Raw genomic sequence first — 115,343 nt, forward strand, 5'->3', positions numbered from 1 at the left:
TAGTATTGTTTTAGATTTAATGACTGAGATAAACGTTGATGAAGAAACAATGCAACAGAACCACGCTAATTTAGAATAATAGTAATAATAAAAAGTCTGGAACAGTAAGCTGTTTCAGACTTTTTTCTATCTTCGATAAATTTCAAACGTGGAGACAATGTTATATTGTCACAGTATTTTCGCGCTTCCCTAAATAATAAGATTGTTTATTGTTGAAGGAGAAGTGGGATTGTTCACCACATGAGAGTTGATAAACGATTTGAGCTAACATATCTTTACCATTTTAAAAGGTATGTTAGCTATTTTTATAGGATAAATTGGGTTAAGGTTACTACTGTAATGCCATATACGTTGTTAGCTTATAAATGTTAATATATAAAATATATAGGTTAACAAAGGGGTGAAGGTGAAAAGATGAAAGTTTGGAGCAATATACAGTATTTCGCACAAACTCAACCTGACAAAAAAGCTTTGATATTTGATGCTAACTGTGTCACGTATGAGGAACTGTGTCACGCTATCAAAGAACAAGCGGATATGTTAGATAGTATTAGCGATGGGCAACGTGTTGCCTTGACGATGACGAATCCATTAGCTACGATGATTGCCTATTTTGCGGTATTACTAAAGGGTGGCGTTCCGTGTGTATGTGATTTTAGATGGCCTGATGCCAAATTAAGAGAGATTTGTGCACATTATCATATTAATTATCAACTTAACGATGATGGCGTATTAACAGAAAAACACAAATATAACCATGTACAACAGGTGACTGATTTATTACATATTGGATTTACTTCAGGAACGACAGGTATCCCTAAAGCTTATTATCGTGGTGAAAACTCTTGGATTGCATCGTATAAACAAAATGAGGCATTAATGGTTCACCCCATTGAAGTTATTGTAGCTCCAGGACCGCTTGCGCATTCACTATCATTATATGCGTGTGTGTTTGCCTTATATACTGGTAGAACATTTATTGGGCAACAACACTTCGAAGCACAACAGTGTATACGGAACATGCAACAGAACGATGGTACTTTCGCATTTATGGGAGTGCCAACGATGCTCCAACAATTAGTTAATTACTACGCACATATACCATACCTGCACTATATTTTTAGTACAGGTGACAAATTACATATTGCGTTGAGAACACGCATTCAGCAATTATTTAGTCAGGCAACACTGATAGAATTTTTTGGTTCTTCAGAGGCTAGTTTTATTAGTTATAACATTGATAATAGTGCGCCAGCACAATCCGTTGGCAAAGTATTTCCAAATGTAAAAGTCCAGATTGTCGAACCTGATAATGAGGGCATAGGTTTGTTGTATGTAAACAGCGACATGGTCTTTGATGGTTATGTCGATGCAAGCACACCTACTAAAGAGTGGATTACTATTGGTGATTATGCTCATTTAGATACTCATCAATATTTATTTTTACATGGTAGAGAAAATGATCGCCTGATTATCGGAGGCAAAAATGTTTATCCTATGGAAATTGAAAAAGCAGTAGTGTTACATCCAGATATTGAAGAAGCTGTGATTATTAGTCGTCCGCATGCACAATTAGGTGAACTGGCTATTTTACTTTATACCGGATCAAGTGAAATCTCATATACAGCAATGAAAAGTCATTTGATTACGCATTTGGCACGTTATCAAGTGCCATCTAAAGTAGTAAAAGTACCTAAAATGACATATACCCATAGCGGTAAAATAGCACGTGCACATATGAAGGAACGTTATTTAAAAGGAGAGTTTAAGGGATGAAACAAGCAGTTATAGTAGCAGCTAAGCGTACACCATTTGGTAAATATGGCGGTGTTTTGAAGCACCTTGAGCCGGAAGATTTATTGATGACTTTATATGATCACTTTAAATTACAACACTCTGATAGTTTGGCCGGTGTGGATGATATTATTTTAGGTAATGTTGTTGGAAATGGTGGTAACATTGCACGAAAATCATTGCTAGAAGCAGGATTAGCGCACTCGATACCAGGGGTCACGCTTGATAGACAATGTGGTTCTGGTTTGGAGGCAATCATGCATGCATGTAGAATGATTCAAGCTGGCGCAGGCGAAATTTATATTGCTGGTGGTGTCGAAAGTACAAGTCGGGCACCGTGGAAAATTAAAAGACCACAATCCGTCTATGATACAAAATTACCTGAATTTTATGAACGTGCTGCTTTTGCACCAGAGGGTCAAGACCCATCTATGATTCAAGCAGCAGAAAATGTGGCACGTACTTATCATGTGTCGCGAGAAGCACAAGACAAATATGCCCATGAGAGTCATAGAAAATCTCTATTAGCGCATCAACAAGGGGTTATGTCCCAGGAAATAATTCCTTTAACAGTTAAAGGAGCAGAGGTTGCACTAGATGAAAGCATCAAGCCTAAATTAACATTGAAAAAATTATCACGCTTACGTTCAATATTGCCTGATGGTACTGTTACAGTTGGTAATTGTTGTATGAAAAATGATGGGGCAGTCATGCTGTTGATTATGGAGGCGAAAACTGCACAACGTTACGGTTATACTACCGGCTTACGTTTTGTTGATGGTCGTACAACTGGGGTCGACCCTCAACTGTTGGGTATTGGACCATTCCCAGCAGTGCAACAATTATTGGAGCGTCAACAATTAACTATAGAAGATATTGATGCCATAGAATTAAACGAAGCCTTTGCTTCTCAAGTAATTGCAAGTCAACAACAGTTACATATTACACCGCAACAGTTAAATAAATATGGAGGAGCCATTGCAATCGGTCACCCGTATGGCGCCAGTGGTGCTGCACTTGTGACGCGCTTATTCTATATGACGGCAGCGCGTAAATCTATTGCAACGATGGGGATTGGAGGTGGCATGGGTAATGCAATACTCTTCGAACGTTGGTAGCGAATGGCAATCCATTTATTTTTCCCAGCAACTTGTAACAGACTATAAAGACTTATGCCAAATGAAACACGGTGCAACAGATGAAGTACCACCTTTACTATGTGCTCGGGTGTGGCAAAATTTTAAGCTATTTCAAATATTTAAAGACCGTAGTATTGCACTTGTCAGCACTGACTTAACACAACATCATAAATTAAACTGTGATATGACATATCAAGCTAAATTAACATGTAAAAATATTAAACAACTTAAAAAATATACGAAATATACATTTGTTTTAGAAATTTTTGAACACCATTCATTGTGTCTAGCCATAACACAACAGTTCATAGAATGGAGGTCTGAAAATGCAAATTTCTGAGGAGATGTTGCAACAATATTTAACGTTAGTGAATGACCCTAATCCCATACATCAGGATATTGTACCTGGACAATTAGTGGTAGAAATAGTCTTTGCAGAGTGCAATATAACTTGGCAATACTTTAAAATAAAATACGTTGAACCGATTGAAATAAATGAACAAATTACCATAAGCGACTTGTCAGACTCCTGTATTATAGTTTCGAATGCGGATAATGGGGTAAAGAAAGTAATCTTAACTAAAAACGATGAACTATAAAGTTATGCGTTTCTTAATTTTAAAAATAATTATTACAAATGCTAAAAAACTGACTATTGTATGATTATTAAAAATTAAATAAATAATTTTTGTTAAAATTTGACAAAAAATTTTAACTACGTATAATGTTATAACATGTTAAAGGAGTGACATGTTCAATGGATTTTGATAAAAACGAAATAAACATGGTCAATGCCAAGAAAGCGAAAAAAACTGTTTTTGCTACTGGCCTTGGCAATGCTATGGAATGGTTTGATTTTGGTCTTTATTCCTACTTGGCAGTCATCATTAGTCAAAACTTTTTCAGCTCAGTTGAAAATGACCAATTAAAATTAATTTTCACTTTTGCAACCTTCGCTATTGCGTTCTTACTGAGACCAGTAGGAGGCATTATCTTTGGTATCATTGGTGATAAGTACGGACGTAAAGTAGTATTAACAACAACTATTATCATGATGGCATTTTCTACATTGTTAATAGGTATACTACCTACATATGATCAAATTGGAATTTGGGCACCGATATTATTATTAGTTGCTCGTATTTTGCAAGGATTCTCAACCGGTGGAGAATATGCAGGTGCAATGGTGTATGTAGCTGAATCTTCTCCAGATAAAAAGCGAAATACTTTAGGTAGTGGCCTAGAAGTTGGGACATTATCAGGGTACATTTGTGCTTCAGTAATTACAGCAATTTTATTTTATGCGTTAAATGATGAGCAAATGGCAACATGGGGTTGGAGAATTCCATTTATCTTAGGATTATTCTTCGGTATTTTTGGTTTCTATTTACGTAGAAAACTAGAAGAATCACCAGTATATGAAAATGACATTCAAAAACAACCAAAACGTGACACCATTCGTTTCTATACGATTATACGTTATTACTATAAAGATATTATTGTCTGCTTTGTGGCAGTGGCATTCTTCAACTGTACAAATTACATGGTAACGTCATATTTACCATCGTATTTGCAAGGTACAATTAAAATGGAGAGTGGAACAGTATCAGTCATTATCACACTAGTAATGGCATTTATGATACCGTTAGCTTTAATGTTTGGACGATTAGCTGATAAAGTTGGAGAGAAAAAGGTCTTTTTAATTGGGTTAATCGGGTTAACATTGACAAGTGTATTTGCATTCTCACTAATGCAATTAGAACATATTGCATTTATTGTGATCGGTGTGTTCATTTTAGGATTTTTCCTATCAACATATGAAGCAACGATGCCTGGTTCATTACCGACAATGTTCTACACACATATTCGTTATCGTACATTAGCTGTAACATTTAACGTCTCTGTTTCGTTATTTGGTGGTACGACGCCATTAATCGCATCTTCTTTAGTAGCGAAAACGGGCGATCCATTATCACCAGCATACTATTTAATGGCGATGAGTATTGTGGGGATTTTAGTTGTAGGTTTATTACATGTTAGTACATCACATAAATCACTTAAAGGTTCGTATCCAAATGTCGACAATCAAGAAGATTATGATTATTTTGTTGAAAATCCGGATAAAGCATTGTGGTGGACGAAAGATAAACGAGTATAATTTATTTTCGGCATTATTAAAAGAGGTTGGGACAATATTGATTTGTTCCAACCTCTTTTAATATTGGCAGTAGCTGACTGCATTGAAAATGCGCTTTAAACCAAGCTTTTTTCAACGCTAGTCATCCTTGCCGGGGTGGGACGACGAAATCATTTTTTCAAAATCAGATTTCTGTCCCACTCCCTTTTTTACATACTAAAAGCGACGATTGAGTTAGTAAACCTCGAGGTGCTCTCCAGGTTATTAAAGGGGACAATCTTTAATCTAACTGCTTTATCGCCGCTTAAAAGTGAGTTTTTAGGGTTGTGTGTTTAAAAGTATCATGCGTAAGGGGACAGCTTAGCAAGTACTTTAAATACGACTTTATTCATACTTTTTGGGGAGTAATTTTATGTTCAATCTTTTAAGTCTTGGTACAGTATTTTGTTGTTCTAAGGTGTGAAGTGTTAATAACTTAGTTTCATGTTATCAACATCGTGCTCTAGTAGAGAGAGTAATTTGTATAATTCATTATTACTAAAATGTTCATCACATTTTACTGTAATGGTTTTGAAGGTTTTAGTAATAATTTCATAAATTGGATTACCATTGTCAAAAGCTTGTCTATAAATAATCATGATGTAATACCTCCTTTGCTCTCTACACTTAATATGGTATCGTAATATGATTTGATTTTCATGGGGCTAGGGTATCAATTTATACTACGACTATCGTCTAAGTTTAAAATGTAAAGTTTATGTTCTATTGTTTTAATGTGTTTGTAGCGTTTTTGTACAATTGGGATACTAGCGTTAGTTAACCTAACTTGTAGATTACTAATGAAACTTACCTCCTTTGTTCGCTACAATTTTATTATATTACAGGGTATAACCGCATGCATGAGTCTTGTGTATTAACTTATCCTACGACTTTATTATTATGTAAGTTAAGAGGAGTGGGTTGTTAAGTTGCATAGTGAACAGTGATTTAAGATGAGATTAGGATATAAATGTCCATTTTAAATATTCGATTTTGACTGTGCATGCTTGACTAGGGGGATGGTTCGAGCCTGTAGTCTCTCACTCGTACTATTTCCTCGGGCATCAACATGATACAAAATCGATACAACATGTACTTTGTTATTAAAAAACAATCGATTTTGACCGTGCATGCTTGCCTGGGGTATGGATCGAGCCTGTAGTCTCTCACGCATACTATTTCCCCGGGCGTCAGCACGTTTCAAAATCGGTACAATTTATATTTGGTTAATCAAATATAAGGATCTTCGAAAACATAAAAGTTAAACAAGAACTTGTGTTTGTCTTAATGACATTGAATATAGGAAGGGCAGTAGTTTAGCAATCAACAAATTTTCATAAAACTAAAGAAAACATCAATTACTATATCTTACAATAGAAATTGATGTTTTTTAGTCAGAGATATTCATGTGTATGTTATTTAGTTATTTTATGACGATGAATTATACTTCTGTTACTTCTACATCGATATGTTCGACACGGTTATGTGCACCGTGATCGACTGGACCGACAAATTGATTCATTTTCCAACCGTTTTTAATAGCGGAAGCAACAAATGCTTTTGCAGCGATTACTGCTTCTTTTGGTGATTTACCATTTGCTAGGTAAGCTGTTGTTGCGGCAGCAAATGTACATCCTGCACCGTGATTGTAACTTTGTTGGAACATAGGGGTTGTGAGTTGATAATACTGCTCGCCATCATAGTATAAATCATATGATTTATCTTGATCTAAGGCTTTTCCACCTTTAATGATAACGTGTTGTGCACCTTGGTCATGAATGATTTGTGCTGCTTTTTTCATGTCGGCTATAGACGTTAATTTGCCTAATTGTGATAACTGTCCTGCTTCAAATAAGTTAGGTGTTACAACAGTTGCCTTAGGTAATAGGTATTCAATCATAGCATCTGTATTTCCCGGGTTAAGTACTTCATCTTCACCCTTACATACCATTACTGGATCAACTACAAAGTAATCTGCACCAGATTGTACATAAGCTTCACCAGCACGCTTAATGATTTCTTCCGTGCCTAACATACCTGTTTTTACAGCGTCAGGTCCAATTGAAATGGCAGTTTCTAGTTGTTTTTCAAAGACGTCAAATGGGATTGGTGTTACGTCATGTGACCAAGTGGCCTTATCCATAGTAACGATAGAAGTTAAAGCAACTATGCCATACGTTTGTAATTCTTGAAAAGTTTTTAAATCAGCTTGCATACCAGCTCCGGCACTTGTGTCAGAACCTGCAATTGTTAACGTTTTTTTTAGTGCCATTATAAATTGTTCACTCCCAAAAATAATTTATCTATATCATATCATGTTTAGCAAATATGCAAAATACTAATACTTAAACTCCGGCAACAAACTAGATGTCATTTTGACACCTAGTCATTGTCATTTAGTGAGACTGTTGAAAAAGTATTTTCGAGAGGGAAATATGTTAAATCAGCAGCAGAAAGCAGAGCTTCAGTTAACGTGATTTGGAATAAAGTATTATTATAATAAGGTTTAATATAATATGTTTTGGTCTTACTATCTAACACTAATTGATATTGTGTGTAATGCGTTTCCTGTGCATCGATTACAGCACCACGAGGAATACTTACAGCATCTAACACTTTAAAGCAATTTGTAATATTCGTAGTTTCATCTTGTGCATCTTCTAAATTATTACGTAAGTATGAGGCACGGACAAAACGTTCAGTAGATGTATAGCCACCAGGTAGTCCGGCTGTGCCACCCTCTACGCCCATTGGTCGAATTAACACTTTTCCCGTTACTTTGGGTTGATGTTTTGTTGGTGTTAAAAAAGGATAGTTACGTAAATTTTCAATGTGCCACTCTAAATTAGGTGCATTTGTTAGTACATTGACGTAATTGTCTTTGACAATTAATTTGCCATCATGGGGTTCGACTGCAACAGTGTAGCCATGTCGATCTGTAATAAGGAAATGTAATGGAGGTACTACATCTAATGCTGGATTTTTAATGTTCATAATATTGAGACGAGCGGCTTTATATTTTAAGTCGGCAATATCTTTAACGAATCCTAATACCCAGACGATAAATTCTTCAGGGGCTAGGTTAATAAAGCCTTGTTCTTTCTCCGTAGCGTAACTCGCTTCTCCTGTAAAATAATGATTAGAGACACTAAGTCCATGTTCATTTATACCATCGCCGAAACGATAACGTCCTACTTTAACCCCCGTACCGATAAAACCATAGTTGAGTTTAGTCGCTTCCTCTAAATCAAATTGGTAATGATAATTTCTAGGAACGGCTATAGGTACACTATTAAATTCAAACGCAAAATCCATAGTTCTTGCTAAGTAATGATGTTGTTTGTTAGTGAATAACGAAAAACCTGTACACATATGAATCACTCCCTTGATGAAGATAGCATTTGTCATTAGCATAAACGAATGAGAAGAAGTAATGCAATTAATATCGTTAACTATTTCTTTGTGAAAGTTAACAAAGTGGAGAGGTTCGCAAAATTGTTGAATTTGTGTACTTACCGTTATTTCATTGCTTACTCACCATAGTGTATGATGGTATTATTGTAGTAACGTAACTTTTTGCTATATGTTATGATGATGCGTGAGGTGAACAGTATGGAATGGTCAGAGGTATTTCATGATATTACAACACGTCATGACTTTAAGGCTATGCATGATTTTTTAGAACAAGAATATTCGACGCAAACGGTTTATCCAGAGCGTGAAAATATATATCAAGCATTTGATTTAACACCATTGGATAAAGTGAAAGTAGTTATCTTAGGACAGGATCCTTATCATGGACCCAATCAAGCACATGGTTTAGCTTTTTCTGTACAGCCTAATGCTAAGTTTCCACCATCATTAAGAAATATGTACAAGGAACTGGCAGATGATATAGGGTGTGAGCGTACGTCACCACACTTGCAAGACTGGGCAAAAGAAGGTGTCTTATTATTAAACACTGTATTGACAGTACGTGCTGGTGAAGCACATTCACATAGAAATATTGGTTGGGAGCTATTTACCAATGAGATTATCCAAACAGTGTCAGAACAGTGCTCAGATGTGGTTTTTATCTTATGGGGAAAGCCTGCACAGGATAAAGTTAAGCTTATCGATACCTCAAAACATAAAGTCATTAAAGCGCCTCATCCGAGTCCGCTTTCTGCGTATAGAGGTTTCTTTGGTTCTAAACCATATTCGACAGCCAATGCTTATTTAAAATCTAAAGGTATTCAACCAATTCGTTGGTGTGAAGGTGAGTGATAATGATGAATAAAGATAAAATGATTCAACTTATTGAAAATGAATTACTACAAGCTGAAGAGGCAAGTAACGAAACAGAGTTTGAAAAGCATATGTATGCAATTCATACTTTGACTTCGTTATATACAACATCAACTAAGCAACATACTACGTCTTATCCATTAGCATCTGAAGTGAGTTCTAGTGTCTCCACACAGATACCAAGTGATCAGTCAAAAAAACAAGTATCTGCAGCGGAAATTAAAGCTATGGGTGGTAAAGTGTCACAGTCAATGCAACAACACAAAGCTAGCCCAACAAGTTTGGACAGTAATAGATTAACTACGGATGATGAAATTGGTAATGGTGAGTCTATTTTTGATTTTTAATAGAAAAGGATGGAGAGCAAAATGATGAAAGTGTTTATTATTTTAGGTGCCTTGAATGCTTTGATGGCAGTAGGTACAGGTGCATTTGGCGCACATGGTTTAGAGGGAAAACTCTCTGATAAATATATGTCTGTATGGGAAAAAGCTACAACATACCAAATGTACCATGGTCTAGGCTTATTAGTTTTAGGTATATTAAGTGGTACAACTTCAATTAATGTAAACTGGGCAGGCTGGTTAATATTCTTAGGCATTGTATTTTTCAGTGGTTCACTTTATATTTTAGCGTTAACTCAAATTAAAATTCTAGGCGCTATTACACCTATTGGTGGTTTGTTATTTATCGCAGGCTGGTTAATGTTAGTCATTGCAACAATTAAATTATAATTTTTTTATGTTAAAAAAGCTCGTCTTATGGGTATAATACACTCCATGAGGTGAGTTTTTTAAATGAGTAGAAAAAATGTAGAAATAGATAGGGGAGATTTGAAACAAAATCTCTCTGAAAAATTTGTATGGGCGATTGCATATGGCTCATGTATTGGCTGGGGAGCATTTATACTCCCTGGAGACTGGATTGGTCAGTCTGGCCCTATAGCAGCGGCTATCGGTATTACTATAGGTGCGCTGTTGATGATTTTAATCGCCGTCAGTTATGGAGCGTTAGTGGAACGTTTTCCGGTATCTGGTGGAGCATTTGCATTTAGTTTTTTAGGTTTTGGACGTTATGTGAGTTTCTTTTCATCATGGTTCCTCACATTTGGTTACATATGTGTGGTTGCGTTAAATGCCACAGCATTTAGCTTATTAATTAAATTTTTAATGCCTGGCGTATTAGAAGTAGGTAAATTGTATACCATTGCAGGTTGGGATGTTTATATTACTGAAATAATAATCGCATCTGTATTATTATTAGTATTTATGGGCATTGCAATTAAAGGAGCTAGCGTGTCAGGCTCGTTACAATATTATTTTTGTGTGGCATTAGTAATAACTGTATTATTATTATTTTTCGGCTCATTTTTTGGTAGTAATTTTTCATTAGACAATTTACAGCCACTGGCTAATAAGTCAGAAGGATGGTTTACGTCGATTATAATGATTGTAGCAGTTGCTCCGTGGGCTTATGTTGGTTTTGACAATATTCCACAAACTGCAGAAGAATTTGATTTTTCACCTAACAAAACATTTAAACTAATTGTGTATAGTTTATTAGCTTCGGCGTTAACTTATGTCGTAATGCTCTTGTTTACAGGTTGGTTGAGTACGAATGCAAGTAGTGTAAATGGTAATTTATGGTTAACAGGTGCGGTGACACGTGAGGCGTTCGGTCACATAGGTTTAGCAATCTTAGCAATTGCTATTATCATGGGGATTTTTACTGGATTGAATGGCTTTTTAATGAGTTCTAGTCGCTTGCTCTTTTCAATGGGGCGCTCAGGTATCATGCCTACAGTATTTAGTAAATTACACCGTCGATACAAGACACCATATGTAGCTATTATCTTTTTAGTAGCTATTACGTTAATTGCACCATGGTTAGGACGTACGGCATTGACGTGGATTGTTGATATGTCATCGACTGGCGTGTCAATTGCTTATTTTATTACATGTTTATCTGCGGCCAAATTATTTAGCTATAATAAAGCGAGCAATACGTATGGTCCAATATACAAGACCTTTGCGATTTTAGGCTCAATCGTATCATTTATTTTCTTATTGTTATTATTAGTACCCGGTTCACCAGCGGCATTATCAACACCTTCATATATAGCATTAGGTGTATGGGCGATTATAGGATTAGGATTCTTTGTTTTCCGTTATCCGAAATTAAAACGTATTAATAATGATTATTTAAGTCAAATGATCTTAAATCAATCCGCGAAAGATGTAGATGAAATAGTGAATACGTCAACACAAGAATCAAAATAACTAAAAAAAGACTGTCGGCAACTGTCGACAGTCTTTTTAATGCGTAATTATATTTTAATTGAGGTGCAATACTATAGGGGCTTTAGATTTTGCGTATCGTTCGTTTTGTTCCAGTAATGATTAGTTTAGAAATTTGATCTGCAAAGAGTAAGCCTAAGGCAATAGCACCAGCGATTAATGTGACCTCTAGCATTGTATTAATTGCTTTACTAAATTGAATAAGAATTAAATTCTTAGTAGCATCAAAAGCTAATCCACCTGGTACGAGAGGGATGATGCCAGGCACCATAAATAAAATAACTGGTTCTTTTTTATATCGGGCCATTACATGACTTAATAAACCGAGTGCTAAACCGCCAAAGAAATTTGAATAAATGGTATGGAACTCTAAAGTATCATAAAAGATAGTGTAAACGATCCAACCGCATGCACCAACGATACCTGTTGTATGATATAACCGTTTGGGGACATCAAAGATGACACCAAAAAATAATGCTGCTAAATAGCTAAAAATTAAATTTAAGATCCAAAACATAATCAGCACCCCTAAAAAATAATTAAGATTGTCCCAACACCTGCACCAATGCCAAAGGCTGTAACTAAAGCCTCTAAAGACTTAGTAATAAACATCAGCATATGCCCACCAAACAAATCTTGTATTGAATTGGTAATTAGGACTCCGGGCACTATTGGCATAACAGACGCAATGATAATAGTTTCAACAGAACCTCCTGGTATAAGGTTATGGCCTGTGACGGCTATAAAGCCGATAACTAGAGCGCCCATAAATTCAGGAATAAAATGTGTATGTAATTTACGGCTTAGTATTTCTGTAACTAAGTAACCAAATGAGCCGGCAAGTAGGGCAGTCAAAATGTCTATGAGTTTGCCATCTTGTAAATATAAAAAGCTCAGTGACACGATGCTTGCTGCAATAAATTTGAATACTAAATCATGTTGAATACTTTGTTCAGTATAGATTTGTTCTAATTCAGTATAAGCTTCCTCTAAAGACAGAGAACCAGCTATTAATCTACGTGAAACACCATTAGTACGTGAAATACGGAATAAATTAGTGTCTCGAGATTTAATACGAAAGACTCTAGGATAAGTTTCATTGTGCAACATAAAATTGATTACTGTATTAGTAACAAAACTATTACTTTCATGATATCCCAACTGATTGGCAATACGTGTCATAGTATCTTCGACGCGTGTGCCTTCCGCTCCGGATTCTAATAATATACGTCCTGCTAAGAGGATTACATCTTTTGTTAACTTTTCTTCATAGGTTTCATTGTATTGTATGTTTGTCATATCATCACCAAGTTATAGTTTATTCTTTAGCGTTGGGCTTTTTAAGTAAGATTAATTTCGTTTATTGTAACATGGAATGAGTGTTTTGTTTTGTTAGGAGTCGTATTAAGATAAAAAATATATTGTGCAGCATGTATTTTGCGACTTTATGTTTGCGCGATTTATATTTCGGATAAACTAATAATAGTTAACTGTTACTGATATATTGAGTAGCGACAATATAAACAGCAGTTAATTATTAAGTGGTGATTAATGTTCTCCTAGACACACTACAGAAAGCACACTTGTTTGCTCACAAGTGTGCTTTTTTATATTTGAAATTTTACTATTTTCTTTATACATAAGTGTAGCCAACCTAACATTGAGCATTTACTCAGTTAAATTGTGTCGCTACACTTGATGTACAAAAATTACGTGTTTAGCCTGCTAACAACGAACAGTAGTGGTGTTGTTATAGTTTAAAGAATGTTGCAAGCTCAGATGTCGGTAGGATATGACCAACATAAAAGCTACCAAAATCACCATAGCGTGCTGTTGTTTCATCAAAGCGCATTTCATAAACGATTTTTTTAAATTGCAATGGGTCATCTGCGAATAATGTTACGCCCCATTCGTAATCATCCAATCCTACTGAACCAGTAATAAATTGTTTGATTTTACCTGCGTATTGACGGCCGATTTTACCATGTGCATACATTAACTCTTGACGTTTTTCTAATGGCAACATATACCAGTTATATGTTTCGTTACGACGTTTATCCATAGGATAGAAGCAAATGTACTCGGCATGTGGTAGTTCTGGATATAAACGTGGTTTAATATGTGGGTTTTCATATGGATCTTCATCAGATTTACCAGCTAAATAATTACCAAGTTCAATGATGGAAACATATGAATAAGTTGGAATTAAATAATCTGCTATTTTTAATTTATTAAAGTCATTTTCAATAGCATTTAACATTTTTAATTCAGGGCGTAGTACCCATAGTAATAGGTCTGCTTTTTGACCAGTAATATTATAAAGCGCATGGTCGCCTACATTATTTGTACGTGCTGCTTCGTGTGTTGTTAAAAAAGATTGTAATTCATCTACCATCGCTTGACGTTCTTCAGATGGTAATAGACGTAATGTAGTCCAATCTATTGCATAAAATAAATGTAAACTGTACCATCCATCTAATGTTTCAGGTGCTTGTGGCATTTAAATCGCTCCTTTATAAAATACTTAATACCTCACTGAAAATTCTATCATAAAGGTATCTTGATAACATAAGTAAATGTTTACAAATTGGTGACATGGAATTCTATCGCAAAATAACGTATAATGACAAAGGAAAATCACTATAAACTATACTCAAAATTTCAAGGAGGCTATTATGTCTTTATTAGATGTATTACAAGAAAAACTTTCAGGGAAAAATGTCAGAATCGTTCTGCCAGAAGGTGAAGATGAGCGTGTGTTAGCTGCTGCGGTAGAATTACAAGCAACAGATTATGTGACACCAGTATTATTAGGAAATGAAGCAAATGTAAAAGCTTTAGCAGCAGATAAAGGTTTCGACATTGCTCAAATAGAATTAATCGATCCAGCAACAAGTGACTTAAAACAAGAATTAGTAGAAGCATTTGTAGAACGTCGTAAAGGTAAAGCAACTGAAGAACAAGCACAAGAAATGTTACAAAACGTGAACTATTTCGGTACTATGCTTGTATACACTGGTAAAGCTCAAGGTCTAGTGAGTGGGGCTGCACATTCTACGGGTGATACAGTTAGACCTGCATTACAAATCATCAAGACAAAGCCTGGAGTATCTAAAACATCTGGTATCTTCTTTATGATTAAAGATGATCAACAGTATATTTTTGGTGACTGTGCAATTAATCCTACATTAGAAGCACAAGATTTAGCTGAAATTGCTGTAGAGAGTGCAAAATCAGCACAATCATTTGGTATGTCACCACGTGTGGCAATGTTAAGCTTCTCAACTAAAGGTTCTGCTAAATCAGATGATGTTGAAAAAGTTTCAACTGCAGTTGAATTAGCACAAGAAAAAATTGCTGAAGCACAATTAGAAGATGTTATTGTTGATGGCGAATTCCAATTTGACGCAGCGATTGTTCCTGAAGTTGCGAAGAAAAAAGCACCAGGTGCTCAAATTCAAGGCGATGCAAATGTCTTTATTTTCCCAAGTTTAGAAGCGGGTAATATTGGTTATAAAATTGCACAACGTTTAGGTGGATTTGATGCAGTTGGACCTGTTTTACAAGGTTTAAACTCTCCAGTTAATGACTTATCTCGAGGCTGTTCAACTGAAGACGTTTATAATCTTTCAATCATTACTGCAGCTCAAGCACTACAATAATGGACTTAGCAAGTAAATATTTTAATAGTATAGATTGGCGTTATATTGATCATTCTTCTGGTTTAGCGCCAATGCAATCTTTTGCGTTTGATGATACTTTTTGTGAAAGTGTAGGTAATGATGATTCACCAAATGTGGTACGTACGTGGGTACATCAGCATACCGTTATTTTAGGAATTCATGATTCACGACTACCTTATTTGCATGATGGCATTAGATTTTTAACTGAGGAACAAGGTTATAATGCGATTGTGAGAAATTCAGGTGGTCTGGGTGTAGTTTTAGACCAAGGCATTTTGAATATTTCATTAATATTTAAAGGTAAAACTGAAACTACAATAGATGAAGCTTTTACAGTTATGTATTTATTGATTGCTAAGATGTTCGAAGATGAAGGTGTAGAAATTGAAACACACGAAATAACGCAATCTTATTGTCCAGGTAAATTTGATTTGAGTATTAACGGCAAAAAATTTGCTGGCATTTCACAACGTCGCGTACGTGGTGGAATAGCTGTACAAATTTATTTGTGTGTCGAAGGTTCTGGAGCTGAACGCGCTGAAATGATGAAAACATTTTATGAACGCGCATTGAAAGGCGAATCAACAAAATTTAAATATCCTAATATTGAGCCAAACTATATGGCATCACTTGAGACTTTGTTGAATAGAGAAATCACAGTCCAAGACGTAATGTTCCAATTGTTATATGCAATGAAAGATTTAGGTGCCCGTTTAAATATGGAACCCATTACTGAAACAGAATGGGAACGTTATGATGGCTACTTTGACAAAATGATTGCACGTAATGAAAAATTAAATAATCGAATGGATATATAAGATTATTTTGTAATTTTAATAAAATTAACTTAAACGGTGCTGTAGTAAGGTACACTGGACACGATTGTTTAGTGTACCTTTTTCTTTTTGTTGAATTATAGAAATTAAAAAAGTAATATAGTAAAAGTGTAGTATTTCTGAAAAATAAAAAACCAGAAAATAGCGTAACTTTTTGAATATAATATAATTGCGCATTATAATGGAGAAGTATGGTTATGAATTAGTAGCAGGTGTTAATTTTGGATGAGTGAGTATTGATTTTCACCAAAGACAACCATAGTGCTGCTAATTCAATGCTGTTTATGGAGTGGAAATTTCAAACATGCTTCCTAGTAGAACTGTAGTAAAAGAGAAATACTGAATGAAAATTAACAATAATCTAAAGGTGATTGAGAAAATGGCACAATATGGATATGGGGAAGCAAATGGAAAAGTGATATTAATTGGTGAGCATGCAGTTACTTTTGGTCAACCAGCAATTGCCATTCCATTTACTTCTGGAAAAGTAAAGGCAACAATAGTTTCACTAGAACAACATGCAACTTCAGAAATTGATAGTGATGTCTACAGAGGCTCGCTAGCGGAAGCACCAGAACATTTAAAGGCAGTGGTTACAAGATTTATTGAACGTCATAACGTGACACAACCAATTAAAATAACAACTGAAACAAATTTGCCACCTTCAAGAGGGTTAGGTTCAAGTGCTGCTTTTGCGGTTGCATTTGTACGTGCGAGTTATGATTTTATCAAGCAACCACTTTCTGATGAAACGTTAATTGCAGAAACGAATTGGTCTGAACAAATTGCACATGGCAAACCAAGTGGTATAGATGCCCAAACCATTGTGTCAAACAAACCTGTATGGTTCAAACAAGGTAGTGTTACGACATTAAAGCCATTAGACCTAGATGGCTATATGGTTGTAATTGATACCGGTATTTTAGGTTCAACCAAACAATCTGTAGAAGATGTTCATAGATTGTGTGCTTCTGAGGAAAAATATCTGCAATATATTAAAGAAATTGGTAAACTAGTTTATGATGCACGTAACGCTATTGAACAACACCAATTTGAAAAATTAGCACCTGCATTTAACTGGTGTCAAAAATATTTGAAACTATTAACTGTAAGTCATGAAAAAATTGAAACAATTTTAGAAGAAAGCAACAAGCTAGGCGCGGTTGCAGGTAAGCTGACTGGCAGTGGTAGAGGTGGCAGTATGATAGTACTAGCAAAAACGCTTGAAATTGCTAAAAAAATTGAACAAAGCGCTCAAAAGCTTGGAGCGCAGCATACATGGATTGAAAATTTAGGAGGTTAACAAGGTGGTTAAAAGCGGTAAAGCACGCGCACATACAAATATTGCATTGATAAAATATTGGGGAAAAGCAGATGAAGATTTAATTTTACCTATGAATAATAGTTTATCAGTATCTCTAGAGCGGTTTTATACTGAAACGAAAGTGACATTTAGTGAATCTTATACAGAGGATACTTTAGTGTTAAATGGTGAAACTGTTAATGCGGCAGAAAGTAAAAAAATCACTCGATTTATGGATATGTTGAGAGCAAAGACGAATACTACTTTGTATAGCTATATTGAAAGTGAAAATTTTGTACCTACTGCAGCTGGTTTAGCCTCATCTGCTAGTGCGTATGCAGCTTTAGCGTCAGCATGTAATGAAGCGTTACAATTAGGTTGGTCTGATAAAGAGCTGTCGCGTTTAGCGCGTAGAGGTTCAGGTTCAGCATCTCGTAGCATATTTGGAGGCTTCGTTGAATGGGAAAAAGGGTACGATGATACAACATCATATAGTTTTCCTATTGATGCCGATCGTTGGGAAGATGACCTAGCGATGATTTTTGTTGTTATCAATAATAAATCCAAAAAAGTATCAAGCCGTGCAGGTATGTCATTAACACGTGATACATCAAGGTTTTATCAATATTGGTTAGACCATGTAGATGAAGATATAGCAGCTGTTAAAGAAGCGATATCACGCAAGGACTTTAAGGGTCTTGGTGAAGTCATTGAAGCCAATGGCTTACGAATGCATGCAACCAATTTAGGTGCGCAACCCCCGTTTACTTACTTAGTGCCTGAAAGCTATCAAGCTATGGAAGTGGTTCATCAATGCCGTGAATTAGGCTATCCATGTTATTTCACAATGGATGCAGGACCTAATGTTAAAATTTTAGTGGAAAAACATAATCAAGCTCATGTAATTGAACAATTACACCAACATTTCGAACCACACCAAATCATCGCAAGTGACATCACGCGTTCAGGAGTAGAAATTATAGAATAAGGAAGAGATAAAATGATTCAAGTAAAAGCACCAGGAAAGCTCTATATTGCAGGAGAATACGCAGTTACAGAACCTGGCTATAAGTCTGTATTGATTGCAGTAGATCGTTTTGTGACAGCTTCTATTGAAGATACAACATCGTTAGCAACACAAGGTACGATACATTCTAAAACATTACATCATGAACCAGTGACATTTCAGCGACGAGAAGACAAAATTGCAGTGTCAGATTTACATGCTGCGAAACAACTAAAATATGTAATTACTGCGATTGAGGTATTTGAGCAATATGTACGTAGTAACGATATTAGTTTAAAGCATTTTAATTTAACTATTGATAGTAATTTAGATGATGCATCTGGTCATAAATATGGACTAGGTTCGAGTGCAGCAGTTTTAGTTTCTGTGATAAAAGCATTAAATGAGTTTTATGATATGCAATTGTCTAATTTATATATTTATAAATTAGCAGTCATTGCTAATATGAAATTACAAAGCCTAAGTTCATGTGGCGATATTGCAGTGAGTGTGTATACAGGTTGGTTAGCCTATAGCACTTTTGATCACGAATGGGTGATGCAACAAATTGAAGATACTTCTGTCAATGAGGTGTTAAATAAAAACTGGCCAGGGTTACATATTGAGCCATTGCAAGCACCAGAAAATATGGAAGTGTTAATTGGATGGACAGGTTCGCCTGCTTCATCACATCATTTAGTGAGTGAAGTGAAAAGGCTAAAAGCAGATCCGACTTTTTATGGCAAGTTTTTAGAGCAATCTCATACCTGTGTGGAAAAACTCATACATGCGTTTAAAACTAACCATATTAAAGGTGTACAACAAATGATTCGTCATAATCGTAAAATCATTCAACAAATGGATAATGAAGCGACGATTGATATTGAAACGCCACATTTAAAAACACTATGTGAAATTGCAGAAAAGCATGGCGGGGCCGCTAAAACATCCGGCGCTGGCGGTGGAGATTGTGGTATTAGTATTATAAATAGTGATAGTAATAAAAAGCATATCTATAAAGAGTGGAAATCACATGAAGTTATTCCTTTAGAATTTAATGTTTATCATGGGCAATAGTAGACGATAAAACATTGTCTAAACACGTAAACTAAAAAGTAATAGAATATACTGAAATGAGCTTGCTAGATCAAACCAACTACTTTTGACCTAACAAGCTCATTTTTATGTATCTTGAGCAATTTTATAATCATGGTACGTACGCACGATATAATCAAAAATTACATAATAGGGTGTAAAGCTATAATATTGTTTATGGTTGAAAAAAGTAATTGGCGTAGTGCTCACATAAATGTTAAAAATAGCATGTTGTGCTATAAAGTTATCTTGTAATGTTGTAATAGATACGTATGGTAAGTTGCGTGTTTTTAATAATTGTACTGGATATTCAATATGTTTTGTTGCGCCTGATAGCGAAATAATAAAAAGTAAGTCGGTATCGCGCATTTGATCGATTGCTAACAACAATTCACTTTCATCATTCAAGATAATAACACGTTTGGAAATGGAGAGCATATGGCGTTGGGCATCTCGGGCGACATTTTGTTGCGCCATGCCTGTACCAAAAATATAAATAATTTCAGCTTGATCAATACGTTGATTTAACACTGTATAATCTAACATTTCTAAATGTTCCACAGTACGTTGGACATCCTCCATAACGGCATGTGCATGTACCAGTTGCTTGGGTACAGCTTGTTGTTGTTCCATTTTAATATGAAATTTAAAATCACTGTAGCCTTCAAATCCTAATTTTTTTACTAGTCGATGAATGGTTGAGATAGATGTGTGCGTAAGGTGACTTAAATCTTGAATTTTCATTGTTACCATTTCGTCAATATGTTGATGAATAACGTTAATGATATGTAAGTCGTTGTCGTTTAAAGCATCATAATGTTTGTTAATCAGAGGATCGAGTATCATAAAAGATTATTTCACACCTAACATGGAAAATTTTTCGCTACTTGGAAATATATTCTAATATTAATACATAAATTCTAAATACGTCAAAATTATTGGTCATATGAAGCTTTTATATTACGATTAATGCAAACATAATATTTTATAGCAACATAAATGATTGTCATTTGTGTTTTTTAATAACTTAAAATGAAAACGCTTCCTTAAAAGGGTGAAAGGATGAGATACATGAAATTGAATGTTGGTATTATTGGTTGTGGTGGTATTGCAAATGGTAAACATTTACCTAGTCTACAAGCTATTGACGAAGTGAGGTTAACAGCTTTTTGTGACCTTGAACAAGCGCGCGCAACAGATGCAGCTAATAACTATGGCAGTGAAGAAGCACGTGTTTATACAGATTATCGTGAACTATTAGCAGATAATTCTATTGATGTTATTCATGTTTGTACTCCGAATAGTTCACATAGAGATATAACAGTTGCAGCATTGGACGCTGGTAAACATGTGATGTGTGAGAAACCAATGGCCAAAACGACTGCAGAGGCCAAAGATATGATTGCTGCTGCGAAACGAAATAACAAAAAGCTGACAATTGGTTATCAAAACCGTTTTAGAACAGATAGTCAGTATTTACGTCAAGTGACGCAACGTGGTGATTTAGGAGAAATTTATTTAGGTAAGGCACAAGCTATTCGCCGTCGTGCTGTACCAACTTGGGGAGTATTTTTAGATGAGCAACAACAAGGTGGAGGACCACTCATCGATATTGGAACACATGCTTTAGATTTGACTTTATGGATGATGGATAATTATGAACCGGAATCGGTTATGGGATCAATTTTTCATAAGCTAGGACAAAAAGCAAATGCAGCTAATGCTTGGGATTCTTGGGACCCTGAAGCATTTACAGTCGAAGATTCTGCATTTGGTTATATTAAGATGACTAATGGAGCTACTATCATTTTAGAATCAAGTTGGGCATTGAACACTTTAGATGAAGACGAAGCAAAATGTGCATTATCAGGTACTGAAGGTGGTGCTGATATGAAAGATGGCTTACGTATTCACGGAGAAGACATGGGCAAACTCTATACGAAGCATATTGCATTAGATAATGAAGGTGTTGCTTTTTATGAAGGCGAAGATGAAGATGAAGCAGAAGTAGAGGCAAGAGCTTGGATTGATGCGATATTGAATGATACAAAACCAGTAGTTGACCCACAAGAAGCACTAGTTGTTACTCAAATTTTAGAAGCTATTTATCAATCTGCGCAAAGTGGTCAAGCAGTGTATTTCAATAAGTAAATTTCAGTTGAGGAGTGATTAAATGAAAGTAACAGTATGGAATGAATATCGTCATGAACAAGAGAATGAAGAGGTACGTCAAGTTTATCCTAAAGGGATTCATCAAGCCATTGCCCAATTTTTAACAGATGAGCATAAGGTGACAACAGCAACGTTAGACCAACCAGAACATGGTTTGACAGAGTCAGTATTAGCACAAACGGATGTCTTAATTTGGTGGGGACACAAAGCCCATGATGAAGTTGACGATGCAATTGTCGATCGTGTAAAAGCACATGTTCTTAATGGTATGGGACTTATTGTGTTACACTCAGGACATTTTTCAAAAATATTCAAAACACTTATGGGCACAACTTGTGATTTAAAATGGCGTGAAGCAGATGATAGAGAGCGCTTATGGGTTATTGATCCGACACACCCAATTACGACTGGATTACCGTCGTATTTTGAATTAGATAAAGAAGAAATGTATGGAGAGCATTTTGATATTCCAGCGCCTGATGAAACGATATTTATTAGCTGGTTTGAAGGTGGAGAAGTTTTTAGAAGTGGAGCGACGTTTAAGCGCGGAAACGGTAAAATATTCTATTTCCGACCAGGCCATGAAACTTATCCAACTTATTATAATAATTATGTACAACAAGTGATTCGCAATGCTGTGAAATGGGCGCAACCCCAGGCGACACCAAAGCATGATTATGGTAATGCTCAACCATTAGAACATATTACAAAAAAATAATTCTAGGAGGCACTTGACGTGGATAAATTAAAAATCGGAATTATTGGTGTCGGTGGTATTGCCCAAGGTAGACATATACCTGCATTTACAGAAATGAGCGATAGAGTAGAATTGGTCGCAGTCCATGATGTTAACCAAGAGTTAGCGGAGTCTATAGCTGAACAGCATCACATTCCACATGTATGTACTGATTATAATGACGTATTTCCATATGTGGACGCCGTTACAATTTGTACGCCGAATAAATTTCATGCGGAAATTAGTATTGCCGCATTACAAGCAGGAGTCCATGTGTTATGTGAAAAACCGATGGCCATGACACCAACAGAATGTGAGGATATGGTTGCAGCTGCGCGTAAACACAATAAATTGTTATCTATTGCTTATCATTATCGTTATACCGAAGCAGCGATACGTTCAAAATTAGCGGTAGAAGCAGGTGCTGTCGGTAAGCCTTTAGTTATTCGTGTACAAGCGCTACGTAGACGAAAAGTACCGGGTTGGGGAGTCTTCACGAATAAAGAATTACAAGGTGGCGGTAGTCTTATAGATTACGGTTGTCACTTTTTAGATTTATCATTATGGCTTTTAGGCGAAGTCAAACCGGTAGAAGTGTTAAGCAAAACGTATAATAATTTAAGCAAAATGCCGAATCAACTGAATGAATGGGGCGCAATAAATCACGAAACGTTTGATGTCGATGATCACGTCACTAGTTTTATTACCTTTGATAATGGAGCAACGATGCATTTTGAATGTTCATGGTCTGCAAATGTCAAAGCAGATCAAATGCATATAAGTATTTCGGGAGAGCAAGGTGGCTTAAATGTTTATCCTTTTGAAACGTACACACCCAAATACGGCACATTTGTTACGGAAAGTGCAGATGCGCCTCATGATGAACATAAAGCAGCTCAACAACAGGCGCGTAATTTTGTAGATAGTTGTTTAGGTCTAGACACATTAGTAGTACAACCTGAAGAAGCACAAACTGTTAATCAGCTTATCGATGCAATTTATCGCAGTAGTGAAACAGGTCACAGTATAGTAATGGAATAGGAGGAATGCAAGATGAAAATAGGTGTTTTTACAGTATTATTCCAAGATAAGTCATTTGAAGAAATGTTAGATTATGTTGCGGCTGCAGGTGTGACTGCAGTGGAAATCGGAACTGGAGGCAATCCAGGTAATCATTTTTGTGATGTTGATGCATTATTGGCAAGCGAAACGGAACGTGACAGTTTTTTAGCGGCCATCCATAACCGCGGATTAACTATTAGCGCTTTCAGTTGTCATGACAATGGTGTGTCTCCGAATCAAACAGAAGCAGACTTAGCCCATGAGACATTAGTGAAAACTATTAAATTAGCGTCATTGCTCAATGTCCCGGTAGTGAATACATTCTCTGGAGTTCCTGGCTCAGATGATGATGCAAAGCACCCTAATTGGCCAGTAACACCTTGGCCAACTGCATATAGTGATATATACACATGGCAATGGGAAGAGAAATTAATACCTTATTGGAAAGAAGTAGCAGAAATTGCGCAAGCACATGATGTAAAGATAGGTATTGAATTACATGCAGGTTTTTCAGTACATACACCTCATACATTACTCAAATTGCGCGAAGCTACTAATGAGTCTATAGGTGCCAATTTAGACCCGAGTCATTTATGGTGGCAAGGCATTGACCCAGTAGCAGCAATTAAAATTTTAGGTAGAGCAAATGCTATACATCATTTCCATGCTAAAGATACTTATATAGATCAAGATAATGTTAATATGTATGGTTTAACAGATATGCAACCGTATAGTGAAGTGGCAACTCGTGCTTGGACTTTTAGAACTGTAGGTTATGGTCATTCGCCACAAGTTTGGAGTGAGATGATTAGTGCGCTCCGTACTTATGGTTATGATTATGTAATTAGTATTGAACATGAAGATCCGATTATGTCGATAGAAGAAGGTTTTCAAAAAGCAGTTGCTAATTTAACTTCAGTAAACATTAATCAACCTGCTCCAGATTTATGGTGGACATAAAAGAGAATAATATATGATAAACGGCTGGAACATTATTTGTGTTTCAGTCGTTTTAGTTTTTCGTATTGAAAGACTTGAAATTATTATGAGAAAGCGTACAATAATTAAAGTTATGATAACTAAATGCTATCTATCAAGTTGTGTTACTTAAGCATCAATAATGCATCAAGTAACTGTGCGCATTTTATATTATTTAGAAAATGAAAGGTGGGGTGAATGTGCACAATAAGTTTTTAATTTGTGATGACTGCCAAGGCGTTGATTGTAAATCTTTAGAAAACAAGCTGTCAAAATTAGATCCGCAAGCTGAAATAGAAATTGGTTGTCAATCATATTGTGGTCCCGGACGGCGTAAAACATTTGCCTTTATCAATAATAGGCCACTGGCAGCTTTAACTGAAGAAGAATTAATGGAAAAAGTAACGAAGCATTTACAAAAACCACGTGATCCAGAAGAAGAAGAACGATTGAGAAAACGTAACGAAGAACGAAAGCGTCGTAAAGAAGAACAAGATCGTAAGCTTAAAGAAAAATTAGCAAAGAAAAAATAACATACATAGATCAGGCTATATGCACTTTGACCAAAGTGCATATAGTTTTTTTAATATATATATGAAATTATGGATTTTTATAAGAAAAAGTGTGTCAAACTATAGCATTAAATTTGTGAAATGTTATCATAATATTGTGAATATATTATAAAAGAATTTACAATATTAACTGTATGTAAATAATCTAACTATATAAAAGTAGTATGTATTAAAAAAATGTAAACTAATTAAACTATTAATATAAATGGTTACAATGTCTTAAAAAAGGTAATAGTAATCAAAAAAAGGAGATAATAAGTTATGACGGAACAAGTAAGACTTGGAAAATCAGATGTCTATGTATTTCCTGTCGCACTAGGCACGAATGCAGTAGGTGGACATAATTTATATAATGATTTAGATGAAGAACAAGGTAAAGAAGTTGTGAGAACAGCGATTCGAAATGGTATTAATTTATTAGATACTGCGTATATCTATGGCCCTGAACGATCAGAAGAATTAGTTGGTGAGGCATTAAAAGAATTTCCAAGAGATGAATTTGTGATTGCTACCAAGGGTGCACATTATTTCGATGATAATGGCGATGTGCATTTTTCTAATGATCCTAAGTTTTTAAAACAACAAGTAGAGGATAGTCTTAAACGCTTGCAGTTAGATTATATTGACTTATACTACATTCATTTTCCAGATGATGACACAGCTAAAGACGAGGCCGTTGCAGCATTAAAAGAACTGAAAGATGAAGGCAAGATTAAAGCGATAGGCGTATCCAATTTTTCGTTAACACAATTGAAAGAGGCTAATAAAAATGGTGACGTTGATGTTGTGCAAATGGAATATAATTTATTAAATAGAGAGAATGAAAAAGTGCTTGAGTATACTGCAGCAAATCAAATTACTTTTATTCCATACTTCCCATTAGCTTCAGGCATACTTGCAGGTAAGTATAACGAAAATACAACTTTTGATGATTTACGTGCAGAAAATCCAGAGTTTCAAGGTGACAAATTTAAAGAAAACTTAGAAAAAGTCGATAAATTAAGAAGTATTGCAGACAATCATCGTGTTGATGTTGCACACATTGTATTAGCATTTTATTTAACTCGTCCATCACTTGATGTAGTCTTACCAGGTGCTAAACGTGCAGTCCAAGTTGTTGATAACTTAACAACAACAGAAGTTAAGTTAACAGATGATGAAATTGCAGAAATTGATCAAATATTTCCTATATAGAGTAATAGAGTAATAGCCCTAAAGCACTAAGCAAAAAGAATTGTATAGAAGGAGAAACTAATGATTACAGTATTATTTGGAGGGAGTCGTCCAAAAGGGAACACCGCGCAGTTGACGCAATTAGCATTAGAGGGACATGAATATAATTGGATAGATTTAACGACATATCAATTGAATCCTGTCAGAGATTTACGTCATGAAGACACTGAGATTAATCATTATGAAGATGATTATGCAACTATTATTGATCAAGTATTAGCGAGTGACACAGTGATATTTGCTTCACCTATTTATTGGTATAGTGTGTCTGCTTCTATGAAAAGCTTTATTGATCACTGGTCAGAAAGTTTGTTGGACCCGCGTTATGCAGATTTTAAACAACAAATGGCAACTAAAGACTTTAGACTTATTGTTGTTGGGGGTGACTGTCCTCAAGTAAAAGCAAAACCATGTATTGCGCAAATGAAATACAGTTTGGGCTTTTTAGGTGGTCAACTCAATGGTTATATTATCGGTACAGCGGAACGACCAGGTGATATCGAGAAGGACACATATGCCTTCAAAAGAGCACGTGAATGGCAACAAACATTAAAAGATTAAAGACAAATATGGTATATAAATATAATACAGGAATCGATTCAATCGCGATGATATATTGCTTAGAATCGGTTCTTTTCCTATTTAAATCGCTATAATACGTATAGTCGCAAATGCATTGGAATATGTGAAAGGTAGTTAAATAATAAAAGGTCACATGCGATATAGTTTACGTATGGTGACTGATGGAATTATGATATAATATAGCTACTAATTAGCCTATCAAACATAGGGGGACAGCAACATGTACAAAGTAAGAACGGCAACACCATATGATGTTATTGGCATTAGAAATGTAGCAACAAAAGCTTGGTATAACACATATCTGAATATTTATGCAGCTAAAACAGTTAATGAATTGTTAGCTGCTTCATATAATGAAGAGCATTTAAAAAAACGCTTGGAATCACAATTGTTTTTAGTCGTTGAATCTAACGATGAAATTATAGGTTTTGCGAATTTTATTTATGGGACAGAACTTTATTTATCAGCTCACTATGTGACACCAGTGTCACAACATCATGGGTATGGCACTGATTTGTTAGAACAAGGGATTGCCCAGTTTAAAGATCAATATGATGAAATATTTTTAGAAGTTGATAATAAAAATGATGAAGCGATGGCATTTTATAAACATAAAGGCTTTGAAGTAGTTCGGTCGTATGAGCATGTAATGTATGGTGAAACTATGGATTTAGCTTTAATGCGTAAAAAGCTGTAGACGTTTCAGCTATTAGTGAATAGGAGGACTATTTTGACACAATCAACATATGCGACGCAAAAATTACCTGAAGAAAAAGTATTTAAAGATCCGATACATCGCTATATACATGTTAAAGACCAAGTTATTTGGGATTTAATTAAAACTAAAGAATTTCAACGTTTAAGACGCATCAAGCAACTAGGCACATTATATTTATCTTTCCATACTGCAGAACATAGTCGTTTTGGTCATTCATTAGGTGTATATGAAATAGTGCGTCGACTTATTGACGAATCATTTTCAGGTCGTGAAGCATGGAATGATGATGATAGACCATTAGCGTTGTGTGCCGCATTATTACATGATTTAGGTCATGGTCCTTTCTCACATAGCTTTGAAAAAATATTTAATACTGACCACGAAGCTTTTACACAAGCTATTATTACTGGACCAACTGAAGTAAATGAAGTGTTGCAGCGTGTAGCACCGACATTTCCTGAAGAAGTGGCTAATGTGATAAACAAATCGCATAGTAATAAATTAGTCATCTCAATGATATCATCACAAATTGATGCTGATAGAATGGATTATTTGCAAAGAGATGCTTATTTTACTGGTGTATCGTACGGTCAATTTGATATGGAGCGTATTTTACGTTTAATGCGTCCTTCGAAAGAAGAAGTACTTATTAAAGAAAGTGGTATGCATGCAGTAGAAAACTTTATTATGAGTCGTTATCAAATGTATTGGCAAATATATTTTCATCCAGTAAGTCGTGGTGGAGAGGTATTATTGAATAATTGTTTAAAACGTGCAAAGCAACTCTACAACGAAGGATATCAATTTAAAATGTATCCAACTGATTTCGTACCGTTCTTCGAGGAAACGATGACGATAGAACAATATATAGACTTAGACGAAGTAGTCGTCTTGTACTATTTAAAAGCATGGGTACATGAAGCGGATACTATTTTAAGTGATTTAGCTCGACGATTTATTAATCGTGATTTATTTAAGCATATGCCGTTTGATGGTTCAATTATTACCATTACTGAGTTAACAGATTTATTTATTCAGGCAGATATAGACCCTAATTATTATTTCGTAAGTGAATCATTTAGTGATTTACCATATGACTATGATCGACCAGGTTCCAATCGCCAACCTATTCATCTATTGAGACGTAATGGTTCAATTAGAGAAATTAGTAACCAATCGTTAATTATTTCGAGTATTACCGGTATACAAAGAGAGGATTATAAATTATATTATCCGAAAGAATTACTCGTGAATGTAGAAGATGATCAAGTGCGTAATGCGATTATTAGTTTGCTGAACGAATTAAACTAAGTTATTGTGACAGTGAAATATATAATTTAATATGGAAGTTAGAAATGATTGAATGATTTAGAAGGAGGTGTGGTGCTAGTGTCTGAAAATAAAGGATTTAAATTTAACATTATTAAAAACGATCCATTGGGTGGACATAAAGGTACTAACATAGGTTCTATTAGTTTAGATAACATTGCACCAGTTTTTATAGATGTACAAAATCAAGAAGCTTTTATAGATATTGGTGGTATGCATGCACGTGCTAGTGTTGAAAAGGGTGTTAAGTGGATTAACGATAAAGAAATTGTTGAAGGTGAGGACGCTAAACCATACTGGTTATGTTGGGTAACTACGGAACGTGGTGAAAATGGACCTTATTATGCAGGCGTGACAGCATGTTACTTATTAGTTAATAAAAGCATCCGTCGAGGTTATAAAAGTATGCCAGAACATGTGAATATGATGGATAAATCAATGAAACGAGAAATTATTATTGATCATATAGGCGATACTAATAAAAACATTTTAAAAGCATTTTTAGAGCAACATAATGAGGAAATGTGGCACAATTCGGCTGAGGAATTGCATAAAGCATTGTCAACAGAAGGATAGTTACGAGCAGCGAGGCTGGGACATTTAGTATGTTCCAGCCTTATTACTATGGTGATTAATACAATTAGTGAATATGAACTGTGCATGTTACTATCATATGTAAAATTTTATGCAAATTTGTACTTGCTACTGCTATAGGATAATGCTAATTTCTTACCTGTGATGTAAGGCATAATTATGCTATAATTATGTGTATTATTTTAAAGATTAGGGTGAAATGAACATTGGAAAACAATGTATTTATTCATACAAAGCAAGTTGTCAAACAACACGACGATAAACAAAAATTTTCATTTAAAACAGAAGGTACATGGCAAAAGCGACAAGCAGATTTTATTCGATATAAAGAAACGATAGAAGATGCTACTGTCAATGTAACTGTGAAAATTGAACAAGCTGGCGTGAAAATTATCCGTAAAGGTGATATAAATATGAACCTTCATTTTGTAGAAGGGGAAGATACAATTACATTGTATGAAATTAATGGTGGCCGTATTCCATTAACTGTTCATACACACTCTATTTTACATTTTGTAACTGATGATGGTGGTAAAGTTAAAGTACATTATGATTTGTTACAAGAAGACGAAAAAATGGGCACATATCAATATGAAATAAGTTATAAGGAGAAAAAGCAATGAACATAATCGATAAAGTGAAGCATACATTAGTAGCTGAAATTAAAGCCAGTATTGTAAAAGCTGAACTAACTGAAGCAGCAAATATTCCTGAAATTAAAATAGAAATCCCTAAAGACACAGCAAATGGTGATTATTCGTCAAATATCGCAATGGTTTTAACAAAAATAGCTAAACGAAATCCACGTGATATCGCACAAGCAATCGTCGACAATTTAGATGCGACGAAAGCCAATGTTAAAGAAGTAGCAATTGCTGGTCCAGGTTTCATCAATTTTTATTTAGATAATTCTTATTTGACAGCTGTAATTGCAGAGGCATTGAATAAAGGCGATAAATTTGGAAGTGCTGAATCGCATGATAAAGGCAAAATAATTGTAGAGTATGTTTCTGCTAATCCTACAGGAGATTTACATATCGGACATGCAAGAAATGCTGCTGTAGGCGATACGCTGTCTAACATTTTAGCGGCTGCAGGTTATGATGTAACAAGAGAATATTATATCAATGATGCTGGGAATCAAATTACGAATTTAGCGCGTTCTATTGAAGCACGTTATTTTGAAGCATTAGGAGATACTACGCATACTATGCCAGATGACGGATATCATGGTAAAGATATTATTAATATTGGGCGTACTTTAGCTGAAAAACAACCTGAATTACGCTCATTATCAGATGAAGAACGTGTTAAAACGTTCAGAAAACTTGGTGTAGATTATGAAATGGAAAAATTACGTACTGATTTAGCTGATTTTAATACGCATTTTGATAGTTGGTTTAGTGAAACAACGCTATATGAACAAGGCGAAATTACAGAAGTATTAAATAAAATGAATGAGCTAGGCTACACTTACGAACAAGATGGTGCGACATGGTTAAGAACAACTGATTTTAAAGATGACAAAGATCGTGTACTTATTAAGAAAGATGGAAATTACACATACTTTTTACCAGATATTGCATATCACTTTGATAAAGTTCAACGTGGTAACGATACTTTGATTAATCTTTTTGGTGCAGACCATCATGGTTATATCAATCGTTTAAAAGCTTCACTAGAAACATTTGGTGTTGATAGCGACCGTTTAGAAATTCAAATTATGCAAATGGTACGTTTAATGCAAGATGGCGAAGAAGTGAAAATGAGTAAACGTACTGGTAATGCTATTACGTTACGTGAAATTATGGACGAAGTAGGTGTAGATGCGGCACGTTATTTCTTAACGATGAGAAGTCCAGATACACACTTTGATTTTGATATGGAGTTAGCTAAACAAGAATCTCAAGATAATCCAGTGTACTATGCACAATATGCTCATGCTCGTATTTGTTCTATTTTAAAACAAGCGCAAGAAAGAGGTATCAAACCAACGACAGATGCAGACTTTAATTTAATTACGAATGACAAGGCAATAGAATTATTGAAAAAAGTAGCGGAATTTGAACCGACAATTGAAAGTGCGGCGGCACATAGAGCCCCTCATCGCATTACCAACTATATCCAAGATTTAGCAGCACATTTCCATAAATTTTATAATGCTGAAAAAGTGTTAACGGACGATGTTGCTAAAACAACTGCTTTAGTTGCTTTAATAGAAGCGGTAAGAATTACACTACACAATGCATTACATTTAGTAGGTGTTAACGCACCAGAATCAATGTAAGTAATAATTTTTGAAAGAGTCAGTGCATAAACAAAGTGGTGCGAGCGAGTACTATAATGTTAATCAAGCACTGACTCTTATTCAGTCTGATAACTAGTAGGTGGAGACATGTTAGACACAAAAACATTGTATCAAACGTTATATGCACATATGGGTCCACAGGGCTGGTGGCCAGCACAGAGCTCAATTGAAATAATCATAGGTGCTATTTTGGTTCAAAATACCAATTGGAATAATGCCGCGCGTGCGATTGAACAATTGAAAGATGCTACCGACTTACAACCTAAAACCTTGCTTCGACTCACAGATGAGCAATTACAAACATTAATCAGACCGAGTGGCTTTTATAAAAATAAGGCACGAACTCTGCAAACAGTCTTGTCATGGTTTGAGATTTTTAACTTTGATTATCAAGCAATCAAATCACATTATCAACAAGATTTAAGAGCGGTGTTACTTGGACATAAAGGGATTGGTGAAGAAACGGCAGATGTGTTATTAGTTTATGTCTTTGGAGAGGTGCAATTTATTCCTGATAGCTATACTCGACGTATTTATTACAAATTAGGCTATCCCAATACGACAAATTATCGTAAGTTTAAACAGCATATTGTATTGCCGTCAGATTTTGAAGTACAAGATGCGAACGAATTTCATGCACTTTTAGATAATTTTGGAAAGGTTTATTTTAATAGTAAGCAACCACATAGATATACATTTTTAGATGAATATTTTATACGTTAAATGACAATTCAATATAACAATTGCAGATTGAATTAAAGTTGAAATAAATTAGGAGAACTAAGTCATGAAAAAATACCAATTATTTGTGGTACTATTTGTAGCTATCATAGTATTAGCTGGATGTGGTCAAAATGAACAACAAAATAGTAAAAATAATGATAAGCAGTCTTATGATCGTATCATTTCACTTATGCCAAGTAATACTGAAATTTTATATGAGTTAGGTTTAGGTAAACAAATTATAGGGGTGTCTACAGTAGATGATTACCCTAAAGACGTAAAAAACAAGCAACAGTTTGATGCTATGAAGTTAAATAAAGAAGCATTAATGAAAGCTAAACCAGATTTAATTTTAGCGCACGAAAGTCAAAAAGGCATGAATGGTAAAGTACTTAGCAGCTTAAAACAAAATGATATAAAAGTTGTTTATGTAAAAGATGCCCAATCAATATCTGAGATGTACGATACTTTTGAAAATATTGGCAAGTTAACAAACAAAGAGCAAGCGGCTAAGAAATTAATAGACGAAACCAAAGGAAATATAAAAAAAGTTGTCGAATCAGTGCCAGACACTAAACAACAACCTAATGTTTTTATGGAAGTATCTTCTGAACCAGAAATTTTTACAGCCGGCAAAAATACATTTTTTAATGATATGCTGACACAGTTGCATGCCAAAAATAGCTTTGCTTCGAAAGAGGGATGGCAAAAGGTAAGTAAAGAAGAAGTCATTAAACAAAATCCTGATGTCATGATAGGTACGATGGGCATTAGCAAGGAAAAATACCAAGAAAGTGTTAAGCAACGCGGTGGCTTTAACCATATTCAGGCCGTTCAATATGATCAAGTAACGACAGTGAATGGTGATGAAATATCAAGACCAGGACCTCGTATTGATGAAGGTTTGAAGGCACTAAGAGATGCGATATATAACTAAATAAAAATCCTTATCGCTAATTTTGACGATAAGGATTTTTTGCATAGAAGTGAATTTATTGTAGTTAGTTTTGTGTGATGATGATATGGTAAAATAAAGAACAAATTTGAGGCGAAAGCGTGGCAAGAAAATGATGCGTAATGGGGCGATATATGTATGGCTCGGCACTCTATTATGTGCCGTGTTAGTCAATCTAAGTTGGGGCATGTGGGGCTTGACGCCTGCGATGCAACATGCAATTTTTGTTGAAGTGCGCTTGCCTAGAGTTTTAGAGGCGCTTTTTGCCGGTATTGGGTTAACAGTTGCAGGACAAATGTTTCAAACTATATTAAATAATCCATTAGCTGACAGTTATACGTTAGGCTTGGCCAGTGGTGCTACTTTTGGTTCAGGATTAGCAGTTGTACTCGGTGCAGGTTTTATTATGCTCCCTCTGTTTTCTATATTATTTAGTTTGATCACATTACTTTTAGTCATTGTGATAACTACAATGATGTCTAAAGGCTACCCTATGAAATCACTTATTTTATCAGGTATTATGATTGGCGCGTTATTTAATGCTTTATTATATATGATGATTTTATTTAATCAAGATAAAATGAATAATATTGTTAATTATATGTTTGGGGGCTTTTCAGCAGCAGAATATAGAGAGGTAATATATATTGCTATAATCTTAATTTGTTGTATTGTGGTGTTATATAGTATGATGCCTAAAATTAAATTATTGCGACTTGGCGACTTACATGCGCAAGGGCTAGGATTGAACGCTCAGCAATTAACGTATGGTGTGCTGTTATTAGCATCAATTATGACAGCGATTATTATTGCCTTTGTAGGAATTATTGGTTTTATTGGTATGGTCATACCACAACTTATTCGTCGTTATTATTTTAAGTATACATTAAGTAAACAACTGACTTTAAACATGTTAATTGGTGGTACTACTATGTTAATCGCAGATGGTGTTGGAGGGATAATTTTACAAACATATCAAATCCCAGCGAGTATCATTATAGCCATTATCGGCATTCCTGTGTTATTTTATTTAATGATAACTCAACCTAAAACATTAAATTAAGTATAAAAAATAGAGAAGAAGGTAGCGTATGGATTTATCAAATATTAAAGCAGTTGTATTTGATTTAGAAGGTACTTTATTAGATAGAAAAAAATCACGAGAAAAATTTATAGAAGAACAATATGAGCGATTTCATGATTATTTAGTCAATATACAGGCAATAGATTTCAAAAATAAATTTATAGCATTAGATGATGACGAAGATCATGATAAACCGGAGTTATACAAAGCGATTATTAAAGATTTTCATGTAGATAGACTGACGTGGAAAGATTTATTTCATGATTTTGAAATGCATTTTTATCGCTATGTATTTCCGTATTACGATACTTTATACACGTTAGAACGACTTAACCAGTATAATTATATTACTGGTGTCATTGCTAACGGTAAATCAAAGATCAAGGAATACCGCCTACACGCCCTTGGAATAGAACACGTCATCAATTATATGTCGACGTCACAAACTGTTGGCGTGCGTAAACCACATCCCAAAATTTTTGAAGATATTTTAGAAAAGTTAGATACTAAACCAGAAGAGACTATGTATGTAGGAGACGATCCATTGAACGACGTCGCACCTGCAAGAGCAATGGGAATGATAAGTGTTTGGTTTAAAGATGAAGATGCAGAGATTGAACCATTACCAGAAGAAGTAGACTTTACGATTACAACATTAGAAGAATTGTTAACAATTTTACCGATGAAGCAGAAAGGACAAAACTGATATGAATTTATTTACTACACAAGACGGCGTTGCACTTAATTACGATACGAGTGGAGAAGGGCATGCTATTGTGATGATTCACACGGCATTAGAAAATTTTACAGTTTTTAAAGAACTGGAAAAACAACTGAGTAGGGACTATCAAATTGTACTTATAGATTTGCGAGGTCATGGGTACTCTGATAAACCTAAACATATTAGCTTTTCGGACTATGGTAGCGACATCAAACAATTATTAGATGCGTTATACATCAAAAGTTGTGCACTTATTGGACATGAAATGGGTGCCTCTGTGAGTGCTGAATTAGCATCAAAATATCCTGAATTAGTGACGTCTGTAACTATGGTGAATCCTACGATGTTAGAAGATAAATCGCCAAGTGAGCGTTTGTATCAAAAATATGCTGAAACAATTCGTAATTGGGATGAAGAAAAACAGCACAAATTTTTAGCGAATCAATTATATTACGATAAGAAAAAAGCACAAAAGGTGTTAAAACAAATGGAAAATACACTGGCTTTTACTACAACAGCGGAACGTCAGTCAGTTGAGGCTTCTTTTAATTTTAATAATATTAGAAACTTTTTAGCTCAAGTTCAAGTACCTGTCCAAATTATAGTTGGACAACATGGTGAACGGACTACAGTAGTTGAAGCTAAAGAAGTAGCAGATTATATTACGAACAGTGAATTTGAAGTTTTCCAACACTCAGGTTTATATCCTTTTATTGAAGAAAAAGAAGCATTTTTAAAAACAGTCAAACCTTTTATCAATCGTTTTGTGTAGAGATATTATAGTATTACACTTATATATATCTTTTATTAGTAATAATTGAAATCATTTTGTAATATCTCTGTTATTTTCGTAACATGTATATTATAATATGGTTAAGCACAAAATAGGTTGAAAAAGGAGAGAGTGCTGATGAAAAAGTTATTTGCTGCTTTATTAGTTTCAGGTCTTACATTATCAGGTTTTAGTGCTACAAATGTTGAGGCAGCTTCAGGTAACTCTATTCAAAGTGTTGAACAATTAGAGCAAGGTGATCAGGAACTCGAAGGTGCAGAATTAGGAGCATCTATCGAAACTGTATTAGAAAATAATAAAAAACCACTATATTCATACAGTCCTGATGGTGATGAACATTATTATGAATTTAAAAAAGATAATGGTGTATTAATTGTCACTGCAGACGGTAAAAAAGGTAAAGGTAAAATTTTACGTGCGTCAATGGTTTATAATGAACCCAATGGACCATCTTTTAATGAAGTGAAAAAAGAAGTAAGTAATAAGGCTTCTGCTCGTGAACATTACAATGATGTTACAGGTAACATAGGTTATATCCAAGACGACAATTTATCATATCAATTTACTACTACATCACCAGATGATAAAGATATTAAATTATATCGTATTGACTTAAGCTAATCGTCAATGTCATACTTAGTGAAAAATAAACCGACAAGTCTATACTTGTCGGTTGTTTTATTGATACAATGTTATTAATACGTCACTGGACACCATATAGCTGAGTTAATATGATAATTGGCATAAAGGTATGTTTAATAAGCACTGTAATAGTAGAAGAGAAAAGGAGACTATAATGAGAGTCAATGACAAAGTATTAGTAGAAAATATCAATGATTATTTTACTCATAAAGGACTTTCTCCTAATTTAATCGATGACATAAAAGAAAAGTTAAAAAAAGATTTTAGAAAATCTGAAGAACAAAATCAAGATTATATTGAGTATAGAGGAAAATCACCAGCTGAAATTATATTGACGATTCAACGTAATTTATTTACTTTACAGTTAAATCCTATTGTATTTTTCATTTTAAATTTTATCGTAATTTCTTATTTATATGATAAACAATATGTACCGTTCCAAGCAGCTTCAGGACTATCTATTTTTTATTGTTTGGTTATTTTACCTATTTCAATTGTGATTTATATTAGGATAAGTCATAAAAACTATTTGTATAGTAATAAATTAGAAATGTATATCGGTCTCGCCATTGCAGCAGTATCATTAGTATTAGTTGTTATCCATGCATTTAATGTTAATTTTAGTATCGTTGCGGTATCAATTTATGCACATCAATTTATTTTCTTTGTAGGTATCATTTTTAGTATTACCGGAATTTATTTCAAACGTTTAGAGTTTACAGGTATAGGTTTGCTGTTATGTCAAAAAACAGTAGATGCTATGATTATGAACCCTGGTATTGCGCAAATTGTATCTATCATTATTTGGATTTTATTACTAATTGTAATTATTTATTACACTATTCGTATTTCTTCCAGAAATTAACATTATAAAATGTACGTTGAAAACAGCAACAAAACATCACGTTTATCGTGGAACTTACAATTAATTTATAGCTCGATTTCAAAGTGAAGTAGCAATCAGATGGAGATGATTGTTGCTTCACTTTTCTTATTATATAAAAAAATCAAGAAAACAATTTGTTCTCAATATGATATTTTTATGAAATTAATAGGGTTCATAATGGAATAACATTTTACATAGTGGGTATATGTTACTTGTAAGGGGAGGTGACCCAAATGAATAAAATATTAGTTAATGATGACAACGAGATAGCTTACACAATTGAGGGTCAAGGAATTCCTGTAATTTTAATCCATGCCTTAGATGGGAATATGGCAGCATTTTGTAATCTAAAAAATGAATTGAAACACAATTATAAAGTAATCACATATGATGTAGTTGGTCATGGATACTCATCAAAACCAACAACTTTTACATTAGATGATCATATTGAAGATTTAAAAATCTTAATGGAACGATTAAATTTATTTGATGCCCATGTGATTGGTCATGACATGGGCGCGATTATTGCTAAAGGTTTTGCAGATCGCTATCAAAATTGTGTCCGCACGTTAACGTTAATTTCATTTGACTATACAAATGGTATTCATGGTCTCAATAAGTTAATGTTTGAACACGAAGAAGAAATAATTGGTTTTGATAAGGAAGAAGCTTTGATTATTTTATTCCCGTATATGTACACTGCCCGTGAGAGCGCCAAAAAGTGGGTACAGAAGCAAAGAATTTATGCACGACAAAAACCTGAATGCAGCGCAACTGCTACACGAGCAATGATGACTTTTCCAACTTTAGATAATGAAGAAATTATGGGAGAGACAACAGTACCCACCTTGATTATTAACGGGAAAAATGATCCGCTCATTAATCATGACTATACGGAAAATTTCGCATCTAATAATCTTAATATCACTGTAAAATTATTCGCTGAATCTGGACATGCTCCACATATTGAGGAACCATTACATTTTTTAACAGCCTTCAATTTGTTTGTGGAATCAGTGAAAGTGTGAGTATGTAGATATTAAGGGGAGTAAATTACACATGGAAATGAATAAGCACAAGTCAACGTTTAAACTGTATTATTAAATACATTAAAAAGAATCTGCAGCACCTTTGGTGTTGCAGATTCTTTTTATGAATATAAAATTAAAATGATTTAGACTTCTTTATTGTCATTAGCTTCTTTAATACGTTTATTAACACGTTCTAATAACTCATTAATTTTATCACGTTGTTTTTTGTTAACTAAAATTAATACAGTTCTTTCATCGTGTTCATTACGTTTTTTATCGAAGTAATCTTCTTGTGATAAATTTTTAACTGCTTTTACCACTTGCGGTTGTTTGTAATTTAAATGATTAATTATATCTTTTAAATAGTACTCTTCACTTTCATGCTCACTGATGTAAGTAAGTACTGCGAATTCTTCAAAGCTCACTGAGAATTCCTTTTTAATAATACCTTTTAATTTGTCTGCATATGTCACCATAGCCAATAACTCGAAACAATCATTTATTTTTGTGATCGCCATCTTTTATATTCCTCCCTGTTTTGCCAGCCCAATCATGATACAAATTAAATTTTATAATTTGTATAACTTTTATCTAAAACGAAAGTTAAACCTACTTTATTATGATAATTTTAGTCTAAATTTATTTGTGTAAAATATATTAAAACCATAATTATTTAGTTTATTATAACTAAATAAAAATAGAAAGTAAACTAAAAACTGTTTAAGAGTGGGCGTAATGATTTATTTTATTAATTCAATTAGTTTATAAGCAAAAATTTAAATATATTTTATTGCTCTAAACTAATTTTTCCCATTACAGTATAATTTAAAACTTAAATTGGCCGATTGGCGAATTTTTTGATTACTTTGTAATATTACTAAGTATTTAATGCATATTTCATTAATTAATGGTTAACATTAATACAAATGCATCGTAGTCTATTTTACCCGTTTTAAATATATTAAAGACATTTTTTAGCATAATTTGCTTTTAAATTTATCAAAATTAATTTGACTATAAACTAATTTAAAGTCGTTGTATTTTAAAAAAATTAATTCTAAAACAAGGTGTTTCACTTTTCTATAATTACAAGTTGATCATTGAAAATGAAAACAATTCAAACACCAACAATAGTTAATTAAAATTTATTGTTAAATTGTTTATTTGATACTACCAAAGTTATATTACGCTCAATGAGTAATAAATTCAACTTTATTTTAATTACAAATGTTTTACAATGTTGTGTAAATTAAATGAGTAATTGAAATATTATTAATATATAGTAGATATTTTAACGTTTTAAGTTCAAAAAATGATAATTATTAACTGTAACTAAATCTCTGTCGCTATATGTAATTATAAATTGTAACTGCTGATTAGAAAAATCGTAATAAGATAATACCAAGCATCAATGCTATAATACCGATAATTTTTCGTAATGTTACTTTATTAGTAGGTGTTCCAAACAAACCAAAATGATCGATAATAATGCCCATAATCATCTGGCCTAACATAACTACTATGGTAGTAACAGCAGCGCCAAGATGTGGCATCAATATAATGTTTGTCGTAACAAATACGACACCAAGAATACCACCAATAAAATAAAGCGGTTTAAGTTTGCCTTGTGTCGGGTTATAAGTTGTTATTTTTAATGATTTATTAAATATCAAAGTGAGGATAAATAATAAAATTGTGCCGATAGTAAAGGAAACAAGGGCTGCCATTACTGGAGAATGTAATTGTTGTCCTAAACTACTATTAATTGTAGTTTGTATCGGAGGGCCAAAACCAAAGATAAAGCCAATAATTAGCCAAAGATAAAAAGAAACGGGTGTTACACGGCGTTCTTGTGTTTTACGAGTATAATTCATTAACAATATCCCTATAAATAATATGATAATGCCTAATGATTTCACTACAGTAAAAGGTTCGTGATTTGCGCCAAACCAACCAAAAGTATCAATAAGTACTCCCATAATAATTTGACCTGCAATAGTCATTACTACCGTTAAAGATGCACCTAATCTAGGTAAGAGGAGTAAGTTTCCTGTTAAAAAAATAACACCTATTATACCACCGACAAACCAAACATAGCTTAAGCTTTGGTTTGCATAGAAATCAGCTGTAAAGACATGAGGATTAACGATAATATTGATAAGAATTAAAAATAACATTCCCGTAGCGAATGAAATCGTCGAAGCATAAAATGATGAACGGGTATACATGCTCAATCGTGAGTTGATGGAAGTTTGAAAAGGTACTACCATACCAGCAACTAACCCTAAAATAAATAATAAAAACAAAATAATCACGCTTTCTCTAAAATTTTGATATTGATAATGTCAGTTTATTCTTTTGTTATATGATATGATGAGTATATACGATATAAATGTAAAATTCATGATATTGATACATGAGTTATAGCAGATATGTTTGTAAAAGTGAATGATTTTAGAATTTAAAAGTGAGTGACTAACTAAATTGAAGCAACTTTCTATCATTCGTCTGTTAGACGAAGAAACTTTTTTTATTGGTGCTGGGAGCAATCAACAACTAAGACCACAACAATTTATTGAAGTATTGAACCCTAAAAGATCATACAAAAATTTAGCACGCGTTGAAGAAGTGTATGAACAATATGCATTATGTAAAAAATTAGGCAAGAAAAAAATATTTTTTGGTGATACAGTCAGAATTCGTCCGTTAAATAATTAACTAGATGTCAAATATACATTAAAATGTCACAGTGACATCGCCCCTAAAGCACTTAAGCTGAGGGGGCGATTTTTATTTTTTAGACAGTTAGCAACTATGTGTATATATAGTGCTAATTAGATAGTCATATAATGTAAAGTTACTAGAAAATGGTTAGTGTTTAGCGTCTAACGTTTCAAAAATTGTAGTAATTGTTTTGTCTATCAAATAGGCAGCATGTACTTTCACAGGTTGGCTTTTCGAAATTCTCAAAATATCCAAATCAACTATTTTTTCCATGTTTTCTTTGACTTGTACTTCTGTTAGTTTACGTTCCACTTTAGGAATTTGTAGTTTTAACGTTTTATTAAGTACATCTGTAAATACTAATTCTAATGTTTTTGACATTATGGTGCCTCCTTAATGAACGATTTCGCTTTTGTTTAATTCTATAGTAGTAAACTGTTCTCCAAGCATATTTTCAAGCGCAACTTTAAAGGCTTTGATTTGTTCTGTAGTTGCCTGTGGATTTATATTGGCAAAACGACGAGAGAAATTTTTCACTTTCCCATCAGGTCCAGCAAAGCTACGAGAAAATGTTACTGTTAATTGATTAATTCCATTCATTGCTTAACACCTCCTTCTATTAAAAATATCGAAGTGATAAAAGCAAATGGCTATAAAAATTTTAAGAAATTTGTGTAAAATGCTTTTATGTTACTTATTTATCATTTATTATTGAATAAGAAACATTTTAAAGTTAAGAGGTGTGAAGATGAACCAGGTGGACCCAATTAGAGATATTGGAGATATAAAATTGATGTATGAAGTGTTGCAACGAAAGTCATATAGAGATTATTTATTATTTAAATTCGCAATACACACAGGTATTAGATTATCTGAATTATTAAATTTAACCGTGTGTGACGTGATGGATAAAAATAAAGCTATTAAATCATTTTGGGTAGAATCACATGCATCAAATATTAATATTATGATTCCAGAAGAATTACAACGCGAATTACGACAATACATCACTATGGAACAGTTAAATACGGGTGACTTGTTATTTCAATCCAATAGAACTCAAAAAGGTTTATCTAGACAACAAGCGTATCGCATTATCCATGCTGCTGCAGAAGAGTTGGGGATGTTACATATAGGATTAACAACTTTGCGTAAGACGTTTGCTTATCACGCCTATCAGTCTGGAATCTCTATTTCTATTATTCAAAAATATTTAGGGCATCAGACCACTTATGAAACGATGAAATTCATAGGTATTTCAAGGAATGCAAGTAAGACGACAATCGCGTTAAATTTATAAATGTAAAGGAGGAAGTCGATGAGTCTGATATACCTATTATGTATTATATTAGCTATTACGATACTTGTGTCTTTAACAATGACACATGTCAAATTAAGTAGATTTGCAGGACAAATAGCTTTAATAGCTCCAGTTCTAGCTTTAGTATACTTTTTGTGGCAAATTCCACGAGTAGTGGAAAGACAAATGACGATGGTCAATATACCTTGGTTGCAAGCTATAGATATTGACTTGGCATTTAGACTTGACGGTTTAAGTTTACTTTTTGGCATATTAATTTCAGGCATTGGAGTAGCCGTCTTCTATTATGCGACACAGTATCTGTCTAAAGAACATGATCATTTACCGCGTTTTTATATATACTTATTACTTTTTATGTTCAGTATGATAGGTGTTGTTACTTCTAATAATACAATTTTATTATATGTGTTCTGGGAATTAACAAGTGTGTCATCATTTTTACTTATTTCTTATTGGTACGATAAAGAAGATAGTCAGTATGGTGCTATACAATCATTTGTAATTACAGTCTTAGGTGGTTTGGCATTATTAGTAGGCTTCGTTATGATTTACAGCATTACTGGCACAAATACGATTACAGATATTCTTGATCAAAGTGATAAAATAGCTAACCATCCATTGTTTATACCAATTATTATTCTAGTGTTAATAGGTGCTTTTACCAAGTCAGCGCAATTTCCATTCCATGTATGGTTACCGAAAGCGATGGCCGCACCTACACCAGTCAGTGCCTACTTGCACTCGGCAACAATGGTGAAAGCAGGTATCTTTTTACTCTTTAGATTTACACCTGTTCTTGGACTTAGTGATTTTTATATTTATAGTGTGACTTTTGTTGGGTTAATTACAATGATTTATGGGGCTATAAATGCACTTAGACAATATGACTTAAAAGCAATATTAGCTTATTCAACCATCAGCCAACTCGGTATGATTATGTCGATGGTAGGTTTAGGTGGTGGTTATGCTCAACATACATCAGATGAATTATCAGCTAAATATGCAATGTTACTTTTTGCTGCATTGTTCCATTTATTAAATCACGCATTGTATAAAGGTGCCTTATTTATGGGTGTAGGTATTATTGACCATGAAACAGGAACACGTGATATTCGACAATTATCAGGAATGCGCAAAGTATTTCCGAAAGTTCATTTTGTCATGTTGCTGTCAGCATTATCTATGGCGGGCATTCCGTTTTTAAATGGTTTCTTAAGTAAAGAGATGTTTTTTGATGGTTTGCTTAGCGCACATGAATTGCCACAGTTTAATATAGTATTAACTTTAATTATTGATCTATTAGGTGGCTTAGCAAGTGTATTTACGATGATTTATGTGGTTTATATGATTAAGGAAGTCTTTTGGGGCAATTATAGTGAGGCGAAACTAGAAGTTGCTAAACCACATGAACCATTGAAATTTACATTACCATCATTACTAATGACGCTCTTATTGCCTGTTATTTTCTTTGTCCCGAATCTTTTCGGTGACCATTTAGTCTTACCGGCTTTAAGAAGTATTACCATTGGTGAAAAAGTTGATCAATTTGCTCCGCATATTGCCCAATGGCACGGCGTGAATTTACCACTTATACTAAGTGTTGTTGTCATATTAGTGGGGATTATCGCAGGATTGAAAATAAATTGGACTAAATTTGCACGTAATTTCAAAGTGAAATCTATTACAGAGTTTTATGACAATTCTTATAAACAATTTGAACGTTATTCAGGTTATAGTATACGTGTACTAATGAATAACCGTTTAAATCAATACATTATTATGACACTTATTATCTTTGCGGTACTTGTCTTGTATGCCATTATTCGTGTTGGCTTCCCTGAAGTACATCAAGTAAAAGTAGGGGAATTTGGACCGCTAGAAGTTGTTACGTTGATTGTTGTTTATGTGTTGGGAATTGCTTTAGTGTTTATCAGACAACGTCTAACAATGGTTATTCTGAATGGAATTATAGGGTATTGTGTTACAATATTCTTCATTTTAATGAAAGCACCAGATTTAGCATTAACGCAATTAGTGGTAGAAACGATAACAACGATACTCTTTATTGTCAGCTTTTCACGTTTACCAAACGTACCTAGAGCAAAAGTACATAAAAAACGTGAATTAATGAAAATAGTCGTATCACTAATCATGGCCATAACAGTAGTAATATTAGTCTTTATCGCACAACATGGCACATCAATATCAACGATATCAACGTTCTATCACAATGCTTATGAATTATCTGGCGGTAAAAATATAGTTAATTCTATATTAGGAGATTTCAGAGCATTTGATACGTTATTTGAAGGTATGGTATTGATTATTGTCGGCTTAGGTATCTACACATTATTAAACTTTAAAGATCGGAGGGGACAAGATGAAAGAGAATGATGTTGTCTTACGCACAATAACTAAAATTGTGGTCTTTATTCTTTTAACATTTGGATTTTATCTGTTTTTAGCGGGACATAATAATCCAGGTGGTGGCTTTATTGGAGGACTGGTTCTTAGTTCAGCATTTTTACTAATGTTTCTAGCCTTCGATGTGAAACAAGTATTAGTCTCCCTGCCTGTTGATTTTAAAATAATGATTATTGTCGGCTCATTATTATCAATGGTAACAGCAATTGTACCTATGTTTTTTGGTAAACCGTTCCTTTACCAAACAGATGCATACGTCAATGTACCATTAATGGGTGAATTGCATTTAACAACTGTGACATTGTTTGAAGCGGGAATAGTACTCTCAGTTGTGGGAGTCATTGTTACCGTAATGCTGTCAATTAGTGGTGGTCGCTCATGAATTTAATTTTATTATTAGTAATTGGCTTCTTAATATTTATAGGAACGTATATGATTTTATCAGTCAATTTAATACGTATCGTTATTGGTATTTCTATTTATACGCATGCTGGTAATTTAATCATTATGAGTATGGGTAGTTATGGTAAAAACAAGACTGAACCATTAATTGGAACTGCTAACCAAAATTTTGTTGACCCTTTGTTACAAGCGATTGTCTTAACGGCTATTGTCATTGGCTTTGCGATGACAGCATTCTTGCTTGTACTTGTATACAGAACCTTCCGAGTTACTAAAGAAGATGAAATTGATGTGCTGAGAGGAGATGACGAAAATAATGAGTAATTTATTAATACTACCATTACTGCTTCCAGCACTTTGTGGTTTAATCTTGGTCTTCATTCGTAATAATAGTTTGTTATCCCGAATTTTTGCGATAGGTACGATGGCGGTCTCTACGCTCGTCTCGTTATTCTTACTAATACATGTAATGCAGGGGAAACCTATCAAATTGGATTTTGGTGGATGGCAAGCACCGTATGGTATTCAGTTTGTCGGAGATTCTTTAAGTTTATTAATGGTTACAACATCAAGTTTCGTAGTCACATTAATAATTGCTTATGGCTTTGGTAGAGCTGAAAAACGTGCGATACGCTTCTATCTTCCCAGTTTTATTTTATTCTTAACTGTAGGTGTTATTGGCTCCTTTTTAACTGCTGATTTATTCAACATCTATGTCATGTTTGAAGTAATGTTATTGTCTTCATTCGTATTAATTACATTAGGACAGTCGGTAGAACAACTACGAGCGGCAATTATCTATGTCGTGCTGAACATTGTCGGATCGTGGATGTTACTGTTAGGTATAGGGTTATTGTATAAGTTAACTGGAACACTTAACTTTGCACATGTTGCACAACGTATTGGTGAAGTTCAAGATCAACGTGCCGTAGTCATAATTTCGATGGTCTTTTTAGTGGCATTTGGTTCTAAAGCAGCATTAGTCCTCTTTATGTGGTTGCCAAAAGCTTATGCGGTATTAAATACTGAATTAGCAGCATTATTTGCTGCATTAATGACTAAAGTTGGCGCTTATGCATTGATTCGTTTCTTTACTTTAATATTTAATGAACAAGATGATGTAACGCATTCATTAATGGTCTTTTTAGCTTGTGTTACTATGCTTATTGGAGCATTTGGAGTAATGGCTTATAAAGATATTAAAAAAATTGCTGCCTATCAAGTTATTTTATCGATTGGATTTATCATATTAGGTTTGGGTACACATACTTTTGCGGGTGTGAATGGAGCCATATTTTACTTAACAAATGATATTGTTGTGAAAACTTTACTCTTCTTTATTATAGGAAGTTTAGTATATATAACCGGACATAGAAACTACCAATATTTATCTGGTTTAGCTAAACAAGAGCCATTTTTTGGTGTCGCTTTTATTGTATTAATTCTAGCTATCGGAGGCGTGCCACCTTTTAGTGGATTTCCCGGGAAATTATTAATTTTCCAAGGTGCTGTAGAAAATGGTAATTATATCGGTTTAACGTTAATGATTATTACAAGTTTAATAGCGATGTTTAGCTTATTCAGAATATACTTTACAATGTATTTAGGAAGTAGTGAAAAAGGTGAACAAGTATTGTTTAAACGTATTCCATTCTATCGTAAAAGTTTAATAGGGATGCTTGTCGCTGTGGTCATTGCTATTGGTTTAGCAGCACCTATTTTATTTAAAGTGACAGAAAATGCGACACATTTAAATATGGATGATCAAGCATATGAAAAAGCAGTTAATCCACATTTGCTGAAGGAGGAGAAATAATCTATGAGACAAGTAGTGTTAAATGTTGTCATTGCGTTTTTATGGGTTTTATTTCAAGATGAAGACGCTTTTAATATTTCTACCTTCTTCGCAGGATATTTAATTGGTCTAATTGTTATTTATATATTACATCGCTTTTTTGGCCAACAGTTTTACTTGAAAAAAGTTTGGGTGGCTATTAAATTTTTATTTGTGTATTTATATCAATTGATTACATCAAGTATGACCAACATTAATTATATTTTGTTTAAAACAAAAGATATGAATCCAGGTCTTGTTACGTATGAAACGACTTTAGATAGTGATTGGGAAGTATCATTTTTAACAATACTTATCATTATTACACCTGGCTCTACTGTTATTCGTATTTCAAAAGAAAAACAAAAATTCTTTATTCATGCAATTGATGTGTCAGACAAAGAACGTCAAAAGTTATTAAAAAGTATTAGACAATATGAAGGTCTAATATTGGAGGTGGCAGAATGATTGATTCACTAACCAATTTTTTCATTACAAGTTCCATTATTGTCTTTGGGATCGCGTTACTGCTCACTTTGTTTAGATTAATCAAAGGACCTACCACTGCTGATCGAGTTGTTGCATTTGATGCTGCCAGTGCAATACTCATGTCTATAGTAGGTGGTTTAAGCGTTATTTATGGTACGTTTTCATTCTTAGATTCTATATTATTAATTGCCATTATCTCATTTGTAAGTACAGTCTCTATTTCTAGATTTATTGAAGGGGGGCACGTATTTAATGCAAACAACAAGCGAAATCGTTAATTTATGTGCTGCCATTATCATGTTTTTAGGAAGTGTTATTGCACTTATTAGTGCCATTGGCTTAATCAAATTTCAGGATGTCTTTTTACGTAGTCATGCGGCTACTAAAAGTTCTACTTTGTCAGTGTTATTGACGTTAGTCGGAGTTATTATTTATTTCATCTCTGCGCAAGGATATTTAAGTGTACGTATGATTTTAGCCTTGGTATTTATTAATTTAACTTCTCCTGTTGGAGGACATTTAATTTCACGAGCTGCATATCGTACGGGGGCTTATATGTATCGTAAAAAAGATGGTATGAGACAAACGAACATATTGTTAAGTTCAAATGATGATCAAAATAATTTTGAACAGCTGAAAAAGCGTGCTAAAGAGCGTGAACAATTACGTAAAAAAGCCTATGAAGAAGACGAATATTAATTTTGTTATATGAAGATGTGTATCTTTTCCTCCTGTGCTGACAAGGTAGGCGGAATAAGATGCACTTTTTTTATTAAATATTTAGGTTAAATAATGTGATGGAATATTGAGGGGTCAATGATGGATCATGTTTTCTATATTACTGCCAAAGTCTCAACATTTTATTGGCAGTTTTTTGTGCACGCTTTCCGCGGGCACTGCCTCAGCCTGTAGTCTTCGGCTTGTGCAATTTCCGCAGGAGTCGGCCCAAAGCACTGCTAATATTTTGGAAAAGTCTTTAGGATAACTAATATTTAAGGTATGTTTACTTCCAATAAAACAATAGGTTATCGACAAAGTATCTGACTTTGTTGGCAGTTTTTTGTGCACGCTTTCCGCGGGAACTGCCTCAGCCTGTAGTCTTCGGCTCTTGCTATTCCCGCAGGAGTTGGCCCAAATCACTGCCAATAATATATGAAAGTTTTAGATGAACTATCACCTTGGTTTTTGTCTACGTTCTATAACAAGAGGAAAGGGAATAACTAAATCGTCATCTTCATTTTATATTGCCAGTAGCTAACTGAACTGTAATGTACCTTAACACATGTTTTTTATACCAGTCATCCTTGTCGCTGTGGGGAGAGGAATCTTATTAATAAAATTCGATTTCTGTTCCATTCCCTAAAAAAATGATAAAATAATATATATTTGTAATTGTGTGAATTAATAATCGATGGGCAACGTTTGCTCATTGTAGCATTTAAAATGAGATGATAGCGTAAGCGCTTGTGTGACATGTATATTATGCGTTATTTGTTTCAACCTCAGCAATTATAATAGTAAAGTTCAAACGATGAGAGGTGAAACTATGCAAATATTTGAGACACTGCTTATTTTTATAGTAGTCGTCATTTTAAGTTCATTTGTACATATATTTTTATCAAAAGTTCCTTTGGCCTTCATTCAAATAATTTTAGGTATGTTGTTATATATTACACCTGTACCTGTAGACTTTAATTTTGATTCAGAACTTTTTATGGTTGCATTAATTGCTCCATTATTATTCGTAGAAGGTGTACAAGTATCTCGCGTACATTTAAGAAGGTATATTAAGCCAGTTTTAATGATGGCATTGGGTTTAGTAGTGACAACAGTTATAGTAGTAGGTCTGTTTGTTCATTGGATATGGCCTGAGTTACCAATGGCAGCAGCGTTTGCTTTAGCAGCCATTTTATGTCCTACCGATGCAGTAGCTGTGCAAGCTATAACGAAAGGGAAAGTATTACCTAAAGGTTCTATGACAATTTTAGAAGGTGAATCACTTTTAAATGATGCAGCTGGTATCATATCTTTTAAAATTGCTGTAGCAGCTCTTATTACTGGAACTTTTTCAGTGGCTAACGCGATAGAACAGTTTTTAATATCATCTATCGGAGGATTTATCGTAGGGCTTATTATCGGTGTGGTTTTAGTACGAGCAAGAGTATCTTTAACACGACGAGGCATTGAAAATGTTAACATGTTTACTTTTATTCAATTATTAACACCGTTTGTCACATATCTTATAGCAGAAATGTTCCATGCTTCAGGTATTATTGCCGCGGTTGTAGCTGGTTTGGTTCATGGCTTTGAAAGAGATCGTATCTCACAAGCACGTACACGTTTGCAAATGAGTTATAACCATACGTGGAATATTATCGGCTATGCATTGAATGGCTTTGTGTTTGCTATTTTAGGTTATTTAATTCCTGAAGTGGTAGGTCGTATTATAGAAAATGAACCGCATAATTTATTATTTTTAATTATTGTTACTGTTTTAATAGCACTAGCGATTTATGTCTTTAGATTTTTATGGGTGTTCGTTTTATACCCTTACTTTTATTTACCAGTGAGTCCTTTCCAAAAAATGATGTCGGATAATGAAAATAATCAAACTAACACAGAAACACCACCAAAAAGAGGGGTCTATGCATTTATAATGTCTCTTTGTGGTGTACATGGGACTATCTCATTAGCTATTGCTTTAACTTTGCCATATATGTTGGCAAATCATCATTCTTTTGCTTTTAGGGATGATTTACTATTTGTTGCATCTGGTATGGTAATTATTAGTTTAGTAATAGCACAATTCTTATTACCATTATTTACAACATCTGCACCGAAACCTAAAGATACAGGGATGAACTATAAGCATGCAAGAATCTTTATTTTAGAAAAGGTAATAGAGTCATTAAATAAAAATTCAACTTTAGAATCTAGTTTTCATTATGGAACGGTAATTAAAGAATACCATGAAAAACTTGCATTTTTACGTACTGTGGAAAATGAAGATGAAAATATCAAAGAATTACAGCGACTGCAAAAAATTGCATTTGAGGTTGAAAACGATACTTTAAATAATTTAGTTGTTAATGGTGATATTACTACTAGTGTGTTGGATAACTATATGCGTTACGCTGAACGAACACAAATTTATAAACAAGCTTCATTAATGCAACGTTTAATAGTTGAAGTGAAAGTTTATATTTTGAAAATACGTATTAAAAAACGTATGAAAACAAACGCAGCTTCTTCGTTATCTATTGCAGATAACTTGTTAGAAATCTCCAATGTTATGCGTACAGTACATTATCGAGTAGTGAGTCGCTTAAGTAAAGAAACTACTGAAGATAATAAATTAGAAGTTGGGATGATTTGTGATGGTTATTTGGCACGACGTGATAATTTAACACCAAGTAACTTTTTCAATCCTAAGAACGAAAATTCGATAACGAAAATTCGTTTAGATGCATTGAAAGAACAACGTCGTATCTTAAATCAATTGATAGAAGAAGAAGATGTTAGTGACACAACAGCGTTAAAAATACGAGAATCAATCAACTATGATGAAATGGTTATTGTAGATAGTTTAACTTAGTGACACTACTCTATAGATAGAGTTGCTTTAGTTTAATGTACGAACTGAAAAGTAAATAAAAATAAACTGGCAGATCACTAAAACAATGAATCATAAATGTTTAGCGGTCTGCCAGTTTTGTAAGCGTAGCAATATGGGCTGTCTGGATAGAAATTTCATTATATTGCTACGTTTACTTTTTTACACAGAGAAAAAGCCATCAATGGAGGAGGATTATGTACCATTGATGGCGTAAGAGTTTGATCTAAGGCTTGAATACCACCATATCGTACGTGGATGTGTAGCATGTATAGGAGAGACACGTACGATATGGGACTATTCACCTAGTTAACAGGTTGAATAGCCTTAGTTATTATCATAATTATTACTTCATACTGCCATGAATTGTGTTGATATTAGCTTCCATCATTTTATAATAGGAATCTCCTTTAGTTCCTTTTTCTCCAATAGAATCGGTAAATACTTCACCATAAATATCTTTTTTAGTTTCTTCACTTAACGTATCCATGCTTTTACGTTCAACACTTGTTTCAACAAGTAAGTGTTTTAGATTGTGTTTTTTAACAAATTCAATGGCTTGTTTCATCTGCTCTGGTGTACCTTGCTTTTCAGTATTTATTTCCCAAATGTATCCTGGTTTTAAATCGTACTGTCTTGCAAAGTATTTAAAAGCACCTTCGCTTGTAATAAATGCACGTGAGTCTTTTGAAATATCATCAAACTTGTTATGACTTTCTTTATTCAATGTTTGTAGCTTGCTAATATAATTTGAACCTTGTTTCTCTACATCTTTATTGTCTTTAACATTTTTAGTTAACGTCTCTTTAATAACTTCGGCATATTTAATACCATTTTCTAAACTTAACCAAGCATGAGGATCTTGGTTCTCCTCTTTTTTACTAGCACCTTCTAAATAAATAGGTTTTACTGTTTTAGAAACAGCTACAACATTTTTATCGTCCATTGATTTATTCGCTTGTTTTAAAGCTTTTTCAAACCACCCGTTACCCGATTCTAAATTTAACCCATTATAAAATACAATATCAGCATCTGTTAATGCTTTAATATCTTTAGGTTTTACTTCATATTCATGAGGGTCTTGGCCTATAGGAACGATACTATGTAAGTCTATATTCTTACCGCCAACATTTTGAGCTATATCATAAATTATTGAATTAGTAGTTACAACTTTTAATTTATCATTTGACTTGTTTTCTGACTGTGCAGATTTGTTGTTATTACTGCAAGCACCAACGACTAGCATTAATATTAAAAGTATGGGTAATAGTTTTTTCATGTTAATTGTCCTTTCTTTATACGTGTGTTAATTTTTAGTGCGCTGAATACAATGATGTAAATAATAAATGCACACAGTACAATGGTTGCGCCACTTGGAATATTATAAATGTAGCTAAAATACATACCAGTGACGGAACAAATAATACTAATAGTACTAGCAATTACCATCATTTGTGGTAAGGTCTTAGCTATTAAAAATGCAGTACTCGCAGGTGTTATCAATAATGCAACGACTAAAATAATACCAACAGTTTGAATACTGGCTATTGTTACCATAGCTAGTAATAACATTACAAAATAGTGAATTAATGTAGTGTTCAAGCCACTCATGCGGCTAAATGTTGAATCAAATGTTGAAATCATTAAAGGTCGATAAAATATAACAATAAGTAAAAGCACTATAGCACTGACGATAATAGTAGACCAAAAAATATTAGTTGTAATGGCAAGAATGTTACCAAATAAAATATGGTGCAAATCTGTTGCACTATTAATCAAACTAATAATGATAATCCCAGTAGATAAAAAGGCTGTAAAACTAATACCTATCGCAGCATCTGGTTTAGTTTTACTGCTTTGCGTAATAAATCCTATAAATAAACTTGCAATCATCCCTGTAACTAAAGCACCGATATACATTGGTATACCGAGTACAAATGATAATGCTACACCAGGTAACACTGCATGACTCATAGCATCCCCCATTAACGAAAGACCGCGTAATACAATAAGACTACCCACCGTGCCACATACAATACCTACTACAATAGAGATAATAAGTGCACGGTTTAAAAATTGATAACTGAATAAATGTTCAATGAAATCTAACATATTTTACTGCACACTCTTTTCATCGGATATTAGTGCAGAAGGTTCTGCATTTAAAAATGTCTGGTTTAATTGTTCAGGTTGCATCGCTATATCACTATCACCAAAAAAGCGAATAGTGCGATTAAGTAAAATGATACGATCGAAATATTGAGTGGCTTTAGATAAGTCGTGATGAACAATTAAGATTAATTTGTTTTCACTTTTTAGATGCTGTAATAAATTGAAAATTAACTGTTCACTATGAAAATCTATGCCTACGAAAGGTTCATCTAACATATAGACCTGATTACTGTGCATTAAAGCACGTGCCACAAGTACACGTTGCAATTGACCTCCGCTTATTTCGGAAATTTGACGATGACGCAAATCATTTAATTCTAATGTTGTTAATAAAGACTCGAGTCGTGATTTTACTTTTTTAGTTACGGGTTTAAACCATCCGATATTACCATATGAGCCTGATAATATAACAGCTTCTACACCGATAGGAAAATCTAAATCGATATGAGCTTTTTGAGGAATATACGTAATTGATTTTAATACTGAGGAGAGCGGTTGTTGATTTAACAATTGTTCTCCAGTTGCTTTGAATTCTCCAATAAGCGATTTAAATAAAGATGACTTTCCTGCACCATTAGGTCCCATAATTCCTATAATTTCACCTTGGATAGGTAATGTTAAATTAATATCTTTGAGCACATGTTTCTTCCCTAAATGCAAATTTAAGTTTTTTATTTCTAACATAATTCACCTTCTAAAAATATTTTTAGGTTGACCTAATTTATTTTATAATATACTACGAACTTTTAGCGTGTCAAGAATTTTCGTGATACAATAAAGACAATGATTGTGAGAGGTGAAAGTATGCTGACAGAAGAGAAAGAGGACTACTTGAAGGCCATTTTAACGCATAAAGGCGATACTACTTTTGTATCAAACAAAAAGTTATCGCAGTATTTAAATATAAAGCCACCATCAGTAAGTGAAATGATAAATAGATTAGAACAAACAGAATTGGTAGCAACAAAACCATATAAAGGTGTGATGTTAACGCAGAAAGGTTTGGCACACACTTTAGATATTATTAAACGACATCGTTTACTTGAATTATTTTTAATTCAAATATTGCATTATGATTGGGAAGAAGTGCATCAGGAAGCGGAAGTATTAGAACACAGAGTCTCACATCTATTTGTAGAGCGGTTAGATAAGTTATTAGATTATCCAACTACATGTCCTCATGGCGGCGTTATACCACGTAATAATCAATATAAGGAACTATATACAACCGATTTATTACAATTTAGTGCTGGAGATTATGTTAATGTTAAAAGAGTAAGGGACAGAACAGAATTATTGGTTTATTTGTCTAGTAAAGCCATCTCAATTGGTGATGAAGTACTTATCGTCGATAAAGATGATACAAATAGAGTAGTAATGATTCAAAAAGGCGAGACGGTTACAATTTTGAGTTATGATAATGCAGCGCATATTTACGTAGAATAATATAAAAAGCGATGGTTTATATTAACCATCGCTTTTTGCATATATATTTAAAATGAAATAACTACAGTGAAAAGTTTATACACAGTATATAAATTAATCGCAATCCACAGTGTACTAAAAAAGAATGTGGGGCAGCGAGTTAATTCGTTTAATGTTGTACCATCCCATTCAACATCACGGTTGAAAAACGTCAGTTTAAAGATTGTCCAGCTTGATTGGAGCACTTCACCGAGCAACATTCCAAGGATGAAGTGGTAACTTATAGAAACGAAATAAAAGATGAGCTCCTGATCATTGCTTTGAAATATACCATAAAGCAATACAATTAACATCAAAAGTATAATAATTGGGAGTAATTTACGAGATGTTAATATGACAAAATAGCAAAATATAAATAAATACGCAGCAATAAAGATGCTGGGATAGTTGGCAGTGACAGCTAAATATCCTAAAAAGAGCATTAAAGGTGGCATGATATAACCACCTAATGTGGTAATGATTTGGCTCAAACGACTACTAGATTGTGTAATAGCATAACCTTGTTGTGATGTTTGGTCACGTTCTGAAGGTTTAGCGACAATAACTAAATCTCTAGCTTTGCCTCCGCTAATTTTATTAAATAAAATATGGCCAAATTCATGTGTTAATACTGGAATATAATTTAAATAAATATCAATTATACGATTAAGTGGCTTGTGCCTATACTGATGAATCACAATGTAAAGCACTGCTAATATTAAAATCCAACTAATATGTAATTGAATGGATGAACTTAAAAATGATTGTATATAGGACATGCAAATACCTCTTTTGTAATGGTGATGAATATGAACTTTAATCTATTATAAACGATATAAACAATTAGCGCATTTGGACTTTTGATGTAGGAAAGAATTAGGGGAATAGCATATTACAGAAAGTATTATCTCATTACTGCGTATTATGATAAAATGACTGTTAATATTGTATGAAATCGACAGTGAGTAGATAGGAGTTAATAGTTAATGGTGAAAAGAGACGAAACAGATAAAGTAGATGTTTTATCTGTACATTTTAATAATGTCACAATGGACGATATGGTAACAAATGTAAAACAATTTTTTGAAGACGGGCAACAAGAGACACTGTTTATTGTGACTGCAAATCCAGAAATCGTAGATTATGCTACAACTAATACATTTTATCGAACATTGATTAACAGCGCTAATTATACCGTTGCAGATGGTACAGGCGTGGTCAAAGCTTCCAAAATTTTAAGAACGCCATTAAAAGCTCGTGTACCAGGTATTGAATTGATGGAATCATGTTTAAAAATAGCGCATTCTAATCATCAACGGGTGTATTTATTAGGAGCCAAAGAAGCAGTAGTAGTAAAAGCGCAAGAACAGTTAAAACAGCAATATCCAAATATAATTTTTGATCATCATCACGGATATATCGATCTACAAGATGCGCACATTGCTCAAGAAATAAAAGACTTTAAGCCAGATTATATTTTTGTGGGGATGGGTTATCCTAAACAAGAAATGTGGATAGAGCAGCATCGACATAACTTTGAACATACAGTGATGATGGGCGTAGGTGGCTCATTAGAAGTATTTAGTGGAGTCAAAAAACGAGCACCTAAATTTATTAGAACCATTAATTTAGAGTGGGTCTATCGCTTAATAATTGATTGGAAACGGTTAGGAAGAATGCAAAGTATTCCTAGATTTTTATGGAAAGTTATGAAACAAATGCGACATAAACATTAAAAACGATTACGATGTCTTGAATTTTGTGGCATCGTAATCGTTTTTAGTTTAACGTTATTTAAATTCAAAACGAGAATTATCTAATTCTGATCTGAATTTTTTTTGATCCGCAGCGGAACGTTTTTTGAAGTCATTTAAAAATTTTTCATATTCAGGCAAGACTTCATCTAATGTACCAAATTGTTTTAATTTACCGCCTTCTATCCATGCAATTTTTGAACAGAAGTCACGTACTTGTTTCATATTATGACTGACAAAGAAAATTGTTTTATTTTGTTCTTTGTACTCATAAATTTTTTCTAGACATTTTTGTGCAAATGTTTGGTCACCAACGGATAAAGCTTCATCGATAACTAAAATATCGGGATTAGTGGTAATGTTTATTGAAAACCCTAATTTGGCACGCATACCACTGGAATATTTTTTAACGGGTTGGTAAATAAATTCACCAAGTTCACTGAACTCAATAATTTGTGGAGTATAATCTTTAATTTGTTTTTTATTAAAGCCCATACACAACATTTTAAATTCAATGTTTTCAATTCCAGTAAGTTGACCATTAAGTCCAGCACTAATGGCGATTACACTGACTTCTCCATTGCGGTTAATGTGACCACGTGTTGGGGAAAGTGATCCGCCAATCATGTTACTAAGGGTAGATTTACCAGAACCATTAATACCTACTAGGCCAATAACATCACCTTCATGTGCAGTTAATGATAAATCATTTAAAGCATAAAATGTTTTGTTTTTGTGAAAAGGTACCAGTAAATCTTTTACTCGTTCTTTATTATTGCGATAAATACGGTATTCTTTTGAGACATGTTCAATGTTTACCGAGACTGTCATAATTTTACCATCCTTATTTCTAATTACTGTTATTATAATATATAGTAAATGAGTTGTTAAATTTATTAACCTATTGTAAAGTAAGTAGGTATGAATTGCGAGAAAACTATAGTCTACAATTGTTAAAGTTTACTGAATTTGTGGAATTAAATCAACTCTTTTAGTAGAAAATAGTGTAAAATGTAGCTGGTATCATCTAGTATATAATAATTGGCAATACTATTTTATGATGATATTAATAGTAATGAGCTAAAATGAAATCATAGTAAGTTTACATCTATTTATTAAATAGGGTATAATTTTTTTGTTATGAAAATATTTGGAGATAACGACAGAATAAAAAACAAAAGTTTAAGATATAAAAGTAAATCGTTTGAAAGCGTGGTTTATTTAAATGAAGGCAGTTTGGACTGTATTTAAAGAACATATAAAAAATATATATTTGATCAAAAGATTAGCAGAATTTCAAATTAGAATCACTAACCATAGTAATTACTTAGGTATGGCGTGGGAATTAATCAACCCAGCAATGCAAATTGCGGTTTATTGGTTTGTTTTTGGTTTAGGTATGCGCAGTAATACCCCTCAAGATGGTGTGCCGTTTATATATTGGTTATTGGTCGGTATTAGTATGTGGTTCTTTGTGAACCAAGGTGTATTAGAAGGAACCAAGGCGATTGCGTCGAAATATAATCAAGTAGCAAAAATGAATTTTCCGTTGTCTATTATTCCTACTTATATTGTGTTTAGTAGATTTTACGGGCATCTCGGTTTATTAGCCATAGTGATGGTTATATGTTATTTTGCAGGGTATCACCCGACAATTTACACCTTACAGTTGTTAATATATGTACCTTTCGCGTTAATCTTAACGGTGGCAATTTCACTCGTAACATCAACTTTAGGTGTACTTATTAGAGATACTCAGATGGCAATGCAAGCGTTAATGCGAATTGTCTTTTTCGTATCATCTATTTTAATCGTGCCACCTAAAGGTATTGTAACTGATGTGATGCAATTAAATCCGATTTACTTTTTAGCTGAAGCATATAGAGCTGCTATTTTACATCATGATTGGTACTTTATTTCTCATTGGGAATTGGCAGTCTATAATGTCATTTTAGTTATTGTTTTACTCGTGGTAGGATCGATTTTACACATGAAGTATCGCGATCATTTTGCAGACTTTATGTAATGCATTATTTATAAAATATATGAAGAACCTGAAACATATTTTACGTTCCAGGTTCTTTTTGTATATTGGTAATAATTAATCGTTAGAAGTGTAGGTTAAGTGAATAGGGTCAAGCTGACAATAAGATAGAACGAAATAATTTAATAATTAAACATTGCTATCGTTGCAATTCTATAAATTTTGGAAAAAGCACGCTATAATTAAATGAAACTAACTGAAGTAAAGGGGAGAAAAAATGAGACAATGGATAAAAAGAATTTACATGATGATGATACATATACTAAATGTAGTATTTAGTTGGAATAAAATATCAACAAAACACATAGTAGTGATGATGACTTTTGAAGCAGATGTCTTACCGATAATTAAAGAATTATCTCAACAAGGATATCGTGTCACAGTAATTGCTAAAGGCATACATCAAGAAACCATTGAACAATTACAAAATTGTACATTTATTCCAGCAGGAAATAAACATATTATTCACCATATAAAAGCATTAAGCACAGCAAAAGTAATAGTGATTGATACTTATTATTTACTATTAGGTGGCTATCGCAAAAAAGCTGGTCAAAAAATTATTCAAACATGGCATGCTGCAGGTGCGCTAAAACATTTTGGGCTAACGGATCATCAAGTGGATCATACTAATAAAATGCAAGTTAAACAATATCGTCGGGTTTATGGAGCTACAGATTTTTATTTAATCGGTGGTCCACCAATGGCAGAATGTTTTAAAGCAGCTTTTGATGTACATCCAACACAGCTTTGTACGACAGGACTACCGAGGTTAGTACCGTATTGTCAATTAGATGTTAAAGAGATGCAAACACAGTTAAAACAGCAGCATGGGATTACGACTAAACTCGCGATTTACGTTCCTACATACAGGGAATACAATCAAAGAAATAGAATAATCGATGTTACACAATTTGAACAAGCATTACCTGGTTATACTTTAATCAATAAACTACATCCAGCAGTAGCAGAGCCAAGTCAGACTCAGATTGATACACAGACATTGATGTTGATGGCAGATTTAATTATTACTGATTATAGCTCATTAGCAATTGAGGCAAGTTTATTAAATAAAACTGCTGTCTTTTACGTTTATGATGAGACATTGTATGAAGCGGAACGTGGGTTAAATAGCTATTATTATGATATACCAAGTCGTTATAAAGCATATGATGAAACATCATTAATTCAATTGATCCAACAACAAGAACAAACGTTAGAACCGTTATTTCAAACGTGGCATCAATACAATACGAAGGATAGCTTAAATCAAGTCATGGAGTTAATTAATAAGGAGGCTTCACAATGAAAATAGCATTTATTATTCCAGTTTATAATGCAGCTAATACGATTCGTCGTGCTATTGCCTCGATTGATACTAAGTATGAGCATGAAATCATTTGTATAAATGATGGTTCGACTGATGAATCATTAGCAGTGTTGCAGGAATTAGCGAAAATGTATAAAGAACTGACAATTATCAATCAAGAAAATGCGGGTGCGGCAGCAAGTCGTAATAGAGGTCTTGCATCTATGTCGAGTGATGTATTTATGTTTTTAGATGCTGATGATGAGTTCTTACCTAGCAGAATTGATTACATGGCTGACTACTATTTGAAAAATGATGATGTAGATATTGTTTTAGGGCAACTAGGACGCGAGCGTCATGGAGAATGGCAAACGATTCCAACTCATACAGAAATTAATAAATTTGATACTGTGAATTTGGCTCAATGTCCAGCTATCTTACAATCTATAGGCCCTGGTGCAAAAATGTTTAGTGCTAAATTTGCGGACTTACGTTTTGATGAAGATGTAGTGTTTTGTGAAGAACATACATTTATGGCACGTGCTTTTAATAAAGCCAGTGATATTCAATTATTACCTAATATTATTTATGGTTATAATAATGTAGAAGGATCAATTACAGAACAGCGTACGCACCGTTTTGAAGATTATTTAGCTAATGCAGCGGTGGTTAGACAACGCGTGATGGATATTTTGTTATTATCGAATTTAAGAGTATATTACAGTTATCGTTTTGACGAGTTGATTGTTAGCTATTTAATTCAATCTTACCTAGCCAATCAAAAGGAAATTACCGAACCATTTATTAATGCAGTGACAATGTATCTGAAAACAATGCAAACAACAGATTACGAAGGGCGCGCATTGTTCAGAATTATTAAAGTAGTAGAGCAAGGTGGTAAAGGTTGGACAAAACCAATATATGAAACATGGAGAGAAACATTACATTATGTTGGTATTGGACGGCCACCTTATTATCGTTTTAAAGTTGAAATTCTACCGAGACGTGCTAAATTTAAAAGCAAAATGACTCTAAAAAAATTTTTGAAAAGGTAAACATTAATTACGTTATAGTATTAAAAATTTTAGTATGATATACTTCTTGAAAATGTGAAAAGTTACTGAGAGGTAGATAATAATGAAAAGAGTTATAACATATGGAACTTATGACTTATTGCATTATGGTCATATTGAATTATTGAGAAGAGCACGTGAAATGGGTGACTATCTTATTGTTGCGTTATCATCGGATGAATTCAACCGTATAAAAAATAAAAAATCTTATTATAACTATGAACAACGTAAAATGATGTTAGAATCAATTCGTTATGTTGATCTTGTAATCCCGGAAGAAGGATGGGGACAAAAAGAAAAAGATGTTGAACGTTATGATATAGATACATTTGTCATGGGTCATGACTGGGAAGGCGAGTTTGATTTTTTAAAGGACAAATGTGAGGTTATTTATCTTAGACGTACGGAAGGTATTTCTACGACTAAAGTTAAAAAAGAATTATATGGTAAAGAAGAACATTAATAAATTATCATACACGATAATATGAATGTGTGTTGATAATGTTTAAAGGGATAAGTTTTAGAAATCACCATGATTTCTAACTTGTCCTTTTTTATTGCGTTATAAGTTTAATTTAACTCAAAAAAACGCATTGAGTTTTGGATTGATAATCCTAGACTCAATGCGTATGTTGAACTATTTTTTATTGTTAGATTTACGACGTATTAAATCAATAAGTAAATAAATAACGATTGCTAATGCGGTAATAATTAAGACGATACCTAATAACGTTAAAATAGGATGATCATCCCAAGTGGATTTAACCATAGTAGTAGTTTCGTGTAATAATGGTTTTTTCACTTTTACAGAAGGTGGACCGTATTTATCGGAAATAAATGAGCGGTCGTATTCAATGTGTAATTTTTTATCTTCGATGACATATTTATAATCTTCTTTTGTAAAGTCTTTTGGCAATACATCATATAAATCATCTTCTAAGTAATAAGTTTTGCCATTAATTTTGTGTTCGCCTTTGCCTAAAATTTTAGTGTATTTATACTGATCGAAAGACATATTCATCATAGCATTACCCATCATGTTACGTTGTTTTTCACCACCGAAGTTATCATAGTTTCCGGCACCCATGATTGTTTGTACAATACGGAATCCATCACGTTTTGTCGTGATAGTATGGTTATAATTTGCTAGGTCACTTGATCCAGTTTTTAAACCATCAGTACCTTCTAAGCTCATGTCGCCACCTTCAAGTGAATGGTTGAAGGTATAGTATGTAACACCATGTTGTGTTGGCGCAGTTTGCTTAGTGAAATATAAAATTTTAGGTGTATCTTGAATTGAACGTTGCGATAAAATTTCGAAATCTCGTGTTGAAGACATTGAATTATCTTCATCAGTGTACTTTTTAGGTGCAAAATCTTCTAGTTGGGCATTGTCAGCACCTGTAGGATTAACAAAGTGCGTATCTTTCATGCCAATTGATTTAGCTTTTTTATTCATTAAGTCAGTGAATTCTGAAGTGTTTTTAGATACTTCATTTGCTAATATTAGTGCTGCCGCATTACTAGAAGCAGAAACTGTTATTTGCAATAATTCTTTAATGGTATATGTTTCGCCAGGGTAAAGTTTAGTATTACTTAATTTTGGTAAAGTAGACATACGATAGTGGTCTTCTGTAATTTTAACTTTATCGTCTAAAGATAAATCTCCCTTTTTCACTGCTTCCAATGTTAAATACATGGTCATAAGTTTAGACATGGATGCAGGGTACCACTTTTTGTCGATATTATAGTCATATAGAATTTGGCCTGTTTGTGCAATGTTTGCTGCACCCTCAGGTTGATATTTATCAGATACGTTATAACCGTATTGATTTGCAATGCTTGTAGGTGTAGCTGTCTCAGCATTAGCAAAAGGTGTTATAATTGAAACAATAAACATAACAGTTACCATAATGGAAATTAACTTTTTCATAAAAACAAACCTTCTTAATATATTCTCTTTTTGATAATAGAAATATTTTAGCATATTGGGTTGAATTAATAAATGAATATATATAAACCGTCACAACAATAATTTTGTGAATTAAAAAAGCAAGCAATAAAGTATAGAGTTACATAAAGTTTTCGTTGCTTGGCGATGTAACCACATAAGTCAAAAATAGAGGTAAATGTAATGAATCAAACGAACCCGTTATTTTATTTATTCAAAAAATTAACTTGGCCAAAAAAACTAATTGCCATTGCGGTGTGTATATCTTCTTTAGGTAGTTTAACAGGATTACTTGTTCCTTTAGTAACAGGTAAATTAGTCGACAAATTTACCCTAGAAAGTATTAACTGGAATTTTATCGCTATCTTTTTAGGGATTTTTATTATGAACACTTTACTGAGCGGCTTGGGCTTATATTTATTAAGTAAAATTGGAGAAAAAATTATTTACGCCATACGTTCAATGTTATGGCAACATATTACGCATTTAACAATGCCATTTTTTGACAAAAATGAAAGTGGTCAGTTAATGAGTAGGTTAACTGATGATACGAAAGTAATCAATGCTTTTATTTCGCAAAAACTACCAGAGTTGTTGCCATCAGTATTAACTGTTTTAGGTTCTTTTATTATGCTTTTTGTAATGGATTGGCAAATAACGTTAGTAACCTTTATAACGATACCGATATTTATTGGGATTATGATTCCACTTGGGAAAATAATGCAACGTATATCCAAAAAGACACAAGCCGAAATTGCCGATTTTAGCGGTTTGCTTGGACGAGTGTTAACCGAAATGCGTTTAGTTAAGGTAGCAAATACAGAGCGTTTAGAATTAGAAAAAGCAGACAATAATTTACAACGCATTTATGATTTAGGGTTAAAGCAAGCAAAAATCACAGCAATTATCCAACCAATATCTGGACTGGTCATGCTGTTAACGATTACAGTGATTTTAGGTTTCGGCGCATTAAGGGTTACAAGCGGTGCCATTACTGCAGGAACATTAATTGCTATGATTTTCTATGTAGTGCAGTTATCAAGTCCGTTAGTCAATTTATCTACATTAGTAACTGATTATAAAAAAGCTGTGGGAGCGAGTCAGCGTATATATGAGATTATGCAAGAACCTATAGAAGATTTTACTTTGCCTGAAGTAGTTGAAGAATCCCAACATCCATCTTTAATATTCAAAGATGTAACTTTTAAATATGATACGACAACTGTATTGCAAGCGGTGAATTTTGAAATTTTAGCAGGTAAAGTCACAGCTTTTGTAGGGCCATCAGGATCAGGAAAAAGTACAATTTTTAATATTATCGAACGTATGTATGATATTGAGCAAGGCATGATTACATACGGTGATCAATCTATATATAATATCCCTTTAGCTACTTGGCGACATAAAATAGGTTATGTTATGCAAACGAATGCCATGATGAGCGGTACGATACGGGACAATATACTCTATGGTATTAATCATGCTGTTTCTGATGAAGAATTGGAAACGTATGCTAAGATAGCTAATTGTCATGATTTTATTCAAAATCTTGAGCAAGGTTATGATACGTTAGTGGGTGAACGCGGTATTAAATTATCCGGCGGTCAACGTCAACGTATTGATATTGCACGTAGCTTTGTAAAAAACCCGGACATCTTATTGTTAGATGAAGCTACTGCAAATTTAGATAGTGAAAGCGAGCGGAAAATCCAAACCGCATTAGAAGAATTAATGGAGAAGCGGACTACGATAGTGATTGCTCACCGTTTGTCAACGATTCGTAAAGCAGACCAAATTATCTTTTTAGATCAAGGTGTTATCACAGGAAGTGGGACGCATCAAGAATTAATGCAAACACATGAGAAATATCAGCAGTTTGTTGCTACTCAAAACTTAACTGAATAAAACACAGACATTTTGTAAATGCCAAAAGAAATAAATAGCATATACTCGAACATTAAAAAAGTTATTTTATCAAAAATCCTTACATGCTATAATAAGTTAGAATTAACTAGCAAGGTAGAAAATTGAAAAACACAGAAATACAATAAATGAAAACGAATACACTATTTATATTTTAGTGATTAATCATTATTAACTTTTTAGGGACAAGTCAATAATTATAAAGTAAGATGGTTTTTTAATTTGAGTTTGCTTGAGTTCATATATATTGGAATGGTGGGTGTAAAATGTTTTTACTAATTAATATTTTAGGTTTAATTGTTTTCTTAGCGATTGCAGTATTATTTTCAAGAAATCGCAAAGACATACAGTGGACTTCTATCGGTATTTTAGTAATCCTTAATATTGTATTAGCATGGTTCTTTATTTATTTCCCATGGGGGAAAGCAGTAGTACAAGGATTAGCAAACGGAATTGCCTGGATGATTGATTCTGCACATGCAGGTACAGGATTTGCTTTTGCAAGTTGGGTCGAACCTGGTGCAATGGATATGGCAGTTAGTGCCTTATTCCCAATTTTATTAGTTGTACCATTATTTGATATTCTGATGTATTTAAATATTTTACCTAAGTTAATTGGAATGATTGGTTGGGTGTTAGCTAAAATTACGAGACAACCAAAGTTCGAGTCATTCTTTGGTATTGAAATGATGTTTTTAGGAAACACTGAAGCGTTAGCAGTTTCTAGTGAACAATTAAAGCGTATGAATGAAACACGTGTACTAACTATCGCAATGATGTCTATGAGTTCAGTATCTGGGGCTATCGTAGGTGCATACGTGTCGATGGTACCTGGTGATTTAGTGTTAACTGCTATACCATTGAATATCATTAATGCGATTATAATTTCTGCAATTCTTAATCCAGTTACTCTCGAAGATAAAGAGGACATTATATATAGTATTCAAAATAGTGAGATAGAAAAACAACCTTTCTTTTCTTTCTTAGGAGACTCTGTCTTAAATGCAGGGAAATTGATTTTAATTATTATTGCATTTGTCATTAGTTTTGTTGCTTTATCAGATTTAATCGACCGTCTAATTAATGCTGCAACAGGTATTATTGCAACTTGGATCGGTTTAAAAGGTAGTTTTGGTTTAGATCAAATTTTAGGTGTATTTATGTATCCTTTTGCATTATTACTTGGTTTACCGTGGGGAGAAGCATGGATTGTTGCGCAACAAATGGCTAAAAAAATTGTGACCAATGAATTTGTTGTTATGGGAGAAATTAAAGATGTATTGGATTCATATTCACCGCACAGACGTGCAGTGCTTACAACATTCTTAATTTCATTTGCAAACTTCTCTACAATCGGTATGATTGTAGGTACATTAAAAGGAATAGTTGATACGAAGACTTCTGACTTTGTCTCTAAATATGTACCAATGATGTTATTAGCCGGTATTTTAGTATCGTTAATGACAGCAGGATTTGTCGGCTTGTTTGCTTGGTAAGATAAAAGTTGGTGTGATAGTCAATTTTAATAACTGCATAAACACTTTAATACTTAAATTTAAACAGAGCAGCGTTTAGCTGTTCTGTTTTTTTGCATTATAAAAGCCAAGTACGCAGTGTACTTGGCTTTTACGGGAAATGAATTAAATGTATGATATAAGCAAGGACTAGGTACTTATAACATACTTCGAGCAAAAATTTGTTTTTGTTTGTTACTATAAACAACACAAAGGAGATGGCTTCTTATTGTTCTTCAATAAGAAGATAAATAACATTATAGCAAAGGAATAAATATAAGTAAACCGAAAATTCAGAATTTTTAAAATTATGTATCTCAAATTAATTTGTATTCCAGTTAAATGAGGTAGAGTGTTGTGATGTTGGCATTATTTTGCTACTATTCAAGTGATTGAAAATTGAATAGGAGGTTGGTGGGCGTGAATAAAACACTACGTGATATTATATTGGTGATTATAGGATCATTTATTTTTTCTGCGGGTGTCAATACATTTATTATTACAGCTGATTTAGGTGAAGGTGGCGTTACAGGACTTGCCATTGTACTTTACTATGCATACCATATTTCTCCAGGGCTTACGAACTTTGTTTTAAACGCGTTACTTATTGCTGTGGGGTATAAGTTTTTAAGTAGACGTAGTATGCTGTTAACTATTTTGGCGACAGTGTTAATTTCTGTATTTTTAGGATTGACTGAAAGTTGGCAAGTAGATTCTAATAATATTTTAGTTAATGCGATTTTTGGTGGAACGTGTGTAGGTCTAGGTATTGGTGTCATTGTTTTAGCAGGTGGAACGACTGCAGGTACGACTATACTTGCAAGAATAGCTAATAAGTATCTAGATGTTAGTACACCATATGCACTGTTGTTTTTCGACTTAATAGTTGTGCTTATTTCATTAACTGTTATTCCGTTACCTAGTGCATTAGTCACGGTTATATCATTATACATCGGCACTAAAGTTATGGAATTCGTTATCGAAGGTTTAAATACGAAAAAGGCAATGACTATTATTTCACAAAAGCCAGATGAAGTAGCTAAAGTCATAGATGAAAAAGTCGGTCGAGGCTTAACAATTTTAAATGGTCGTGGTTACTTTACTAAAGAAGATAAGGATATTCTGTACGTTGTAATAACAAAAACACAAGTGACTAAAGCCAAGCGCTTAATTAAACAGACAGATGAAGACGCATTTTTAGTCGTTCATGATGTGCGTGACGTTTATGGTAATGGTTTCTTGATAGATGAGCACTAAAGTTAGTGACCGTTGATTACGTCCTAACTTTTGCCAGTAGAATCAAAAAGTAAGTTTTGAAGCGAAAATACGAAATCAAATGTGGACGTTTGGTTTCATATTTTCGCTTTTTCTAGTGTTTATAATTGGTAGACTTACAGATATTAAGCATAGAATTTTATTGTGATTTTATAGTCAATTTCAGTAAAAAATGGTATAATAACACCCGTGATAATGATTATCATTTACGGGATGTAGCAATTAACGCAATAAATGACAATAACAGATAACTTATATATAGAAATTAAGACAATCAATTATAGGTTAAGATAGATGCTTATTAATCAGGAAGAAGGGTAAGTATGACACGTTTAAATGGGAATCAAATTACGATTAGTTATGGAGATAATGTTATAGTCAACAATTTAGATATTACAGTACCAGATGGTCGAATTACTTCTATTATTGGACCGAATGGTTGCGGTAAATCTACATTGTTAAAAGCATTATCACGGTTATTAACGATTTCAAATGGGGAAATTGTGTTAGATGGAGAAAGTATACACAAACAAGCTACTAAAGAATTGGCTAAGAAAATTGCGATATTGCCACAGTCTCCTGAAGTAGCTGATGGGTTAACAGTTGGAGAACTTGTTTCTTATGGTCGTTTTCCACATCAAAAAGGTTTTGGCCGATTATCTGCAGAAGATAAAAAAGAAATCGATTGGGCCATGAAAGTAACAGGCACTGCTGACTTTCAATACCGTGCTATTAACGACTTAAGTGGTGGTCAAAGACAACGTGTGTGGATAGCTATGGCGCTTGCACAACGTACAGATATTATTTTCTTAGATGAACCAACAACATATTTGGACATATCACATCAATTAGAAATTTTAGAATTAATTACCCAGTTAAATCAAGAACAAGGATGTACTATCGTCATGGTATTACATGACATTAACCAAGCAGTGCGTTTTTCTGACTATTTAATAACGATGAAAGATGGCGATATCATTGCTAATGGTGACACCGAGGAAGTATTGACTAAAGATATTCTAGAAAAGGTGTTTAATATTGATGTTGAGATAAGTAGAGATCCACGAACAGGTAAGCCTATGTTAGTCACATATGATTTATGTAAACGTAGCTATTCCCAGGTATAGGAGCATAACGATGACAACGCAAAAAAAGAAAGTTTATAATTTTGCAATTACGATGGCTATAGCTATCGTATTGTTAGTTGTCGCACTCTTTGTATCTATCTTGCTGGGAGAAGCGAAAGTTAATGTGACAACGATATTTGAAGCTATATTTAGCTATGATGTAACGAATCAACAACATAACATTATTAGTGAAATCCGTATCCCGCGCGATATAGGCGCTATTTTAGTTGGTGCTGCTTTGGCAACATCGGGAGCAGTAGTGCAAGGGGTTACGAAAAACGGATTAGCCGATCCAAGTTTAATCGGATTAAATGCAGGCGCATCATTTACTTTGGCGCTGACATTTGCATTGTATCCTAAAGCACCTTTTTTAATGCTCATGGTTGCCGGCTTTGTAGGTGCTATTCTTGGCGGTTTTATCGTATTGATGATTGGACGTTCGCGTAGTGATGGTTTTAATCCTATGCGTATTATTTTAGCGGGTGCAGCAGTTAGTGCGTTTTTAACAGCATTGAGCCAAGGTGTCGCACTGTTTTTTAGGTTGAATCAAGATTTAACATTTTGGAGTGCCGGTGGTGTGTCAGGTACAACATGGCATCAATTAATTTGGGCCATCCCTGTCATTGTTATCGCGTTACTCATTTTAATTACGATAAGTAAACAGTTGACTATATTAAATTTAGGTGAAACTTTAGCACGAGGGCTAGGCCAAAATGTGGCTTTTATACGAGGTATTACTTTAATATTAGCCATGGTATTAGCAGGCGTTGCAGTTGCTATGGTTGGTCAAATAGCCTTTGTCGGTTTAATGGTGCCACATATAGTAAGGTTTTTAGTCGGCACAGATTATGCACGTGTTATTCCTTTAACTGCAGTGTTAGGTGGTTTACTTGTGTTAGTTGCTGATACATTAGCACGTATGATGGGTGAAGCACCTGTAGGAGCAATTATATCGTTTATTGGTGTACCTTACTTTTTATATTTAGTTAAAAAGGGAGGTCGCTTTACATGATTGATCCAAAGTTAAAATATAGACAATGGATTACTTTAATAGTATTCACTGTATTATTAATAATAACTTGTGCATGGAGTATGACTTCTGGTGAATATAAAATGTCATTCGGAACATTTTTTACAACATTATTTGGACAAGGTGCTTATACAGATACATTAATATTACTAGAATTTCGTTTGCCTAGAATGATCATTACTATTTTAGCTGGTGCTGCTTTGGCGATGAGTGGTGCGATCATTCAAAGTGTGACACGTAATCCACTTGCGGAGCCTGGTATTTTAGGGATTAATGCAGGTAGTGGTTTTGTTATTGCACTGTTTATTGTTGTTGGCCAAGTCAATGCTGATAACTTTATTTATGTATTGCCGATTATTAGTATGATTGGTGGTATTTTAACAGCACTTATTATATTTAGCTTCAGCTACAACAAAGGAGAAGGGATAACGCCAGCTAGTATGGTGTTAGTAGGTGTTGGTCTAGCTACAGCTCTTGGTGGTGGTTCATTGACGTTAATGTCTAAATTTGATAAAGATCAATCTGAATTTATGGCTTCTTGGTTTGCTGGTAATATATGGGGAGATGAATGGTCCTTTGTGCTAGCTTTTGTACCGTGGTTAGTGATTATCATACCTATATTACTGCTAAAATCGAACGCGTTAAATTTATTAAATACTAGTCAACATATAGCACAAGGTGTGGGTGTTAGAGTAGATAAGGAACGCTTCATATTACTTATGTTAGCGGTCGTGCTGTCTTCTGCAGCAGTAGCAGTGGCAGGCGCAATTGGTTTTATTGGTTTAATGGGACCACACATTGCTAAATCTATCGTTGGTCCAAGACATCAACTATTTTTACCAATTTCAATTGTTATCGGTGCATTTTTATTACTCGTTTCTGATACTATTGGTCAGGTTATCTTACAACCTTCTGGCATACCAGCTGGTATCGTCGTAGCTATTATTGGAGCACCATACTTCTTATATTTAATGTACAAATCTAAAATGGTTTAAAATAAAAAGACTAAGTGTATGTGATAGAAATCTAGTTTTATAAGATTTCAAAATTATATACGTTTAGTCTTTTTTTAATTTTAATTATTAGCGTTTGCTGAAAAATGTAGGGTATACTAAGTGCAAATAGTGTTTAATCTAAAGGGGGAGCTTTAAATGAAAAAGCTAATCAAAGAGAAAACTGACTACTTAGCTGATATGCTTGCTGGCATGAAGATAGCAAATGATGATATAGATATTATTGCAGATACGGTCGTAGTAAGAAAAAATAAAAAAACTGAAGGAGTTGCTATTGTTTCAGGCGGTGGTAGTGGACATGAACCAGCACATGCAGGTTACGTTACAGACGGTATGTTAGATGCTGCAGTATGTGGAGAGATATTTACTTCACCGACACCAGATAAAATATTAAGTGCAATAAAAGCAGTCGACACTGGTCAAGGTGTATTGTTAATTGTTAAAAATTATGCTGGTGATGTTATGAACTTTGAAATGGCACAAGATATGGCTGCGATGGAAGACATTGAGGTTGCCACTGTTATAGTTAAAGATGATGTAGCTGTTGAGGAACCGTCACAACGCAGAGGTGTAGCTGGTACTGTATTGGCACATAAATATGCAGGATATTTAGCTGAACAAGGCACCGATTTACACTCGTTACAATCTCGAGTACAGACCTTTGTAGATAGTGTTAAAAGTATAGGCATGGCGCTAACACCACCTATGGTACCAACTACAGGTCAATATGGATTTGATATTGATGCAGATGAAATAGAACTTGGTATTGGTATTCATGGTGAAAAAGGTTTGTCTAAAGAGCCTGTTCAACCAGTTGATACTATAGTAAGCCATTTATTACAACCGTTGTTAGCTGAAATAGAGACGGATGATGTTATCGTAATGGTCAATGGCATGGGTGGTACACCTATTTCTGAATTAAACATTGTCACAAAATATGTCTCTGAATACTGTGAAGCCAAAAATCTAGCTGTGAAACATTGGCTTGTTGGAGATTATATGACGTCACTTGATATGCAAGGTTTTTCAATTACATTGGCACCATATTCAGAAACAGTTTTAACCGCGTTAACGCAAACAACAGCAAGTCGTTACTTTAATTAAGGAGGCAACCCAATGAATGCTGAAACGTTAAAAATGAATTTATTAGCATTAGTTGATACATTTGAAACTCAAGAAGAAAGCTTAACACAATTAGATAGAGCAATTGGCGATGGAGATCATGGTGTAAATATGCTTCGTGGTTTTCGAGCATTACCTGATAATTTAGATGATTCATCAGTTTCCACTATCTTGAAATCGACAGGTATGACGTTAATGTCTCATATCGGAGGAGCTTCTGGGCCTTTATATGGTTTTAGTTTTGTCAAAATGGCACAGGTAGCAGGTGATGAAATTACTCCGAATAATTTAAGCGAGGTTCTACAAGCATTCTCAGATGCAATAGCACAAAGAGGTAAAGTAGAACTCAATGAGAAAACAATGTTTGACGTAATTGAACGTGCCAGACTGGCTGTGGACAATGGTGAGTCCATAACATTTGAAAAACTACAAACTTTTGCTGACGATACTAAAGAAATGATTGCTACCAAAGGACGAGCAGCATACTTTAAAGAGGATTCTAAAGGACATGTGGATCCGGGCGCTCAAAGTAGTGTATATGTTTTAAATGCATTGATTGGAGATGAATAATATGACATCAATTATTCTTGTGAGTCATAGTGAAAAGATTGCAGAAGGAACTAAAGATCTATTAAGTCAAATGGCCTCAGGTGTTAATGTAGTAGCTCAAGGTGGTATTAATGGTGAAATAGGGACATCTTTTGATGATATTCACCAACTTTTAAATGGCTTAAACGATGATGCGATATGTTTTTATGACATTGGTTCAGCTGAAATGAATTTAGATATGGCTATTGAAATGTATAATGGCAAGAACCAGATGATAAAAGTAGATGCCCCGATTGTTGAAGGAAGTTTTACGGCTGCAGTTAAATTATCTGTTGGAGGCACGTTGGAAGACACAATTGAAGAAGTAAAAAATCATTTCAGTTAAAGATTTTTGTCTATTGCTAGTAGAAAAAGTCTTTAATATAACTTGTGAAATTAAAATTGTTAAAAAAGTAGTTTCTTAAATGAATATGTACGCGGAATATGGTAAAATAAAAATCAATTGTAAAAAGAATCTGGGTATAGGAGGACATTGCCATGCAAGATTTAATAAAGAAACATGTCTTAAGCGGCCAATTCGAGTCAGTTAGAAGATTAATGTCCGAGACAGATTTTATGGAATTTGAAGAAGCGTATATTTCAAGTGCTCATGAGGTAGAAAGTATCATGTTTTATACTTGTATTTTAGATATGATGAAACATGAAGAAACACCAGAAATGCACGATTTAGCGTTTTTACTTTTAGTTTACCCCTTGAGTGACCTAGAAGGTGCATTAGATTCAGCGTATTATCATGCAGAATCATCCATAAATCTTTCCGACGGTAAAGAAGTAAAGAGTTTATTACAAATGTTGTTATTACATGCAGTACCTGAACCAGTCATATCTGATAAAGAAGCATTCGATATCTCAAGAAAAATTTTAAAGCTTGATCCCAATAATAGTGTAGCGCGTAATGTCTTAAAAGAAACAGCGAAAAGAATGGATAACGTTGTTGTTGATTTTAATGAACTAAACCGTTCGAGAGTGGCAGATCAATAAGTAATATTATAGTGATGATAAAAATATACGCACGTATCGATTTCAGTAGGTACATGCGTATATTTTTATTTTGTCAGTAAAGTAATTGTGCAATGTGTCTTCGAGTATTACAAATTTAAATGTCTGATGAGGTAGAGTACAGCAACGTTTGTAGCGATTTATAGCAGGTGTATTAAAGCCGTCCAATATTAAATGTTAGTGTTTAAAACTTTAGGGAAGTAATATTGTGTGCGTTGCAAAAAAAATATAGTGCGTTATAATATATCACTATATGACATTTAAGGAGGTATTTTTTTAATGGGGCTTAACAAAGAAGCCATTAAAATAGGATTTGCCTACGTAGGTATAGTCGTAGGCGCTGGATTTTCAACAGGACAAGAGGTAATGCAATTCTTCACGGGATTTGGATTATGGTCCTACATAGGTGTTATTTTATCAGGATTAATATTAGGATTTATTGGGCGCCAAGTTGCCAAGATAGGTACTGCATTTGACGCTCAAAATCATGAATCTACGTTAGAGTATTTATTTGGCAAGGGACTAAACAAATTTATTGATTATGTACTTATATTTTTCTTGTTTGGTATTTCTGTAACAATGATTGCAGGTGCAGGATCAACATTTGAAGAAAGCTATGGTATACCAACGTGGTTAGGTGCATTAATCATGATCATTGCAATTTATGTGACTTTATTAATGGACTTTAACAAGATTGTACGTGCACTTGGTTTCGTAACGCCATTTTTAATTATTTTAGTAGTTATTATCGCGATATTCTATTTATTTAATGGTTCCATTCCGTTAAATAAAGTGAATGAAACAGTACCAAATGCTAGTCTGTGGAAAGGTATTCTCTATGGTATTAATTATGGTGGCTTAGCGTTTGCAGTTGGTTTTAGTACAATTGTTGCGATTGGCGGAGATGCATCTAAACGAAGTGTCTCAGGTAGAGGAGCATTATTTGGTGGTATTGTATACACTGTACTGTTAGCATTGATTAACTTTGCATTGCAGTCAGAGTACCCTATGATTAAAGATGCATCAATTCCTACATTAACATTGGCAAATGAAATTCATCCGTTGATAGGTATTGTATTATCTGTCATTATGTTAGCCGTTATGTATAATACTATTTTAGGTTTGATGTATTCATTTGCTGCACGTTTTACAGAACCATACAGTAAAAAATACCATATTTTCATTATCGTTATGGTACTCGTAGCATATGGATTAAGCTTTGTTGGCTTTGCTGGTTTAATTAATTTCTTATATCCACTTATGGGAGCTATTGGATTAATTGTTGTAATATCTGTGTTAATTAAATACGTTATACGTAAAAAACAAAACAAAAAATATATTGCGTAAAAAGCATATAAAGTGTGCGTTTAGCACAGGCTTATTAGTACAAAAAACAGTTAACTGAAGTGAAAAGCAGGCTGTAAATCATTGTTGATTTTACTACATCTAAAATACTAAATGTGATACAATTCACCCGAAAGGGAAGGTCAAACATGAAAAATAAACACAAATGGGTGATTTTAACTACACTTGTAATTATAATAGTGGCCTGTGTAATTGGCCTGCTGTTGAAAAAACATTTCGAACAGCAACATTCACAAGAAGTTAAAGAAAAGGTACAAATTAATAATAAAAATGTAAATGCGTTTACTAATATTACGTATAGTAAAGGATGGCCTAATAGTAGGCTTGATATACTCACACCGACAGATTTAGATCATGATAATAAATTACCAATCGTATTTTGGATGCACGGTGGTGGCTTTATTGCAGGTGATAAGCAGTATAAAAATCCTTTATTATCAAAAATAGCTGAACAAGGATATATTGTTGTTAATATTAATTATGCATTGGCACCAGACTACAAATATCCAAATCAACTTCATCAAATTGATCAAGCTATTCAATTTATAAAAAGAAATAAACATGAATTGCCAATCGATTTTGATCAAGTCATATTTGGTGGTGACTCAGCTGGGGCACAAATGTCTAGTCAATATACAGCAATACAAACTAATGAAAGTTTACGTGATGAAATGAAATTTAAACAACAGTTTGAGGCAGACCAGTTAAAAGCAGCTATATTTTTTGGTGGTTTTTATGATATGAAGACAGTCAAAGCTACTGAATTCCCAAGGATACAGTTATTTATGGAAAGTTACACAGGCGAGCGTAAGTGGGAGCAACAATTTAAGAACTTATCTCAAATGTCTACAATTAACCAATTAACTGAAGATTATCCACCGACTTTTTTATCTGTAGGTGATGCAGATCCATTTTACAGTCAAAACATTGAATTCTATAAAAAATTAAAACAGGAAGACATTCCTGTTGATAAACTGTTTTATGATGGTAGCCATAAGTTGAGACATCAATATCAATTCCATTTAGATTTACCAGAATCTAAACAAAATATGAAATCGGTATTGTCATTTCTAAGTAGAAATACGAGCGCATCAGGGGTTGAAACTGAAGTGAATAGCGAAGATAGTAATCCCAATGGTGTAGACTTAAATCCATATTAAGACAGAAAAAGACCAGCTAACTAAATCAGTGTTAGCTGGTCTTTTGTTAGTGTATACTACACATAGGTAAGCATCACTGACTAATCTCCCTTAGAGTAGAAGTTTTGCTAAAATATACTGGTTGTAATAACGATCATCTATAAAGAGTTTATCTTTTAGTTCACCTTCTATTTGATAACCAGTAGACTTAAACATTTCTAAAGCAGTAGTATTTTCAGTGACAACTGCCACTTCAATACGACGGATATCATGATTAAGACACCAAGCTTCTACAGCATTTATTAACGCCTGTCCAAGTCCCTTGGCGCGATAATATTTAACGACACCCATGGAAAATTGAGCTTCGTGACGTGCGCGTGCTAAGTTCTCTGTCGTAACGGTAGCGAAGCCAACAAGTTCGTCATTATTCTCGGCTACAAAAATGGTATTAGTCGGTGACGTGATAAAATGCTCTAGTTTGCTTAATGCATCTGTCGTAGATGGTGCATATTCACCTGGATTATAAAGCATATAATCAGATTCATCATAAATAGTTTTAAGTAAAGTGACAAACGGTTGAACATCGTTAATGCCAATTTCTCTTATTTGATGAGCCATGTTTACACGTACCTCATTTCTCTTTAGTTTAGATTCATTATAATATAAATTAGAATTATAATCTTTAGTTTTTCAAAAAATATACAAAATAATTACAATTATTAAGGAGTGTTTTAATGAAACCAAATGTTTTACTTGCTGGTGTGACAGGCTATATTGGGAAAAATCTAATACCTGCAATAAAAAATGATGCCCAATTATTCACGCTGTCAAAATACCCGAAAGAGCAAGATATACAAGAGGTAACGTGGTTGAAAAAAGATATTTATAATTATCATGATGTCGTTGCAGCAATGCAGAACATAGATATAGCAATATTTTATCTTGACCCTACAAAACATTCTGCTAAACTCACACAAGCGAGCGCTAAAGATATGAATAGACTCGCCTCTGATAACTTTGGAAGAGCTGCAGCAGCTAACAAAGTACAAAAAATTATTTACATTCCAGGTAGTATATTTGATAACGAAACGATAGCGAGGTTATCAGCATATGGTGTAACAGTTGAAACTACAGAACATAGAGTTGAAAGGCCAACAGTAGCAGTAGAATTACAAGTTTCTAAATATGATGATGTTAGGTCAGCGATGAGTATTCAATTACCTATGCATTGGACATTAGAACAGTTGGTTCAATATTATATTTCATGGATAAATCAGACACGAGGTACGTTTATGTATAGTTATCAAGTTAAAGATGACTATATTATTTATCGGAAAAATAAACAGAAGCCGCTATTAGTGCTTCATAAACATCAAACCTCTGATGATATTATTACGTTACACTTAGTAGGTGGTACTTTAGTAAAGCCTAATGCCAAAAAGCAAGGGAAATTAGAGTTTCGTAAACTTAGAGGTACTACAGAAGTAATGGTACATTTGTTTGATTATATACCTAGATTAGTATGGCCAGTCTATTACTTGTGCCAAGCACCTATTCAAAGTTTGATGATGCGTGGATTTGAAATTGATTGTCGTATTAAAAATTTCCAAGGTCGCATACAAGCTGGTGAAGATATCAAATACACTAAATAAAGAAAGGAGTATTAGACGTTGAAGATTTTATTAGTAGAGGACGATGAGACGTTGTTTGAGTCTTTAAGTCAAACGCTCCAACAATGGGATTTTGAAGTAGAAGGTATTGCTGATTTTGACGATGTTATGACTACTGTAGAAGCGGTACAACCAGAAATTATTATTATGGATATTAAATTACCAAAATTTGATGGATTTCATTGGACGAGAAAGATTCGACAAAACTCTAATGTACCTATAGTATTTTTATCTTCTAAGGATAGCCCAATGGACCAAGTTATGAGTATGGAGCTTGGAGCCGATGATTTTATTCAAAAGCCGTTTAATACGAACGTCTTAATCGCTAAAATACAAGCAATTTATAGAAGAGTCTATGAATTTGATATTTCAGAGAAAAGTATTTTAATGTGGCAACAAGCCAAGCTTGATTTAACAAAAGATAGCATTAGTCAGCATGATACTGAGATTTATCTGTCTAAAACAGAAATGATTATATTGTCTATGTTAGTGCGTAAACAAAATCAAATTGTGACACGCGATACACTTATAACTGCATTATGGGATGATGAGGCATTCGTCAGTGATAATACTTTAACAGTGAATGTTAATCGATTGCGAAAAAAATTAGCTGATATTGATATGAATGAGCAAATAGAAACTAAAGTTGGCAGAGGTTATTTAGCACATGGATAATATCATTTTATTTGGGCTATTTGTAAAAAGTCGCGTTCGTTGGATATTGTGGATTATACTACTGCATGTAATTTTAATAGGATTAGCTTATTTGGATTATAATATAGATGTAGCGAGTGTCTTATTTATTGTGTGGGTAAATTTAGGTTTGACAGCATTATTCATAATATTTTCCTTTTTTAAAGAAGCAAAATTTATTAAGCATCTTAGGAATAATAAAGAAATTGAAGAACTTGTACATAAAAATTTGGCAAGTACACCATTTCAACAAGAAGTAGTGAATTATTTTCAAACTAAAATTGCGAATCAGAAGGCGTTGGTCACACAACAGACTAAACAAATTAAAGACTACGAACAATCTTTAACGACGTTTATTCACGACATTAAAACACCTGTTACTACTTTAGATTTAATAATTAATAAAGTGGATGACCCAACACAAAAATTTGCTTTAATGCGGGAATGGACTAGAATTAATGAGATGTTAGATATGCAACTCTATTTAACACGCTTAGATTCAAGACAAAAAGATATATTTTTTGAATATGCCGCATTGAAGCCACTCATCATTGATGAAATTCAGTTAACACGCTATATTAGTCAAACACGTGGTATTGATTTTGAGCTAACAGTTGATTCAGAGATCAAAGTATATACAGATACAAAGTGGTGCAAAATGCTAATTAGACAAGTATTATCTAATGCTATTAAATATAGTGAACAGAGTACAATTTCAATTACAGCAACTGTAGAAGCTAACCAAATACAGTTACAAATTGCAGATCGAGGCATAGGTATTAGCCAGAGAGATATTAAACGTGTTTTCGACCGCGGATTTACGTCTACACAACGTCAAAATGCTACAAATGCAACTGGTCTCGGATTGTATTTAGTCAATCAAATTAAAGATACATTGAATTTACACGTAGAAATTGACTCTGTAGTTGATCAAGGTACTACAGTAACGATTATCTTTCCAGAACAAAATACTGTTATTAAACGCATGAGTGAACAGAAAATTTAAAATAGTTATGATATATTTTTAAATGAATGAAATGATAAGTTAAAAATTAAATGTAAAATATATTTAACTTGATTTTTGAATAATTTGCGAGAACGTTATGATAATTCTTATAAATCAATGAGTTGGGAATATAATATTTATTTAGAATGTTAAGAATTTGTAAATTCAATTGTGGAATTGTAAATTTTGTGCTATTTTCAAATAAGGCAAATTGACATTTGTGAGCTTTTTTAAGCTTGAACACTTAAAAATATTTACAAAAAATTTACATACTTTGGTAACGGCACGTAAATATAACACATGGGGTTAATCTTACAAATTTCTATTTGGCTACTAAGTTTTAACTTTTAAAATTTTTTGATGATAATAAATAATCATCGTATACGGAGGATTTTTTGAATGTTTAATAAGAAAAAAGATAAATTCATGGTTCAACTAGAAGAAATGGTATTTAATCTAGATAGAGCAGCGATTGAATTTGGTAAAATGGATTTTAACACGCATTTGGATCTTAAGGCATACTCAGACAATATTAAAACTTATGAGTCACATGGTGATGAATTAATGCATCAAGTGATCTCGGATTTAAACCAAACATTCATTACGCCAATTGAACGTGAAGACATTCTTTCTTTATGTAATGCGATTGACGATGTGTTAGATGCTATAGAAGAAACATCAGGTATGTTTGAAATGTATTCAATCGAATATACCGACGAATATATGGCGGAATTTGCAGATAATATACAAAAAGCCATTGCAGAAATGAAACTAGCAGTAGGCTTATTAGTAGAAAAGAAACTTTCACATATGCGTATTCATTCAATTAATATCAAAGAATTCGAAACTAATTGTGACGGTATTTTAAGACAATCTATTAAACATATTTTTAATAGTGAAACTGACCCGATCACACTTATTAAAATTAAAGAAATATATGAAAGTATGGAAGAAATTGCAGATAAATGTCAAGTTGTGGCAAATAATTTTGAAACAATAATTATGAAAAATAGCTAAGGAGTCCTAACTTATGGAATATATTTTAATCATCACAGTAGCTATCGTAATTTTTTCACTAATATTTGACTTTATCAATGGTTTCCATGATACAGCCAATGCTGTTGCTACTGCAGTTTCGACACGTGCATTAACGCCTAAAACAGCAATTTTTCTAGCGGCTATTATGAACTTTATTGGTGCGTTAACGTTTACTGGGGTTGCAGGTACGATTACTAAAGATATCGTAGATCCGTTTAAGTTACAAAATGGGCTAGTTGTAGTGTTAGCTGCTATTTTAGCGGCTATAGTATGGAATTTGGTTACATGGTATTACGGTATACCTAGTTCATCATCACATGCGTTAATTGGTTCTATTGCAGGTGCAGCAATTGCATCTCAAGGATCATTTGCAGTGTTGCATTATGAAGGATTTATCAAAATTATAATTGTATTATTAGTTTCACCAGTTATCGCATTTATGGTAGGTTTTATCATTTATTCGATAGTTAAAGTTGTTTTCAAGAATGCCAATTTAACAAAAACTAACCGTAATTTTAGATTTTTCCAAATTTTCACGGCATCATTACAATCATTCTCACATGGTACGAATGATGCGCAAAAATCTATGGGTATTATTACATTGGCGCTTATTGTAGCTAACGTTCAAACAAGTGGTGTAGAACCACAGTTATGGGTAAAAGTTTCTTGTGCGGCTGCAATGGGACTTGGTACAGCAGTAGGTGGTTGGAAAATTATAAAAACTGTTGGTGGTAACATTATGAAAATTCGCCCAGCGAATGGGGCAGCGGCTGACTTGTCTTCAGCACTTACAATTTTCGTAGCATCATCATTACATTTCCCACTATCTACAACACATGTTGTGTCTTCATCTATTTTAGGTGTCGGTTCTTCAAATCGTATTAAAGGTGTGAAGTGGAATACAGCACAACGTATGATTGTTACATGGGTAATTACATTACCGATTTCTGCATTACTAGCAGCATTAGTATATTTTGTATTAAATATTGTAATTTAGTTATTATGAGCTGAGGAATTTATTCCCCAGCTTTTTTAGATAAAAATAAGGTTGGACATAAATTTCCAAATTCAAAATAAGAGGACCAATCATTGATATGGATTGGTCCTCTTAGACTGTCGATAAAGTCTCTGATTTTGTTGGCAGTTTTTTTGTGCACGCTTTTCGCGAGTACTGCCTCAGCTAGCAGTCTTTAGCTAATGCTTTTCCCACAGGAATCGAAATAAACCACTGCCAATAGTATAATATATAAATTTAAATTATATGATTTTGACCGTGCATGCTTGTCTGGGGGATGGTTCGAGCCTGTAGTCTCTCAACCATACTATTACCCCGGGCGTCAGCACGTTACAAAACCGGTACAAATTATATTTTGTTATTCAAAATAAGGCTCTTTGAAAACAAATAGTAATCAAGAATTATAAATAGAAATATTTCAAAAAACTAATAAAACGTCAATTTCTATATCTTCTCAATAGAAATTGACGTTTGTTTTTTGTCAGAGATAGTTATGTCTCAGACTTATTTAGTTATTGTATGTTGAGCTTATTCTTAATGAATATAATTGTAACTTGAAACTTGTGAAGCTGGAATTGTACGATAATCCACTGTGCCTGGTGGTGTATTATAATTCATTTCTGAAATTAACAAACTGCCATCAGGATTAATGCGTTCAACATAAGCCACATGTCCCATAGGACCTTCATAGTTTTGCATAATTGAACCAACAGCTGCAGTGTTGTTTACAGTGTATCCGTCAGCAGATGCTGCAGATGCCCAATTATTAGCGTTCCACCAATATGTACTAATTGGTTGTCCAGTTTCGGCACGACGATTAAAGACATGCCATGTACATTGTCCCCAGTCGTATAAATTTTGATCGCTTGAAGCTTGTGAAGTATTAGTTGGTGTAGATGTGCTTCCGCCACCGCCACCAGTGCCGTCTGAACCACCTGGAATTTGTAATGTTTGATTTGGATAAATAATATAACCATTTAAATTATTAGCAGAAACAATTTCATCAACAGAAACGCCGTACTTATTCGCAATGATTGCTAACGTTTCTCCAGATTGTACAGTATGGCTTGAGCCACCAGAAGCTTCCGAAGAAGTATTTGAACTTTGGCTACTATCACTGCTGCCACTTCCACCAATTTCAATAACTTGTCCTGGAAATACCATATTATTACTAATATTATTATTTTGTTTGATTTCGTCTACAGAAGTATTGTATTGTTGAGCGATTGTCCAAAGAGACTCACCAGATTTAACAGTATGCTGCGTAGATGCTTCTGCATCATGATTTGCTAAAACTGCGGCAGTCCCTGATGCAGCTGTAACTGCAAATGCTAATTTTTTCAAAAGTACTCCTCCTTTTATGTCGTTTAATGTCGACAGTTAATTGTGTTCATGTGTAAACACAAGATTCACATTTAAATATTTCATACCCCATACTAACAAAATTATTTATTTTTTTGGTAGTTGTTATAGAGTTGTAACATAGATGAAAGAGTATTATGTGAAGGGTATAGCTTGCTGAAAGCGAATTTAAAGGGAATTAAAAGTGATATACATATAAAGATTTATAAAAACTGTAATATTTAGTAATATTAGATAGAAACTTGATTCAACAAAAATTAGAAAATTTATTATGAGAACAGTAGTATTTATGTTAGATTATATTAATATAATAATTAGATGGAGGTATATTGCTATGGCTGAAGCAGCAACAAAATCAACACCGCATAAGTCACAACAATCAAAGAAAACACAAGCGACAGCATACGGTAAAGTATGGTTGTTCTTTATGTATTATTGGTTGCTATTTGGTGTAGGATGTTATTTTGGTCAATTTTTACCAATGTCTTGGCGTAAACCGTTATCTATCGTCTTGCTAGTATTAGTATTATTCACTTTAGTGTCAGGGAGAGCGCGGAAGTCTGGTTTAATCATCTCTCATATATACACTTTAGCTATAGGACTACTATCATACGCTACATTCACAATTTATTTACAAAACTTAGGAGCAGAAGTGTTTTACAAGAACGTTATTTTAGCCATTGCTGCTTTTATCGTTTTTGGACTTATTGGCTTCTTTATGATTAAAGATGCGTCTAGCATGGGCAAATACTTATTTGTTACGCTGATTGCACTTGTAGTGGCTAGTCTTATTGGGATGTTTATTCAAAACCCAATCTTTCATACAATTATTACTATAGTAGGGCTATTATTATTTTTACTTTATACATTGTACGATTTTAATAGGATGAAAAGAGGACGATTTTCACCAAGAGAAATGGGCTTCAAATTGTTCCTTAATCTGTTGCATATTATCAAATATGTTTTACGCCTTGCTAACAAAGCTAGAAAATAGAGTAGACGTTGTAATTGCCAGTACTGGTAGTTACAACGTTTTTTAATAGAATAATATAATTAAACGGGCAACTGTCAATTTTTTAAGTCGGATACGTATGTCCAACTATATAAAATTAATAATTTGCGCTATAATATTAACTGGTTATTAAGTGATATGAGAAAGTGAGATGAAATTATGGGTCGTAAATGGAATAATATTAAAGAAAAGAAAGCCCAAAAAGATAAAAATACTAGTCGAATATATGCAAAATTCGGTAAAGAAATTTATGTAGCAGCGAAGTCGGGTGAACCAGATCCAGAATCTAACCAAAATTTACGTTTAACGTTAGAACGTGCTAAGACTTACTCTGTACCTAACCACATTATTGAAAAAGCCATAGAAAAAGCTAAAGGTGCTGGAGAAGAAAACTATGATCATTTGAGATATGAAGGCTTCGGACCTAATGGTTCGATGCTAATTGTCGATGCATTAACAAATAATGTTAATCGTACTGCATCAGATGTACGTGCTGCCTTCGGTAAAAACGGTGGTAACATGGGTGTTTCAGGTTCAGTAGCTTATATGTTCGAACACACAGCTGTTTTTGGATTTGAAGGACATACAGCTGATGACATTTTAGAAGGTTTGATGGAACAAGATATTGACGTACGTGATGTACAAGAAGAAGGCGACATGGTTATCGTCTATGCAGAACCAGATCAATTTGCACAAGTGCAAGATGCATTAAAGGCTTTAGGTGTAACAACTTTTACTATTGCTGAGTTTGAAATGTTACCACAAAGTGATATTGCGTTATCTTCAGATGATCAAGTTGAGTTTGAAAAATTAGTAGAAGCACTTGAAGATTTAGAAGATGTTCAGAATGTGTTTCACAATGTGGATTTGTAATAAATGAACAATATTATTAAACAATGGATTGAACAATTACAGTTGCAACCACATCCTGAAGGTGGATTTTATAAGGAAATTATTACAGGTCAGCAAGAGTCAGCAGATTCACGAAATGCTTACTCCAGTATCTATTTCTTATTAACACATGACAATATTTCACATTTTCATCGTATTGATGCTGACGAAATATGGTATCACCATGCTGGACAAACATTGTTAATTCATATGATTTATCCTAGTGGTACATACGAGTGCATACGATTAGGCAAAGATGTTGCAAAGGGAGAAGTATTACAATATGTAGTACCCAAAGGGACAATATTTGCTTCATCGTTAGCAGAAGATACAGGTTATGCATTAGTAGGTTGTATGTGTCAGCCAGGATTTGATTTTAATCATTTCGAGTTGTTTTCAACACAACAATTAAATCAATTATATCCGCACTTACAACAAATAAATGAACGTTATGCTTTATCAGTAAACGACAAAAACTAATTACTAGTGCCAACATAAGGTGAAAAGTTTGATAATATGATATACCTATCACTTTTATAATTGAAGAGTAGAAAATCAGCTACAGTAGACATATCACTATGTCATTGTAGCTGATTTTTTACGTAGCTATATTAATGTGGAAAATGAAGCGGTTGTTTATGTTGCGAACTAAAAATACACCCCGCTAGCAATATGTACATTATTAAAGTGCATACTGCTAAATGGAGTGTATTAGTAATTAATTTATGTTTTATTTATTATTTTGCAGTGTCGAAAACTTCATTTGCAACTTCAACGACAAATGCCAGTTTTTGCCATTGTTCTTCTTCAGTTAATTTGTTGCCTTCTTCTGTTGATGCAAAACCACATTGAGGACTCAAACAAATTTGGTCTTCATTAATATATTGCTTTGCTTCTTCAATACGTTGTTTAATAGTAGCTTTATCTTCAAGTTCACCAGTTTTAGAAGTGAAAATACCAAGTACTGCTGAACTATTTTCTGGGAAATAACGTAAAGGCTCGAAATCACCTGAACGATGATCGTCATATTCTAAGAAAAAGCCGCCTAGGTTTTCTTTGAATAAATAAGGAGCGATTGGTTCATAGCCACCAGAAATTGCCCATGTTGATTGATAATTACCACGGCAAATGTGCGTTGTAATTAGTAAATCATCTGGTAAGCCTTGTATAGCTTCATTCACAACAACATATGCTAATTGACGAGCACGTTCTTTTTCCTCTTCGGAACGATCACGACCACGTGTTTTTTGCGTTCCGGAAGTTAAGTTAGCCCAATACACATCATCCAATTGGATGTAGCGTGCTCCTAAGTCATAAAAATGTTGTAACGTGTCATGATATGCTTTGGATACATCTTTTGCAAAATCATTAATATCTGGATAAAGTGTTTCGTTTAAAATATTAGGATGGAACAATTGGTTTGGACTTGGAATTGACACTTTAGCAATTGCTCTATCGTCTACTTTATCGACTAAGAATTTGAAATGATCAAAATGTGGGTGGTTAGGATTAAATGCTACCTTATCACTTATCCGTACATTGTGACTACGTGTTTCAACGCCTTCAAAAGTTAAGCCATGCTCTGGCGTATAGCCTTCAACACCTTCTAAATTTTCTAAGAAGTCAAAATGCCACCAACTTCTGCGGAATTCTCCATCTGTAATACTATGTAAGCCTAATTCAAGTTGCTTTTCGATAATACGTTCAATCTCTGTATCTTCTACTTTTTTAAGTTCATCTGCATCAATTTCATTTTGTTCAAAAGCAGCTCTGGCTTCTTTTAGCTTTTGAGGGCGTAATAAACTCCCTACATGATCTGCTCTAAATGGTCTTGTTAATTTTGCCATTTTGCTACCTCCGTTATGTTTAGAATTTTCAGAAAATATATCTAAATATAACAAATTTAGTCGGAATTGTCAAAAAAGGCTTAAAAGTAAAAAATATAGTACAATGGGAATAAATTAAACTGGAATTATTACAAATTGGATAGATGACATTAAGCCACCATTTTTATATAATAAAAAGCAAGGAGTTGGTGACAGTGAAAGTAAAATATATCGATAAACGTCACTGGCGTCGAATCGTAGAAAGAGAATATGCTGAAGTAAAAGTAAACAATAACAAATTTAAAGGCATAATTGGCTTAGTTACTATGAAAAAAGTAAAAGAGCCATTAGAAGTTACGGTAGTTGGCAAAAATATAATAGTTGCAGACGATAATTACCAATGGCTACAAATATTACCTGAAAAGAAACGCTATAGTATTACGGTTATGATAGATGATAAAGGTAATCCATTGGAATATTATTTTGACGTCAATATTAAAAACATTACACAAAAAGGTAATGCACGCACGCTAGATTTGTGTTTGGATGTTCTAGTATTGCCAAATGGTGAATATGAATTGGTAGATGAAGATGATTTAAAGCGTGCATTAGATCAAAAGCAGATTTCTCGTAAACAATATCATGAGGCATATGTTATTGCACATCAACTTATGTTGAAAATTGATGCAGATTTTCCCAAAATGCAGGAAAAAATTATGTATTGTTACCACAAAATCAAAAATAAGCCTAAATATAATAAAGGGCATAAGCAAGGGAAGCATCATGTTAAACAGCAACATACTAAGCAAAAAGTGCAGCGTGTATCACAGCAAAAGTCTGAATCTAATCACGACTTAAAAAAATGATTCAATAATATCCAGTTCGAATATAATAAATTGCGTGTAAACTAATGCATGATAAGTAGTAATGGCGTACAATTACACCTGTAGTTAAAAGTAATTGCATATATCAATAGGGGGATAAAATGAAGATCGAAGATTATCGCTTAATAACAACGTTAGACGAAACCAAAACGTTACGCAAAGCTGCAGAAATGTTATACATTTCACAACCAGCAGTGACACAACGACTAAAAGCGATAGAAAATGCTTTTGGTGTAGATATTTTTATACGGACAAAAAAGCAACTTATTACGACAACTGAAGGATCAATGATTATCGAACATGCCAAAGACATGTTAAATAGGGAACGATTGTTTTTAGATAAAATGCAAGCGCACATTGGCGAAGTAAACGGTACAATTTCAATCGGATGTTCTTCACTCATTGGTCAAACATTATTACCGGAAGTGTTGAATTTATATACTAGACAATTTCCTAATGTTGAAATACAAGTTCAAGTAGGATCAAGTGAACAAATTAAAGCAAATCATAGAGACTATCATGTCATGATTATTCGTGGCAATAAAATTATGAATTTAAGCAATACTCATTTATTCAACGATGAACATTATTTTATTCAGCCTCAAAATCGACGTGAGGAATCTAGTAAATTACCTTTTATCGAATTTCAAGCAGACCCAATTTATATTAATCAAATTAAAGAATGGTACAGTAATCAACTCGGTGAAGATTATCATGCAATGATTACCGTCGATCAAGTAGCGACGTGTAAAGAAATGTTGATGAACGGTGTTGGTGTAACTATTTTACCTGAGATAATGATGAGACACATTGATCGAGATCAGTTTGACTTTACACGAGTGAATATTGAAGACCAACCTTTAATTAGGTCTACTTATTTGAGTTACGATTCAAGTATGGTACAACTACCTCAAGTAGAGTCATTTATACAATTAGTGATGGAATATGTAAAATAGATTTTAAATAGGATAGAGGGATTTTCATGTTTGCAGAATTGTTGCATATTAAAAATTATAAATTATTTGTCACTAATATGATGCTACTTGGTATGGGTATATCTATCACAGTACCGTTTTTAGTGCTATTTGCTACAAATGAATTAGGAATGTCAACTGTGCAATTTGGCCTTTTGTTAGCACTAGCAGCTATTAGTCAATTTACAGTTAATACAATTGTGGCGAGGTTTTCAGACACACGTAATATAAATAGAAAATTTCTAATTATCACCGCCTTATTCATGGGTGCTATTAGTTTTTCTATTTATTTTTTTGTTAAGGAAATATGGATCTTTATGGCTATGTATGCCATATTCCAAGGTTTATTTGCTCCGGCAATGCCTCAAATGTATGCTTCAGCTAGAGAATCAATCAATGCTTCCACGTCACGTGATAGAGCTAAATTTGCCAATGCAGTGTTAAGGTCGATGTTTTCTTTTGGTTTTTTATTCGGCCCATTAATAGGTACAGGATTGTTAGCGCTAAACGGATATGCTGGGTTATTTGGAGGAACGATAGCAGTTATTTTATTTACTCTAACGTTACAGCTCGTATTCTTCAAAGATATTAAGACTGCTCCTAAAGCGTCAGATGTTACCCATGTCGAAAAATCGGCACCTAATATGTTAAAAGATTTAACGTTATTTATTCCGTTTATTGCATTTATTTTATTACATATCGGGCAATGGATGTACACATTGAATATGCCTCTATTTGTTACTAATTACTTACAAGAAGATGAAAAATATGTGGGCTATTTAGCGAGTTTGTGTGCTGGCTTAGAGGTTCCATTTATGGTTATATTAGGAATGCTTTCTGCTAAAATGCAAACACGCACGTTACTGATTTTAGGTGGACTATTTGGTGGCCTGTTTTACTTTAGTATTGGCGTTTTTGATAATGTTATTATGATGCTTATAGGACAAGTATTTTTGGCTATCTTCCTAGCTATTTTACTCGGTTTAGGTATTAGCTATTTCCAAGATATTTTACCTGACTATCCAGGATATGCATCGACATTGTTTGCTAACGCTATGGTTATTGGACAACTTTGTGGTAACTTACTTGGAGGCTGGATGAGTAATGTTGTAGGATTAGGGAATGTGTTTTTTGTATCGGCAATAGCGATTTTTCTCGGTATGTTGCTGATTGCAATAACGAAAGAACATAAATATACGGACGAAGTACTGGAGTAGATAACATGACTTTAATTTTATGGTTACTAATAATTGCGTCATTTGTATTAGCATTTATAGGATTGATTAAACCAATTATCCCATCGGTACTTGTATTGTGGGTAGGATTTTTAATTTATCAGTTTGGATTTCATAATGGCAATTTATCATGGGTATTTTATGTCTCAATGGTATTGCTAACTATATTTATTTTATTAGCAGATTTTATAATGAATCAATATTTTGTGAATAAGTTTGGTGGATCCAAATTAAGTGAGTATGCAGCATTTATTGGTGTGATTATTGGTTGTTTTGTCTTTCCACCATTTGGTATTTTAATTATTCCTTTTTTAGCAGTTCTTATTGTAGAACTTATTCAAGAACCTAACTTTAAAAAAGCGCTACGTGCAAGCTATGGTTCTATCGTGGCATTTTTAGCGAGCTCACTTGCTCAAGCGTTAATTATGTTATTGATGGTTATTTGGTTCTTTGTAGATGCTTTACTAATCAATTAAAGTAGATAAGCGCATAAAGAATTTCAAGCAAACAGTTTACTGTTGCATGTAGAGAATTAGCACATAAGTGAACAAATTAGATTACCCTTTTAGGGTGAATCTAATTTGTTCTTTTTTTTATTATTATGTAAACGCTAACGACTAACAGGGCGTTACAATTATGATATTTTTGCAATGAAAAGAATATGAAAAGATGTGAGCACGCCTCTTGTATGACTTTCGTTGATTTAGTATAATCGCACTCATGTGTAAAAAAAGAAATTGGAGGGATTATAGATGAAATATCCTGTAGCGATATGGATGCTGGCGATAGGTGCTTTCGCAATTGGCATGACCGAATTTGTTATTATGGGTTTGTTACCAAATATAGCTAGAGATTTTGATGTAACAGTGAGCCAAGCGGGACAACTTATTACAGGTTATGCATTAGGCGTAGCAATTGGTGGCCCAATTCTTGTGATGTTAACTATAAAATGGAACAGAAAATATTTATTACTTGTGCTGATGGGCATTTTTATTTTAGGTAATATTGCAGCCTCATTGAGTCCGACTTATGGATTTATGATGACAAGTCGTATTATTACTTCATTAGCGCACGGTTCATTTTTTGGTATTGGCTCAATATTAGCAGCTAGTATGGTAAAACCAGCATATAAAGCTAGTGCTATGGCGTTAATGTTTATGGGACTAAGCCTTAGTAATATTTTAGGAGTACCATTTGGTACATTAATTGGTCAAAACTTTGGATGGCCGATGACGTTTATTATCATATCCATAATTGGTGCAATGGCGTTGATCGGTATTATTTTCTTTGTGCCAATGACTAAAAAACAAGAGGCAACTTCTGTTAAAACAGAATTGAAAATCTTAAAAGAAAAACGTCTGTGGTTAACGTTAGCAGTAACGTTATTTGGTTTCAGTAGTGTTTTTGCATACTTTACTTACATTTCCTCGGTTCTTATCGAAGTGTCTCATATTCAAGAAAATTTAATTTCATATTTATTAATCATTTTTGGTGTGGGCGTTACGTTAGGTAATATTGTAGGTGGTAAACTTGCTGATTGGAATTTAAATAAAGCATTAAAAATTATTTTTATTATGTTTATTTTATACTTCATTTTATTATACTTCATTCAAATGAATGGAATTTTAATGGTTGCAGGTGTGTTCTTCTTTGGATTAATAGGATTTAGTATGAGTCCTTCATTACAATACAAGAGTACATTAATTTCACAAGAAGCACCGACCTTGGCAAGTACATTAAACCAATCCGCATTTAATTTAGGAAATGCTTTAGGCGCATTTCTTGGTGGTGTGGTAGTAACGAATCTACCAATAGCATCATTGAGTTTAATAGCACCAATATTAACATTGATTGGTCTAATTTTCTTAGTTATTAGTATTCGTGTAGAGAAAAAAGAGGGGACACTTGTTTAATTGAAAACAGCCTGAGTTAAGAAAGTTATAGTCTTTTTAACGACTATGCTAATACTTAACTCAGGCTATTTTTATAGGGAAGTATTTGAGTCTTTGTTCACTCGTCGATAATCGAAATAGGCAGCTATTGGTGTGATAACGAGTGAAATAATAATAAATGTCCAATTACTAATTAATAAATATGGGCCAAATGTCATATAAGATTGTGGCAGAAAAAATACATAAAAAATTGCACAGATTAATACAATAATACCACTGTAGTTTGCTAACCAAATCCAATTTGATTTGGTAAAACATTGGATTTGTACAGTTTTAAAAACCATCCATATAAATAAAAAGATAATAATAAAACCAATAATTAATGTAATTGGAAATGAATACAAATAAAATTTTTTAGCGCCGATAAAAAACCCAATAAACCCTTTTAAAAAGCAAAACAAACCAAAAAATAAGAAGAAATGTTCAACGATATATTTGAAAATATTTTTAACTGTTTCATTTGGCAGCTTTTTTAGCTCTTTTTTAGCATGTGCTTTCGGGTCGTGATCAAAGAAATCCAATGCATGTTCACCGTTATCTTCAGCCTTCAGCAACTCTTTTAAAATGCGATTAAGCATTTTTTCAGAATCATGAGGATTAACGCTCAAATCAGCTCGAACAAAAGTGGTATAATTGTCGAAAATATCTCTGTCAGTATTATTTAAACGCAGTGCCTTAACATTATTTTCACGCATCAATTTTTCAGTAGATTTCATTTGATTTTAACTATCCTTTTTATAAAATATTATAGTAAACACATTATGACTAATATTGAACAATAAATCAATATGAAGCGTAAAGAAAGGAATGACATGAAACAACTTACTACTAAAGATAAAAGTTTGATTAATCAAATGGCCAAAATTCAAGAAAGTGAACTTGCACAAGCTGCGAAACAACCAAGTCCATCAGCTTTTAAAATTGCACTCCGAGAAGAAATGATTATACATAGATTAAAATATTCTCGAGATATGATTTTATGTATAGCACATGAAGAACAAATGGCTGCATTTATATGGGGGCATTTTGATGAAGCAACAACGAGCGTGACGATAGAAATGATATACGTTGTCGAAACATATAGACACCAAGGCATTGCCACTAAATTAAAACAACAAATTGAACAATGGGCCATCTCAATGGGGGCACTTAGCATTCAAGGAACAGTAGATATAACAAATGAAGCGATGCAAAAGCTTAACGAATATTTGGGATATCATACACAAAAAGTTATCATGACCAAATCTTTACAATCCAAACATGAAGACAAGAAAGAATAATGATAAAATAACCTTAAGACAATAAGAACGAAGGAGCAATATGATGAAAAAATGGTTAGCGCTAATACTTGCTGCTACAATTACTTTATCAGCATGTGGCAAAAGTGACGAAAAAGTATCTTTAGAAAAAGATATTGATAAACTTGAAAAAGAACAAAAAAAGCTTAAAAAACAAAAAGAAGAAGTAACTAAAGAGCGTGATAAATTGAAAAAAGAAGCTGCTGATATTGAAAAAGAAATAGATGCAAAAGCTGACAGTGATAGTGAAGATTAAACGGCTAACACAGAAATCATGAAGATATTGCATCCTAAGTGAGCGAACGTAAATATCATTTTTGTATGATACATATGCGTAATTAATAGAAAAGTTATTTAATAATGATAACAAATTGTGTTACAATATTTTCATATTATGAATACACCACGTTTAATGAAGATAATAAAGGGTATTCAAGAGCATATATTAAAATATTTATGACACAAGACAGTTAATAATAACGATTATTTGGAAATTTATACTCTAAATTTTTCAAATCTATTAATAATGAATCAAATATAATGAAAACACAATTGAAATGCTATAGAAAGAAGGGAAAATCATGCATGAACAAGATTTTGATTTGTTAGAAGGTCGTGCGATTACTTTACCTGAATTGGGTAGAGAATTAGAAAATATTACTGGACGACAAATTAAAGATTCGACTGGAGAAATTAAACGTGTAATCGCGCATTTACCTAATTTTGAGTCAGATACGGATACTTTTGTAGCGACTTATCAGTTAAATCACCAAAATGATTTTATTGATGCTACGTTTACAGCACCAAAATCAGATAGAAATCGTTTGAAAGAGATTGCAGTTAATGTAGAATTAATTAGCTATATTACAAAAGCTTAAAATAAATGAGGACAATTTCACAACATTAGTAGCGCGATATGAATAAATCATAACGCGTTACTTTTATATAAACAGGAATAATTTAGACAAGTTTCGAGGTGTGAATGATGACAGTTTATATTGAGACAGAACGATTAATTTTAAGAGACTGGCGTGAGGCAGATGTTTTACCATTTCAACAAATGAATGCCAATCAACAAGTTAGAAGATTTTTCCCTAGCCTATTGAGTTATCGACGTTCAGAACTAGATCTAAAGAAAATGGATGATATCATTAAAGAAACTGGTGTAGGGTTGTTTGCGGTTGAGTTAAAAGAAACAAATGGATGGCTAGGATTTATAGGATTAAACTATGTTCCTAAAAATAGTAAATACAAGTTTACTGAGCTACCATTTTATGAAATAGGATGGCGATTAATTCCGGAAGTTTGGGATAATGGTATTGCGACAGAGGGTGCACAAGCAGTATTAAGTTATGCCAAGGAGCGAGGATTTGAGCATATATATGCGTTGGCAGCTGAGCAAAACGAGGCTTCTATTCGAGTGATGAAAAAAATTGGTATGGAGCAATTCGATTTCTTTGAGTATCCCGACTTAAGTAATTATCATCCGTTAAAGAGACATGTGAGATATCATATTCAACTTAAAGATATAACTAAATAAAACAAGGTACATGCACACATAGCGCGCGCTTGTACCTTGTTTTGTGCGCATTGATTAATCATACGTACGTACACCAAGAGCTTGATATTGATTGAGACATGTTAATAATTCTTCTTTTGTAGCACAAAGTGGTGCCAATGATTGATATTTTTGATCGATAAAACCTTCATCAATCATGTGTTGAATTAACTGTTGTAATGGATTGAAAAAACCATTGATGTTAAAAATTGCTATTGGTTTTTGATGGATGCCTATTTGAGACCAACTATATGTTTCAAAGAACTCTTCCAATGAACCAGCACCACCTGGAGCCATAATAAAAGCATCGGCTAACTCTGACATTTTAGCCTTACGTTCATGTAAAGAATCTACTAAAATGAGTTGGCTTACTTTTTGACTAGTAATTTCTTTCTCATCTAACGATTTAGGCATAACACCAATGGCTTTACCGCCTTGATCTAAAACACCTTGTTCAATAGCACCCATAATACCTACTGAACCAGCACCAAAAATTAGTTCGTAACCTTGTTTAGCCATATATTTTCCTAGGGCATAGGCTTCTTTAACATAAATATCGTCATTACCTTTACTGGCCCCACAATATACTGCTATTCTTTTCATGCATTTACCTCCTGCTAATCAAATTGAGTTAACACAGCTTGGAAGGCTGCATTAAAATCAGCTTTATCTTGCGCTGTAAACTTAGATGGCCCTTTAGTTCTACCACCACTGCGGCGATATTGAGCATGTGCATGACGCGTAGCTAATAATCTATCGATGTTGTCATAAGTAAATTGTTTTCCACTATGATGTAAGACGACGGCGACTTTATCGAGCAATAAACTAGCAAGACCATAATCTTGAGTTATAACAATAGCATCCGAGTTAGCTAACTGCACAATTTTATAATCCACTGCTTCAGGTCCATCATCAACATAAACTATTTTTACATGTTGTGGCTGGATAACTGTAGAATAATGACTAAAGCTGCGGACAATTGTAACAAAAATGCCTGTCCCCTTAGTCAATTCAATTACTGAATCGGTAACAGGACAAGCATCTCCGTCGATAATGATTTGTATCATGCGTTATTGTTTCTCGCTATCGTTGCGTTGTTTAATAACGCTTTTAGCATCGTAATTTTTATACTTTTCGAACTCTGCTAAACGATCTTTTTTGTTGTTATCCAGCGCTTTTGCTTCGGCTTTATGACGTTTATCGATATTCTTTTGCAAACGTTTATCCAATTTTGAAATATCTTTGCTGTTGTCTTTTGCTAGTTTTTCACCTTTTTTCTCTGTTTTATCATCAAGTTTTCCAGGTGTTAACCCAACTTTTTCCATATGCTTATTGGATTTTTTCATATTTTTAATACGTTCTTTCTTATTATCTTCACGTGCTTTGGCTTCTTCTTTATGACGTTTGTCTATTTGTTTTTGTAAGATCTTATCTAGCTTTTCTGCTTCTTTATAATCTGATTTAACAGCTTTAGCTTCTTGTTTTTGGATATAAGCAGGATCATGTTCTTTTGCGATTTGTCTTAACTGACGCTTTTCATCCATATTATGTTTTTTGGTAACCACGTAGTCTTTAGCGTTACCAGATTTATCAACAACAACATCTTTAAATTGAATTGATTTTGTTGCGACATTTTTTGAAGCTTTAGCTGTTGCTTCAGAAGCCTTTTTCACATCTGGATGTGATTTAATACGCTTACGCTCTAAAATTAGCGGAACTATTATAATTGGTACTACATTGATTAGTGTTTTCACTAATTGCTTTTTGTCCATACACGTTGCCTCCATATAAATATACTAAGTTATTATTACCCTATGATACCGTAAATTAAACGACATTTGTATTGAAAGCTATCTAAAATATAAATAGAAGAAATTTAAGGTTAACTGTAAGAGGGACAGGACGAGAGTGTTGTGTAATGCATGTATATAGGAGAGGGGACATAACGTAAAATAAGGTGGTCTATTGCCAATATGAAAAGAGGCTGGGACAATATTGATTGTCCCAGCCTCTGTCACACAATTTTTAATTAAAGGTATAATTTTGTAAAATAGTTATGCACCAGTAATGTTATGACCAATACCAAAACCAAAATACAAGATAGCAATAATAATTACTAAGATGATTCTATAAATTGCAAAAGGTAATAACTTAACTTTACTAATTAAGTGTAGGAATAATTTGATTGAAATTAAACCAAAAATAAATGCTGCTAAAAATCCTAAAATATAGAATGGAATTTGATTTGCATGAATAAATTCTATATTTTTAACTAGCGATAGACCACTAGCACCAAGCATGACAGGTACAGCCATCATAAATGTAAAGTCTGAAGCTGCTTTATGGTTCATTTTCATTAGTACACCTGTAGAAATTGTAGAACCAGATCTACTAAATCCTGGCCACATAGCAATAGCTTGGGACAAACCAATAATAAATGCTTGAACATAAGTGATTTGATCTACTGTTTTCGGATTTTTGACTTTTTTACTATACATGTCTGCTACAATCATATAAATTGCACCAACGAAAAGGCCAATCATAACTGTAGGTACGCTAAATAAGTATTTTTCAATGACATCATCAAATAGAAGACCTAAGATACCAGCAGGTATCATACCTACGACAATATGAATTAAATTTAGTCGTTTAGGCTTTTGGTCAACGCCGTCCAATGGTTCGGCTTTGTATTTACCAATATGTAACATTTCAAAATAGCGCTCACGGAAAACCCAAGCCGCGGCAAAAACGGAACCAAGTTGAATGACCACTTTGAAGGTGAAAGCAGATTCAGAACCTAAAAATTCTGTGGATTTCAACCACATATCGTCAATTAAAATCATGTGACCTGTAGAAGATACAGGCGCAAACTCTGTTAAACCTTCAACAATACCTAGAATGATACCTTTAATCAATTCAAGTATTACCATAATTTACCTACTTTCATCGTACTTATTAAATTTTATATACATTTTCCTTTTTCATAATAGCATAATGAATTTTAAAAATGTATTAGAATTATGCAATTTGGGACCAAAGTATGAGCAGTATACTATACCATGTATCAAAGTTCCGTGATAGATAAACTAAGTACAGCTCAACTTTGTATTGACGTTGTTATCATAACATGTGCTTTGTATTGTGACAAAAATATGTATAGCAGTTACTTTTTTTGTGTAAATATAAAACGAATTAATTTAAAAATCGCTAAAACCATTTATAATATATTAAAGGTGATATTTGTGAAAAGATTAACAAAATTAGCGTTAGAATATAAAATTTTTCCGATTTTGATGTTTTTAGTCAGTATTTTACTCGCATTGACTGTAGTATTTCAAAATATAACGATAGGCGTAATTTTGGATAAAGTGCTGATTCAACAACAGTTTCAATTGACATCATTATTGATAATTATCTTTTTTGTATTAATTGCTCGAGCAGTGTTTAATATGTTGAATTTAGCAATTGGAGATACGATGGCTAATCGAATTAAAAATAGTTTAAGGCAACAAGTTATTGAAAAAGCGTCTAAATCGCCTATAGGCAAGCAAATAAATGTGGTTACGGAAGGCATTGATGGCATAGCTCCATTTTTTAGTAATTTCTTTCCGCAAGTATTTAAATCAATGATGATTCCAGTTTTTATTATTGGTGCTATGTTTTTTATACATCTTAACACAGCACTTATAATGTTAGTGACTGCACCTTTTATCCCGTTGTTTTATATCATTTTTGGGTTGGAAACACGTGATGAATCTAAAGATAAAATGACTTACTTAAATCAATTTAGCCAACAGTTTCTAAACAAAGTTAAAGGGCTAATTACATTAAAACTCTTTAATCAAACAGCTAGAACTGAGCAAGAATTGTATGAAGAAAGTACACATTTTAGAACTTTGACAATGCGTATTTTAAAAAGTGCATTCTTATCAGGCCTTATGCTGGAGTTTATTACGATGCTAGGCATAGGTTTAGTAGCTTTAGAAGCAGGATTAGGACTTATATTATTTAATAATATCGATTTTAAAACTGCAGCAATAGCTATTATTTTAGCTCCAGAATTTTACAATGCAATTAAGGATTTAGGACAATCGTTCCACAGCGGAAAACAAAGTGAGGGCTCAAGTGATGTAGTATTCGATTTTTTAGAAGAGCCGACGATAAATCCAGTTGCAAGACCACAACAACATGACATGTCAACATCATCGATTGTTAAACTGCATGATGTAAGTTTTAAGTATGAAGGTGCGCAATCGTATGCATTACAGCATATTAATTTGGAAATAACGAAAGGTGAAAAAATCGCGTTAGTTGGTCCTAGTGGCGCTGGAAAATCAACACTTGCGCAGATTATTACTCAGCAATTACCAGTTACTAATGGTGAGCTAACTGTGGCTTCTAGACAATTGCGTTTCGGCATATTGAGCCAAACACCTTATATTTTTAATACTTCAATTAAAAATAATATAACAATGTTTAATGATGAAATCACTGAGGCACAGGTTTATAAAATGTTGAATTTAGTAGGCTTGAAAGAGAAAGTTGCTGCTTTTAAACATGGTATTGATACACATATCGGTGAAGGTGGAGAAATGCTCTCAGGTGGAGAAATGAGACGTATTGAACTATCACGAGTTTTATTGTTACAGCCTGATATTGTCTTGTTTGATGAACCAACAACAGGGTTGGACTTACAGACTGAAACAATTATACAGGATGTCATTCATCGACAATTTCAAGCAGCAACGATAATTTATATTGCTCACCGTGATAGCACAATTCAATATGCAGACAGACGTGTTTATATTGAAAATGGTAGTGTGAAATTTATAGATCAGGTCATGTCAGTAGAAAATAAAAAGGGTGGTGAACCAGAGTGAAGCCACGAATTCATTTTAAAGCAGATAAAGATTTAATAAGTGCAATAGCAGTAGGCGTGTTAGGTAGTGTCGTTGCATTAGCTATGTTCTTTTTAAGTGGATACATGGTGACACAAAGTGCTTTAGGAGCACCATTATTTGCATTAATGATATTGATTGTATCAGTGAAATTATTTGGTTTTCTAAGAGCGATTTTTAGGTATGCTGAGAGACTGTTGTCACATCGTACAACATTTACCATGTTACGAGATGTGCGCGTGCAGTTTTTTAAAGGTTTAATTCCTGTGATACCAGATGTTTATAGAAGATTTAAATCGACTGAACTTTTATCTAATATGGTGAGTAGAATTGAAGCCCTACAAAATATTTATCTACGTGTATATTATCCTCCTGTAGTGATTGGGATAACGACGATTATATCTATAATTGTTATGTTTGCATTTTCATATACACATGCATTGATTATTTTTGTGAGTATGTTTATTACGTTAGGCATCGTGCCATGGTTAAGTGCTAAACGCGCAACCAAGATTAAAGCGTATAAAAATAAAAAGCAAAATGAATTTTTAAATCACTTTTATGACTATAAGGCAGGATATGCTGAATTACAACGTTTTGAACAACAGCATAATTATAAAATGATGTTAGATAACTCGCTAACAGCATATAGTAAGGCGCAATTGAAAGAACAACGTTTTTTAACACTATACGACTTTATCTTAAATATTATTTCAATGCTTGCATTATTTTTCACATTGTATCTTGGAGTGGTGCAAGTACAAGAGCAACAATTTGATGTCGTTTATTTAACAAGTATTGTGTTAATGATGCTAACGTTGTTTGAACAAGCAGTACCTATGAGCAATGTAGCATATTATAAAGCAGATACCGATGATGCACTGTCGAAAGTCAATGAAGTAATGGCGCATCCAATAACACAAGGTACAGAACGTTTTTCATATGATGCTTCTCACCCTATAAAACTATCTGTACAAAATGTAGATTTTAAATATTGGAATCAATCCGTACCTGTATTACGTAATATTAATTTAGAAGTGGCTGAAGGTGAACATGTAGCACTCATTGGTCCTTCTGGTTCGGGGAAAAGTACAATATTACAATTGATGTTAGGCTTATATCAAGCCGAAGCAGGAGAAATTAAACTTAATAATCAACAGTTGCATAACATCACAAATGAGGACAAATATAAGCTGCTCAACGGTATGTTACAAACGCAACAAGTGTTTGATGGTACATTAAAAGAAAATCTCTTTACGTCTCAACCTGATAGTGTAATAAAAGAAACATTAGTAAAACTTGGCTTGGATCATTTTGCATTAAATACACCACTAACTTTAGTTGGTGATACTGTTTCAGGAGGAGAATTACAACGTATCGGCATCGCTAGATTATTATTAAACAACAAACCAATCTGGATATTAGATGAGCCAACAACAGCTTTAGACATTTATCATACAGAACGTGTAATGGATTTAATTCATAAATATGCGCAAACTCTAGTAATAGCAACTCATGATTTAAGACTGTTACCACAGTTTGATAAAATTGTAGTCGTAGTTGATGGAAAGATTATAGAAGCAGGCTCTTACGAAGATTTACTAGGACAACGCGGTTATTTGTATCAAATAATGACCTTAAATAAGTCAGTATAAATATATAGAGAGATCAAACAAGATTGTTTGACCTCTCTATATAAATAACTATATTTAATGATTTAATTTACATATCTTCCACTTTTAAATTTAACATGGGCAAAAATTATTTTGTTTTAACGTCAGTAAATGCAGTTATAACTTTATCAAGTAATCTGTTGAGTTCAGCAGATTCTGTTTCGTCTAATGAAGACGCAACTGCAACATCTTGACAAGCTGTATCCAATTCAGGACGAATGGACTCACTCTTTTCAGTTAAATGAATAAAGACTTCACGTTGATCAATTTCAGATCGCTCACGTTTGATTAGATCAACTTGCTCCATTCTTTTTAGTAACGGTGATACTGTGCCAGTATCTAATGCTAATTCAGTAACGACTTTCTTAACATTTACAGGTGATTCATTCCACAATATTGTTAGAACTAAAAATTGTGGATATGTTAGTTTATATTTTTTAAAGACATTATTTGAGTAGTAGCGATTTACTTGTCTTTGTGCATTGTATAAACTAAAACAAAGTTGCTCCTTTAAATTAAGTTGCTCAGACATTAAGTTCTCCTCCAGACATTCTATCCGTAATTTTTCTCTGTGTATCGGATTGGATCCGTCTATGTTGTATAGAATTCATTTGCAAACATACTTTTGTACTGTGCCATGCTAAAATAAAAAGTATAATTAAAGTTTAGAAGATATCTAATATTTTATCAAGTAAAAGGTCAATTATATGTTTAATTTAACTTTTGTGCAAACATTTGTATAAGAAATGAGTGGATAGTTTGAAAAATAATATAAATCATAAAATATCATTATCGATTGTAACAGGATTTCTCGGAAGTGGCAAAACTACTTTACTTTATAATTATACAAAAAGATTATTAAATAGTAATGAGAATGTTAAAATTATTATTAATGAATATGGCGATACTGACTTTAATAGCCGGATTGAGCAATCTAATGTGAATATATATTCTATTTTGAACGGTTGTGTATGTTGCGATTTAAAACAGGAATTATTAGCGAAACTAAAATATTTGATAAATCAAAATGATACGCAACATATTATTATTGAAGCAACAGGTATTGCCCATCCGATTGACATTATAGTAGCATGCCAAGATCCAGACATTGTAGATTATATTAAGCAACCAATGGTTATCGGTGTTGCTGATGCACCTAGATTTATACAACGAGCACAATATACTAATGAAACAATGGAACTTATGGAGGCGCAGTTATCTGTTTGTGATGTCATATTATTGAATAAAATGGATTTGGTCAATGAAGATAAAGCACAGCTCACAACGGCATTAAGCAGTATAAATGCTACAGCAAGTGTACATTTTACAGAGTATGCCAATATCGAGGAGTTAACGTTTGAATCAGTTGGACAACACTCGAATATGCACACATCATATCATGGTCATCATCATGGCATAGAAAGATTACATTATAAGTTTACATCACCTATAGATAGGCAATTGTTTTATCAATATATTTTACGGCTACCCGATAATGTTCTAAGATTAAAGGGATACGTGAAGTTTCGTGATGAGCCTGAAGTTACTTATGAATTTCAATATGCATATGGTTTGCCTGATTTTTTTGTTATTGAGGAAGATAAACCGTTAAATGTAGTCCTTATAGGAGAACAGTTGGATAAAGTAAGGCTGAGGAACGATTTGGAAATGCTACAATTTACGTAAAATATAAAATGTGAGATAAGGATGTGTCAAACGATGGATAAAGTCGAAATTAATCAATATGTTTCTTTTTCTAAAGTTATTCAAGGTTTTTGGCGAGCGCACGATTGGCAATGGACGCCGCAAGAGCTAAATCGTTATTTACACGAATTAGTAGAACGCGGTATAACGACGATGGACCATGCGGATATTTATGGAGATTATCGTTGCGAAGGTATTTTTGGTGAAGCATTGAAGTTGTCACCTGAATTACGAGATTCAATTGAAATTGTGTCGAAATGTGGTATTGTATTGCCTTCTGAACGGTTATCGTGGACGACAGGTCATCGATATGATCACAGTAGACAACATATAAAACAGTCTGTTGACCGTTCATTGCAAGAACTAAATGTAGATTATTTGGATTCATTATTGATACACAGACCTTCTCCATTAATGGACCCGAATGAAATCACTGACGCTTTAATGGATTTGGTAAAAGCGGGTAAAGTGAAATCTTTTGGTGTATCTAACTTTAATAAATCACAATACGATTTATTAAATCAATGTTTAGTGTGCGATAAATTGCATATAACTGTGAATCAATTAGAAGTTTCACCATATACATTAGACATTATGACAGACGGGACATTAAATTATATGCAACAAGATAATGTTAAGGTTATGGCTTGGAGTCCTTTAGCGGGTGGGAAGCTATTTGATTTAGCAGATGACAAAGCAAAACGAATTATGGCAATTATTGGACCGTTAGCTCAAAAATATCAAACATCTACTTCAAGTATCATAATGGCATGGTTAAATAAACATCCCGCAGCAATTTTACCTGTTATAGGTACACATCAAATCTCTCGGGTTGATGAGGCTTTGGCAGGTTTTGATATTAAACTGTCAGATCAAGAATGGTTTGATATTTATACTGCATCGTTAGGTCACGATATACCGTAAAAAAGGAGTAAGTATTATGGCTAATAATCAAGAACAACATTGGCAAAAGCAAAAGCAATTTGAACGAAATTTTATTCATTTCCCATTTCTGGGGTTTGCAGTAGTCATATTATTATTAAATATTGTTTATCCCGATATTAATATTATGATGGCGTTTTTTGGCTTGTTTTTCATATATAATGTTGGATTGTTATTTGTTTCATTTATTCGTCATTTTAAGCGCACTATGATTTTAACACTCATATTATCAATTATGGCTGGTAGTATATTTGGTTTGCTTATGTATTTATATGCAGCTACTAATAATTTATTAGGTTAGTTAAATATCATATTATTGCTGAGACATCGCTGTGCAACCTTTTATGTGAGCAACTAATGCTTTACTAAATGCTTTAGAGCACAGTATTTTTGAATTACAACAAAATTGGAGAAGTGAGGTTAATACATGGAACAGTGGATTACACAGTTCATGGAACAATTTGGCTATTTTGGAATAGCATTGCTGATATTTTTAGAGAATATTTTTCCACCAATACCATCTGAGATCATATTAACATTTGGTGGCTTTATGACGACTAAATCATCGTTAGGTTTTATAGGAGTGACAGTGGCATCTACACTGGGATCAATCATCGGTGCAATCGTTCTATACGGCATCGGTTTATGGATTGGCGAAGACAAGTTATATCGACTTGTAAATCGCTATGGCAAAATTTTACGTGTAAAATCAACGGATTTAACTAAGACATTTGATTGGTTTGAAAAATATGGATACTGGACAATCTTTTTCTGTAGATTTGTACCACTTATTCGTAGTTTAATTTCTATTCCTGCTGGTATTACCAAGATGAATTTTTCTGTGTTTGTTATTTTTAGTACACTCGGAACAATTATTTGGAATATGGTATTGATTTATTTAGGAATGAAAGTAGGTGGCAATTGGCATCAAATCGTCTATTATATGGATATTTACTCTAAAGTTATCTATGTTATTTTGCTACTCATTGTTATTTACTTTATATGGAAATGGCTAAAACGTGTTCGTAAAAATAAGCAAAAGTAATCATTTAAATTAATATATTTGAATAGATACAACTACTAATTGTCCTCTGAATGTTACGACGCCAGTGTTATAATGAAGTGAATGAAGAGCAGAGTTATACACTGGAGGAGAGCATGGCATGACAAAACAGAAAGTTTCGATTATAGGTGCAGGTAATACAGGCGCAACATTAGCATTTATTACAGCACAACAAGGACTAGCGGACGTAGTACTTATTGATCGACCAAAATCAGAAGGTCCGGTACAAGGAAAAGCATTAGATATTTTGGAAAGTAGCCCTATTTTTGGTTTTGATAGTAACGTCGAGGGAGCAGTTGACTATCAAGCTACGAAAGATTCAGATGTCGTAGTTATTACAGCAGGTGTTCCAAGGAAACCGGGGATGAGCAGAGATGATCTTGTTCAAACAAATGAAGCGGTTATGCGTGAGGTGACAGAGCAAATCGTCCAGTACTCACCACAATGTAAAATTATTGTCTTAACTAATCCAGTAGATGCTATGACATACACAGTTTATAAAGCATCAGGCCTACCGAAAAGTCATGTGATAGGGCAATCAGGTATTTTAGATACTGCACGTTATCAAACGTTTATTGCTGATGCATTAAATGTTTCCGTAAAAGATGTCAAAGGATTGGTATTAGGTGGACATGGAGATGACATGGTGCCATTAGTGCGTTCGACAAATGTGAATGGTGTGCCACTAGCTGAGTTGCTGGCACAAGACAAGATCGAAGCGATTGTTGAGCGTACGCGTAAAGGCGGAGCAGAAATTGTGGGATTATTGGGCACTGGCTCAGCATATTACGCACCTGCAGCTGCAATTTATAGTATGTTAGAAGCTATTATTAAAGATCAAAAAAGATTGTTGCCTAGTATTGCTTTATTAAAAGGTGAATACGGCTATCATGATATATGTTTAGGTGTACCAACAATTTTGGGTGCACAAGGTATAGAAAAAATTGTCACTTTATCACTGTCAGCAGATGAACAAGCTCAATTAGATACGTCTGCAAAAGCAGTAACAGACGTTAAAGCAGCATTACAACAATTTTAAATATGACATAAACGAGGCTGGTGCTTGATATGCACCAGCCTTGTTTAATATTGTACTGTATATACTTGTGTTTACACTTAGTACTCAAATGTACCAGAATTTTTTATTAAATTATAACAGTCGAGATAATGTAATATCTTAGTTATGTGATAACAACAATGCATACGTATAAAGCTACATATTCAAAGAAAGTTAGAATATACATATATTTTAATCTTAATTTAACGTTAAATGGTACAGCCCATTTAGAATAACGGTGTTCATAATACCATAATTGTAAGGCAAACAAGCCGATACCTAATGGAAATAACATCAAAATAATGCTGTGAAGTAATGAAAAACCAACATCATGTAGTAAATGCCCAATAATTAATTGTAGCACCACAATAACAGCGATTAAGATAATTATATTCAATGTCATTTCGCTAATCGTACTCCTTTCATAAACACAATGATAAGTAATTGCAATACCATCATGAGTACAATAAAAGCAAGTGTGCTTGGGTTTATTGCTTGTGCGACATCTTGTAACACACTTAGAGGCTCGTTAATTAAATAAACAGAATGAAATCTTAAAAAGCGCCCCATATATACACCTAGACCATTTAAAAACATCATTAATACAATGATTGTGTTATTTAACCATCGATATTGAGTGAAGTGATTGATTTCGATATAGATGAGCGTTAAACAATAAGTAGCTAAAGCAACTCCAGCTAACAAATACGTAAAATAAATCCATTCAATAATAGTTAAACCAGCGTAAAAATTAAAGCGGAATTGATTTAAATGAATTAAGTCAGTGACCATATAAAAGGTATTAGGAACCATAAAAATAAAGATTAGACTAAATATAATGAATAATGGCCATTCGAAAACTTTTTTAGGTTTAAATAAGTTCAGCAAATAGCATAATTCAAGTGGAATATAAGCTAATATTAAATTTAACGTCATAAAACTATAAACATCATTACTAAACAAAGAAATCGTCAACAGTGCAATAAAAGCAATGCGGGCAATATAGCGGGATTTCATAGTACCACCTTTCTTTTATTTGAGCTGAACTCAAATTTCTATATTATATATTTAAAGTAATTAACTAATTTATAAATACGAGATTCAATAATACTAGTTTTACGACGTGGAATCAATAAAAAAACAAAGAGGTACATTTTGAAGTATTATAATATATTAGTACTTGTGTTAATGAAAATGCATAAGTAAGGTGACCGATTTCACTACGTAGTTGGTTGTAACTGTATGGAAATCAAGTCACCTAATTAACTGAGTTATTATGCATCTAATAGATTTAATCCAATGTTATCATTATGTTTACGGTTAATATCTAAATTAGTCATCGTGATCACAATTTCAGCAGTTGCAGATACAATTGCTTTTGACAGGTGACCACTTAAAGTTTGGTATTGGTTCGTACCAAAAGTAGCATGTAAATGTGCAAAAGGTGTATCATCGATGTGAGAAATATTACCTAATAAACTAATTAGTTCTAATGGTTCGTTAAATGTTTGTTTTTCATATGTTTTCGTGTCTAAATTGTAAAAATTTAATTCGACCCCTTCGCAAGCTCCAATACCGCTAACTGTACCAAATTTACCATTTTGTTCACGTGCAACATCTGTAACGGCTGAGATGATATCTTCGCCTTGTTCTAAAATTAAAACGATTGTATTTCCATCAACTTGATATACCATATTGACCCTCCATAAAAATGATTTCATTACTATTATACATATAGATAACTATCAATTGTAATTTTATGTTTTAAAGTTTAAATTAACTATTGTATTAGTTATGTTAGATGTAATAAAATATTGTAATATTATGTAATATTGAGTTGAATTTGGATACAATAAAAAGTGAGTTGCATTTCATATGCAAAAAGGAGGGTGAATAATGAATAGACAGTTTTATGTTTTATATTTTAATATCTTTTTAGTTTTCTTAGGTATAGGTTTAGTAGTCCCTGTTTTACCTGTATATTTAAAAGATCTAGGTTTAAAAGGTAGTGACTTAGGTATTTTAGTCGCTGTATTCGCGTTAGCACAAATGATTATTTCACCTTTTGGTGGTACATTAGCAGATAAGTTAGGAAAGAAACTTATAATTTGTATTGGGTTATTCTTATTTGCAATTTCTGAGTTTTTATTTGCAGTAAGTCATACATTTGAGTTGCTTATTATTTCAAGAGTGTTAGGTGGATTTAGTGCTGGTATGGTAATGCCAGGTGTTACAGGTATGATTGCGGATATCTCACCTTCTTCAGATAAAGCGAAAAACTTTGGTTACATGTCTGCGATTATCAATTCAGGTTTTATTTTAGGTCCAGGTATTGGTGGATTTTTGGCAGAATTTTCACATCGCTTACCGTTTTATGTAGCAGGTGTGAGCGGTTTAGTAGCTTTAATACTTTCTATAGTATTTATTCACAATCCGAAAAAAGCAACCACAGATGGTTTTACAAAATATCAGCCGGAGCTGTTGTCGAAAATTAATTGGAAAGTGTTCTTAACACCGATAATTCTTACTTTAGTATTGGCATTTGGGCTTTCATCTTTTGAAACGTTATTCCCATTATATACTGCAGATAAAGCACATTATTCGCCTTTAGATATTTCAATAGCTATTACTGGTGGTGGGATATTTGGTGCAGTATTCCAAGTCTTTTTCTTCGATAAATTTATGAAATACTTTAGTGAGTTAACTTTTATCACATATGCACTCATTTATTCAGCAATTATATTAGCTGCGCTAACACTAACAAATAGTTATTGGGCAATTATGGTAGTCAGCTTTGTAGTGTTTATTGGTTTTGATATGATACGACCTGCCATAACTAATTATTTTTCAAACATTGCAGGTGATCGGCAAGGTTTCGCTGGAGGATTGAACTCCACATTTACTAGTATGGGGAACTTTATCGGTCCATTAGTTGCAGGAACTTTGTATGATATTAATTTTGAATTTCCAATTTACATGGCTGTTTTAGTTATGATTATAGGCATTATTGTAATTCGAATAGAAAGAGTATTGAGAGTTAGACGTAATAGGAAAGCTAGTTAGAAAAGTAATATTATAAAAGGAACTAACAGATAAGGGATGCATTCTTAACTGTTAGCAAATTATATAGTAAAAACACTGTAGCAAATCGCTACAGTGTTTTTTTGATGTAGATAGCTGTGCTGTGAATTATCAGAATATTGGCCATTATAACTACTATGTGACAAAGATGTTAATCATAGCCAGTGAATTTATTAATATTGTTACAGAGATTACATTTATTTTAAGTTGCATTCTATATAACTTTTTAAATATCATTTTATGCTAATATAAATATAAATAAAACATACTAAAGAAAGGAGCGTTTATGAAAAATTTAATATTAAGCATTGTAGCTGTTATGCTTGCCTGTTTTCTAGCGTTCCTTCTTTTTATAGCTACTAACCAACAAGCGTTAGTAAAAGTTCACGAAACGATTTCGAACTTTTCAACATTTGATAATGTAGCGAAAGGTAAAACATTGATAAATACAGATGAAAACCATTCTGCGAAGGCTGCAATTACAGGTGACAAAGCTGAAGAAAAACCCTATAATGCTAAAGATTATGTACCTATTGCCGAAGAAAGTTCTCATGATGCTAGTAATAAAAAAGTGGCACAAGCTAACTTGCCGTCGTTTAATGTAGCATTAAAAGCTGCTCAAGAAAAAGTGAATAATAATAATAACTCACAAAACGAATACAATGATTACGCTATCGACAACACTTGTCAGGGGGCGTATTATTATATTTTTACATTCAAAAATGCTAAGAAACCACATAGTTTTTATAGAGTAACAGTTGATAAGCATGAAAATGCTGTAATATTTGATGATGCATATAAACCAGTGCCACAAGATGAAGCTCGAAAACCAAATGTGTCAGCACAAGAATCTGAGGTCATCGCGCAAAAATATGCAACAGATCATTTTACCCAAACACCACGATTAGAAAAAGTTAAAGAAGCTAAACAAGGAATGCTATATGTTTTTGTTGATGTACAAACTAAAAAAGAGCTGAAATTAGTAATTACTAAGTCTGGAAAAATTATTACACAACCAGCGCTAAAATAGTATAAACAAAATAAAAATGTTATGATTCACATAAGTTGTGTTAACGACTTATGTGAATTTTTTTGTTTTGTTTATAAATAACTAAAGCAGGTTATCATTATTATAATAATAGATGTAAATGAGTACTTTGATGAAAAGGATGAACGTTGTGAAACAGATAAAGAAAGCAATTATACCAGCAGCAGGTCTAGGCACTCGATTTTTGCCTGCAACTAAAGCAATGCCTAAAGAAATGTTACCTATATTAGATAAACCAACAATCCAATACATAGTTGAAGAAGCGGCACGTGCCGGCATTGAAGATATTATTATTGTTACCGGTAAACATAAACGTGCAATAGAAGATCATTTTGATAATCAAAAAGAACTAGAGATGATATTAGAATCAAAAGGAAAAAATGAATTGTTAGAGAAAGTTAAATATTCAACTGAACTTGCTAATATTTTCTATGTAAGACAAAAAGAACAAAAAGGACTTGGTCATGCCATATACTCCGCACGTCAATTTATTGGTGATGAACCCTTCGCAGTCTTATTAGGTGATGATATTGTTGAATCTGATACACCAGCAATAAAACAATTGATGAATATTTATGATGCTACAGGTAATTCTGTTATTGGAGTTCAAGAAGTGCCAGAAGATGAAACACATCGTTATGGTATTGTAAAACCATGCGCGCAACAACAACGTAGATATGAAGTTGAACAATTCGTTGAAAAGCCGAAAGCTGGCTCAGCACCTTCCAATTTAGCTATAATGGGACGTTATGTCTTAACAGCTGATATCTTTAGTTATTTAGAAACTCAAGGTGAAGGTGCCGGTGGTGAAATACAATTGACGGATGCGATTGAGCGTTTAAACAAAGATACACAAGTTTATGCTTATGATTTTGAGGGTGATCGTTACGATGTTGGTGAAAAACTAGGTTTTGTCAAAACGACAATCGAATTCGCGTTAAAAGATGCATCAATGCAAGATGATTTAAAGGCATTTTTAAAAACTTTAGAGCTTGAAAATTGAAAATGTGCTACATCGTAATTCTAGAAAAGTGACATTACTTACAATGTCAGACTTAATTACAAAAGAGACGATACAATCAACGATATAGGTTGATTGTATCGCCTCTTTTTTAGTTAATAACATTCGTAAACGGCACATATGACTGAAAACGTTCAAAATTAAAGTTAAATTTGATTGTTTTTGAATGAAAATGATAAAAAATGATTGATTTAAGAAACCGTATACATTATAATATAGCGAAGATGAGGTGAAACGATGATTACAGAAAAGCGTCATGAATTAATTTTACGTGAACTTTCTAAACGAGAGTTTTTGTCATTACAAGAATTAGTCGAAAGAATTGGTTGTAGTACATCTACAATCCGCCGAGATTTATCAAAACTCCAAGCTATTGGTAAATTAACAAGGGTTCATGGAGGAGCAAAACTGAATCAATCCGTTGTATTAGAGCCGAATTTAACAGACAAAAGACGACAAAATTTGGAAGAAAAACAAGAAATTGGCAGATTTGCTGCTACTTTCATTCAAGATAACGATTGCGTGTTTTTAGATGCTGGATCGACAACGCTCGAAATGATTCCTTACATTGAAGCGTCTGATATAACAGTGGTGACTAATGGGTTAACACATATAGAAGAATTATTAAAACATGGAATTAAGACATTGACACTAGGTGGTGAGGTGAAACCTACCACTTTTGCCACAGTAGGTCCTAATGCGTTAGCGTCTTTACAACGTTACCGTTTTGACAAAGCTTTTATAGGCATGAATGGTATTGATTTAAAGTATGGACTGACAACACCAGATGAGCAAGAAGGTTTGATCAAACGAGAAGCTATGAATTATGCCTTGAATACATTTATTGTGGCCGATACTTCGAAATTCCATAAAGTGTACTTTGCACATGTTCCAATGGTAAATGAGGCAACAATTTTAACCTCACATGCAGTTTTACAATTAGAAACATACGAAATGTTTTCACAACATTACCGAATTTTAGGAGGCACAAGATGATTTATACAGTGACATTCAATCCTTCCATTGATTACATAATGTTTGCTGATGATTTTAATCTTAATCAATTGAATCGGACATCAGCGACTTATAAATTTGCGGGAGGTAAAGGTATTAATGTATCTAGAGTATTGAAAACACTAGATGTGCAATCAACAGCTCTAGGATTTGTTGGTGGGTTTCCTGGTGCCTTTATTACAAATACCTTACATCAGCAAAACATTGCTACAGACTTTGTTGAAATTGCTGATGATACACGTATTAACGTGAAATTAAAAACAGGTACTGAGACAGAAATTAATGCGCCTGGTCCCAATATTACGCAACAACAATTTCAAGATTTACTGACTAAAATAGGACAAACTACACCGCAAGATATAGTTGTAGTAGCAGGTAGTATACCTAAAAGTGTTCCTGCAGATGCATATCAACAAATCGCTGCATTGACACGAAAAACAGGAGCACAATTAGTGGTGGACGCTGAAAAAGATTTGGTGGAGTCAGTGTTATCTTATGAACCATTATTCATTAAACCGAACAAAGATGAATTAGAAGTGATGTTTAATACTACGATTAATTCAGATGAAGAAGTAGTGAAATATGGTAAAGAAATTTTAGCGCGTGGGGCACAATCAGTAATCATTTCACTTGGTGGTGCAGGAGCTATATACATTGATAAGTCACAAAGTTTAAAAGCAACTGTACCAAACGGTAATGTTATTAATACTGTTGGCTCGGGAGACAGCACAGTAGCAGGTATGGTTGCAGGATTAAATCAAGGATTGGCTATTGAATCGGCATTCAAACAAGCAGTTTCAGCAGGTACTGCAACAGCATTTACTGAGGATTTAGCACAACAACAAGCAATATTAGATATTAAGCAACAAGTCGTCATTAGTAAGATAGATGGGAGTGAATAATTATGAGAATCACCGAGTTATTAACATTAGATACAATAGCGATGGATGTCGAAGCAACAAATAAAAATGGGGTTATCGATGAACTAGTAAACCAATTAAATCAAGCAGGTAAATTGAATGATGTCGAAGCATATAAAGAAGCTATTCATCAACGTGAAGGTCAAAGTACAACAGGAATTGGTGAAGGGATAGCTATTCCGCACGCAAAGGTTGCGGCTGTTGAGACACCAGCAATCGCTTTTGGTAAATCTAAAGCAGGTATAGACTACCAAAGTTTAGATATGCAACCGGCACATCTCTTCTTTATGATTGCAGCACCAGAAGGTGGCGCGCAAACACATTTGGATGCTTTAGCTAAATTGTCTGGTATTTTAATGGATGAACAAGTTCGAGCAGATTTATTAGCTGCTGAAACACCCGAAGAAGTACAAGCAATTATTAATAAAGCTGATGATGAAGCTGTAGAAGATGAAGAAGAGAATGATAGTGCTGCAACAACTACCGATGAGGAAGTGGCTGAAGATACTCCATATATTTTGGCAGTAACAGCTTGTCCTACAGGTATAGCACATACTTATATGGCACGCGATGCTCTGAAAAAGCAAGCGAACCAAATGGGTGTGAAAATGAAAGTAGAAACGAATGGTTCTGGAGGTATCAAGAATCATTTAACAGATGAAGATATTAACAAAGCTACTGGTATTATTGTAGCAGCCGATGTTCATGTTGAAACAGATCGTTTTGCAGGCAAAAATGTAGTTGAAGTACCTGTAGCAGATGGTATAAAACGACCAGAAGAATTGATTAATATGGCACAAGATGATTCACGCCAACCATTTGTGGCTAAAAACACTAACAGTCAACAATCAACAGAGAAATCAACTGAAAAGCAAGGCGTTGGGAAAACAATTTATAAACACTTAATGAATGGTGTTTCTAATATGTTGCCATTAGTTATTTCTGGTGGTATTTTGATGGCAATTGTATTCCTATTTGGTGCGAATTCATTTGACCCGAAAAGTGGAGATCATAACGCTTTTGCAGAACAATTATGGAATATAGGTAAAAACAGTGCTTTTGCCTTAATTATCCCTATTTTATCTGGTTATATTGCACGTAGTATTGCTGATAAACCTGGTTTTGCGGCTGGTTTAGTAGGTGGTATGCTTGCTATTTCTGGTGATTCAGGGTTTATCGGTGGTATTTTAGCAGGTTTCTTAGCAGGTTATTTAACACAAGGTGTGAAAAAATTAGTAAGTGGTTTACCACAAGCATTAGAAGGTTTGAAACCGACATTAATTTATCCATTACTTTCAGTGACAGCTACAGGATTACTAATGATTTATGTTATTAATCCACCTGCATCTGGATTGAATAACTTATTGTTAAATGGATTAAACAGTCTTTCAGGAGCGAATATTGTATTACTTGGTTTAGTTATTGGTGCAATGATGGCCATTGATATGGGTGGACCATTCAATAAAGCAGCATATGTATTTGCAACTGCTGCATTAACAGAAGGTAATACTGCTCCAATAACTGCAGCTATGATTGGTGGAATGGTACCTCCTATGGCTATCGCAACAGCTATGCTCTTATTTAGAAAGAAATTTACGAAAGAACAAAAAGCTTCTATTGCGCCTAACTATATTATGGGCTTATCTTTTATTACTGAAGGTGCAATCCCATTTGCAGCTGCAGATCCGCTACGTGTAATACCTTCAATGATGGTAGGTTCTGGTGTTGCAGGAGCCATTTCACTTGGTCTAGGATCAGCAATTCAAGCGCCTCATGGAGGTATTATTGTTATGTTAGCTACAGACTTTGGTCATGTAGTGCAATCATTAATAGCTCTAATTATAGGTGCGCTTATAGGGGCAATAATGTATGGCTTGTTGAAAGCAAAACCAACTGAAAATGAATTAAATGCTTTACAAGAGACAAATGACTAATTGGCAGACGTAAGCTATTAAACTATTTTGTTCGAAGTAGCTCTGTTATATAAATAAGTTAAGTAAGAAATTAAAGAAGTAGGGAAATCAGGTAAGTTATTCTTGATTTTTAACCTACTTCTTTTTTATGCTTTAATAAATGTATATAT

Annotated in this window: 121 protein-coding genes and 1 pseudogene; 93 read left to right on the forward strand and 29 right to left on the reverse strand. The window is 33.5% G+C overall.

What is annotated here, in order from left to right; genetic code table 11:
- From CD036_RS13370 to CD036_RS03695, 6 genes and pseudogenes are all read left to right on the forward strand, one after another.
- Nucleotides 1-79 (forward strand): annotated as a pseudogene (locus CD036_RS13370) (6-phospho-3-hexuloisomerase); the annotation flags it as partial.
- Nucleotides 80-414: 335 nt separating this feature from the next.
- Nucleotides 415-1,776: an AMP-binding protein gene (locus tag CD036_RS03675; protein ID WP_002510766.1), complete on the forward strand. Its 1,362-nt coding sequence runs from the start codon at nt 415-417 to the stop codon at nt 1,774-1,776.
- Complete coding sequence (locus CD036_RS03680) at nt 1,773-2,912, forward strand: thiolase family protein (RefSeq protein WP_103388020.1); 1,140 nt, start codon at nt 1,773-1,775, stop codon at nt 2,910-2,912. The genes CD036_RS03675 and CD036_RS03680 overlap by 4 nt, the downstream gene beginning before the upstream one ends.
- The gene (locus tag CD036_RS03685; RefSeq protein WP_103388021.1) at nt 2,887-3,273 is read left to right on the forward strand and encodes a VraC family protein; all 387 of its coding nucleotides are present in this window, start codon (nt 2,887-2,889) and stop codon (nt 3,271-3,273) included. Before CD036_RS03680 ends, CD036_RS03685 begins: the two co-directional genes overlap by 26 nt.
- Nucleotides 3,260-3,532 (forward strand): hypothetical protein, encoded by a 273-nt coding sequence (locus tag CD036_RS03690; protein ID WP_021459287.1) that lies wholly within the window; start codon nt 3,260-3,262, stop codon nt 3,530-3,532. Before CD036_RS03685 ends, CD036_RS03690 begins: the two co-directional genes overlap by 14 nt.
- 158 nt (nt 3,533-3,690) lie before the next feature.
- Nucleotides 3,691-5,091, forward strand: a complete 1,401-nt coding sequence (locus CD036_RS03695) for an MFS transporter (RefSeq protein ID WP_021459288.1) — start codon at nt 3,691-3,693, stop codon at nt 5,089-5,091.
- 446 nt (nt 5,092-5,537) lie between these two features.
- On the opposite strand, the gene vraX is transcribed toward CD036_RS03695, so the two are convergent.
- The 3 genes from vraX to CD036_RS03705 form a co-directional block, all read right to left on the reverse strand.
- The gene (gene vraX / locus CD036_RS13125) at nt 5,538-5,708 is read right to left on the reverse strand and encodes a C1q-binding complement inhibitor VraX (protein ID WP_002510771.1); all 171 of its coding nucleotides are present in this window, start codon (nt 5,706-5,708) and stop codon (nt 5,538-5,540) included.
- Nucleotides 5,709-6,550: 842 nt separating this feature from the next.
- Entirely contained in the window at nt 6,551-7,381 is an 831-nt protein-coding gene (gene thiD / locus CD036_RS03700) for a bifunctional hydroxymethylpyrimidine kinase/phosphomethylpyrimidine kinase (RefSeq protein WP_021459209.1), read from the reverse strand.
- Nucleotides 7,382-7,491: 110 nt separating this feature from the next.
- A complete protein-coding gene (locus tag CD036_RS03705; protein ID WP_103388022.1) occupies nt 7,492-8,481 on the reverse strand; it encodes a choloylglycine hydrolase family protein in 990 nt (329 codons plus the stop codon).
- A gap of 222 nt (nt 8,482-8,703) precedes the next feature.
- Here CD036_RS03705 and CD036_RS03710 point away from each other — a divergent pair, with 222 nt between their 5' ends.
- The 4 genes from CD036_RS03710 (at nt 8,704) to CD036_RS03725 (ending at nt 11,675) form a co-directional block, all read left to right on the forward strand.
- The gene (locus CD036_RS03710) at nt 8,704-9,375 is read left to right on the forward strand and encodes a uracil-DNA glycosylase (protein ID WP_103388023.1); all 672 of its coding nucleotides are present in this window, start codon (nt 8,704-8,706) and stop codon (nt 9,373-9,375) included.
- Between the two features lie 5 nt (nt 9,376-9,380).
- The gene (locus CD036_RS03715) at nt 9,381-9,743 is read left to right on the forward strand and encodes a DUF5327 family protein (protein ID WP_103388185.1); all 363 of its coding nucleotides are present in this window, start codon (nt 9,381-9,383) and stop codon (nt 9,741-9,743) included.
- A 24-nt stretch (nt 9,744-9,767) separates the two neighbouring features.
- Complete coding sequence (locus tag CD036_RS03720) at nt 9,768-10,130, forward strand: DUF423 domain-containing protein (protein ID WP_002510775.1); 363 nt, start codon at nt 9,768-9,770, stop codon at nt 10,128-10,130.
- A gap of 63 nt (nt 10,131-10,193) precedes the next feature.
- Nucleotides 10,194-11,675 carry an APC family permease gene (locus CD036_RS03725; protein ID WP_103388024.1) on the forward strand — a complete coding sequence of 494 codons (1,482 nt, stop codon included), beginning with the start codon at nt 10,194-10,196 and terminating at the stop codon, nt 11,673-11,675.
- Nucleotides 11,676-11,757: 82 nt separating this feature from the next.
- Here the strand turns inward: CD036_RS03725 and CD036_RS03730 are convergent, their stop codons facing one another.
- The 3 genes from CD036_RS03730 to hemQ all read right to left on the reverse strand — a co-directional run bounded on the left by CD036_RS03730 (nt 11,758) and on the right by hemQ (nt 14,193).
- A complete protein-coding gene (locus tag CD036_RS03730; protein WP_002510777.1) occupies nt 11,758-12,210 on the reverse strand; it encodes a threonine/serine exporter family protein in 453 nt (150 codons plus the stop codon).
- Between the two features lie 11 nt (nt 12,211-12,221).
- Nucleotides 12,222-12,992 carry a threonine/serine exporter family protein gene (locus tag CD036_RS03735; protein ID WP_037580256.1) on the reverse strand — a complete coding sequence of 257 codons (771 nt, stop codon included), beginning with the start codon at nt 12,990-12,992 and terminating at the stop codon, nt 12,222-12,224.
- A 451-nt stretch (nt 12,993-13,443) separates the two neighbouring features.
- Nucleotides 13,444-14,193, reverse strand: coding sequence for a hydrogen peroxide-dependent heme synthase (gene hemQ / locus CD036_RS03740; RefSeq protein WP_002510779.1), 750 nt, complete (start codon nt 14,191-14,193; stop codon nt 13,444-13,446).
- Between the two features lie 172 nt (nt 14,194-14,365).
- On the opposite strand from hemQ, the gene pta reads away from it, so the two are divergent.
- From pta to CD036_RS03765, 5 genes are all read left to right on the forward strand, one after another.
- Nucleotides 14,366-15,355 carry a phosphate acetyltransferase gene (gene pta, locus CD036_RS03745; protein ID WP_103388025.1) on the forward strand — a complete coding sequence of 330 codons (990 nt, stop codon included), beginning with the start codon at nt 14,366-14,368 and terminating at the stop codon, nt 15,353-15,355.
- Nucleotides 15,355-16,194: a lipoate--protein ligase family protein gene (locus CD036_RS03750; protein ID WP_002510781.1), complete on the forward strand. Its 840-nt coding sequence runs from the start codon at nt 15,355-15,357 to the stop codon at nt 16,192-16,194. The genes pta and CD036_RS03750 overlap by 1 nt, the downstream gene beginning before the upstream one ends.
- 397 nt (nt 16,195-16,591) lie before the next feature.
- Nucleotides 16,592-17,515: a mevalonate kinase gene (gene mvk / locus CD036_RS03755; protein ID WP_021459202.1), complete on the forward strand. Its 924-nt coding sequence runs from the start codon at nt 16,592-16,594 to the stop codon at nt 17,513-17,515.
- A 4-nt stretch (nt 17,516-17,519) separates the two neighbouring features.
- On the forward strand, nt 17,520-18,503 hold the full coding sequence (gene mvaD / locus CD036_RS03760; RefSeq protein ID WP_002510783.1) for a diphosphomevalonate decarboxylase: 984 nt from the start codon (nt 17,520-17,522) through the stop codon (nt 18,501-18,503).
- 12 nt (nt 18,504-18,515) lie between these two features.
- On the forward strand, nt 18,516-19,598 hold the full coding sequence (locus tag CD036_RS03765; protein WP_002510784.1) for a phosphomevalonate kinase: 1,083 nt from the start codon (nt 18,516-18,518) through the stop codon (nt 19,596-19,598).
- Nucleotides 19,599-19,703: 105 nt separating this feature from the next.
- On the opposite strand, the gene CD036_RS03770 is transcribed toward CD036_RS03765, so the two are convergent.
- Nucleotides 19,704-20,462, reverse strand: a complete 759-nt coding sequence (locus tag CD036_RS03770) for a MurR/RpiR family transcriptional regulator (RefSeq protein ID WP_002510785.1) — start codon at nt 20,460-20,462, stop codon at nt 19,704-19,706.
- Nucleotides 20,463-20,687: 225 nt separating this feature from the next.
- Between CD036_RS03770 and CD036_RS03775 the strand changes: the two genes are divergently transcribed.
- The 20 genes from CD036_RS03775 to CD036_RS03870 all read left to right on the forward strand — a co-directional run bounded on the left by CD036_RS03775 (nt 20,688) and on the right by CD036_RS03870 (nt 38,732).
- Nucleotides 20,688-21,767 carry a Gfo/Idh/MocA family protein gene (locus CD036_RS03775; protein ID WP_103388026.1) on the forward strand — a complete coding sequence of 360 codons (1,080 nt, stop codon included), beginning with the start codon at nt 20,688-20,690 and terminating at the stop codon, nt 21,765-21,767.
- A gap of 22 nt (nt 21,768-21,789) precedes the next feature.
- On the forward strand, nt 21,790-22,506 hold the full coding sequence (locus CD036_RS03780) for a ThuA domain-containing protein (protein ID WP_021459201.1): 717 nt from the start codon (nt 21,790-21,792) through the stop codon (nt 22,504-22,506).
- An 18-nt stretch (nt 22,507-22,524) separates the two neighbouring features.
- Nucleotides 22,525-23,565, forward strand: coding sequence for a Gfo/Idh/MocA family protein (locus CD036_RS03785; RefSeq protein ID WP_021459200.1), 1,041 nt, complete (start codon nt 22,525-22,527; stop codon nt 23,563-23,565).
- A gap of 12 nt (nt 23,566-23,577) precedes the next feature.
- Nucleotides 23,578-24,546: a sugar phosphate isomerase/epimerase family protein gene (locus CD036_RS03790; RefSeq protein ID WP_021459199.1), complete on the forward strand. Its 969-nt coding sequence runs from the start codon at nt 23,578-23,580 to the stop codon at nt 24,544-24,546.
- A 218-nt stretch (nt 24,547-24,764) separates the two neighbouring features.
- Nucleotides 24,765-25,097, forward strand: a complete 333-nt coding sequence (locus tag CD036_RS03795; RefSeq protein WP_002510790.1) for a YuzB family protein — start codon at nt 24,765-24,767, stop codon at nt 25,095-25,097.
- A gap of 300 nt (nt 25,098-25,397) precedes the next feature.
- Nucleotides 25,398-26,330: an aldo/keto reductase gene (locus CD036_RS03800; RefSeq protein WP_002510791.1), complete on the forward strand. Its 933-nt coding sequence runs from the start codon at nt 25,398-25,400 to the stop codon at nt 26,328-26,330.
- Nucleotides 26,331-26,390: 60 nt separating this feature from the next.
- A complete protein-coding gene (locus CD036_RS03805) occupies nt 26,391-26,930 on the forward strand; it encodes a flavodoxin family protein (protein ID WP_002510792.1) in 540 nt (179 codons plus the stop codon).
- A gap of 241 nt (nt 26,931-27,171) precedes the next feature.
- Nucleotides 27,172-27,648: a GNAT family N-acetyltransferase gene (locus CD036_RS03810; RefSeq protein ID WP_002510793.1), complete on the forward strand. Its 477-nt coding sequence runs from the start codon at nt 27,172-27,174 to the stop codon at nt 27,646-27,648.
- A 33-nt stretch (nt 27,649-27,681) separates the two neighbouring features.
- Nucleotides 27,682-28,980: an HD domain-containing protein gene (locus tag CD036_RS03815; RefSeq protein WP_002510794.1), complete on the forward strand. Its 1,299-nt coding sequence runs from the start codon at nt 27,682-27,684 to the stop codon at nt 28,978-28,980.
- A 69-nt stretch (nt 28,981-29,049) separates the two neighbouring features.
- Nucleotides 29,050-29,574 carry a YwhD family protein gene (locus CD036_RS03820; RefSeq protein WP_172606435.1) on the forward strand — a complete coding sequence of 175 codons (525 nt, stop codon included), beginning with the start codon at nt 29,050-29,052 and terminating at the stop codon, nt 29,572-29,574.
- A 224-nt stretch (nt 29,575-29,798) separates the two neighbouring features.
- Nucleotides 29,799-30,215: a YwiB family protein gene (locus tag CD036_RS03825; protein WP_021459197.1), complete on the forward strand. Its 417-nt coding sequence runs from the start codon at nt 29,799-29,801 to the stop codon at nt 30,213-30,215.
- On the forward strand, nt 30,212-31,879 hold the full coding sequence (gene argS / locus CD036_RS03830) for an arginine--tRNA ligase (protein ID WP_103388027.1): 1,668 nt from the start codon (nt 30,212-30,214) through the stop codon (nt 31,877-31,879). The genes CD036_RS03825 and argS overlap by 4 nt, the downstream gene beginning before the upstream one ends.
- 108 nt (nt 31,880-31,987) lie before the next feature.
- Nucleotides 31,988-32,623, forward strand: a complete 636-nt coding sequence (locus CD036_RS03835) for an endonuclease III domain-containing protein (RefSeq protein ID WP_002510798.1) — start codon at nt 31,988-31,990, stop codon at nt 32,621-32,623.
- Between the two features lie 64 nt (nt 32,624-32,687).
- The gene (locus tag CD036_RS03840) at nt 32,688-33,560 is read left to right on the forward strand and encodes an ABC transporter substrate-binding protein (protein WP_021459194.1); all 873 of its coding nucleotides are present in this window, start codon (nt 32,688-32,690) and stop codon (nt 33,558-33,560) included.
- A 130-nt stretch (nt 33,561-33,690) separates the two neighbouring features.
- Entirely contained in the window at nt 33,691-34,641 is a 951-nt protein-coding gene (locus CD036_RS03845) for a FecCD family ABC transporter permease (protein ID WP_002510800.1), read from the forward strand.
- 28 nt (nt 34,642-34,669) lie between these two features.
- Nucleotides 34,670-35,368, forward strand: coding sequence for an HAD family hydrolase (locus tag CD036_RS03850; RefSeq protein WP_103388028.1), 699 nt, complete (start codon nt 34,670-34,672; stop codon nt 35,366-35,368).
- Between the two features lies 1 nt (nt 35,369).
- Nucleotides 35,370-36,155, forward strand: coding sequence for an alpha/beta fold hydrolase (locus CD036_RS03855; RefSeq protein WP_002510802.1), 786 nt, complete (start codon nt 35,370-35,372; stop codon nt 36,153-36,155).
- A gap of 138 nt (nt 36,156-36,293) precedes the next feature.
- Nucleotides 36,294-36,797, forward strand: a complete 504-nt coding sequence (locus CD036_RS03860; RefSeq protein ID WP_002510803.1) for an SA0570 family protein — start codon at nt 36,294-36,296, stop codon at nt 36,795-36,797.
- Between the two features lie 175 nt (nt 36,798-36,972).
- Nucleotides 36,973-37,683: a hypothetical protein gene (locus CD036_RS03865; RefSeq protein WP_103388029.1), complete on the forward strand. Its 711-nt coding sequence runs from the start codon at nt 36,973-36,975 to the stop codon at nt 37,681-37,683.
- Nucleotides 37,684-37,937: 254 nt separating this feature from the next.
- Nucleotides 37,938-38,732 (forward strand): alpha/beta fold hydrolase, encoded by a 795-nt coding sequence (locus CD036_RS03870; RefSeq protein ID WP_002510804.1) that lies wholly within the window; start codon nt 37,938-37,940, stop codon nt 38,730-38,732.
- Nucleotides 38,733-38,878: 146 nt separating this feature from the next.
- Here the strand turns inward: CD036_RS03870 and sarA are convergent, their stop codons facing one another.
- Nucleotides 38,879-39,253 carry a global transcriptional regulator SarA gene (gene sarA / locus CD036_RS03875; protein WP_002510805.1) on the reverse strand — a complete coding sequence of 125 codons (375 nt, stop codon included), beginning with the start codon at nt 39,251-39,253 and terminating at the stop codon, nt 38,879-38,881.
- Nucleotides 39,254-40,111: 858 nt separating this feature from the next.
- A complete protein-coding gene (locus CD036_RS03880; RefSeq protein WP_031266615.1) occupies nt 40,112-41,041 on the reverse strand; it encodes a DMT family transporter in 930 nt (309 codons plus the stop codon).
- Between the two features lie 178 nt (nt 41,042-41,219).
- On the opposite strand from CD036_RS03880, the gene CD036_RS03885 reads away from it, so the two are divergent.
- The gene (locus CD036_RS03885) at nt 41,220-41,453 is read left to right on the forward strand and encodes a hypothetical protein (RefSeq protein ID WP_002508989.1); all 234 of its coding nucleotides are present in this window, start codon (nt 41,220-41,222) and stop codon (nt 41,451-41,453) included.
- Nucleotides 41,454-41,606: 153 nt separating this feature from the next.
- Here the strand turns inward: CD036_RS03885 and CD036_RS03890 are convergent, their stop codons facing one another.
- Nucleotides 41,607-41,840, reverse strand: a complete 234-nt coding sequence (locus tag CD036_RS03890) for a DUF2922 domain-containing protein (protein WP_002508988.1) — start codon at nt 41,838-41,840, stop codon at nt 41,607-41,609.
- 12 nt (nt 41,841-41,852) lie between these two features.
- Nucleotides 41,853-42,059, reverse strand: a complete 207-nt coding sequence (gene sroA / locus CD036_RS03895) for a sigS mRNA-stabilizing protein SroA (protein ID WP_021459188.1) — start codon at nt 42,057-42,059, stop codon at nt 41,853-41,855.
- 148 nt (nt 42,060-42,207) lie between these two features.
- Here sroA and CD036_RS03900 point away from each other — a divergent pair, with 148 nt between their 5' ends.
- From CD036_RS03900 to CD036_RS03940, 9 genes are all read left to right on the forward strand, one after another.
- Nucleotides 42,208-42,759 carry a tyrosine-type recombinase/integrase gene (locus CD036_RS03900; protein WP_103388030.1) on the forward strand — a complete coding sequence of 184 codons (552 nt, stop codon included), beginning with the start codon at nt 42,208-42,210 and terminating at the stop codon, nt 42,757-42,759.
- An 18-nt stretch (nt 42,760-42,777) separates the two neighbouring features.
- A complete protein-coding gene (locus CD036_RS03905; RefSeq protein ID WP_103388031.1) occupies nt 42,778-45,174 on the forward strand; it encodes a DUF4040 family protein in 2,397 nt (798 codons plus the stop codon).
- Nucleotides 45,161-45,586, forward strand: coding sequence for a Na+/H+ antiporter Mnh2 subunit B (gene mnhB2, locus CD036_RS03910; RefSeq protein WP_002508985.1), 426 nt, complete (start codon nt 45,161-45,163; stop codon nt 45,584-45,586). The genes CD036_RS03905 and mnhB2 overlap by 14 nt, the downstream gene beginning before the upstream one ends.
- On the forward strand, nt 45,583-45,930 hold the full coding sequence (gene mnhC2, locus CD036_RS03915; RefSeq protein ID WP_002508984.1) for a Na+/H+ antiporter Mnh2 subunit C: 348 nt from the start codon (nt 45,583-45,585) through the stop codon (nt 45,928-45,930). The genes mnhB2 and mnhC2 overlap by 4 nt, the downstream gene beginning before the upstream one ends.
- The gene (mnhD2, locus tag CD036_RS03920) at nt 45,923-47,422 is read left to right on the forward strand and encodes a Na+/H+ antiporter Mnh2 subunit D (protein WP_021459185.1); all 1,500 of its coding nucleotides are present in this window, start codon (nt 45,923-45,925) and stop codon (nt 47,420-47,422) included. Before mnhC2 ends, mnhD2 begins: the two co-directional genes overlap by 8 nt.
- 3 nt (nt 47,423-47,425) lie before the next feature.
- Nucleotides 47,426-47,908: a Na+/H+ antiporter Mnh2 subunit E gene (mnhE2, locus tag CD036_RS03925; RefSeq protein WP_021459184.1), complete on the forward strand. Its 483-nt coding sequence runs from the start codon at nt 47,426-47,428 to the stop codon at nt 47,906-47,908.
- Nucleotides 47,905-48,207, forward strand: coding sequence for a Na+/H+ antiporter Mnh2 subunit F (gene mnhF2 / locus CD036_RS03930; protein WP_002508981.1), 303 nt, complete (start codon nt 47,905-47,907; stop codon nt 48,205-48,207). Before mnhE2 ends, mnhF2 begins: the two co-directional genes overlap by 4 nt.
- Entirely contained in the window at nt 48,182-48,628 is a 447-nt protein-coding gene (locus CD036_RS03935) for a Na+/H+ antiporter subunit G (RefSeq protein WP_002508980.1), read from the forward strand. Before mnhF2 ends, CD036_RS03935 begins: the two co-directional genes overlap by 26 nt.
- 847 nt (nt 48,629-49,475) lie before the next feature.
- Nucleotides 49,476-51,524, forward strand: coding sequence for a cation:proton antiporter (locus CD036_RS03940; protein WP_103388032.1), 2,049 nt, complete (start codon nt 49,476-49,478; stop codon nt 51,522-51,524).
- Between the two features lie 364 nt (nt 51,525-51,888).
- On the opposite strand, the gene mntC is transcribed toward CD036_RS03940, so the two are convergent.
- The 3 genes from mntC to CD036_RS03955 are packed head-to-tail and all read right to left on the reverse strand — an operon-like array spanning nt 51,889 to nt 54,398.
- On the reverse strand, nt 51,889-52,821 hold the full coding sequence (gene mntC, locus CD036_RS03945; RefSeq protein ID WP_021459182.1) for a manganese ABC transporter substrate-binding lipoprotein MntC: 933 nt from the start codon (nt 52,819-52,821) through the stop codon (nt 51,889-51,891).
- Nucleotides 52,818-53,654 (reverse strand): metal ABC transporter permease, encoded by an 837-nt coding sequence (locus CD036_RS03950; RefSeq protein ID WP_002508977.1) that lies wholly within the window; start codon nt 53,652-53,654, stop codon nt 52,818-52,820. Before CD036_RS03950 ends, mntC begins: the two co-directional genes overlap by 4 nt.
- Nucleotides 53,655-53,657: 3 nt before the next feature.
- The gene (locus tag CD036_RS03955; RefSeq protein ID WP_103388033.1) at nt 53,658-54,398 is read right to left on the reverse strand and encodes a metal ABC transporter ATP-binding protein; all 741 of its coding nucleotides are present in this window, start codon (nt 54,396-54,398) and stop codon (nt 53,658-53,660) included.
- 120 nt (nt 54,399-54,518) lie between these two features.
- On the opposite strand from CD036_RS03955, the gene CD036_RS03960 reads away from it, so the two are divergent.
- A complete protein-coding gene (locus CD036_RS03960) occupies nt 54,519-55,160 on the forward strand; it encodes a metal-dependent transcriptional regulator (protein ID WP_021459180.1) in 642 nt (213 codons plus the stop codon).
- Nucleotides 55,161-55,207: 47 nt separating this feature from the next.
- Here the strand turns inward: CD036_RS03960 and CD036_RS03965 are convergent, their stop codons facing one another.
- Entirely contained in the window at nt 55,208-55,957 is a 750-nt protein-coding gene (locus tag CD036_RS03965) for a M50 family metallopeptidase (protein WP_002508974.1), read from the reverse strand.
- A 207-nt stretch (nt 55,958-56,164) separates the two neighbouring features.
- Here CD036_RS03965 and tarA point away from each other — a divergent pair, with 207 nt between their 5' ends.
- The gene (gene tarA / locus CD036_RS03970; protein WP_002508973.1) at nt 56,165-56,914 is read left to right on the forward strand and encodes an N-acetylglucosaminyldiphosphoundecaprenol N-acetyl-beta-D-mannosaminyltransferase TarA; all 750 of its coding nucleotides are present in this window, start codon (nt 56,165-56,167) and stop codon (nt 56,912-56,914) included.
- A gap of 54 nt (nt 56,915-56,968) precedes the next feature.
- On the opposite strand, the gene tagH is transcribed toward tarA, so the two are convergent.
- Nucleotides 56,969-57,763 (reverse strand): teichoic acids export ABC transporter ATP-binding subunit TagH, encoded by a 795-nt coding sequence (gene tagH / locus CD036_RS03975; RefSeq protein WP_103388034.1) that lies wholly within the window; start codon nt 57,761-57,763, stop codon nt 56,969-56,971.
- Between the two features lie 394 nt (nt 57,764-58,157).
- Between tagH and CD036_RS03980 the strand changes: the two genes are divergently transcribed.
- The 4 genes from CD036_RS03980 (at nt 58,158) to tagD (ending at nt 61,821) form a co-directional block, all read left to right on the forward strand.
- Complete coding sequence (locus CD036_RS03980; protein WP_002508971.1) at nt 58,158-58,958, forward strand: ABC transporter permease; 801 nt, start codon at nt 58,158-58,160, stop codon at nt 58,956-58,958.
- A 235-nt stretch (nt 58,959-59,193) separates the two neighbouring features.
- Nucleotides 59,194-60,285: a teichoic acid glycerol-phosphate primase TarB gene (gene tarB / locus CD036_RS03985; protein ID WP_103388035.1), complete on the forward strand. Its 1,092-nt coding sequence runs from the start codon at nt 59,194-59,196 to the stop codon at nt 60,283-60,285.
- The gene (locus CD036_RS03990; RefSeq protein WP_103388036.1) at nt 60,282-61,340 is read left to right on the forward strand and encodes a glycosyltransferase family 2 protein; all 1,059 of its coding nucleotides are present in this window, start codon (nt 60,282-60,284) and stop codon (nt 61,338-61,340) included. Before tarB ends, CD036_RS03990 begins: the two co-directional genes overlap by 4 nt.
- An 82-nt stretch (nt 61,341-61,422) precedes the next feature.
- Nucleotides 61,423-61,821 carry a glycerol-3-phosphate cytidylyltransferase gene (tagD, locus tag CD036_RS03995; RefSeq protein ID WP_002508968.1) on the forward strand — a complete coding sequence of 133 codons (399 nt, stop codon included), beginning with the start codon at nt 61,423-61,425 and terminating at the stop codon, nt 61,819-61,821.
- 174 nt (nt 61,822-61,995) lie between these two features.
- Here the strand turns inward: tagD and pbp4 are convergent, their stop codons facing one another.
- Complete coding sequence (gene pbp4 / locus CD036_RS04000) at nt 61,996-63,291, reverse strand: penicillin-binding protein PBP4 (RefSeq protein WP_103388037.1); 1,296 nt, start codon at nt 63,289-63,291, stop codon at nt 61,996-61,998.
- A gap of 201 nt (nt 63,292-63,492) precedes the next feature.
- Between pbp4 and CD036_RS04005 the strand changes: the two genes are divergently transcribed.
- From CD036_RS04005 to CD036_RS04060, 12 genes are all read left to right on the forward strand, one after another.
- On the forward strand, nt 63,493-65,214 hold the full coding sequence (locus CD036_RS04005) for an ABC transporter ATP-binding protein (RefSeq protein ID WP_103388038.1): 1,722 nt from the start codon (nt 63,493-63,495) through the stop codon (nt 65,212-65,214).
- Between the two features lie 284 nt (nt 65,215-65,498).
- Nucleotides 65,499-66,728 carry a NupC/NupG family nucleoside CNT transporter gene (locus CD036_RS04010; protein WP_002508965.1) on the forward strand — a complete coding sequence of 410 codons (1,230 nt, stop codon included), beginning with the start codon at nt 65,499-65,501 and terminating at the stop codon, nt 66,726-66,728.
- A 438-nt stretch (nt 66,729-67,166) separates the two neighbouring features.
- Nucleotides 67,167-68,003 carry a YitT family protein gene (locus CD036_RS04015; RefSeq protein ID WP_002508964.1) on the forward strand — a complete coding sequence of 279 codons (837 nt, stop codon included), beginning with the start codon at nt 67,167-67,169 and terminating at the stop codon, nt 68,001-68,003.
- 341 nt (nt 68,004-68,344) lie between these two features.
- Complete coding sequence (locus tag CD036_RS04020) at nt 68,345-69,148, forward strand: ABC transporter ATP-binding protein (RefSeq protein ID WP_002508963.1); 804 nt, start codon at nt 68,345-68,347, stop codon at nt 69,146-69,148.
- A 52-nt stretch (nt 69,149-69,200) separates the two neighbouring features.
- Entirely contained in the window at nt 69,201-70,160 is a 960-nt protein-coding gene (locus CD036_RS04025) for a FecCD family ABC transporter permease (protein ID WP_369946178.1), read from the forward strand.
- A complete protein-coding gene (locus tag CD036_RS04030) occupies nt 70,157-71,173 on the forward strand; it encodes a FecCD family ABC transporter permease (protein ID WP_103388040.1) in 1,017 nt (338 codons plus the stop codon). The genes CD036_RS04025 and CD036_RS04030 overlap by 4 nt, the downstream gene beginning before the upstream one ends.
- A 156-nt stretch (nt 71,174-71,329) precedes the next feature.
- On the forward strand, nt 71,330-72,295 hold the full coding sequence (dhaK, locus tag CD036_RS04035) for a dihydroxyacetone kinase subunit DhaK (RefSeq protein ID WP_103388041.1): 966 nt from the start codon (nt 71,330-71,332) through the stop codon (nt 72,293-72,295).
- A 12-nt stretch (nt 72,296-72,307) separates the two neighbouring features.
- Complete coding sequence (gene dhaL / locus CD036_RS04040) at nt 72,308-72,883, forward strand: dihydroxyacetone kinase subunit DhaL (protein WP_103388042.1); 576 nt, start codon at nt 72,308-72,310, stop codon at nt 72,881-72,883.
- A gap of 1 nt (nt 72,884) precedes the next feature.
- The gene (gene dhaM, locus CD036_RS04045) at nt 72,885-73,247 is read left to right on the forward strand and encodes a dihydroxyacetone kinase phosphoryl donor subunit DhaM (protein ID WP_103388043.1); all 363 of its coding nucleotides are present in this window, start codon (nt 72,885-72,887) and stop codon (nt 73,245-73,247) included.
- 152 nt (nt 73,248-73,399) lie between these two features.
- A complete protein-coding gene (locus CD036_RS04050) occupies nt 73,400-73,903 on the forward strand; it encodes a hypothetical protein (protein ID WP_021459169.1) in 504 nt (167 codons plus the stop codon).
- A 297-nt stretch (nt 73,904-74,200) separates the two neighbouring features.
- Nucleotides 74,201-75,268 (forward strand): YkvI family membrane protein, encoded by a 1,068-nt coding sequence (locus tag CD036_RS04055; RefSeq protein ID WP_103388044.1) that lies wholly within the window; start codon nt 74,201-74,203, stop codon nt 75,266-75,268.
- 146 nt (nt 75,269-75,414) lie between these two features.
- On the forward strand, nt 75,415-76,446 hold the full coding sequence (locus CD036_RS04060; protein WP_002508956.1) for an alpha/beta hydrolase: 1,032 nt from the start codon (nt 75,415-75,417) through the stop codon (nt 76,444-76,446).
- Nucleotides 76,447-76,536: 90 nt separating this feature from the next.
- Here the strand turns inward: CD036_RS04060 and CD036_RS04065 are convergent, their stop codons facing one another.
- Nucleotides 76,537-77,043: a GNAT family N-acetyltransferase gene (locus CD036_RS04065; protein WP_002508955.1), complete on the reverse strand. Its 507-nt coding sequence runs from the start codon at nt 77,041-77,043 to the stop codon at nt 76,537-76,539.
- Between the two features lie 116 nt (nt 77,044-77,159).
- Here CD036_RS04065 and CD036_RS04070 point away from each other — a divergent pair, with 116 nt between their 5' ends.
- The 5 genes from CD036_RS04070 to CD036_RS04090 all read left to right on the forward strand — a co-directional run bounded on the left by CD036_RS04070 (nt 77,160) and on the right by CD036_RS04090 (nt 81,829).
- Nucleotides 77,160-78,077 carry a Rossmann-fold NAD(P)-binding domain-containing protein gene (locus tag CD036_RS04070; protein WP_103388045.1) on the forward strand — a complete coding sequence of 306 codons (918 nt, stop codon included), beginning with the start codon at nt 77,160-77,162 and terminating at the stop codon, nt 78,075-78,077.
- A gap of 18 nt (nt 78,078-78,095) precedes the next feature.
- Nucleotides 78,096-78,770, forward strand: a complete 675-nt coding sequence (locus CD036_RS04075; RefSeq protein ID WP_002508953.1) for a response regulator transcription factor — start codon at nt 78,096-78,098, stop codon at nt 78,768-78,770.
- Nucleotides 78,763-79,794, forward strand: coding sequence for a sensor histidine kinase (locus CD036_RS04080; protein WP_002508952.1), 1,032 nt, complete (start codon nt 78,763-78,765; stop codon nt 79,792-79,794). The genes CD036_RS04075 and CD036_RS04080 overlap by 8 nt, the downstream gene beginning before the upstream one ends.
- A gap of 399 nt (nt 79,795-80,193) precedes the next feature.
- Entirely contained in the window at nt 80,194-80,811 is a 618-nt protein-coding gene (locus tag CD036_RS04085) for a DUF47 domain-containing protein (RefSeq protein ID WP_002508951.1), read from the forward strand.
- Nucleotides 80,812-80,824: 13 nt separating this feature from the next.
- Entirely contained in the window at nt 80,825-81,829 is a 1,005-nt protein-coding gene (locus CD036_RS04090; protein WP_002508950.1) for an inorganic phosphate transporter, read from the forward strand.
- A 552-nt stretch (nt 81,830-82,381) separates the two neighbouring features.
- Here CD036_RS04090 and CD036_RS04095 read toward each other — a convergent pair.
- Complete coding sequence (locus CD036_RS04095) at nt 82,382-83,191, reverse strand: LysM peptidoglycan-binding domain-containing protein (RefSeq protein ID WP_002508949.1); 810 nt, start codon at nt 83,189-83,191, stop codon at nt 82,382-82,384.
- Nucleotides 83,192-83,543: 352 nt separating this feature from the next.
- Between CD036_RS04095 and CD036_RS04100 the strand changes: the two genes are divergently transcribed.
- From CD036_RS04100 to CD036_RS04110, 3 genes are all read left to right on the forward strand, one after another.
- Nucleotides 83,544-84,203, forward strand: coding sequence for a Bax inhibitor-1/YccA family protein (locus CD036_RS04100; protein ID WP_002508948.1), 660 nt, complete (start codon nt 83,544-83,546; stop codon nt 84,201-84,203).
- A gap of 177 nt (nt 84,204-84,380) precedes the next feature.
- Nucleotides 84,381-85,094 carry a YebC/PmpR family DNA-binding transcriptional regulator gene (locus tag CD036_RS04105; RefSeq protein ID WP_002508947.1) on the forward strand — a complete coding sequence of 238 codons (714 nt, stop codon included), beginning with the start codon at nt 84,381-84,383 and terminating at the stop codon, nt 85,092-85,094.
- Nucleotides 85,095-85,097: 3 nt separating this feature from the next.
- Nucleotides 85,098-85,592: a cupin domain-containing protein gene (locus CD036_RS04110; RefSeq protein ID WP_103388046.1), complete on the forward strand. Its 495-nt coding sequence runs from the start codon at nt 85,098-85,100 to the stop codon at nt 85,590-85,592.
- Between the two features lie 257 nt (nt 85,593-85,849).
- On the opposite strand, the gene CD036_RS04115 is transcribed toward CD036_RS04110, so the two are convergent.
- Complete coding sequence (locus CD036_RS04115) at nt 85,850-86,959, reverse strand: 5-methyltetrahydropteroyltriglutamate--homocysteine S-methyltransferase (RefSeq protein ID WP_103388047.1); 1,110 nt, start codon at nt 86,957-86,959, stop codon at nt 85,850-85,852.
- Nucleotides 86,960-87,153: 194 nt separating this feature from the next.
- On the opposite strand from CD036_RS04115, the gene CD036_RS04120 reads away from it, so the two are divergent.
- The 5 genes from CD036_RS04120 (at nt 87,154) to CD036_RS04140 (ending at nt 91,944) form a co-directional block, all read left to right on the forward strand.
- Entirely contained in the window at nt 87,154-87,804 is a 651-nt protein-coding gene (locus CD036_RS04120; protein WP_021459167.1) for a ribonuclease FAU-1 family protein, read from the forward strand.
- 119 nt (nt 87,805-87,923) lie between these two features.
- Entirely contained in the window at nt 87,924-88,778 is an 855-nt protein-coding gene (locus CD036_RS04125) for a LysR family transcriptional regulator (RefSeq protein ID WP_002508942.1), read from the forward strand.
- Nucleotides 88,779-88,804: 26 nt separating this feature from the next.
- Nucleotides 88,805-90,013 carry a sugar efflux transporter gene (locus CD036_RS04130; protein WP_002508941.1) on the forward strand — a complete coding sequence of 403 codons (1,209 nt, stop codon included), beginning with the start codon at nt 88,805-88,807 and terminating at the stop codon, nt 90,011-90,013.
- Nucleotides 90,014-90,018: 5 nt separating this feature from the next.
- A complete protein-coding gene (locus CD036_RS04135; protein WP_002508940.1) occupies nt 90,019-90,507 on the forward strand; it encodes a DUF456 domain-containing protein in 489 nt (162 codons plus the stop codon).
- Between the two features lie 276 nt (nt 90,508-90,783).
- Nucleotides 90,784-91,944, forward strand: a complete 1,161-nt coding sequence (locus CD036_RS04140) for an MFS transporter (RefSeq protein ID WP_021459166.1) — start codon at nt 90,784-90,786, stop codon at nt 91,942-91,944.
- 71 nt (nt 91,945-92,015) lie between these two features.
- Here CD036_RS04140 and CD036_RS04145 read toward each other — a convergent pair whose 3' ends face one another.
- On the reverse strand, nt 92,016-92,699 hold the full coding sequence (locus CD036_RS04145) for a DUF1129 family protein (protein WP_002508939.1): 684 nt from the start codon (nt 92,697-92,699) through the stop codon (nt 92,016-92,018).
- Between the two features lie 96 nt (nt 92,700-92,795).
- Here CD036_RS04145 and CD036_RS04150 point away from each other — a divergent pair, with 96 nt between their 5' ends.
- The 4 genes from CD036_RS04150 to CD036_RS04165 all read left to right on the forward strand — a co-directional run bounded on the left by CD036_RS04150 (nt 92,796) and on the right by CD036_RS04165 (nt 94,821).
- Nucleotides 92,796-93,263, forward strand: coding sequence for a GNAT family N-acetyltransferase (locus tag CD036_RS04150; RefSeq protein ID WP_157951327.1), 468 nt, complete (start codon nt 92,796-92,798; stop codon nt 93,261-93,263).
- A 40-nt stretch (nt 93,264-93,303) separates the two neighbouring features.
- Nucleotides 93,304-93,537 carry an SA0632 family lipoprotein gene (locus tag CD036_RS04155; protein WP_225975808.1) on the forward strand — a complete coding sequence of 78 codons (234 nt, stop codon included), beginning with the start codon at nt 93,304-93,306 and terminating at the stop codon, nt 93,535-93,537.
- 325 nt (nt 93,538-93,862) lie between these two features.
- Entirely contained in the window at nt 93,863-94,159 is a 297-nt protein-coding gene (locus CD036_RS04160; protein ID WP_002508936.1) for a hypothetical protein, read from the forward strand.
- Nucleotides 94,160-94,266: 107 nt separating this feature from the next.
- On the forward strand, nt 94,267-94,821 hold the full coding sequence (locus CD036_RS04165; RefSeq protein ID WP_002508935.1) for a GNAT family N-acetyltransferase: 555 nt from the start codon (nt 94,267-94,269) through the stop codon (nt 94,819-94,821).
- Between the two features lie 54 nt (nt 94,822-94,875).
- On the opposite strand, the gene CD036_RS04170 is transcribed toward CD036_RS04165, so the two are convergent.
- The 4 genes from CD036_RS04170 to CD036_RS04185 all read right to left on the reverse strand — a co-directional run bounded on the left by CD036_RS04170 (nt 94,876) and on the right by CD036_RS04185 (nt 97,769).
- Nucleotides 94,876-95,442 (reverse strand): LOG family protein, encoded by a 567-nt coding sequence (locus CD036_RS04170; protein WP_002508934.1) that lies wholly within the window; start codon nt 95,440-95,442, stop codon nt 94,876-94,878.
- A gap of 14 nt (nt 95,443-95,456) precedes the next feature.
- Entirely contained in the window at nt 95,457-95,906 is a 450-nt protein-coding gene (locus tag CD036_RS04175) for a YaiI/YqxD family protein (protein ID WP_002508933.1), read from the reverse strand.
- A gap of 3 nt (nt 95,907-95,909) precedes the next feature.
- A complete protein-coding gene (locus CD036_RS04180) occupies nt 95,910-96,611 on the reverse strand; it encodes a hypothetical protein (RefSeq protein WP_002508932.1) in 702 nt (233 codons plus the stop codon).
- Between the two features lie 282 nt (nt 96,612-96,893).
- Nucleotides 96,894-97,769, reverse strand: coding sequence for an undecaprenyl-diphosphate phosphatase (locus CD036_RS04185; RefSeq protein WP_002508931.1), 876 nt, complete (start codon nt 97,767-97,769; stop codon nt 96,894-96,896).
- Nucleotides 97,770-98,081: 312 nt separating this feature from the next.
- On the opposite strand from CD036_RS04185, the gene CD036_RS04190 reads away from it, so the two are divergent.
- Together CD036_RS04190 and CD036_RS04195 are read left to right on the forward strand one after the other, a co-directional pair.
- On the forward strand, nt 98,082-99,719 hold the full coding sequence (locus CD036_RS04190; RefSeq protein WP_103388049.1) for an ABC transporter ATP-binding protein/permease: 1,638 nt from the start codon (nt 98,082-98,084) through the stop codon (nt 99,717-99,719).
- On the forward strand, nt 99,716-101,392 hold the full coding sequence (locus tag CD036_RS04195; protein ID WP_103388050.1) for an amino acid ABC transporter ATP-binding/permease protein: 1,677 nt from the start codon (nt 99,716-99,718) through the stop codon (nt 101,390-101,392). The genes CD036_RS04190 and CD036_RS04195 overlap by 4 nt, the downstream gene beginning before the upstream one ends.
- A 106-nt stretch (nt 101,393-101,498) precedes the next feature.
- On the opposite strand, the gene mgrA is transcribed toward CD036_RS04195, so the two are convergent.
- Nucleotides 101,499-101,942: a global transcriptional regulator MgrA gene (gene mgrA / locus CD036_RS04200; protein ID WP_002508928.1), complete on the reverse strand. Its 444-nt coding sequence runs from the start codon at nt 101,940-101,942 to the stop codon at nt 101,499-101,501.
- 227 nt (nt 101,943-102,169) lie between these two features.
- Between mgrA and CD036_RS04205 the strand changes: the two genes are divergently transcribed.
- The 5 genes from CD036_RS04205 to mdh all read left to right on the forward strand — a co-directional run bounded on the left by CD036_RS04205 (nt 102,170) and on the right by mdh (nt 106,158).
- Entirely contained in the window at nt 102,170-103,096 is a 927-nt protein-coding gene (locus tag CD036_RS04205; RefSeq protein WP_103388051.1) for a CobW family GTP-binding protein, read from the forward strand.
- A gap of 33 nt (nt 103,097-103,129) precedes the next feature.
- Complete coding sequence (locus CD036_RS04210; protein ID WP_002508926.1) at nt 103,130-104,038, forward strand: aldo/keto reductase; 909 nt, start codon at nt 103,130-103,132, stop codon at nt 104,036-104,038.
- A 16-nt stretch (nt 104,039-104,054) separates the two neighbouring features.
- Nucleotides 104,055-104,357: a hypothetical protein gene (locus tag CD036_RS04215; RefSeq protein WP_021459159.1), complete on the forward strand. Its 303-nt coding sequence runs from the start codon at nt 104,055-104,057 to the stop codon at nt 104,355-104,357.
- 126 nt (nt 104,358-104,483) lie between these two features.
- Nucleotides 104,484-105,101: a DedA family protein gene (locus CD036_RS04220; protein WP_021459158.1), complete on the forward strand. Its 618-nt coding sequence runs from the start codon at nt 104,484-104,486 to the stop codon at nt 105,099-105,101.
- Nucleotides 105,102-105,219: 118 nt separating this feature from the next.
- A complete protein-coding gene (mdh, locus tag CD036_RS04225; protein WP_103388052.1) occupies nt 105,220-106,158 on the forward strand; it encodes a malate dehydrogenase in 939 nt (312 codons plus the stop codon).
- A 142-nt stretch (nt 106,159-106,300) separates the two neighbouring features.
- Here the strand turns inward: mdh and CD036_RS04230 are convergent, their stop codons facing one another.
- The 3 genes from CD036_RS04230 to CD036_RS04240 all read right to left on the reverse strand — a co-directional run bounded on the left by CD036_RS04230 (nt 106,301) and on the right by CD036_RS04240 (nt 107,870).
- Nucleotides 106,301-106,579 carry a hypothetical protein gene (locus CD036_RS04230; protein WP_002508922.1) on the reverse strand — a complete coding sequence of 93 codons (279 nt, stop codon included), beginning with the start codon at nt 106,577-106,579 and terminating at the stop codon, nt 106,301-106,303.
- Nucleotides 106,576-107,193: a DUF1361 domain-containing protein gene (locus CD036_RS04235; protein WP_002508921.1), complete on the reverse strand. Its 618-nt coding sequence runs from the start codon at nt 107,191-107,193 to the stop codon at nt 106,576-106,578. Before CD036_RS04235 ends, CD036_RS04230 begins: the two co-directional genes overlap by 4 nt.
- 257 nt (nt 107,194-107,450) lie before the next feature.
- Nucleotides 107,451-107,870: a PPC domain-containing DNA-binding protein gene (locus tag CD036_RS04240; RefSeq protein WP_002508920.1), complete on the reverse strand. Its 420-nt coding sequence runs from the start codon at nt 107,868-107,870 to the stop codon at nt 107,451-107,453.
- A gap of 202 nt (nt 107,871-108,072) precedes the next feature.
- Here CD036_RS04240 and norA point away from each other — a divergent pair, with 202 nt between their 5' ends.
- From norA to CD036_RS04270, 6 genes are all read left to right on the forward strand, one after another.
- The gene (norA, locus tag CD036_RS04245) at nt 108,073-109,239 is read left to right on the forward strand and encodes a multidrug efflux MFS transporter NorA (protein WP_002508919.1); all 1,167 of its coding nucleotides are present in this window, start codon (nt 108,073-108,075) and stop codon (nt 109,237-109,239) included.
- 304 nt (nt 109,240-109,543) lie between these two features.
- The gene (locus tag CD036_RS04250; protein ID WP_002508918.1) at nt 109,544-110,287 is read left to right on the forward strand and encodes a hypothetical protein; all 744 of its coding nucleotides are present in this window, start codon (nt 109,544-109,546) and stop codon (nt 110,285-110,287) included.
- Between the two features lie 148 nt (nt 110,288-110,435).
- Nucleotides 110,436-111,308, forward strand: a complete 873-nt coding sequence (galU, locus tag CD036_RS04255; RefSeq protein ID WP_103388186.1) for a UTP--glucose-1-phosphate uridylyltransferase GalU — start codon at nt 110,436-110,438, stop codon at nt 111,306-111,308.
- Nucleotides 111,309-111,563: 255 nt separating this feature from the next.
- Nucleotides 111,564-112,322, forward strand: coding sequence for a DeoR/GlpR family DNA-binding transcription regulator (locus tag CD036_RS04260; RefSeq protein WP_002508916.1), 759 nt, complete (start codon nt 111,564-111,566; stop codon nt 112,320-112,322).
- Nucleotides 112,319-113,242 (forward strand): 1-phosphofructokinase, encoded by a 924-nt coding sequence (pfkB, locus tag CD036_RS04265; protein ID WP_002508915.1) that lies wholly within the window; start codon nt 112,319-112,321, stop codon nt 113,240-113,242. The genes CD036_RS04260 and pfkB overlap by 4 nt, the downstream gene beginning before the upstream one ends.
- 2 nt (nt 113,243-113,244) lie before the next feature.
- Complete coding sequence (locus CD036_RS04270) at nt 113,245-115,194, forward strand: PTS fructose transporter subunit IIABC (protein WP_002508914.1); 1,950 nt, start codon at nt 113,245-113,247, stop codon at nt 115,192-115,194.
- Nucleotides 115,195-115,343 lie beyond the last annotated feature (149 nt).

Origin of the sequence: Staphylococcus arlettae, from assembly GCF_002902345.1 — a bacterium.
In the GTDB taxonomy this organism is placed as follows: domain Bacteria; phylum Bacillota; class Bacilli; order Staphylococcales; family Staphylococcaceae; genus Staphylococcus; species Staphylococcus arlettae.

Coding starts and splice junctions, on each gene's coding strand:
- CD036_RS03765 (WP_002510784.1), top strand. CDS start 18,516: ATGATTCAAGTAAAAGCACCAGGAAAGCTCTATATTGCAGGAGAATAC.
- CD036_RS04050 (WP_021459169.1), top strand. CDS start 73,400: ATGCAAGATTTAATAAAGAAACATGTCTTAAGCGGCCAATTCGAGTCA.
- CD036_RS03730 (WP_002510777.1), bottom strand. CDS start 12,210: ATGTTTTGGATCTTAAATTTAATTTTTAGCTATTTAGCAGCATTATTT.
- CD036_RS04115 (WP_103388047.1), bottom strand. CDS start 86,959: ATGGCAAAATTAACAAGACCATTTAGAGCAGATCATGTAGGGAGTTTA.
- tarA (WP_002508973.1), top strand. CDS start 56,165: ATGGTGAAAAGAGACGAAACAGATAAAGTAGATGTTTTATCTGTACAT.
- CD036_RS04080 (WP_002508952.1), top strand. CDS start 78,763: ATGGATAATATCATTTTATTTGGGCTATTTGTAAAAAGTCGCGTTCGT.
- CD036_RS04220 (WP_021459158.1), top strand. CDS start 104,484: ATGGAACAGTGGATTACACAGTTCATGGAACAATTTGGCTATTTTGGA.
- argS (WP_103388027.1), top strand. CDS start 30,212: ATGAACATAATCGATAAAGTGAAGCATACATTAGTAGCTGAAATTAAA.
- mntC (WP_021459182.1), bottom strand. CDS start 52,821: ATGAAAAAACTATTACCCATACTTTTAATATTAATGCTAGTCGTTGGT.
- hemQ (WP_002510779.1), bottom strand. CDS start 14,193: ATGCCACAAGCACCTGAAACATTAGATGGATGGTACAGTTTACATTTA.
- CD036_RS03980 (WP_002508971.1), top strand. CDS start 58,158: ATGAAGGCAGTTTGGACTGTATTTAAAGAACATATAAAAAATATATAT.
- thiD (WP_021459209.1), bottom strand. CDS start 7,381: ATGGCACTAAAAAAAACGTTAACAATTGCAGGTTCTGACACAAGTGCC.
- CD036_RS03735 (WP_037580256.1), bottom strand. CDS start 12,992: ATGACAAACATACAATACAATGAAACCTATGAAGAAAAGTTAACAAAA.
- CD036_RS03680 (WP_103388020.1), top strand. CDS start 1,773: ATGAAACAAGCAGTTATAGTAGCAGCTAAGCGTACACCATTTGGTAAA.
- CD036_RS03990 (WP_103388036.1), top strand. CDS start 60,282: ATGAAAATAGCATTTATTATTCCAGTTTATAATGCAGCTAATACGATT.
- pbp4 (WP_103388037.1), bottom strand. CDS start 63,291: ATGAAAAAGTTAATTTCCATTATGGTAACTGTTATGTTTATTGTTTCA.
- CD036_RS03770 (WP_002510785.1), bottom strand. CDS start 20,462: ATGATACTCGATCCTCTGATTAACAAACATTATGATGCTTTAAACGAC.
- CD036_RS04020 (WP_002508963.1), top strand. CDS start 68,345: ATGACACGTTTAAATGGGAATCAAATTACGATTAGTTATGGAGATAAT.
- sarA (WP_002510805.1), bottom strand. CDS start 39,253: ATGGCGATCACAAAAATAAATGATTGTTTCGAGTTATTGGCTATGGTG.
- mnhF2 (WP_002508981.1), top strand. CDS start 47,905: ATGATTGATTCACTAACCAATTTTTTCATTACAAGTTCCATTATTGTC.
- CD036_RS04085 (WP_002508951.1), top strand. CDS start 80,194: ATGTTTAATAAGAAAAAAGATAAATTCATGGTTCAACTAGAAGAAATG.
- CD036_RS03855 (WP_002510802.1), top strand. CDS start 35,370: ATGAATTTATTTACTACACAAGACGGCGTTGCACTTAATTACGATACG.
- dhaL (WP_103388042.1), top strand. CDS start 72,308: ATGAATGCTGAAACGTTAAAAATGAATTTATTAGCATTAGTTGATACA.
- CD036_RS04215 (WP_021459159.1), top strand. CDS start 104,055: ATGGCTAATAATCAAGAACAACATTGGCAAAAGCAAAAGCAATTTGAA.
- mnhD2 (WP_021459185.1), top strand. CDS start 45,923: ATGAGTAATTTATTAATACTACCATTACTGCTTCCAGCACTTTGTGGT.
- CD036_RS03900 (WP_103388030.1), top strand. CDS start 42,208: ATGAACCAGGTGGACCCAATTAGAGATATTGGAGATATAAAATTGATG.
- CD036_RS03835 (WP_002510798.1), top strand. CDS start 31,988: ATGTTAGACACAAAAACATTGTATCAAACGTTATATGCACATATGGGT.
- CD036_RS03715 (WP_103388185.1), top strand. CDS start 9,381: ATGAATAAAGATAAAATGATTCAACTTATTGAAAATGAATTACTACAA.
- CD036_RS04105 (WP_002508947.1), top strand. CDS start 84,381: ATGGGTCGTAAATGGAATAATATTAAAGAAAAGAAAGCCCAAAAAGAT.
- CD036_RS03710 (WP_103388023.1), top strand. CDS start 8,704: ATGCGTGAGGTGAACAGTATGGAATGGTCAGAGGTATTTCATGATATT.
- CD036_RS04055 (WP_103388044.1), top strand. CDS start 74,201: ATGGGGCTTAACAAAGAAGCCATTAAAATAGGATTTGCCTACGTAGGT.
- CD036_RS04110 (WP_103388046.1), top strand. CDS start 85,098: ATGAACAATATTATTAAACAATGGATTGAACAATTACAGTTGCAACCA.
- CD036_RS03870 (WP_002510804.1), top strand. CDS start 37,938: ATGAATAAAATATTAGTTAATGATGACAACGAGATAGCTTACACAATT.
- CD036_RS03850 (WP_103388028.1), top strand. CDS start 34,670: ATGGATTTATCAAATATTAAAGCAGTTGTATTTGATTTAGAAGGTACT.
- CD036_RS04030 (WP_103388040.1), top strand. CDS start 70,157: ATGATTGATCCAAAGTTAAAATATAGACAATGGATTACTTTAATAGTA.
- CD036_RS03960 (WP_021459180.1), top strand. CDS start 54,519: ATGCTGACAGAAGAGAAAGAGGACTACTTGAAGGCCATTTTAACGCAT.
- CD036_RS03775 (WP_103388026.1), top strand. CDS start 20,688: ATGAAATTGAATGTTGGTATTATTGGTTGTGGTGGTATTGCAAATGGT.
- CD036_RS03750 (WP_002510781.1), top strand. CDS start 15,355: ATGGACTTAGCAAGTAAATATTTTAATAGTATAGATTGGCGTTATATT.
- tagH (WP_103388034.1), bottom strand. CDS start 57,763: ATGACAGTCTCGGTAAACATTGAACATGTCTCAAAAGAATACCGTATT.
- CD036_RS04165 (WP_002508935.1), top strand. CDS start 94,267: ATGACAGTTTATATTGAGACAGAACGATTAATTTTAAGAGACTGGCGT.
- CD036_RS04135 (WP_002508940.1), top strand. CDS start 90,019: ATGACTTTAATTTTATGGTTACTAATAATTGCGTCATTTGTATTAGCA.
- CD036_RS03790 (WP_021459199.1), top strand. CDS start 23,578: ATGAAAATAGGTGTTTTTACAGTATTATTCCAAGATAAGTCATTTGAA.
- sroA (WP_021459188.1), bottom strand. CDS start 42,059: ATGAATGGAATTAATCAATTAACAGTAACATTTTCTCGTAGCTTTGCT.
- CD036_RS03725 (WP_103388024.1), top strand. CDS start 10,194: ATGAGTAGAAAAAATGTAGAAATAGATAGGGGAGATTTGAAACAAAAT.
- mnhB2 (WP_002508985.1), top strand. CDS start 45,161: ATGAAAGAGAATGATGTTGTCTTACGCACAATAACTAAAATTGTGGTC.
- CD036_RS04185 (WP_002508931.1), bottom strand. CDS start 97,769: ATGGTAATACTTGAATTGATTAAAGGTATCATTCTAGGTATTGTTGAA.
- CD036_RS03955 (WP_103388033.1), bottom strand. CDS start 54,398: ATGTTAGAAATAAAAAACTTAAATTTGCATTTAGGGAAGAAACATGTG.
- norA (WP_002508919.1), top strand. CDS start 108,073: ATGAATAGACAGTTTTATGTTTTATATTTTAATATCTTTTTAGTTTTC.
- mnhE2 (WP_021459184.1), top strand. CDS start 47,426: ATGAGACAAGTAGTGTTAAATGTTGTCATTGCGTTTTTATGGGTTTTA.
- CD036_RS03705 (WP_103388022.1), bottom strand. CDS start 8,481: ATGTGTACAGGTTTTTCGTTATTCACTAACAAACAACATCATTACTTA.
- CD036_RS04145 (WP_002508939.1), bottom strand. CDS start 92,699: ATGAAATCTACTGAAAAATTGATGCGTGAAAATAATGTTAAGGCACTG.
- CD036_RS03940 (WP_103388032.1), top strand. CDS start 49,476: ATGCAAATATTTGAGACACTGCTTATTTTTATAGTAGTCGTCATTTTA.
- CD036_RS03935 (WP_002508980.1), top strand. CDS start 48,182: ATGCAAACAACAAGCGAAATCGTTAATTTATGTGCTGCCATTATCATG.
- CD036_RS03690 (WP_021459287.1), top strand. CDS start 3,260: ATGCAAATTTCTGAGGAGATGTTGCAACAATATTTAACGTTAGTGAAT.
- CD036_RS04025 (WP_369946178.1), top strand. CDS start 69,201: ATGGCTATAGCTATCGTATTGTTAGTTGTCGCACTCTTTGTATCTATC.
- CD036_RS04140 (WP_021459166.1), top strand. CDS start 90,784: ATGAAATATCCTGTAGCGATATGGATGCTGGCGATAGGTGCTTTCGCA.
- tagD (WP_002508968.1), top strand. CDS start 61,423: ATGAAAAGAGTTATAACATATGGAACTTATGACTTATTGCATTATGGT.
- CD036_RS04160 (WP_002508936.1), top strand. CDS start 93,863: ATGCATGAACAAGATTTTGATTTGTTAGAAGGTCGTGCGATTACTTTA.
- CD036_RS04235 (WP_002508921.1), bottom strand. CDS start 107,193: ATGAAATCCCGCTATATTGCCCGCATTGCTTTTATTGCACTGTTGACG.
- CD036_RS03800 (WP_002510791.1), top strand. CDS start 25,398: ATGACGGAACAAGTAAGACTTGGAAAATCAGATGTCTATGTATTTCCT.
- CD036_RS03860 (WP_002510803.1), top strand. CDS start 36,294: ATGAAAAAGTTATTTGCTGCTTTATTAGTTTCAGGTCTTACATTATCA.
- CD036_RS04060 (WP_002508956.1), top strand. CDS start 75,415: ATGAAAAATAAACACAAATGGGTGATTTTAACTACACTTGTAATTATA.
- CD036_RS04270 (WP_002508914.1), top strand. CDS start 113,245: ATGAGAATCACCGAGTTATTAACATTAGATACAATAGCGATGGATGTC.
- CD036_RS04175 (WP_002508933.1), bottom strand. CDS start 95,906: ATGATACAAATCATTATCGACGGAGATGCTTGTCCTGTTACCGATTCA.
- CD036_RS04210 (WP_002508926.1), top strand. CDS start 103,130: ATGGATAAAGTCGAAATTAATCAATATGTTTCTTTTTCTAAAGTTATT.
- CD036_RS03905 (WP_103388031.1), top strand. CDS start 42,778: ATGAGTCTGATATACCTATTATGTATTATATTAGCTATTACGATACTT.
- CD036_RS04125 (WP_002508942.1), top strand. CDS start 87,924: ATGAAGATCGAAGATTATCGCTTAATAACAACGTTAGACGAAACCAAA.
- CD036_RS03805 (WP_002510792.1), top strand. CDS start 26,391: ATGATTACAGTATTATTTGGAGGGAGTCGTCCAAAAGGGAACACCGCG.
- CD036_RS04090 (WP_002508950.1), top strand. CDS start 80,825: ATGGAATATATTTTAATCATCACAGTAGCTATCGTAATTTTTTCACTA.
- CD036_RS03950 (WP_002508977.1), bottom strand. CDS start 53,654: ATGTTAGATTTCATTGAACATTTATTCAGTTATCAATTTTTAAACCGT.
- tarB (WP_103388035.1), top strand. CDS start 59,194: ATGAGACAATGGATAAAAAGAATTTACATGATGATGATACATATACTA.
- mvk (WP_021459202.1), top strand. CDS start 16,592: ATGGCACAATATGGATATGGGGAAGCAAATGGAAAAGTGATATTAATT.
- CD036_RS03675 (WP_002510766.1), top strand. CDS start 415: ATGAAAGTTTGGAGCAATATACAGTATTTCGCACAAACTCAACCTGAC.
- vraX (WP_002510771.1), bottom strand. CDS start 5,708: ATGATTATTTATAGACAAGCTTTTGACAATGGTAATCCAATTTATGAA.
- CD036_RS03865 (WP_103388029.1), top strand. CDS start 36,973: ATGAGAGTCAATGACAAAGTATTAGTAGAAAATATCAATGATTATTTT.
- CD036_RS04230 (WP_002508922.1), bottom strand. CDS start 106,579: ATGACATTGAATATAATTATCTTAATCGCTGTTATTGTGGTGCTACAA.
- CD036_RS04100 (WP_002508948.1), top strand. CDS start 83,544: ATGGCTGAAGCAGCAACAAAATCAACACCGCATAAGTCACAACAATCA.
- CD036_RS03780 (WP_021459201.1), top strand. CDS start 21,790: ATGAAAGTAACAGTATGGAATGAATATCGTCATGAACAAGAGAATGAA.
- CD036_RS03685 (WP_103388021.1), top strand. CDS start 2,887: ATGCAATACTCTTCGAACGTTGGTAGCGAATGGCAATCCATTTATTTT.
- CD036_RS03845 (WP_002510800.1), top strand. CDS start 33,691: ATGATGCGTAATGGGGCGATATATGTATGGCTCGGCACTCTATTATGT.
- CD036_RS04070 (WP_103388045.1), top strand. CDS start 77,160: ATGAAACCAAATGTTTTACTTGCTGGTGTGACAGGCTATATTGGGAAA.
- CD036_RS04155 (WP_225975808.1), top strand. CDS start 93,304: ATGATGAAAAAATGGTTAGCGCTAATACTTGCTGCTACAATTACTTTA.
- CD036_RS03720 (WP_002510775.1), top strand. CDS start 9,768: ATGAAAGTGTTTATTATTTTAGGTGCCTTGAATGCTTTGATGGCAGTA.
- CD036_RS04010 (WP_002508965.1), top strand. CDS start 65,499: ATGTTTTTACTAATTAATATTTTAGGTTTAATTGTTTTCTTAGCGATT.
- CD036_RS03965 (WP_002508974.1), bottom strand. CDS start 55,957: ATGTCCTATATACAATCATTTTTAAGTTCATCCATTCAATTACATATT.
- CD036_RS03695 (WP_021459288.1), top strand. CDS start 3,691: ATGGATTTTGATAAAAACGAAATAAACATGGTCAATGCCAAGAAAGCG.
- CD036_RS04065 (WP_002508955.1), bottom strand. CDS start 77,043: ATGGCTCATCAAATAAGAGAAATTGGCATTAACGATGTTCAACCGTTT.
- CD036_RS03810 (WP_002510793.1), top strand. CDS start 27,172: ATGTACAAAGTAAGAACGGCAACACCATATGATGTTATTGGCATTAGA.
- pfkB (WP_002508915.1), top strand. CDS start 112,319: ATGATTTATACAGTGACATTCAATCCTTCCATTGATTACATAATGTTT.
- CD036_RS04005 (WP_103388038.1), top strand. CDS start 63,493: ATGAATCAAACGAACCCGTTATTTTATTTATTCAAAAAATTAACTTGG.
- CD036_RS03890 (WP_002508988.1), bottom strand. CDS start 41,840: ATGTCAAAAACATTAGAATTAGTATTTACAGATGTACTTAATAAAACG.
- CD036_RS04240 (WP_002508920.1), bottom strand. CDS start 107,870: ATGGTATATCAAGTTGATGGAAATACAATCGTTTTAATTTTAGAACAA.
- mgrA (WP_002508928.1), bottom strand. CDS start 101,942: ATGTCTGAGCAACTTAATTTAAAGGAGCAACTTTGTTTTAGTTTATAC.
- CD036_RS04260 (WP_002508916.1), top strand. CDS start 111,564: ATGATTACAGAAAAGCGTCATGAATTAATTTTACGTGAACTTTCTAAA.
- CD036_RS04150 (WP_157951327.1), top strand. CDS start 92,796: ATGAAACAACTTACTACTAAAGATAAAAGTTTGATTAATCAAATGGCC.
- dhaM (WP_103388043.1), top strand. CDS start 72,885: ATGACATCAATTATTCTTGTGAGTCATAGTGAAAAGATTGCAGAAGGA.
- CD036_RS04130 (WP_002508941.1), top strand. CDS start 88,805: ATGTTTGCAGAATTGTTGCATATTAAAAATTATAAATTATTTGTCACT.
- dhaK (WP_103388041.1), top strand. CDS start 71,330: ATGAAAAAGCTAATCAAAGAGAAAACTGACTACTTAGCTGATATGCTT.
- CD036_RS03840 (WP_021459194.1), top strand. CDS start 32,688: ATGAAAAAATACCAATTATTTGTGGTACTATTTGTAGCTATCATAGTA.
- mdh (WP_103388052.1), top strand. CDS start 105,220: ATGACAAAACAGAAAGTTTCGATTATAGGTGCAGGTAATACAGGCGCA.
- mnhC2 (WP_002508984.1), top strand. CDS start 45,583: ATGAATTTAATTTTATTATTAGTAATTGGCTTCTTAATATTTATAGGA.
- CD036_RS04250 (WP_002508918.1), top strand. CDS start 109,544: ATGAAAAATTTAATATTAAGCATTGTAGCTGTTATGCTTGCCTGTTTT.
- CD036_RS04170 (WP_002508934.1), bottom strand. CDS start 95,442: ATGAAAAGAATAGCAGTATATTGTGGGGCCAGTAAAGGTAATGACGAT.
- CD036_RS04180 (WP_002508932.1), bottom strand. CDS start 96,611: ATGGACAAAAAGCAATTAGTGAAAACACTAATCAATGTAGTACCAATT.